The organism is Synechococcus elongatus PCC 6301 (assembly GCF_000010065.1).
GTDB classification, from domain to species: Bacteria; Cyanobacteriota; Cyanobacteriia; order Synechococcales; family Synechococcaceae; genus Synechococcus; species Synechococcus elongatus.
Window position 1 is genome coordinate 1945425 of sequence record NC_006576.1, and the last position, 110208, is coordinate 2055632.

At 56.4% G+C, this 110208-nt stretch carries 124 protein-coding genes, 4 tRNA genes, 1 pseudogene and 1 riboswitch (2 of these 130 running past the window's edge); of the genes and pseudogenes, 89 read left to right on the forward strand and 40 right to left on the reverse strand.

Features of this window, described 5'->3' with window-relative positions; translation table 11 throughout:
• Positions 1–187, reverse strand: the beginning of a protein-coding gene (gene folP, locus SYC_RS09560) for a dihydropteroate synthase (protein ID WP_011378397.1). Its footprint begins 650 nt before the window's first position; only the first 187 of its 837 coding nucleotides appear in the window; its start codon is at positions 185–187; its stop codon lies beyond the left edge, outside the window.
• 169 nt (positions 188–356) lie between these two features.
• On the opposite strand from folP, the gene SYC_RS09565 reads away from it, so the two are divergent.
• The gene (locus SYC_RS09565) at positions 357–713 is read left to right on the forward strand and encodes a hypothetical protein (RefSeq protein ID WP_011244109.1); all 357 of its coding nucleotides are present in this window, start codon (positions 357–359) and stop codon (positions 711–713) included.
• Positions 714–789: 76 nt separating this feature from the next.
• Here SYC_RS09565 and SYC_RS09570 read toward each other — a convergent pair whose 3' ends face one another.
• From SYC_RS09570 to ruvA, 4 genes are all read right to left on the reverse strand, one after another.
• Complete coding sequence (locus SYC_RS09570) at positions 790–1062, reverse strand: hypothetical protein (RefSeq protein ID WP_011378396.1); 273 nt, start codon at positions 1060–1062, stop codon at positions 790–792.
• Positions 1063–1199: 137 nt separating this feature from the next.
• Positions 1200–1694, reverse strand: a complete 495-nt coding sequence (locus SYC_RS09575) for a PAM68 family protein (protein WP_011244110.1) — start codon at positions 1692–1694, stop codon at positions 1200–1202.
• Between the two features lie 5 nt (positions 1695–1699).
• Positions 1700–1969 (reverse strand): 30S ribosomal protein S15, encoded by a 270-nt coding sequence (gene rpsO / locus SYC_RS09580; RefSeq protein WP_011244111.1) that lies wholly within the window; start codon positions 1967–1969, stop codon positions 1700–1702.
• A 45-nt stretch (positions 1970–2014) separates the two neighbouring features.
• The gene (gene ruvA / locus SYC_RS09585; RefSeq protein WP_011244112.1) at positions 2015–2638 is read right to left on the reverse strand and encodes a Holliday junction branch migration protein RuvA; all 624 of its coding nucleotides are present in this window, start codon (positions 2636–2638) and stop codon (positions 2015–2017) included.
• Between the two features lie 244 nt (positions 2639–2882).
• Between ruvA and SYC_RS09590 the strand changes: the two genes are divergently transcribed.
• Both SYC_RS09590 and glnT read left to right on the forward strand, forming a co-directional pair.
• Complete coding sequence (locus tag SYC_RS09590) at positions 2883–4076, forward strand: transaldolase (RefSeq protein ID WP_011244113.1); 1194 nt, start codon at positions 2883–2885, stop codon at positions 4074–4076.
• Between the two features lie 151 nt (positions 4077–4227).
• Positions 4228–5532, forward strand: coding sequence for a type III glutamate--ammonia ligase (gene glnT, locus SYC_RS09595; RefSeq protein WP_041677018.1), 1305 nt, complete (start codon positions 4228–4230; stop codon positions 5530–5532).
• Here the strand turns inward: glnT and SYC_RS09600 are convergent.
• Genes SYC_RS09600 through SYC_RS09615 form a run of 4 tightly spaced genes read right to left on the reverse strand, consistent with a single transcriptional unit; the run spans position 5513 to position 10203 of the window.
• A complete protein-coding gene (locus tag SYC_RS09600; protein WP_011244115.1) occupies positions 5513–6616 on the reverse strand; it encodes a hypothetical protein in 1104 nt (367 codons plus the stop codon). The genes glnT and SYC_RS09600 overlap by 20 nt on opposite strands.
• Positions 6616–7452: a glycosyltransferase gene (locus SYC_RS09605; RefSeq protein WP_011244116.1), complete on the reverse strand. Its 837-nt coding sequence runs from the start codon at positions 7450–7452 to the stop codon at positions 6616–6618. The genes SYC_RS09600 and SYC_RS09605 overlap by 1 nt, the downstream gene beginning before the upstream one ends.
• 32 nt (positions 7453–7484) lie before the next feature.
• Positions 7485–7934, reverse strand: a complete 450-nt coding sequence (locus tag SYC_RS09610; protein WP_011244117.1) for a hypothetical protein — start codon at positions 7932–7934, stop codon at positions 7485–7487.
• Positions 7935–7938: 4 nt separating this feature from the next.
• Positions 7939–10203 carry an O-antigen ligase family protein gene (locus tag SYC_RS09615; RefSeq protein ID WP_011244118.1) on the reverse strand — a complete coding sequence of 755 codons (2265 nt, stop codon included), beginning with the start codon at positions 10201–10203 and terminating at the stop codon, positions 7939–7941.
• Between the two features lie 149 nt (positions 10204–10352).
• Between SYC_RS09615 and SYC_RS09620 the strand changes: the two genes are divergently transcribed.
• The 8 genes from SYC_RS09620 to SYC_RS09655 all read left to right on the forward strand — a co-directional run bounded on the left by SYC_RS09620 (position 10353) and on the right by SYC_RS09655 (position 17743).
• On the forward strand, positions 10353–11324 hold the full coding sequence (locus SYC_RS09620) for a KpsF/GutQ family sugar-phosphate isomerase (RefSeq protein WP_011244119.1): 972 nt from the start codon (positions 10353–10355) through the stop codon (positions 11322–11324).
• Between the two features lie 14 nt (positions 11325–11338).
• Positions 11339–12073 carry a 3-deoxy-manno-octulosonate cytidylyltransferase gene (gene kdsB / locus SYC_RS09625; protein WP_011244120.1) on the forward strand — a complete coding sequence of 245 codons (735 nt, stop codon included), beginning with the start codon at positions 11339–11341 and terminating at the stop codon, positions 12071–12073.
• Positions 12055–12909, forward strand: coding sequence for a 3-deoxy-8-phosphooctulonate synthase (gene kdsA, locus SYC_RS09630; protein WP_011244121.1), 855 nt, complete (start codon positions 12055–12057; stop codon positions 12907–12909). The genes kdsB and kdsA overlap by 19 nt, the downstream gene beginning before the upstream one ends.
• Complete coding sequence (locus SYC_RS09635; RefSeq protein WP_011244122.1) at positions 12906–13442, forward strand: KdsC family phosphatase; 537 nt, start codon at positions 12906–12908, stop codon at positions 13440–13442. The genes kdsA and SYC_RS09635 overlap by 4 nt, the downstream gene beginning before the upstream one ends.
• A gap of 41 nt (positions 13443–13483) precedes the next feature.
• Complete coding sequence (locus tag SYC_RS09640; RefSeq protein WP_011244123.1) at positions 13484–14458, forward strand: hypothetical protein; 975 nt, start codon at positions 13484–13486, stop codon at positions 14456–14458.
• Positions 14459–14577: 119 nt separating this feature from the next.
• On the forward strand, positions 14578–15630 hold the full coding sequence (locus SYC_RS09645) for a hypothetical protein (RefSeq protein WP_234701767.1): 1053 nt from the start codon (positions 14578–14580) through the stop codon (positions 15628–15630).
• 77 nt (positions 15631–15707) lie between these two features.
• Positions 15708–16835 (forward strand): iron-containing alcohol dehydrogenase family protein, encoded by a 1128-nt coding sequence (locus SYC_RS09650; protein WP_199290546.1) that lies wholly within the window; start codon positions 15708–15710, stop codon positions 16833–16835.
• A complete protein-coding gene (locus tag SYC_RS09655; RefSeq protein WP_011244126.1) occupies positions 16832–17743 on the forward strand; it encodes an alpha/beta fold hydrolase in 912 nt (303 codons plus the stop codon). Before SYC_RS09650 ends, SYC_RS09655 begins: the two co-directional genes overlap by 4 nt.
• Positions 17744–17749: 6 nt before the next feature.
• On the opposite strand, the gene SYC_RS09660 is transcribed toward SYC_RS09655, so the two are convergent.
• Positions 17750–18493, reverse strand: coding sequence for a DUF554 domain-containing protein (locus SYC_RS09660; RefSeq protein WP_041677020.1), 744 nt, complete (start codon positions 18491–18493; stop codon positions 17750–17752).
• Between the two features lie 95 nt (positions 18494–18588).
• On the opposite strand from SYC_RS09660, the gene SYC_RS09665 reads away from it, so the two are divergent.
• The gene (locus SYC_RS09665; protein ID WP_011244128.1) at positions 18589–20502 is read left to right on the forward strand and encodes a DICT sensory domain-containing protein; all 1914 of its coding nucleotides are present in this window, start codon (positions 18589–18591) and stop codon (positions 20500–20502) included.
• Here the strand turns inward: SYC_RS09665 and SYC_RS09670 are convergent.
• Complete coding sequence (locus SYC_RS09670; RefSeq protein ID WP_231621383.1) at positions 20450–21268, reverse strand: hypothetical protein; 819 nt, start codon at positions 21266–21268, stop codon at positions 20450–20452. The two genes, SYC_RS09665 and SYC_RS09670, sit on opposite strands and share 53 nt — an antisense overlap.
• 255 nt (positions 21269–21523) lie before the next feature.
• Here SYC_RS09670 and SYC_RS09675 point away from each other — a divergent pair, with 255 nt between their 5' ends.
• The gene (locus tag SYC_RS09675) at positions 21524–22369 is read left to right on the forward strand and encodes a tetratricopeptide repeat protein (RefSeq protein ID WP_234701768.1); all 846 of its coding nucleotides are present in this window, start codon (positions 21524–21526) and stop codon (positions 22367–22369) included.
• Between the two features lie 208 nt (positions 22370–22577).
• On the opposite strand, the gene SYC_RS09680 is transcribed toward SYC_RS09675, so the two are convergent.
• Both SYC_RS09680 and SYC_RS09685 read right to left on the reverse strand, forming a co-directional pair.
• Positions 22578–23990, reverse strand: coding sequence for an ammonium transporter (locus tag SYC_RS09680; protein ID WP_011244131.1), 1413 nt, complete (start codon positions 23988–23990; stop codon positions 22578–22580).
• A gap of 373 nt (positions 23991–24363) precedes the next feature.
• Positions 24364–26511 carry a WYL domain-containing protein gene (locus SYC_RS09685; RefSeq protein WP_011244132.1) on the reverse strand — a complete coding sequence of 716 codons (2148 nt, stop codon included), beginning with the start codon at positions 26509–26511 and terminating at the stop codon, positions 24364–24366.
• Between the two features lie 156 nt (positions 26512–26667).
• Here SYC_RS09685 and SYC_RS09690 point away from each other — a divergent pair, with 156 nt between their 5' ends.
• From SYC_RS09690 to SYC_RS14155, 3 genes are all read left to right on the forward strand, one after another.
• Positions 26668–26997, forward strand: a complete 330-nt coding sequence (locus tag SYC_RS09690; protein WP_041674898.1) for a hypothetical protein — start codon at positions 26668–26670, stop codon at positions 26995–26997.
• A 272-nt stretch (positions 26998–27269) separates the two neighbouring features.
• Complete coding sequence (locus SYC_RS09695; RefSeq protein ID WP_011244134.1) at positions 27270–27722, forward strand: hypothetical protein; 453 nt, start codon at positions 27270–27272, stop codon at positions 27720–27722.
• Positions 27723–27781: 59 nt separating this feature from the next.
• Complete coding sequence (locus tag SYC_RS14155) at positions 27782–27913, forward strand: hypothetical protein (protein ID WP_265575056.1); 132 nt, start codon at positions 27782–27784, stop codon at positions 27911–27913.
• A 36-nt stretch (positions 27914–27949) separates the two neighbouring features.
• Here SYC_RS14155 and SYC_RS09700 read toward each other — a convergent pair.
• The 3 genes from SYC_RS09700 to SYC_RS09715 all read right to left on the reverse strand — a co-directional run bounded on the left by SYC_RS09700 (position 27950) and on the right by SYC_RS09715 (position 31451).
• Positions 27950–28022 (reverse strand) — tRNA-Arg (locus tag SYC_RS09700).
• A gap of 585 nt (positions 28023–28607) precedes the next feature.
• Positions 28608–30641 (reverse strand): magnesium chelatase ATPase subunit D, encoded by a 2034-nt coding sequence (gene bchD, locus SYC_RS09710; protein ID WP_011244135.1) that lies wholly within the window; start codon positions 30639–30641, stop codon positions 28608–28610.
• A gap of 42 nt (positions 30642–30683) precedes the next feature.
• Positions 30684–31451, reverse strand: coding sequence for a PD-(D/E)XK nuclease family protein (locus SYC_RS09715; RefSeq protein WP_011244136.1), 768 nt, complete (start codon positions 31449–31451; stop codon positions 30684–30686).
• 26 nt (positions 31452–31477) lie between these two features.
• Between SYC_RS09715 and folK the strand changes: the two genes are divergently transcribed.
• From folK to cobT, 5 genes are read left to right on the forward strand one after another with little or no spacing between them, the layout of a single operon-like run.
• Complete coding sequence (folK, locus tag SYC_RS09720) at positions 31478–32008, forward strand: 2-amino-4-hydroxy-6-hydroxymethyldihydropteridine diphosphokinase (RefSeq protein WP_011244137.1); 531 nt, start codon at positions 31478–31480, stop codon at positions 32006–32008.
• Positions 32008–32559: an NUDIX hydrolase gene (locus tag SYC_RS09725; protein WP_011244138.1), complete on the forward strand. Its 552-nt coding sequence runs from the start codon at positions 32008–32010 to the stop codon at positions 32557–32559. The genes folK and SYC_RS09725 overlap by 1 nt, the downstream gene beginning before the upstream one ends.
• Before the next feature lie 37 nt (positions 32560–32596).
• The gene (locus tag SYC_RS09730; protein WP_011244139.1) at positions 32597–33631 is read left to right on the forward strand and encodes a M42 family metallopeptidase; all 1035 of its coding nucleotides are present in this window, start codon (positions 32597–32599) and stop codon (positions 33629–33631) included.
• A gap of 28 nt (positions 33632–33659) precedes the next feature.
• Positions 33660–34397 (forward strand): DUF2232 domain-containing protein, encoded by a 738-nt coding sequence (locus SYC_RS09735; protein WP_011244140.1) that lies wholly within the window; start codon positions 33660–33662, stop codon positions 34395–34397.
• On the forward strand, positions 34387–35532 hold the full coding sequence (gene cobT, locus SYC_RS09740) for a nicotinate mononucleotide-dependent phosphoribosyltransferase CobT (RefSeq protein WP_011244141.1): 1146 nt from the start codon (positions 34387–34389) through the stop codon (positions 35530–35532). The genes SYC_RS09735 and cobT overlap by 11 nt, the downstream gene beginning before the upstream one ends.
• Here the strand turns inward: cobT and SYC_RS09745 are convergent.
• Complete coding sequence (locus SYC_RS09745; protein ID WP_011378383.1) at positions 35501–35758, reverse strand: hypothetical protein; 258 nt, start codon at positions 35756–35758, stop codon at positions 35501–35503. The genes cobT and SYC_RS09745 overlap by 32 nt on opposite strands.
• A gap of 163 nt (positions 35759–35921) precedes the next feature.
• Between SYC_RS09745 and SYC_RS09750 the strand changes: the two genes are divergently transcribed.
• The gene (locus SYC_RS09750; RefSeq protein ID WP_011244142.1) at positions 35922–36950 is read left to right on the forward strand and encodes an extracellular solute-binding protein; all 1029 of its coding nucleotides are present in this window, start codon (positions 35922–35924) and stop codon (positions 36948–36950) included.
• 29 nt (positions 36951–36979) lie between these two features.
• On the opposite strand, the gene SYC_RS09755 is transcribed toward SYC_RS09750, so the two are convergent.
• Positions 36980–38275, reverse strand: a complete 1296-nt coding sequence (locus tag SYC_RS09755) for a glutamate-5-semialdehyde dehydrogenase (protein ID WP_011244143.1) — start codon at positions 38273–38275, stop codon at positions 36980–36982.
• Positions 38276–38674: 399 nt separating this feature from the next.
• Between SYC_RS09755 and SYC_RS09760 the strand changes: the two genes are divergently transcribed.
• The 6 genes from SYC_RS09760 (at position 38675) to SYC_RS09780 (ending at position 42725) form a co-directional block, all read left to right on the forward strand.
• Entirely contained in the window at positions 38675–38950 is a 276-nt protein-coding gene (locus tag SYC_RS09760) for a helix-turn-helix domain-containing protein (RefSeq protein WP_011244144.1), read from the forward strand.
• Between the two features lie 112 nt (positions 38951–39062).
• Positions 39063–40370: a histidine--tRNA ligase gene (hisS, locus tag SYC_RS09765; protein ID WP_011244145.1), complete on the forward strand. Its 1308-nt coding sequence runs from the start codon at positions 39063–39065 to the stop codon at positions 40368–40370.
• A 37-nt stretch (positions 40371–40407) separates the two neighbouring features.
• On the forward strand, positions 40408–41817 hold the full coding sequence (locus SYC_RS09770; protein ID WP_011244146.1) for a hypothetical protein: 1410 nt from the start codon (positions 40408–40410) through the stop codon (positions 41815–41817).
• A complete protein-coding gene (gene cutA, locus SYC_RS09775; RefSeq protein WP_011244147.1) occupies positions 41814–42155 on the forward strand; it encodes a divalent-cation tolerance protein CutA in 342 nt (113 codons plus the stop codon). Before SYC_RS09770 ends, cutA begins: the two co-directional genes overlap by 4 nt.
• Positions 42156–42186: 31 nt before the next feature.
• Positions 42187–42348, forward strand: a complete 162-nt coding sequence (locus tag SYC_RS13850; protein WP_155813916.1) for a hypothetical protein — start codon at positions 42187–42189, stop codon at positions 42346–42348.
• Between the two features lie 11 nt (positions 42349–42359).
• Complete coding sequence (locus SYC_RS09780; RefSeq protein WP_011244148.1) at positions 42360–42725, forward strand: hypothetical protein; 366 nt, start codon at positions 42360–42362, stop codon at positions 42723–42725.
• A gap of 30 nt (positions 42726–42755) precedes the next feature.
• Here SYC_RS09780 and rimM read toward each other — a convergent pair whose 3' ends face one another.
• Both rimM and SYC_RS09790 read right to left on the reverse strand, forming a co-directional pair.
• Complete coding sequence (gene rimM, locus SYC_RS13855) at positions 42756–43304, reverse strand: ribosome maturation factor RimM (protein WP_011244149.1); 549 nt, start codon at positions 43302–43304, stop codon at positions 42756–42758.
• 3 nt (positions 43305–43307) lie between these two features.
• Positions 43308–44591 (reverse strand): valine--pyruvate transaminase, encoded by a 1284-nt coding sequence (locus SYC_RS09790; RefSeq protein WP_011244150.1) that lies wholly within the window; start codon positions 44589–44591, stop codon positions 43308–43310.
• Positions 44592–44771: 180 nt separating this feature from the next.
• On the opposite strand from SYC_RS09790, the gene SYC_RS13450 reads away from it, so the two are divergent.
• A complete protein-coding gene (locus SYC_RS13450; RefSeq protein WP_011378378.1) occupies positions 44772–44939 on the forward strand; it encodes an NAD(P)H dehydrogenase subunit NdhS in 168 nt (55 codons plus the stop codon).
• A 49-nt stretch (positions 44940–44988) separates the two neighbouring features.
• Complete coding sequence (locus SYC_RS09795; RefSeq protein WP_011244152.1) at positions 44989–45543, forward strand: alpha/beta hydrolase; 555 nt, start codon at positions 44989–44991, stop codon at positions 45541–45543.
• Positions 45544–45679: 136 nt separating this feature from the next.
• Here SYC_RS09795 and SYC_RS09800 read toward each other — a convergent pair whose 3' ends face one another.
• The gene (locus tag SYC_RS09800; RefSeq protein ID WP_011244153.1) at positions 45680–46084 is read right to left on the reverse strand and encodes an AbrB family transcriptional regulator; all 405 of its coding nucleotides are present in this window, start codon (positions 46082–46084) and stop codon (positions 45680–45682) included.
• A 762-nt stretch (positions 46085–46846) separates the two neighbouring features.
• Between SYC_RS09800 and SYC_RS09805 the strand changes: the two genes are divergently transcribed.
• The 3 genes from SYC_RS09805 to ppc all read left to right on the forward strand — a co-directional run bounded on the left by SYC_RS09805 (position 46847) and on the right by ppc (position 52677).
• The gene (locus tag SYC_RS09805; protein ID WP_011244154.1) at positions 46847–48205 is read left to right on the forward strand and encodes a DUF3370 family protein; all 1359 of its coding nucleotides are present in this window, start codon (positions 46847–46849) and stop codon (positions 48203–48205) included.
• 117 nt (positions 48206–48322) lie between these two features.
• Positions 48323–49459 (forward strand): glutamate--cysteine ligase, encoded by a 1137-nt coding sequence (gshA, locus tag SYC_RS09810; RefSeq protein ID WP_011244155.1) that lies wholly within the window; start codon positions 48323–48325, stop codon positions 49457–49459.
• Between the two features lie 194 nt (positions 49460–49653).
• A complete protein-coding gene (ppc, locus tag SYC_RS09815) occupies positions 49654–52677 on the forward strand; it encodes a phosphoenolpyruvate carboxylase (protein WP_039755577.1) in 3024 nt (1007 codons plus the stop codon).
• Here the strand turns inward: ppc and SYC_RS14005 are convergent.
• Positions 52640–52981 (reverse strand): hypothetical protein, encoded by a 342-nt coding sequence (locus SYC_RS14005; RefSeq protein WP_039755578.1) that lies wholly within the window; start codon positions 52979–52981, stop codon positions 52640–52642. The two genes, ppc and SYC_RS14005, sit on opposite strands and share 38 nt — an antisense overlap.
• A 241-nt stretch (positions 52982–53222) precedes the next feature.
• Positions 53223–53295 (reverse strand) — tRNA-Arg (locus SYC_RS09825).
• 70 nt (positions 53296–53365) lie between these two features.
• Here SYC_RS09825 and recF point away from each other — a divergent pair.
• The gene (gene recF / locus SYC_RS09830) at positions 53366–54529 is read left to right on the forward strand and encodes a DNA replication/repair protein RecF (protein WP_011244158.1); all 1164 of its coding nucleotides are present in this window, start codon (positions 53366–53368) and stop codon (positions 54527–54529) included.
• A gap of 231 nt (positions 54530–54760) precedes the next feature.
• On the opposite strand, the gene SYC_RS09835 is transcribed toward recF, so the two are convergent.
• Positions 54761–54943 (reverse strand): hypothetical protein, encoded by a 183-nt coding sequence (locus tag SYC_RS09835; RefSeq protein ID WP_039755580.1) that lies wholly within the window; start codon positions 54941–54943, stop codon positions 54761–54763.
• A 173-nt stretch (positions 54944–55116) separates the two neighbouring features.
• On the opposite strand from SYC_RS09835, the gene speD reads away from it, so the two are divergent.
• Entirely contained in the window at positions 55117–55542 is a 426-nt protein-coding gene (gene speD, locus SYC_RS09840; RefSeq protein ID WP_011378372.1) for an adenosylmethionine decarboxylase, read from the forward strand.
• Between the two features lie 334 nt (positions 55543–55876).
• Positions 55877–56152, forward strand: coding sequence for an HU family DNA-binding protein (locus tag SYC_RS09845; protein ID WP_011244160.1), 276 nt, complete (start codon positions 55877–55879; stop codon positions 56150–56152).
• A 99-nt stretch (positions 56153–56251) separates the two neighbouring features.
• On the opposite strand, the gene SYC_RS09850 is transcribed toward SYC_RS09845, so the two are convergent.
• The 3 genes from SYC_RS09850 to SYC_RS09860 form a co-directional block, all read right to left on the reverse strand.
• Positions 56252–56452, reverse strand: coding sequence for a hypothetical protein (locus tag SYC_RS09850; protein WP_039755581.1), 201 nt, complete (start codon positions 56450–56452; stop codon positions 56252–56254).
• Between the two features lie 193 nt (positions 56453–56645).
• A complete protein-coding gene (mutS, locus tag SYC_RS09855; protein WP_011244161.1) occupies positions 56646–59294 on the reverse strand; it encodes a DNA mismatch repair protein MutS in 2649 nt (882 codons plus the stop codon).
• Between the two features lie 169 nt (positions 59295–59463).
• Positions 59464–60867 (reverse strand): ArnT family glycosyltransferase, encoded by a 1404-nt coding sequence (locus SYC_RS09860; RefSeq protein WP_011244162.1) that lies wholly within the window; start codon positions 60865–60867, stop codon positions 59464–59466.
• A gap of 206 nt (positions 60868–61073) precedes the next feature.
• On the opposite strand from SYC_RS09860, the gene psbZ reads away from it, so the two are divergent.
• The 5 genes from psbZ to SYC_RS14180 all read left to right on the forward strand — a co-directional run bounded on the left by psbZ (position 61074) and on the right by SYC_RS14180 (position 64351).
• On the forward strand, positions 61074–61262 hold the full coding sequence (psbZ, locus tag SYC_RS09865) for a photosystem II reaction center protein PsbZ (protein WP_011244163.1): 189 nt from the start codon (positions 61074–61076) through the stop codon (positions 61260–61262).
• 9 nt (positions 61263–61271) lie between these two features.
• The gene (gene ribH / locus SYC_RS09870; protein WP_011244164.1) at positions 61272–61817 is read left to right on the forward strand and encodes a 6,7-dimethyl-8-ribityllumazine synthase; all 546 of its coding nucleotides are present in this window, start codon (positions 61272–61274) and stop codon (positions 61815–61817) included.
• 61 nt (positions 61818–61878) lie between these two features.
• Positions 61879–61950: transfer RNA gene (locus tag SYC_RS09875), tRNA-Gly, on the forward strand.
• A gap of 157 nt (positions 61951–62107) precedes the next feature.
• Positions 62108–63352 carry a glutamate-5-semialdehyde dehydrogenase gene (locus tag SYC_RS09880; RefSeq protein ID WP_011244165.1) on the forward strand — a complete coding sequence of 415 codons (1245 nt, stop codon included), beginning with the start codon at positions 62108–62110 and terminating at the stop codon, positions 63350–63352.
• 6 nt (positions 63353–63358) lie between these two features.
• Positions 63359–64351, forward strand: coding sequence for a sensor histidine kinase (locus tag SYC_RS14180; protein WP_011244166.1), 993 nt, complete (start codon positions 63359–63361; stop codon positions 64349–64351).
• On the opposite strand, the pseudogene SYC_RS14185 reads toward SYC_RS14180, so the two are convergent.
• Together SYC_RS14185 and SYC_RS09890 are read right to left on the reverse strand one after the other, a co-directional pair.
• A pseudogene (locus tag SYC_RS14185) lies at positions 64322–64870 on the reverse strand (DUF4349 domain-containing protein); the annotation flags it as partial. The gene SYC_RS14180 and the pseudogene SYC_RS14185 overlap by 30 nt on opposite strands.
• Positions 64871–65113: 243 nt before the next feature.
• On the reverse strand, positions 65114–65644 hold the full coding sequence (locus SYC_RS09890) for a GNAT family N-acetyltransferase (RefSeq protein ID WP_011244168.1): 531 nt from the start codon (positions 65642–65644) through the stop codon (positions 65114–65116).
• Between the two features lie 169 nt (positions 65645–65813).
• Between SYC_RS09890 and SYC_RS09895 the strand changes: the two genes are divergently transcribed.
• The 4 genes from SYC_RS09895 to SYC_RS09910 all read left to right on the forward strand — a co-directional run bounded on the left by SYC_RS09895 (position 65814) and on the right by SYC_RS09910 (position 70225).
• The gene (locus tag SYC_RS09895; protein WP_011244169.1) at positions 65814–66329 is read left to right on the forward strand and encodes a diheme cytochrome c; all 516 of its coding nucleotides are present in this window, start codon (positions 65814–65816) and stop codon (positions 66327–66329) included.
• Positions 66330–66560: 231 nt separating this feature from the next.
• Entirely contained in the window at positions 66561–67976 is a 1416-nt protein-coding gene (locus SYC_RS09900) for an MFS transporter (RefSeq protein ID WP_041677022.1), read from the forward strand.
• A 141-nt stretch (positions 67977–68117) separates the two neighbouring features.
• Positions 68118–68552, forward strand: a complete 435-nt coding sequence (locus SYC_RS09905; RefSeq protein ID WP_011244171.1) for a cobalamin biosynthesis protein — start codon at positions 68118–68120, stop codon at positions 68550–68552.
• A gap of 8 nt (positions 68553–68560) precedes the next feature.
• Positions 68561–70225, forward strand: a complete 1665-nt coding sequence (locus tag SYC_RS09910; protein ID WP_011244172.1) for a dipeptide ABC transporter ATP-binding protein — start codon at positions 68561–68563, stop codon at positions 70223–70225.
• A gap of 7 nt (positions 70226–70232) precedes the next feature.
• Here the strand turns inward: SYC_RS09910 and trmD are convergent, their stop codons facing one another.
• The gene (gene trmD, locus SYC_RS09915; RefSeq protein ID WP_011244173.1) at positions 70233–70940 is read right to left on the reverse strand and encodes a tRNA (guanosine(37)-N1)-methyltransferase TrmD; all 708 of its coding nucleotides are present in this window, start codon (positions 70938–70940) and stop codon (positions 70233–70235) included.
• A 5-nt stretch (positions 70941–70945) separates the two neighbouring features.
• Positions 70946–71422: an NAD(P)H-quinone oxidoreductase subunit N gene (gene ndhN, locus SYC_RS09920; protein ID WP_011244174.1), complete on the reverse strand. Its 477-nt coding sequence runs from the start codon at positions 71420–71422 to the stop codon at positions 70946–70948.
• Between the two features lie 255 nt (positions 71423–71677).
• Between ndhN and SYC_RS14160 the strand changes: the two genes are divergently transcribed.
• The 31 genes from SYC_RS14160 to prfA all read left to right on the forward strand — a co-directional run bounded on the left by SYC_RS14160 (position 71678) and on the right by prfA (position 88422).
• Entirely contained in the window at positions 71678–71809 is a 132-nt protein-coding gene (locus SYC_RS14160; RefSeq protein ID WP_272912062.1) for a hypothetical protein, read from the forward strand.
• Between the two features lie 277 nt (positions 71810–72086).
• Positions 72087–72728, forward strand: coding sequence for a 50S ribosomal protein L3 (gene rplC, locus SYC_RS09930; RefSeq protein ID WP_011244175.1), 642 nt, complete (start codon positions 72087–72089; stop codon positions 72726–72728).
• 44 nt (positions 72729–72772) lie between these two features.
• Entirely contained in the window at positions 72773–73405 is a 633-nt protein-coding gene (gene rplD / locus SYC_RS09935) for a 50S ribosomal protein L4 (protein ID WP_011244176.1), read from the forward strand.
• Entirely contained in the window at positions 73398–73700 is a 303-nt protein-coding gene (locus SYC_RS09940; RefSeq protein ID WP_011244177.1) for a 50S ribosomal protein L23, read from the forward strand. Before rplD ends, SYC_RS09940 begins: the two co-directional genes overlap by 8 nt.
• 29 nt (positions 73701–73729) lie before the next feature.
• Entirely contained in the window at positions 73730–74593 is an 864-nt protein-coding gene (gene rplB / locus SYC_RS09945; RefSeq protein WP_011244178.1) for a 50S ribosomal protein L2, read from the forward strand.
• Between the two features lie 31 nt (positions 74594–74624).
• The gene (gene rpsS / locus SYC_RS09950; protein ID WP_011244179.1) at positions 74625–74900 is read left to right on the forward strand and encodes a 30S ribosomal protein S19; all 276 of its coding nucleotides are present in this window, start codon (positions 74625–74627) and stop codon (positions 74898–74900) included.
• 18 nt (positions 74901–74918) lie between these two features.
• Positions 74919–75272, forward strand: a complete 354-nt coding sequence (gene rplV / locus SYC_RS09955; protein ID WP_011244180.1) for a 50S ribosomal protein L22 — start codon at positions 74919–74921, stop codon at positions 75270–75272.
• A gap of 24 nt (positions 75273–75296) precedes the next feature.
• The gene (gene rpsC / locus SYC_RS09960; protein WP_011244181.1) at positions 75297–76031 is read left to right on the forward strand and encodes a 30S ribosomal protein S3; all 735 of its coding nucleotides are present in this window, start codon (positions 75297–75299) and stop codon (positions 76029–76031) included.
• Between the two features lie 8 nt (positions 76032–76039).
• The gene (gene rplP, locus SYC_RS09965) at positions 76040–76468 is read left to right on the forward strand and encodes a 50S ribosomal protein L16 (RefSeq protein WP_011244182.1); all 429 of its coding nucleotides are present in this window, start codon (positions 76040–76042) and stop codon (positions 76466–76468) included.
• A gap of 2 nt (positions 76469–76470) precedes the next feature.
• Complete coding sequence (rpmC, locus tag SYC_RS09970) at positions 76471–76665, forward strand: 50S ribosomal protein L29 (protein WP_011244183.1); 195 nt, start codon at positions 76471–76473, stop codon at positions 76663–76665.
• A gap of 34 nt (positions 76666–76699) precedes the next feature.
• Positions 76700–76948, forward strand: a complete 249-nt coding sequence (rpsQ, locus tag SYC_RS09975) for a 30S ribosomal protein S17 (RefSeq protein ID WP_011244184.1) — start codon at positions 76700–76702, stop codon at positions 76946–76948.
• 11 nt (positions 76949–76959) lie between these two features.
• Entirely contained in the window at positions 76960–77325 is a 366-nt protein-coding gene (gene rplN, locus SYC_RS09980; RefSeq protein ID WP_011244185.1) for a 50S ribosomal protein L14, read from the forward strand.
• A complete protein-coding gene (gene rplX / locus SYC_RS09985) occupies positions 77325–77666 on the forward strand; it encodes a 50S ribosomal protein L24 (protein WP_011244186.1) in 342 nt (113 codons plus the stop codon). Before rplN ends, rplX begins: the two co-directional genes overlap by 1 nt.
• A gap of 42 nt (positions 77667–77708) precedes the next feature.
• Positions 77709–78248 (forward strand): 50S ribosomal protein L5, encoded by a 540-nt coding sequence (gene rplE / locus SYC_RS09990; protein ID WP_011244187.1) that lies wholly within the window; start codon positions 77709–77711, stop codon positions 78246–78248.
• A gap of 27 nt (positions 78249–78275) precedes the next feature.
• Positions 78276–78677 carry a 30S ribosomal protein S8 gene (rpsH, locus tag SYC_RS09995; RefSeq protein WP_011244188.1) on the forward strand — a complete coding sequence of 134 codons (402 nt, stop codon included), beginning with the start codon at positions 78276–78278 and terminating at the stop codon, positions 78675–78677.
• Between the two features lie 36 nt (positions 78678–78713).
• The gene (gene rplF / locus SYC_RS10000) at positions 78714–79253 is read left to right on the forward strand and encodes a 50S ribosomal protein L6 (RefSeq protein ID WP_011244189.1); all 540 of its coding nucleotides are present in this window, start codon (positions 78714–78716) and stop codon (positions 79251–79253) included.
• Positions 79253–79615 carry a 50S ribosomal protein L18 gene (gene rplR, locus SYC_RS10005; RefSeq protein WP_011244190.1) on the forward strand — a complete coding sequence of 121 codons (363 nt, stop codon included), beginning with the start codon at positions 79253–79255 and terminating at the stop codon, positions 79613–79615. Before rplF ends, rplR begins: the two co-directional genes overlap by 1 nt.
• A 3-nt stretch (positions 79616–79618) precedes the next feature.
• Positions 79619–80161, forward strand: coding sequence for a 30S ribosomal protein S5 (rpsE, locus tag SYC_RS10010; protein ID WP_011244191.1), 543 nt, complete (start codon positions 79619–79621; stop codon positions 80159–80161).
• Between the two features lie 37 nt (positions 80162–80198).
• Positions 80199–80642, forward strand: a complete 444-nt coding sequence (gene rplO, locus SYC_RS10015; protein WP_011244192.1) for a 50S ribosomal protein L15 — start codon at positions 80199–80201, stop codon at positions 80640–80642.
• Positions 80643–80763: 121 nt separating this feature from the next.
• Positions 80764–82083, forward strand: coding sequence for a preprotein translocase subunit SecY (gene secY, locus SYC_RS10020; protein WP_011244193.1), 1320 nt, complete (start codon positions 80764–80766; stop codon positions 82081–82083).
• Positions 82083–82643 (forward strand): adenylate kinase, encoded by a 561-nt coding sequence (locus tag SYC_RS10025; RefSeq protein ID WP_011244194.1) that lies wholly within the window; start codon positions 82083–82085, stop codon positions 82641–82643. Before secY ends, SYC_RS10025 begins: the two co-directional genes overlap by 1 nt.
• 73 nt (positions 82644–82716) lie before the next feature.
• Positions 82717–82830 carry a 50S ribosomal protein L36 gene (gene rpmJ, locus SYC_RS13635; RefSeq protein WP_011244195.1) on the forward strand — a complete coding sequence of 38 codons (114 nt, stop codon included), beginning with the start codon at positions 82717–82719 and terminating at the stop codon, positions 82828–82830.
• A gap of 154 nt (positions 82831–82984) precedes the next feature.
• Positions 82985–83362, forward strand: coding sequence for a 30S ribosomal protein S13 (gene rpsM / locus SYC_RS10030; RefSeq protein WP_011244196.1), 378 nt, complete (start codon positions 82985–82987; stop codon positions 83360–83362).
• A 69-nt stretch (positions 83363–83431) separates the two neighbouring features.
• Positions 83432–83824, forward strand: coding sequence for a 30S ribosomal protein S11 (gene rpsK / locus SYC_RS10035; protein WP_011244197.1), 393 nt, complete (start codon positions 83432–83434; stop codon positions 83822–83824).
• Positions 83825–83869: 45 nt separating this feature from the next.
• Entirely contained in the window at positions 83870–84799 is a 930-nt protein-coding gene (locus SYC_RS10040) for a DNA-directed RNA polymerase subunit alpha (RefSeq protein ID WP_011244198.1), read from the forward strand.
• A 35-nt stretch (positions 84800–84834) separates the two neighbouring features.
• Complete coding sequence (rplQ, locus tag SYC_RS10045; protein WP_011244199.1) at positions 84835–85185, forward strand: 50S ribosomal protein L17; 351 nt, start codon at positions 84835–84837, stop codon at positions 85183–85185.
• A gap of 2 nt (positions 85186–85187) precedes the next feature.
• Positions 85188–86072 carry a tRNA pseudouridine(38-40) synthase TruA gene (truA, locus tag SYC_RS10050; RefSeq protein ID WP_011244200.1) on the forward strand — a complete coding sequence of 295 codons (885 nt, stop codon included), beginning with the start codon at positions 85188–85190 and terminating at the stop codon, positions 86070–86072.
• A 15-nt stretch (positions 86073–86087) separates the two neighbouring features.
• Positions 86088–86543 (forward strand): 50S ribosomal protein L13, encoded by a 456-nt coding sequence (rplM, locus tag SYC_RS10055; RefSeq protein WP_011244201.1) that lies wholly within the window; start codon positions 86088–86090, stop codon positions 86541–86543.
• A complete protein-coding gene (rpsI, locus tag SYC_RS10060) occupies positions 86543–86950 on the forward strand; it encodes a 30S ribosomal protein S9 (RefSeq protein WP_011244202.1) in 408 nt (135 codons plus the stop codon). The genes rplM and rpsI overlap by 1 nt, the downstream gene beginning before the upstream one ends.
• 30 nt (positions 86951–86980) lie before the next feature.
• Complete coding sequence (rpmE, locus tag SYC_RS10065; RefSeq protein ID WP_011244203.1) at positions 86981–87214, forward strand: 50S ribosomal protein L31; 234 nt, start codon at positions 86981–86983, stop codon at positions 87212–87214.
• A gap of 101 nt (positions 87215–87315) precedes the next feature.
• Positions 87316–88422: a peptide chain release factor 1 gene (prfA, locus tag SYC_RS10070; RefSeq protein WP_011244204.1), complete on the forward strand. Its 1107-nt coding sequence runs from the start codon at positions 87316–87318 to the stop codon at positions 88420–88422.
• Positions 88423–88435: 13 nt separating this feature from the next.
• Here prfA and SYC_RS10075 read toward each other — a convergent pair whose 3' ends face one another.
• A complete protein-coding gene (locus SYC_RS10075) occupies positions 88436–88933 on the reverse strand; it encodes an HNH endonuclease (protein ID WP_011244205.1) in 498 nt (165 codons plus the stop codon).
• Positions 88934–89057: 124 nt separating this feature from the next.
• Here SYC_RS10075 and alr point away from each other — a divergent pair, with 124 nt between their 5' ends.
• The 4 genes from alr to SYC_RS10095 all read left to right on the forward strand — a co-directional run bounded on the left by alr (position 89058) and on the right by SYC_RS10095 (position 93689).
• On the forward strand, positions 89058–90278 hold the full coding sequence (gene alr / locus SYC_RS10080; RefSeq protein ID WP_011244206.1) for an alanine racemase: 1221 nt from the start codon (positions 89058–89060) through the stop codon (positions 90276–90278).
• Between the two features lie 38 nt (positions 90279–90316).
• Positions 90317–90405, forward strand: a tRNA-Ser gene (locus tag SYC_RS10085).
• 122 nt (positions 90406–90527) lie between these two features.
• Complete coding sequence (locus tag SYC_RS10090; protein WP_011244207.1) at positions 90528–91019, forward strand: cupin domain-containing protein; 492 nt, start codon at positions 90528–90530, stop codon at positions 91017–91019.
• A 57-nt stretch (positions 91020–91076) separates the two neighbouring features.
• Entirely contained in the window at positions 91077–93689 is a 2613-nt protein-coding gene (locus tag SYC_RS10095) for a trans-splicing intein-formed DNA polymerase III subunit alpha N-terminal partner DnaE-N (protein ID WP_011244208.1), read from the forward strand.
• Here SYC_RS10095 and SYC_RS10100 read toward each other — a convergent pair.
• Together SYC_RS10100 and proB are read right to left on the reverse strand one after the other, a co-directional pair.
• Entirely contained in the window at positions 93675–94805 is a 1131-nt protein-coding gene (locus SYC_RS10100; protein WP_011244209.1) for a DNA double-strand break repair nuclease NurA, read from the reverse strand. The two genes, SYC_RS10095 and SYC_RS10100, sit on opposite strands and share 15 nt — an antisense overlap.
• A gap of 13 nt (positions 94806–94818) precedes the next feature.
• Positions 94819–95922, reverse strand: coding sequence for a glutamate 5-kinase (gene proB / locus SYC_RS10105; protein ID WP_011378361.1), 1104 nt, complete (start codon positions 95920–95922; stop codon positions 94819–94821).
• 137 nt (positions 95923–96059) lie between these two features.
• On the opposite strand from proB, the gene SYC_RS10110 reads away from it, so the two are divergent.
• The 4 genes from SYC_RS10110 to SYC_RS10125 are packed head-to-tail and all read left to right on the forward strand — an operon-like array spanning position 96060 to position 100633.
• Positions 96060–96701 (forward strand): FecR family protein, encoded by a 642-nt coding sequence (locus SYC_RS10110; protein WP_011244211.1) that lies wholly within the window; start codon positions 96060–96062, stop codon positions 96699–96701.
• Between the two features lie 3 nt (positions 96702–96704).
• Positions 96705–98552 carry a CHASE2 domain-containing protein gene (locus SYC_RS10115; RefSeq protein WP_011244212.1) on the forward strand — a complete coding sequence of 616 codons (1848 nt, stop codon included), beginning with the start codon at positions 96705–96707 and terminating at the stop codon, positions 98550–98552.
• Positions 98553–98603: 51 nt separating this feature from the next.
• Positions 98604–98972: a DUF3307 domain-containing protein gene (locus SYC_RS10120; RefSeq protein ID WP_011244213.1), complete on the forward strand. Its 369-nt coding sequence runs from the start codon at positions 98604–98606 to the stop codon at positions 98970–98972.
• The gene (locus SYC_RS10125; protein ID WP_011244214.1) at positions 98951–100633 is read left to right on the forward strand and encodes an HD domain-containing phosphohydrolase; all 1683 of its coding nucleotides are present in this window, start codon (positions 98951–98953) and stop codon (positions 100631–100633) included. Before SYC_RS10120 ends, SYC_RS10125 begins: the two co-directional genes overlap by 22 nt.
• A 71-nt stretch (positions 100634–100704) precedes the next feature.
• On the opposite strand, the gene SYC_RS10130 is transcribed toward SYC_RS10125, so the two are convergent.
• The gene (locus SYC_RS10130; protein ID WP_234701769.1) at positions 100705–102357 is read right to left on the reverse strand and encodes a sensor domain-containing diguanylate cyclase; all 1653 of its coding nucleotides are present in this window, start codon (positions 102355–102357) and stop codon (positions 100705–100707) included.
• A 94-nt stretch (positions 102358–102451) separates the two neighbouring features.
• Between SYC_RS10130 and SYC_RS10135 the strand changes: the two genes are divergently transcribed.
• The gene (locus SYC_RS10135; protein ID WP_011244216.1) at positions 102452–103183 is read left to right on the forward strand and encodes a TSUP family transporter; all 732 of its coding nucleotides are present in this window, start codon (positions 102452–102454) and stop codon (positions 103181–103183) included.
• 65 nt (positions 103184–103248) lie between these two features.
• Here SYC_RS10135 and msrB read toward each other — a convergent pair whose 3' ends face one another.
• Positions 103249–103671, reverse strand: a complete 423-nt coding sequence (gene msrB, locus SYC_RS10140; protein WP_011244217.1) for a peptide-methionine (R)-S-oxide reductase MsrB — start codon at positions 103669–103671, stop codon at positions 103249–103251.
• Positions 103672–103723: 52 nt separating this feature from the next.
• On the reverse strand, positions 103724–103969 hold the full coding sequence (locus SYC_RS13870) for a hypothetical protein (protein WP_155813919.1): 246 nt from the start codon (positions 103967–103969) through the stop codon (positions 103724–103726).
• A 102-nt stretch (positions 103970–104071) separates the two neighbouring features.
• On the opposite strand from SYC_RS13870, the gene SYC_RS10145 reads away from it, so the two are divergent.
• Both SYC_RS10145 and SYC_RS10150 read left to right on the forward strand, forming a co-directional pair.
• The gene (locus tag SYC_RS10145) at positions 104072–105475 is read left to right on the forward strand and encodes an isochorismate synthase (RefSeq protein ID WP_011244218.1); all 1404 of its coding nucleotides are present in this window, start codon (positions 104072–104074) and stop codon (positions 105473–105475) included.
• A 28-nt stretch (positions 105476–105503) separates the two neighbouring features.
• Complete coding sequence (locus tag SYC_RS10150; RefSeq protein ID WP_011244219.1) at positions 105504–105908, forward strand: hypothetical protein; 405 nt, start codon at positions 105504–105506, stop codon at positions 105906–105908.
• Here SYC_RS10150 and SYC_RS10155 read toward each other — a convergent pair.
• The 3 genes from SYC_RS10155 to SYC_RS10165 form a co-directional block, all read right to left on the reverse strand.
• Complete coding sequence (locus tag SYC_RS10155; RefSeq protein WP_011244220.1) at positions 105896–107533, reverse strand: cation:proton antiporter; 1638 nt, start codon at positions 107531–107533, stop codon at positions 105896–105898. The two genes, SYC_RS10150 and SYC_RS10155, sit on opposite strands and share 13 nt — an antisense overlap.
• An 83-nt stretch (positions 107534–107616) precedes the next feature.
• A riboswitch (Fluoride riboswitch) is annotated at positions 107617–107690 on the reverse strand.
• 108 nt (positions 107691–107798) lie between these two features.
• The gene (locus tag SYC_RS10160; protein ID WP_199290539.1) at positions 107799–108242 is read right to left on the reverse strand and encodes a hypothetical protein; all 444 of its coding nucleotides are present in this window, start codon (positions 108240–108242) and stop codon (positions 107799–107801) included.
• Positions 108243–108287: 45 nt separating this feature from the next.
• Positions 108288–109088 carry a class II glutamine amidotransferase gene (locus SYC_RS10165; protein ID WP_011244222.1) on the reverse strand — a complete coding sequence of 267 codons (801 nt, stop codon included), beginning with the start codon at positions 109086–109088 and terminating at the stop codon, positions 108288–108290.
• A gap of 182 nt (positions 109089–109270) precedes the next feature.
• On the opposite strand from SYC_RS10165, the gene rnhA reads away from it, so the two are divergent.
• Both rnhA and SYC_RS10175 read left to right on the forward strand, forming a co-directional pair.
• Positions 109271–110050 carry a ribonuclease HI gene (gene rnhA, locus SYC_RS10170; RefSeq protein ID WP_041677029.1) on the forward strand — a complete coding sequence of 260 codons (780 nt, stop codon included), beginning with the start codon at positions 109271–109273 and terminating at the stop codon, positions 110048–110050.
• A 126-nt stretch (positions 110051–110176) separates the two neighbouring features.
• A protein-coding gene (locus tag SYC_RS10175) for a hypothetical protein (protein WP_011378353.1) crosses the window boundary here: on the forward strand, positions 110177–110208 show its start. 154 nt of this gene lie beyond the right edge of the window; the window shows 32 of its 186 coding nt (coding positions 1–32); the start codon lies at positions 110177–110179; its stop codon lies off the right edge, out of view.

The following is a 110208-nucleotide window of genomic DNA, read 5'->3' on the forward strand; positions in this document are numbered from 1 at the left end:
CCGGGCGAGTTGACTGACCACCGATGTCGAGAATGTCCGCTCCGGCTTGCCAGAGCGCTTGACCTTGGGCAACGGCGATTGCGGGATCTAAGAACTGGCCACCATCGCTAAAGCTATCGGGCGTCACGTTGATCACCCCCATCAGGTAGGTCCGTTGGCCCCACTGCAGGGTTGAGCGATCGCTCATCAGTTAATTCCTTGCCACAGCACTGCAGTGTAGGCTGAATCAGCACGGATTTTGCGACTGCTGCTTTCCCAGGGCGATCGCTTGCTACGGTCCGTAATCTTGCGAAGCCAAGCATGTGTCGGCACGGCCTGCCGTGATAGTCTGTCTCAAGTGAGACTGCTGCGAGATTGTGAATAGCTCCTTTGGCTCGACCCCGGATGGCCTCCTAGAAATTGAAGCAGTGCAAAAAGCGATCAATCGATCGCGTGCCTCGGTTTACCGCTACATCAACAGTGATCGCCAGCAGCTCAACCCACCCTACGACCCTCGCAAACTGAATCCAGAGTTGCGGACTGACCATCGCGATCCCCTGCTCTTTCACCCCAACGAAGTCGCGCGCTTTGCCCGCGATGTCCTCAAAATTCGCCAAGTCACGGTCGAAGTCCTCAACGCACCCCAAACTCAAACCCAGGAATTGCTGACGGAGATTTTGGCAGAATTGCGGCTATTACGGCAGCTCTACGAGGCGCAATTGCCGCAGAAATAGCCTGCCCTAATCAAGACCCAGCGATCGCTCTCGCCTGAGCCTCGATACACATCACGGGTGCGATCGGAATACCGAGTTAGAAGCGCCCGCCCCCGCCGCAATTCGCTTGCAGAACGGCCGGCACGGTTTGACCCAGATTGACGTAGGCCTGTTGAATTTCGGAGCGCTCAACGGTGTTGAGGGTGCAGAAGTTGTCATTACCTGTAACAAAGCGCCGGTTAGCATCTTCGACAATTTCCGCATCGCTGTTGGTCGCAGCATTGGGAGTGGTATTGGATGGCGGAGGATCTGCCGCGATCGCAGTAGAGACCAGACCGGTGAGGGCGATCGACAAAAGGAAAAACTTCATGGTTTTCTGTCAGCCACGATGGGGCTATTGTTCCCCAAGCAAAAAGCCAACCCGACTTGGATTGGCTTCAACGCAGATCTCAAATAATTCGCGTTCGTGGTCCTGTAGCCAAGCTAACGATTCGCTGTATCCCTGGGTCAGGAATCGGATTTGGCTTGCTGGCGAGCAGCTCTCGACTCACGCCAAGCGGTGATCATCCGACCACCATTCAAACGAAACTCATCCCAGCCCAACAGGCTACCGTCTTGTTGCTCATCCCACGAGGCTGAGAGCAAACCGTAGGTCAAGCCCAGCACTCCTAGGCCGAAGCAGCCCATGGAAGCAAGGACCACCGCAGACGTTGGCAAGGGGATAATTTCGCGGCTAACGAGCCAGTAGCTCAGGAAGAACACGGCGACGCCCAAGCCCGTTGGCACCCCGGAGAAGGCTAATATGCGGCGCAGCATTCGCTGGCTAACAGCGTCAGGAATGCGCGTTTCCTCTAGCTTGGGTTGCGATCGCGAAACCTTCGATGACTGCTTAGGCTCTGACGCTTGAGTGGCGACAGGGGCTGGAGCCGCCGCCGCTTTGGCTGGCTTCGCTTTGCGCCGCTTGGGCTCAAACGGCAACCGGTCAGGCGTTGGTTTGCTCATCGGCCTTAGCCGCGGATACCGAGGCGCTCGATCAGGGCTTTGTAGCGATCGCGGTCTTGCTTGAGGATGTAAGCCAGCAGGCGTTTCCGCTGACCGATCAACCGCAGCAGACCTGTGCGGGAGGCAAAGTCTTTTTTGTTTTGCTGCAGGTGTTGGCTCAGGCGGCTAATCCGCTCGCTCAACACGGCCACTTGCACATCCGCCGAGCCAGTGTCGGTGGGGTGGATCTGGTAGGCCTCAAAAATTTCCTGCTTACGGGCTTGGGTCAGGGACATGGAACTCAGTCGCGCTTCAGCAAACTCTGATAGTAGCATGGCCGATCAACGGCTAAGCCATGCGATCGCTTCACGAATCCAATCTTCGGCGGGCTGCCCCGACTGGACAAGATTTTCTTGGGCGATCGCGGTCAAGGCTTGCAGGATTTCGCGATTGTTGTATCCCAGCGCCAGCAGGGTCATTTCCACATCCTCCTGTACTGCTGCGATCGGGGCTGCCGTCGCACTGGGGAGCAGGCCCGCCTCTTCGCGCCACTCCGCTAATTTGCTACGCAACTCCAAGGCGAGTCGTTCTGCGGTCTTCGCACCAACGCCGGGAGTCCGGCTCAGCAGACGCGTATTGCCCGCCACGATCGCCTGCACTAATTCCGCCAGACTTAAACTGTCGAGCAGCGCTAGCCCCAACTGGGGGCCAATCCCGCTGACGCTGATCAGCTGCCGAAACAGATCGCGCTCTGCCATTTGCAAGAAACCAAACAGCAGCCACTGATCTTCTCGGACCTGAAGATGGGTGAACACTTGTAGGGATTGACCAGCGGCAGGCAGCTCTACCAGCGATCGCGCTGGTGTTTGCACTTCGTAGCCAACTCCCTGCACATCTAATAAGAGCAAGAGTCGGCCGCTCTGCTTGCGAACGCCAGCCAGAGAACCTTGGAGATAGCCAATCATGACGGTCTGCGGAGTCAATGCCTGCGATCGCTAATCCTACGGGGCGGCGATCGTGAAATGACCGGTTGCTCCCACCCTAGGATCCTGCCTAGAAATGTCCTGCAGCGACCGATCCCAGATGAGACGGTTGTAATTCTCTCTAAACATTCGAAAGGAAGTCTGAAGTTCTGAGGGGATCGCCCGACGAATCGAATTGGGCTGGTTAAGCTGAAAGGGCCGCAAATCAAGGCTTATTGAGGCAGTTATGGCAGCGAATTTACTCGAACAACTCCGCGGAATGACGGTGGTTGTCGCAGACACCGGCGGCATTCAGTCGATCGCGACGTTCACCCCTCGCGATGCCACCACCAACCCTTCTCTGATCACAGCCGCGGCGCAAATGCCGCAGTATCAAAGCATTATTGATGACACGCTCCGCCAAGTTCGGACTGAGCTAGGCGCAGAAGCCCCTGTAGAAGCGATCGTGGCTGAAGCCATCGATGAACTGTTTGTCGCTTTTGGCTTGCGCATTCTCGAAATTGTGCCAGGGCGCGTTTCCACAGAAGTTGATGCTCGGCTCTCCTACGACACCGAAGCCACGATCGCTAAAGCCCGTAAGCTGATTGGGCTGTACGAGCGGGCAGGCATCCGCCGCGATCGCGTGCTGATTAAAATTGCCTCAACTTGGGAAGGCATCCGGGCTGCTGAAGTCCTGGAAAAAGAAGGCATTCATTGCAACCTGACCCTGCTGTTTGGCTTCCACCAAGCTGTGGCCTGCGCTGAGGCCGGCGTCACCCTCATCTCGCCTTTTGTTGGTCGCATCCTCGATTGGTACAAGAAGGAATCCGGACGCGACGCTTTCCCAGGGGCAGAAGATCCGGGCGTCCAGTCCGTCACCCAGATTTACAACTACTACAAAAAATTCGGCTATGCGACGGAAGTGATGGGCGCTAGCTTCCGTAACATCAGCGAGATCATTGAACTGGCGGGCTGCGACCTCCTGACGATCTCGCCGGGGCTACTGGAAGAGTTACGCCAGACCGAAGCGCTACTGGAGCGCAAGCTCGATCCCGCGATCGCTGAAAGCCTTGAGCTGGAGCAAATTCACCTCGATCGCGATCGCTTTGCTGAACTCCACCAAGCCGATCGCATGGCCAATGAAAAGCTAGACGAAGGCATTCGTGGTTTTTGCAAGGCGATCGATACCCTCGAAGGCTTGCTTAAGCAACGACTAGCCGTGCTGGAAGGCAAAGCCGTTTTCCACCACGCTGCCCACGAAGTTTTCAGCGTCTGCGACCTTGATGGCGATGGCTTTATCACCCGTGAGGAATGGCTGGGCAGCGATGCTGTCTTTGATGCACTCGACCTGAACAAGGACGGCAAGCTCAACGAAGAGGACTTGCTCGCCGGTCTCGGGGCTACCTTGCAAATGGCGGGGCGAGCGGTTGCGACCGTCTAAAAAGCGCTGACGCTGTGTTGATCGAAGACCTCAACTTGCCGTGATCGCAGTGGGTTGAGGTCCATTTTTTGTGGGATCTCGTCCGTCTCGAACAAAATCCTGAGTCTGGACTGCCTAGGATAGCCGGGACTTTGTGGGTGTGGAACGAGACATGGATTCTTTGGCAGCCTTGGCGCGCGATCGGGGCATTCGTTACTTTCTGATTGCCTTCACCGATCTATTTGGCGTACAGCGAGCCAAGCTGGTGCCAGCCAGCAGCATCGACCTCATGGCCACTAGTGGTGCGGGCTTTGCCGGTTTTGCAGCTTGGCTTGATCTCAGCCCAGCGGATGCGGACGTTTTAGCCATTCCCGATCGCGACAGTCTGTTCCAACTGCCTTGGCAACCGGAAGTCGCTTGGATGCCAGCAGATCTCTACCTCAACGATCAACCGCTGGAGCAAGCGCCGCGCTGGGTACTAAAGCGGGTTCTCTCGGTGGCTGAGTCCCTCGGCTATCGCCCCAAAACAGGGGTGGAGTGTGAGTTCTTCCTTCTGGATGAAACCGGAGATGCGATCGCTGATCCGCGCGATCGCCAGGCGAAACCTTGCTACGACCAGCAGTCCCTGATGCGGCGCTACGACCTGATTACCCAGATCAGTGAAGCGATGGAGGAACTGGGCTGGGGGCCGTATCAAAGTGATCATGAAGATGCCGACGGTCAGTTTGAAATGAACTGGACCTATGCGGATGCGCTAGTCACTGCCGATCGCCAGGCTTTCTTCAAGTACATGGTCAAAACTCTCGCGGAACGGCAAGGATTAAGGGCTACCTTTATGCCCAAGCCCTTCGCGGATTTGACCGGCAATGGTTGCCACATGCACCTTTCACTCTGGAATCGGGAGGGCACAACCAATACTTTTGTCGATCCGGTTGCGACTGCTCCCCTCTCGACCCTGGGCTATCAGTTTATTGGTGGATTGCTGCATTCGGCGGCATCCCTCTGCGCCCTCACCAACCCAACCATCAACTCCTATAAGCGGATTAATGCACCGGCGACGACCTCGGGTGCGACTTGGTCTCCGAACGGTATTAGCTACAGTGGCAACAACCGCACCCACCTGATCCGTATTCCCGATGCCGGTCGCTTTGAGTTGCGACTCGCCGATGGGGCTGCTAACCCTTACCTGTTGCCTGCTGCCGCGATCGCTGCCGGCTTAGATGGTATTCAGAACAAACGCGATCCAGGCCCCCGCTACGACAATGACAACTATGCTCAGCCCTTACCACCCGGCACAGTTCCGACCTTGCCCGAGCATTTGCTGGATGCCCTGCGATCGCTACAAGAAAGCACTGTTCTCACCGAAGGTTTGGGAGCTGCGTTCACAAGTGCATACCTCAAGCTTAAGCATCAGGAATGGCGCAGTTTTTGTGCTGAAATTACCCCTTGGGAGCGCGCTACAACCTTGGATTGCTAGCCCCATTGCCCACCTGTAACCAGCGTTGTAACTGCTGTTCTTCGTGGCGGCGTAAGCGTTGCCCTTTGCGGGTAAATTGCCGCCGCACGATCGCCGCACCAAACCCCAGTTGTACGTCGGCCCCGAGGGCTTGAAGGGGTACTGCAGCAGAACTGACGGTAAAGACGGGCAGTCCTTGTAGATCGGGCAATAGGCTCAGCAGAATCACTTCGATTGGCCAAAAGGCGAGTTGCGAATCCTGAAGCACTAGGGGTTCAACCCCAAGGTCAGCGATCGCGGTTGTCAGCTGCTGGAGTTTGGTGGCACTGTCTCGGGGATGGGGTTTGAGTAGCAGGGCCGACGGGAGTGACTGGTCAGCCAAAAACTGGCGATAGGCTTCAATCTCAGCCGTAAGGCTGATGTAGGCGCCGTCAGCTTGCTCTGAGAGGTTGGCTGTCAGCAATACGCCCCACTCTCGCTGAGCCGTCAGTTGTCTCAAACTGGCGATCGCTTGTGTGGGTAAGGCGTTGGCAAGGGTATGTAGGTAGTCCTCAAGGTCAGACAAAGGGACTGGCTGGCTGGGGAAGGGAGGTTGGCGATCCCCTGAAAAGATGAAATGACCACCATCGGCTGGAAGTGGTTTGGTAGCTGGTGACCACCAAGATCGCAGCCGCGATCGCCAGCCCCGCCGCTGCTGCAGCACAGAGTCGGCAGCCACGTAGACCCCCAGCCCATCGCCGTAGCACAGGCAGCGTGCTGTTGGATAAAGCTGTCGCAGAAGTTGTTCTTTCGGACGCCAGCCGGTGGCCAGCCACAGTTCATCGACGGTCTCGAGTCCAATCTCTTGTCGGAGTTGTTGTTGTTCTAGAGCTGATAGGGAGCGCCCCAGCCAACTGGTAAACCGCTCGGGAGCGATTGCTGATCCCGTCAAACCCGGCTGGAGCTGGGTTGCCATGCGGGCAACTTCGGCAGAGAAAGCCGCAAAACGATCGCGCGGTGCCCATCCCGAAAAGCAGTAGCGATCGGCTTGGAGTCCTTGACTGCGGAGCGCGGCGATCGCCGCAACCAGTTGGGCACTGCCAGGACAGTCGATGAGTCGCCGCATCAGACCTTGACCGGACGCAGTTGCTGCTTAACTTGGCGCAGCCAGGACCGCAAACGCTGCCGAGTCAGCCAGCGCGGTCGGTTGCCTTCTCGGATATCGTCGCGGACGTTGAAGCGCTTAATCGCTTGGCTAATTTCTGTGTCTGTGAGGATGCCGGAGTCGAGTGCCTGCTGCATGGCCTTGAACCAGAGGTCGCCGTAGGGATGACCGGGTCGTTTCCAAGGCTGACGCTTGAGGTCGGTGTAATGGATCAGTCGAGTTTCGCGATCGGCAAAGTCAAAGCTATTCCAGCGTGGATCCAGTGCCCCGATCTGATAGGGGCGTTTGTTCAAAAAGCGCGGTCCCATGCAGGGCAGATCGCGATAGTCGTAAACACCGGCTTCCAGTTCATCAATGAACTGTTCGAGGGGAAATCGGCAGCGATCGCAATCAAACAGGACGACACTCAAACCCCAGAGAGCACCAGCGCGATCGGGATAGGCTTCGGCTTTGGCGAGGAAGTCTGCCCCTTCCAGATCAGTGTCAAACAGTTCGCCAATATCGTGTAGGCAAACCACATCGGAGTCGATGTAGATGGCGCGGCCTTGGTAGCCGCAGAGTTCTGGAATCAAAAAACGGTAGAGGCTAAACTCCGTCGCATTCCAGTACTTGACCCGCAGTGACATGGGGGCGGGACGGGGTGGCTCTCCTAAAACCTCTAGGGCGTTGTGGGTGCCGTTAAACGCCGTAATTGCCAACGGGCGATCGGTCATCCGTTGTAGCGAATCGATCGCCACTTGCCGCTCAATGCGGCTGGCTTCTCCGGAACCAATGAAGATGCGAATGGGATCGGCCATGGGGATATCCCCAGCGAGGGTTATCGCCCAAGCTACTGTGCTGCTGGAGCTGACAGCAAGCCCGATTGTGCCGCTGGCAGAGGTTGCCGCATCGCAGCCTCAGGTGGGGGTGGAATAATGCCGTAGCCCTGCCACTCGGGCTCAGACTCCCCGCGACAATCAACGCGAAGGCCATAGCGTGCCAATTGATAGCGATACTCTCCGGTCAGGCAGTCGTTATCACCATTGGGAATCAAGTTTTGGTCGATCGCATAGCGGATAGCGGCCTCAACCGTCCGATTCGGCGTGGTCTGAGAGTCAGGGGTCGCGAGTGGCAGTGCCCCCTGGGCCTGCAGAGCTTGTAGACGGGCCTGATGTTCAGCAAAGTCCCATTGAATCCGAAGCCCCATACAACCGAGAAAACCTAGGGCGATTGTGATCATCACGATCGGTTCTCGGTAGCGTTGCCAAGTTTTCTGCAGAAAGCGCGATCGCACAGTCATGGCTTCAGGCGAGCGGAGAACTAGAGGTGGGTAGCCCCTTGGTTTGGGGAGATCGGCTGGGCATCAAGTGCCCCAGCCACGGTAAGCCCAGCAGGAGGCCAATTAACAGCTGGAGGAGGGGGAGCTTGAAGAAACTGCCCTCAAACAGGTGGAGTACGAGGCCGGTCACGAGGCTAACTAAGAGCCATTGCCTCAGTAATTGCTGGTCGGCATCGGCTGATTGTTGGATCTGTTGCCAGAGTCGGATCACAGTGGCTGTCAGCCCGACCAACACGATCGCCAGAACTAGGATGCCGTTATCAGCTAGGAGCTGCAGCACAAAGTTATGAGCGTGTGAGACCCGATTGAGGGTGAGCGGCGGCTGACAAATGGCGGCAGCTTGACCATAGCCTTGGCCCACCCAGAAACTGACGGGTCCGTTCATCCAAGCTTGACTGACATAGCAGCGAGCAATCGCGATCCGAGCGGGGTCATAGAACTCGAGGTAACGGCCGACGAGGTCAGGTCGAAGTGCGATGACACCTAGCAATAGGAGGCCAAAGCCCGGCAGCAGCCAAATCAACGATCGCCGCGATCGGCCTTGCCAGTTGAGGACGCCTGTCATACCAATCGCCAGAACGAACGCTCCCAAGCAAATGCGCGAGGCGGTTCCGAGGATAATGACGCCACCGGCCAAGCTAGAGAGTAGGTAAAGACCTCGCCAAGTGCGATCTCGCCAAGTTAGCAGCAACGCTGGCACGGTAGCGATCACAGTCAAAATGCCGACTTGGTTGATGTAGAGATCGCCCATGCTGATGCGAATCGTCCAGTTGATCGCCTGCAAATTCAGCAGTAGCCAGATCAAGGGGAGAAGACCGATCCAGCGCAGAAGCCGTAGGCTGCGATCGTGCCCGAGACCCGTGGAACCAATTAAACCAAAGCCCAGTAGGACGTAGGCTGACCAGGTTACTGAGGGATCGAGAGTCGGCTTAGCCCAGAAAGCCGGCGGCAAGAAGATCAAGGCGATCGTCGCCCAACAACCCAAACCGCGCCAATCTCGCTGCTGAAGCTGCTCAATCACGCAAATCACCAGCCAGCTACCTGCTAAAGGAACGGCCCAAAATGCACTATTGACTTGGAGTGCAAGTGCAACTAGCAAGAGCCAATCGACCGTTGTAGGGAGGCGAAGTGGTAGCGATCGCGTCCAGGGAATGGCCAAGCTTAGACCCAGCAGTAGAGGTGTTAACCCGCTGTTGAGCCAGTCGGTCTGAAATAGCAGCATCACGACCCAGAAGCCAAGGAGTGCAGCACCGCCCCCGAGCTGCGATCGCGGTAAATCACTACTGGCGAGCAATTGGCGATAGCGATCGCCTGCCACAAATCCCAGGGTGAGGACTGCCGCTAGGCCGAGTAGCCCCAACTCTGCCCAGAGTTGTAACAGGCCGCTCATGTTGTCAGCTGTCTCGCCCGTCAAGGTGCTGCAAGTGGTGGTGACAGATTGCACACCCCGCCCTACCAGCCAACGCAGCAGGTTGTGTTGAATTTGGTCCTGGGCGCAGCGCCAGAGTAACCCAGCAGGATCCGGTGCCAAAACAGCTGTCGGAAACGGCCAGAGTAGTCCGAGACCAATGCCAGTGCTAATCACCCCCAAACGTCCTAGGGGCGATCGCGTCCAGGTTCGCCAGAGAGTTATTCCCCAGCGCTGCAGCAGCACCACAATCAGTAGCCCTACCCCCCAGCCGAGACGCAGGGTAAAAGAACCCAGCCACCAACTTCCGCCCAGACCGATCGCGGCTGCGATACCGAGGGGCCAGCGCCAAGCCGGAGAGAGTCTCTGGGGTTGATCGGTGAAGTTGAAGAGAATTGCGATCGCCCACAGCCCAGTCGCCGCCCAAGTCACGGTCAGCATCATGGGATTCAGTGAGTCCGACCAGATCAGAGTCGGCAGGCTGAGCAGCGGGGCTAGACCCAAGCTCAGCGTCACTTGCGATCGCTGTTGATCGGAAAGGCTGAGCCAACCACTAACGATCACCCCCGTCAGCCAGAGCATCTCACTTTGACCGACTGACCAGTCCCGAGTTAAAGCCCGGACGATGGCGGGGCTGCAGAGCAGAGTGGCGATCGCGACGGGTTGCCACGGAAAGCGGCGATCGCGGTTGCTCAACGTCTGCCAGATCAGCCACAGCCCCAGACTGGCGAGACTGGCTTCGGGCCAGAGTGGCAGCAGAGTACTGGCAAGCCAGAGGGGAATGACAGAGACCCTGAACGAGCCGGCTGGAGATGGCATCATTCGCTAGCGCTCCTCAGTGGGACTGCCGCACAGTTAAAAACAATGCAGGGGCGTTGGGCCACTGGGCTGGTCTGACCCAAGCTTGGCCCCGAGGGGGGTAGAGCCTGTGCTTTAATGCAGAGCCACATCGCGGCTGCCAAAGTATAGCTATGGCTCCTCTCCTGTTTCGACAAATTTTGGATTTAGAAGCAGAGGCGATCCAGCGAGCTGCTGAGCGGGCGGATGCTGAAGCTTTCGCGAATGCGACGCAATTGATTGCCAATTGTTCCGGCAAAGTAGTGCTCAGCGGGGTTGGGAAGTCGGGTATTATCGCCCGCAAAATTACGGCCACGCTGCTCAGCATTGGCACCCTCTCTGCCTTCCTTCATCCCTGCGACGCCCTGCATGGTGACCTCGGCATCGTCACTGAGCAAGATGTGGTCGTCATGCTCAGCAATAGTGGCGAAACTGACGAACTGCTGGCGATGCTGCCCCATCTGCAACGGCGTCAGGTGCCGATCATTGCGATCGTTGGCAATATGCGGTCTACACTGGCGCGGGTTGCTGCCGCTGTTTTGGATGCCTCGGTCGATCGCGAGGCCTGCCCTTTGAATTTGGCCCCGACGGCTAGCACAACGGTGGCGTTGGCGATCGGAGATGCCTTGGCTGCCCAAGTGATGGACTATCGATCGGTCACGTCTGAGCAGTTTGCCTTTAATCATCCGGCAGGACGCTTGGGTAAGCGGTTGACCCTAAAAGTGGTGGATGTGATGCATCAAGGGGAAGAGCTGCCGTTGCTGCCGCCGGAAGCTCGTTTTGTGGAGGTGGTGACGGCAATCAGTCGCGGGGGCTTGGGGGCCGTACCGATCGTGGAAGCCGATGGCCGTTTGTTGGGCTTGATCACGGATGGTGACCTGCGGCGACTCTTGGAACAGACGAGCCCGGCCAAGCTCGATCAAATTACAGCGGCAGAGTTCATGACGCCTCAGCCAATTGCCGTTGAAGGTGACCTACTGGCCTATGATGCGCTGCATTTGATGGAAAACCGTCCGTCTCAAATTTCGGTGCTTCCCGTCGTCGATGCGGCCCAGCGCTGTCTCGGACTGGTGCGGATTCATGATTTGATCCGCAGTGGGATCTAGGAGCAGCACAGTCCATGGTTCGAATTCTGGCAGTGATTCCCGCTCGCTACGCCTCAGAGCGGCTACCCGGCAAGGTACTGCTGCCGATCGCCGGTCGACCGATGCTGCAGTGGGTCTACGAAGCCACGATCGCCAGCAATGTCTTTGATCAGGTGGCGATCGCCACGGAAGATCCTCGAGTTGTAGAAGCAGCAGCGGCTTTTGGTGCTGAAGCGATTCTGACCAGTGCGGATCTGGCTTCAGGCACCGATCGCGTTGCGGAAGCCAGCTTGCACTTCCCTGACTGCAAAGTGATCGCCAACGTCCAAGGCGATCAGCCGTTTGTGACGCCGGGATTGCTGCAAGCCCTCGTTTCGCCCTACCGGGCGGGGGAACTGCCGGAGATGACGACGGTGGGCGGCCCCTACGATCCAGCGCAGGATGCTGATGATCCCAACACAGTCAAAGTGGTCTGCGATCAACGCGGCAATGCCCTTTATTTCTCGCGATCGGCGATTCCCTATCCTCGAACCGTGGTGCATGACCTGCCGGTCTATCATCACTTTGGCCTCTACGCTTTCCGGCGCGATTTTCTGGCGCAATATCGTCAACTCCCGCCGACCCCACTGGAACGCTGCGAAAGTTTGGAGCAGTTGCGGGTGCTAGAACAGGGCTATCGGATCCGGGTGGTGCCCTGTGCCGATAAGGTCATTGAAGTCAACACAGCAGACGATCTGGAGAGGGCAAACGCATGGGCCAGTCAACGCTAATTCGGGCCAAAGTCGGCGATCGCTTCAGCATTGGGGATGGCTGTCCGCTGACTCTGTTTGGGGGGCCTTGTGTGATTGAAGGCGAAGACTTCAGCCTCAAGATGGCGGAGAGTATCGCAAAAGTTTGCGATCGCCTCGGAGTCCAGTTTGTCTTCAAGTCCTCTTTTGACAAAGCCAATCGCACCTCGATCGGCTCCTTCCGAGGCTATGGCCTCGAAGAAGGCCTGCGGATTCTGGAGCGGGTCAAAACAGAGCTAGGTCTGCCGGTTCTGACGGACATTCACGAAAGCCAGCAAGCGGCGACTGTGGCGGAAGTCGTCGATATTCTTCAGATTCCGGCCTTTCTCTGTCGCCAGACCGATCTCCTGTTAGCGGCAGCGGCGACAGGGCGCACCGTCAACGTCAAAAAGGCACAGTTTCTCGCCCCTTGGGATATGAAGAATGTCGTCAACAAGCTGAGGCAGGGCGGGGCTGAAAATCTGTTGCTGACGGAGCGCGGTAGTTGCTTTGGCTACAACGCCTTGGTGGTGGACTTCCGATCGCTACCGTTGATGCGCGAGCTAGGCTGTCCCGTCGTTTTCGATGCAACTCACAGCGTCCAAATTCCAGGCGGAGCCGGCGATCGCTCCTCGGGTCAGCGGGAGTTTGTGCCAGTCTTGGCGCGGGCAGCAGCAGCAGTCGGCATCGATGCCCTGTTCATGGAAATCCACGAAAACCCCGATCAAGCCCTGAGCGATGGCCCGAATATGATTCGGTTGGCAGATCTGGAAGCGACTCTGCGCCATATTCTGCGGGTGCGGGAAGCTGTGGCAGAACCGATCGGAGCATCGGCATGATCTGGCTGCAACGCTGGCGCTGGCGATCGCGGTTTGCCTCAATCCGGCTCTTAGTGACCGATGTGGATGGCGTGCTAACCGACGGCGGCCTCTACTACACCGAGGAAGGCCAAGAGCTGAAGCGTTTCAATGTCCACGACGGCATGGGGCTACGCCAACTGCTCGACAATGGCATTGAGGTGGCGATTCTTTCAGCTAGCCCTTCACCGACTGTGCAACGGCGGGCGGAAAAGCTGGGCATTCGCCATGCTTATTTCCACGTCCAAGACAAACTCAGCAAGCTGCAGCAACTCTGCCAAGAATTAGAAATTGATTTACAGCAAGTTGCCTATGTTGGGGATGACCTCAACGACTGCAAGGTGTTGAGCCAAGTCGGTTTAGGTTGCAGCGTCCGTAATGCCCATCGCAGCGCCCGCAAAGTCGCCCGCTATGTCACGTTTCGATCGGGTGGACGCGGTGCCGTGCGAGAAATCTGTGACCAAATCCTGCGCAGTCAGGGGCGATTGAGTTTGCGCCATACGCCCGTGGCTTAGTCTCGGCTTCGATTCGCGATCGCGTTTTGAGAGGATCCGTCATGAACCTGTCTCCGATCCGCCTCTTCATTGGCAGCAGTGCCCGCAACCAAGTGGAAGAACGGGTGCTGGTCTACTCGATTCAGCGGCTGACGCAGCGACCCTTGGAAGTCTGGAGCCTGTTGGGCGATCGCGGTACGGTGCGCCGTCCTGATGGCTCAGAGCTGCCGTTGCCCGAAGCAATTCGCGATCGCCTGGGCGGTGCCACCCGCTTCTCTACAGCACGCTACGCCATTCCCCATTTCTGTGGCTATGAAGGGCGGGCAATTTACTGCGACTCGGATCAAATTCTGTTCACGGATTTGGCGGAATTGTTCGATCGCGATTTAGGGAATGCTGCCGTTGCTGCCGTGCCGGTAACTGCTGCGGTCAGCCGTCGTCGTTACGATCGCCGCCATTTGGCTCCGCTACGGCAACAAAACCACGCCAGCTACCTGACCAGTGTGATGCTGTTGGATTGCGCCCAACTGCGCCACTGGGATCCGCAGGCGATTTTGGCAGGGCTGTCGGTCGGTGACTACTCCTACACCGATTTGATGTTCTTGGGGCCGCAGTTCTGCGATCGCTTTGGCCTGAAAGTTCAGGATTTGGAATCCGGTTGGAATCACTTGGATGTGGTGCAGCCGGATACGAAGCTGCTGCACTTCACCGATCTGGAAACCCAGCCCTGGCGCTTTGCCCATCATCCAGCGGCAGATCTCTGGGAAAAACTCTACCTGGAGGCGATCGCTAGCGGAGCCCTCGATCGCACCACGATTACGGCTGCTCTGCGTGAAGGCGGTGTCTGTCGCCGGATTGCGCTGCTGCCCGATTGGTCGGGACGGCGTGGGCGTTGGCTCAATCGCGTTTGGCGCAGTAGCAGTGCGGTTGGTCAGGAATTGCGGGATGCAAGTCGCGATCGCCTGCATCGACTCAAGCAACAGGGCAAGGCGATTGCCCAGGATTTTTTCGGGAAAAAACCGTCGTTCTCTCCTTAGTTGAGCGACTTCCCCAGCGGTTAGCTCAGCGTTCTCGTCCGCAGATTGCGGCGCTGATTTACTCGCGAGCTTGTCTGCGGGTCTTGGTGCCTTACTTAGAGAGGTTGCGTCAGATTCAGATGACGACCGCCGGCGATCGCCCGTTTGATCTCTGGCTCCTGCTGCCAACGGAACGGGAAGTCAAAGCCCATGAATTGCGATCGCTAGTGGGCTCTGGTTGCCACCTATCGCGATCGCTATGGCCACTACGCTATCTCCGTGCTAACCCCCAGCAGAGCGTGGGGCTCTTTTGTCTGGATCATCAGCTCTTCCCCGAGGCGCATCGCTTGGGAATTCGCGTGGCACGTTGGCTGCGTCAGCAAGGGGTCACGACGATCTGCAGTCAGCACGGTGGCACCGATGCCGAGAGTTTGGCAAGTTTAGCCTCGTCTGCCTCCGAAACCCTGCTGATTTGGGGGCACTATGCCGAGCAGGTGTTGCGCGATCGCTATCATTGGCAACCTTTGCAGCTCAAAGTCGTTGGCAATCCGCTCCACGATCGCCTCTTCACGATTCCTAAACCAACTCAGCCTGATTTTGATCAGCCGCTGATTCTCGTGGCTACGACGCTGCAACGGGAGTACGACGATCGCCCCAACTCCCAGCAGTGCTACCGCGACTATTTGCGCTGTTTGTTTTCAGCCTTAGAAAGCATCAACGGACGGGTGATGATCAAACGCCATCCCCGCGACCCTCAGCAACCGGATCTCTACGCAGAAGTACTGACTGAATTCCCAGCGTTACAGCAGCGGACGACTCTACTCTGGTCTCAGGATCAGCCCGATACCTACAGGCTGTTGCAGCAGGCCGATTTGGTGATCAGTCGCGCGTCCACGGTGCTGGAGGAAGCAGACATGCTCGGGAAAGCCACGATTGCCTTTGATCTCTTTCCAAATGGCCCTGCTAGTCGTTATCTGCATTTGCAAGCATTTCCGAACTTTCAGTGGATTGCAGGTAGTGAAACCACGTCTTTAACAACGGCAATCCAGACTGCCCTGGCAACGCCTCAACTGCAGACTGATCAAGATCGCGATCGCTGTATTGCAGCATTTAGCGATCGCCTAGATGGACGCTCAGTGGAGCGTGGTGTGGCGGTCATTCTGGAGCAGCTCCAGCGGCAGCCCAAGCTTTGAGAGCTTCTGGAACCAAGGCCAGATCATTGGCTTTCCTCGCTAGGATCAGGACTTAGGTCTAGTACGAGACGCCTGCCTTGTCTGTCACTGCCCAGCGATCGCCAATTTTGCTTGCCCCTGCTCAAGTGTTACGAGGCTGGGGCGCACTCTCAGAGGCAGGATCTGCGATCGCCCGCGTTGGTCAGCGTCCCCTTGTGGTGGGTGGCGATCGCGCCAGAGCACTCGTCCAAGACAGTTTGACGGCGATCGCTTCAGAACAATCCCTGACCCTAGGTTGGGGCAGCAGCTTGCCGGACTGTAGTGAAGCGGTTTTGGCACGGCTCCAGCAAGCAGCAACCGAGCATCAAGCTGATTGCATTCTAGGTGTGGGCGGCGGTAAGGCGCTCGATACGGCCAAACTGCTGGGGCATCAACTGTCGCTGCCGGTGATCACCGTGCCGACGAGTGCGGCGACCTGTGCGGCTTGGACAGCATTGGCGAATGTCTATACCGATGCCGGGGCTTGGCTCTACGATGTCGGTCTCGATCGCTGTCCTGAGTTGCTGATTCTCGACTTTGAACTGATTGCCCAAGCGCCCCCCCGCACCCTAGCGGCGGGAATTGGGGATGCGATCGCCAAGTGGTACGAAGCTTCCGTCAGCAGTGGTCATCGCCAAGAAACTTTGGTCGTTGCGGCGGTTCAGCAAGCTCGTGTCCTGCGTGATCTGCTCTTCCAGAAATCGGCTGCCGCGATCGCGGAACCTGGCGGTGAGCAATGGTACGAAGTGGTGGAAGCCACCGTTTTACTTGCAGGCGTGATTGGGGGGTTAGGTGGGGCGCAATGCCGCACGGTGGCTGCCCATGCTGTCCACAATGGCTTGACCCATCTGCCCGCTTGTCATGATTGGCTGCACGGCGAGAAGGTTGCCTTCGGTATTTTGGTGCAGTTGCGTTTAGAAGAACTGCAAGGCACCAACCCGCTGGCAGCAACCGCACGGCAACAACTGCTGAGCTTCTATGCCGATCTGGGGCTGCCGCGCCAATGGTCTGACATGGGCTTAGCGTCCGTCAGCTTAGCGGATTTGCAGCAAGCGGCAATTCTGGCCTGTGCGCCCGAGTCGGACATTCACCACCTGCCTTTTGCGGTGGATCCTGATCAGCTTTTGGCGGCGATGGTTTCCACGACTACCCCGATCGCCCGCAGCAACAGTGTGGTGGCTGAATGACTGCGATCGCGCCTGAAACCCGCCTCGGTTCAACCGTTGCCAACCTAACGGAAGACACCTCCAAGAACCTAGCTGCCGCAATTCAGTGGCAAGCGGTCGCTACAGATTTGCGCGAAGCCCCGATCGAAACTAGCTTTGTGCAGTTGGGACAGGGCGATCGCCCGCTGCTCTGTCTGCATGGCTTCGACAGCTCCGTGTTTGAATTCCGCCGCCTCTTGCCGCAGCTCGCAGAACAGCATTCAGTCCGAGCGCTGGACTGTCTGGGTTTTGGATTCACGGAACGGCCTGAAGGGATAGAAATTAGTCCAGATACCATTCGGCAGCATCTCTGGGGCTGCTGGCAGGCTTGGTATCAGAAACCAATCGTGCTGGTTGGGGCTTCGATGGGTGGGGCGATCGCGATCGATTTCGCCCTGAACTATCCCGAGGCGGTGGCCGGTTTGATCTTGATCGATAGCGCCGGTATTGCACCGGGGCCGTGGATTGGTCGCTTTTTGCCATCGCCCTTAGATGGCTGGGCGGTGGACTTTCTGGGACGACCGGATGTGCGTCGTCGCATCAGTGAACGGGCCTATCACGATCCGCAGCGTTGGGTGACGCCGGATGCTGAAACCTGTGCGGCGCTCCATCTCCAGCAACCGGGCTGGCGCGAGGGGCTACGACGTTTTACTCGCAGTGGCGGCTATGGCTCGATGCGATCGCGCCTCCCTGAACTTCGGCAACCCACGCAACTGGTCTGGGGTCGCCAAGATCAGATCCTCGGCACCAAAGATGCTGCTGTTTTTCAGCGCCTGTTACCGCAGAGTGAGCTGGTCTGGATTGATGACTGCGGCCACGTTCCGCATAAAGAACAACCCAGAGCGACGGCTGAAGCAATCGCGACTTTTGTGGCGACTTTACCGACTTGATCCCCCTCAAGCCAGCAGACTGACCAGCGATCGCGCTACCCAATCGATTGCCGGCGCCAGAATCAGCGCTGGCAAAAAGGTGATCGTGGGTAGTCGGGCCACGCCGAGTAAGTTCGCCGCGATCGCCAGAATCAACAGTCCGCCCGTGCCAGTGAACAGCAGCAAGGCTGGCAACTGGCTGGGATCAGGAATGCCTTGGCTCAACAGGGCTGCTGTCAGGGACATCCCGCCCTGACTAATGGCGATCGTGCCGATCGAGAACAGAATACTGCGGCCGTAGCTCCCGGCCAAGGCGATCGCACTGAGGCCATCCATCGTGCCTTTGATCAGGAGCAAGCGCGGATCGCCGTTCAGACCATTCTCCAGACTGCCGATTAGCGTCATGGGGCCGACGCAAAACAGCAGGCTCGCCGCTACGAACCCCTCGGCACCGACTTGACCTTGCCGCAGCAGGCGATCGCTCCAGCGTTGAATGCGGCTTTCGAGCTGGTAGAACTCGCCGAGCAGTCCGCCCAGGGTCAATGCCAACAGCGCCACCACAATGCTGTCGAGGGGACCGCGCACGGACTGGAGTTGCTGAGTCATCTGCAAGCCCACAATCACGGTAATCAGCCCCACCCCTTGGGTGAGGCGCTGTCGATAGCGATCGGGTAGGCGATCGCGTAGCCAAACGCCCAAACAGCCCCCGATCGCGACGGCTAAGCCGTTGTAGACCGTTCCGTTTAGACGAGACCAAATTTCCCAACTCATGAAAAATTGCCAAGGAACCGCAGGCAGCCTAACGCGGATGCAATCGTAGACTGAGGGAACCACGCGGCCAAAGGCAACAGACTTCGACCCCTGCAATGGCTGATTCCACTCTTGCTCAGTTGCTCGAAATTTTGCGGCAGCAATCTTTTGTGGATTTGCCGCGTCCGCAAATCTACTTCAAGGCTTCGCTGACAGCCCTGTCGCATGCCCTGGAGGATTTGGTCTTTGCCACGGATGAGAAGCCATTATTAATCGCCAGTTTCCAGCGCGAGCGCTTCTATCGCCAAGAAGCCCATCGCTACGAGCGGCTGGCCCACGTGACCAGTGCTCAGTTTGTGCTGGCCGCCGCAGAATCCCGCTTTGCCGATGCGGATACCTATCCCGCCGTGGCGTTTCCACCCTCCGATCCGCTGGCCTTGGAATGGAATCTGGTGGTGATTGGCCCTCGCACCACCGGCTGCCTGATCTGCATGGAAAAACTCGATCGCCAAGGTCCCTTAGAGCCGGCCATGGATACGGCACGCCCCTTTGAGGGCATTTGGACCACCGATCGCCGCGTCGTCACGGTTGCAGCCGAGCTTCTGCTCGATCGCATTGCTGAATTTCGACCCGATTTACAAGCCAAGACAGAGTCGGCGATCGCGGCGCTTCCTCCTGCCGAAGCCAGTGCTCCCAGCGTCGAAACGCCTTTTGCTGAGCGCCTGCTCAACTATCTACAAGCCGGACAATACAAACTCCTCAAGGCCTATCGCGCCCAGGCCCGACAAACTCGCAAAGAACAACTGATCAACACGATCAGTAGTGCGGTGCGCCAATCGCTCAATCCTGAAGCGGTTCTCGAAATTGCCGCACGAGAACTTGGGCTGTCGCTGGCTGCCAATCGCTGTCTGATCTATGCCTGCACGCCGGAAACGGAACAGATTCTGGTGGAGCATGAGTATCGCCAAACCGAGACCGCTTCCCTAGGCGATCGCCTCTGGCCCCTGCAAGAGAATCCACTCTTCCAGCAAGTCGCCACTGATCGCAAAGCGATTCGTCTGACCGTCGATGATCCTGAAGCGACCCTGCCTTACATCCAAGCGATGCGACAGCAGTGGGACATCGCCCACTGGCTGCTAATTCCGGTGCAGTATCGCCAAGAACTGATCGGGATGATTGAACTCCATCGCGAAGCGACTGCCGAGCCTTGGGATCTCGCGGATCAAGAACTGGCAGAAGCGATCGCGACTCAGATTGGGGTGGCACTGATTCAAGCCCAGACCTTCCGGCAGCTGGAAAATCTGGAACGCACCCGCAGCAATCTGACGGCGATTATTGGTCACGAGCTGCGAACCCCCCTCTCGACTGTGCAAGTCTGCCTCGAAAGTTTGGCCACTGAGCCGGATATGAGTGCGGATCTGCGCCAAGTGATGTTGCAGACGGCTTTGGATGATGCGGAGCGGCTGCGCTTGTTGGTGCAAGATTTTCTGACCCTCTCGCGTTTGGAAAGTGGCCGGATTGACTGGCATCCAGAATCGCTGGCGCTGGATGAATGCGTCGCCATGGCGATGAGTGGACTGCGATCGCGGCATCAGCGCGACTCACTGCCCAGCATCGAACAAAAGCTGCCCGCCAGCTTGCCGCTGGTGCGGGTGGATGGCGACTGGCTGGTGGAAGTGCTGATTAAGCTGCTGGACAACGCCTGTAAGTTCACCAGCGCCCAAGGCCACGTTTCGATTACGGCGGTCGTAGAAGGCGATCGTGCCTTGCGTGTGGCGATTACCGACGATGGCCGAGGAATCGAACCCGATCGCCTCGAAGCAGTTTTCGATCGCTTCTACCAAGAAGATGGCGCGCTACGGCGCAGCCAGGGCGGCAGTGGCCTGGGGCTCGCGATTTGTCGCCAGATTGTCGAGCGACTGGGTGGGCATATCTGGGCTGAGTCAGAAGGGCGCGATCGCGGGAGTTGTTTTCAGTTCACGCTTCCTCTGGCGACCCGGCATCCGCAGACGGCAAACGCACTGACTTAATCGGACGAGGGGCTTTTTGCCCTGAGGGCTGGGGCCGTGGGCGATCGCGTTGATCGACCCGGCGCGGCAGTGGACTGCGTTGGGGGCGAACTTCACCGGCTTGCGCCGCATAACTTGCGGAACGGTGTTCGCTGCTTTGACCCTGACCTCGTAGTTGGGGCTTCGGTTTGGGGCGACGGCCCGGCAACGCCGCCACTGCTTCTGCTTGGCGAACCACCAAGACTTCACCCTGCCGTTCGACTTGAAAGTCCCAGAAGTGATGGAGCGCTCGCAGGTCGAGGTTGCCTTTAAGCACGAGCTTGAATCCGGCGGGTCGCTCACCCGGTTCAGTTTTAGCCTGCTGGCTAATGCGGACGACAATCCGCTGCAAGTCGGGCCGCGTAAAGACAACTTCACCCCGAATCGAGAAAAAGTTCTCCGAGACTTGGAGCTTGGGCGGGCTGGGTGGCCGAATGCCCGGGGTCAGTTGCGATCGCTTGGTCAGCATCTCTGGCTCCCAGAGACCGACGATCTGCATGTGCAGCCCCCCTTCGCGATCGCGGGTACGGGGGTAGACCACCCAGAGGTGCTCTTGACTGAGATCGATGTGCTTTTTGACCAAGCTCAGCACTCGTCCCAAGAGCACAGCATCAAGGCTGACCCCATCATTGGCAATCAGGGTCCCTTTCGTGAATACCTCAGGATCGGGCTGATATCGTCCGCGTACCAAGCCAATAGCTCGGTATTGGAGCGGTTCACTAGCCGGGGGAATCGGAGCGGGGCGCATGGGTGACGGCGGAGGAGGAGCAATGGCCAAGATTGGCACTGGCACTAAGGATAGCGCTTGGGGCTGGCATTCCCGGCTGCTCGGCAGGAAACAGCAAATGACCCCCCAAAAAACTGCTGTTGAGGTTGTTTGAGCCATCCATGCGTTCGGGTCGGGGAGGATGTCAAAATGGCTTCTCAAGTCACTGCTGGGTCGTCAGGGCCCGTTTGCTTCCTGACGGTCGGTTTGCGATTGCCATCTGCTAGGGGACAGCCTGTGGTTTCCAACTTCAATCAGCCCCGCCCACCGCAGCGCCAGCGGTGGGTCGATTCCCTGCTCGGCGTTTCCTTGGTGGCATTGGTGGTGGCTGCAGCCTTGCCCCTGCTATTGCCCCTGGTGCGATTGCCTGGGGGAAGTTCGGCCCGCGATCGCGAGTTGGCGGCAGCCCAAGCCACGGCCTTCCAGACAGTGTTGCAACGGGATCCTGACAATCTATCGGCCCTGCGATCGCTGATTGGGGTCTACCTGCAACAGCAACAGTTACAAGCTGCGATCGCGCCCTTGCAGCGTTTGGCTCGACTGCAACCCCAGCAGCCTGCCTATCGAGTCCTGCTGGCCCAAACCCAGGCACAGCTGGGCGATCGCGAAGCTGCCGCCCAAACCTATCGCCAGATTTTGGAAACGGCACCCACAAACTTGGAAGCCCTGCGCGGTTTCACGCAGCTGCTCCTGACCCAAAAGCAGCCGACAGCAGCAGTCGATCTGTTGCAGAAAGCCCGCCAGACCGACAAAATCACCCCTGCTGACCAAGTAAGCATAGACCTCATGCTGGCTCAGGTCTATGCCAATCAGGGTCAGATTGATGATGCGATTGCCCTCTACGATCGCAGTGCCCAGAACAACGGTCGTGACTTCCGTCCCTTGCTGGCGAAAGCACTCTTACTCAAACAGCAGGGCGATCTGCAGAAAGCAACGCCAATTTTTCAAGAGGCGATCGCGATCGCGCCTGCGCAGTATCGAGATCAAATTCGTCAGCTCAGCCCCGCGAGTATGCCTGCCACTCCCCCTACTCAGCCTGCGACGAAGACCCCACCAACGGCACCCCCGCCACCACCGAATTGAGGCAACGAAAGCTGCGATCAGAGCGACTCACTCAGAGCAGCCAGAGTTGAGCTGGAGTCCGTAGCCTCCACCTGAATCGTTCTAACCAGTCTGCTAGCTACTGAAGCTCGATTAAGGTCTAATTCACCGCACCAGACGAAAGCGGAGCCCAGCTTAGCAACCAGACTTTGCCTGAAATTAGCTCACAGTTGCTTGCAAGCGTCAGCGCCTAGCGCTCTTTGCTGTAGGCATCTTCGCCGTGTAGGGCAAAGTCCAGCCCTTCCAACTCCTGTTCCTCCGTGGCGCGGACACGCATGACCGATTTCAGGATCGTCCAGATCACGAAGGTAGCGATGCCAACAAAGAGATAGGTAATCAACACGGCTTGGATCTGTGCCCAAGTCATGGCCAAAGGACCCTGGGAGATCACCTTGAACTGGGTTGGGAAAGCTTTCTCAACGAGGAAATCCTTCTGGGCAAAAATGCCCGTGAGAATAGCGCCGACGGTTCCGCCAACGCCGTGTACCCCAAAAGCATCTAGGGAATCATCCAGTCGGATCCGGCTCTTAACTTTGGCGACGAACAGAAAGCAGACTAGGGCTGTCAAGGCACCGATGGGAAGTGCCGCCCAAACAGGAATGAACCCAGCAGACGGTGTGATTCCGACTAGACCAGCCACCGCGCCGGTTGCGGCGCCTACGGCGGTGGGCTTCCCGAGGTCAATCTGCTCGAGTAATAGCCAAGTCAGCATGGCTGTTGCTGCTGCCGTATTGGTGGTGAGGAAGGCAAAACCGGCGCCTTGGGCAGCGAAGTAGCTCGCGCCGTTAAATCCAAACCAGCCGAACCAAAGCAGACCTGCCCCCAACAAAATAAAGGGCACATTGTGCGGCGGCGACAGACGATTCGGGAAGACGCGACGCGGGCCGATCATTGCCACGGACACTAGGGCACCCACCCCAGAGGCAATATGGACAACGGTGCTGCCGGCAAAGTCGAGGGCGCCAATCTGGCCATAGATAAAGCCATTGCTTCCCCAGACCATGTGCGCCATAGGGATGTAGACAAGCGTGGACCAGAGCAAGCCGAACCAGAACCAAGCCTTAAAATTGACCCGCTCTACCAGCGCTCCAGAAATCAGAGCGGGCGTAATGATTGCGAACATGCCTTGAAACAGCGCAAAGCTGGAGGCAGACATACCGGAGATCATCAACTCATCGCCGGCCCAGACAGGATCAATGCCAAACTTGCCACCGACACCATTGAAAAACAGGTTACTAAAACCGCCGATAAAGGGACTCCCTAAACTGGTGTCGAAAGCGAGACTGTAGCCATAAATCACCCAAGTCATGCCGACGAGCCCCATCATCAAGAAGCTCATCATCATGATATTTAGGACGTTCTGGGCTCTGCCAAAACCGCCATAGAAAAAGGCTAGCCCCGGTGTCATCAAAAGGACGAGGGCTGAGCCGATTAGGAGGAGTAGCGTGTCAGTTCCAGTCTTGGCGGCAGTGACGTTGCTATTGAGCTGCTCCAGCGTTAGCTGAGGTGCAGTTGCTGCCAGAGTTGGATGGGCCAGCAGAAATGCAGAAATGCCAGCCAGTGCTGCAGTCAAACCCAGAGTTCGCCATCGTTTGTCGAACATTGCCTGAGGAATCCTAGAGAGTGTGAAGGTTCGGAGATCTCACAACTCTGGCTAGGCAGACTGGTGATATACGTAACTTTTGCTACTTTTTGGGGGAATTTCAGATTTCTGAAATAAACTGCATTTTCTTTGAAGCAAACTGGGAAGGCTTTTCCTCTTGAAAGCGATATGAGGGTAAACCGATCGCTGGCAACTGAAAAAAGAGTCCTATCTGGCCGAGTGAAAACTCCATTCACTCTAGTAGAGGTATCAGGAGCGATCGCCTAGCAAAGCCCTTAGCGACCAAGCTACTAGAAGAGATAAAGTCGCTCGAGCCAGCGCTGGTTCAGCCCACTCGCATTGGCAGGATGAAAGGCACATCCTTGCGTGAGACTCAACCCTTACTCGTACTAGCATCGGCGTAGAGAGCAGCGGCTGCCCGATGATTTTCGATGATGCGATCGCACAGCTCTGTCGGGCCGAGGACCTTAACTTCACCCCCCATGCCCATAATCCAGTTTTTGAGGGTGACCTCTTGAATCGACCAAGCAGGGAGCCAGACTTTCATTTGATAGGGATGGGTCGGATCGGCTGCTTTGGGCAGGCTGTAGATTTTCTTGAGGCCCGGCAGTGCGGTGAGGAGATGCCGATCGGGCGGCAGCGTCATTTTGACTTGTCCATCGGGAAAGCGCTGTGTGCCTTCACTGACGAAGCGAAATAAGCGCTCGCTAAAGCGTAATTCGAGTACCTGCATCAGCTTGAGCCGGGCGGCCAAGGTCTTAATTTGCAGGAGGGCTTGTTGGGGTGCAACGGCCCCGCCGAGATACAACCCATAGCTTTGGCTGCGCAGCAGTTCAAGGGAATCGAGCGATCGCTTTTGCTCGGCGTGACTGCGGGGCTTGCCAACAGGACCGCTCTGATACAGGCGATCGAGCCGTTCGTAGCAATACAGTCCTTTCTGGTCCCCTTCAGCCAGTTCATAGCCGAGATACCAGGCAATATTGTGGAAGACTATTTGCAAAGGCCAAATAATCTTTTCCGAGTCGGGTTGTTCTTGATATTGTCCAGCGCCTTTAAAGCGTCCCACACGAATTGCTTGGCCAGAGCGGATTGCTTGCTCTAGTTTCTGGCTCTCGTCCGCAGTGGCTAAGGATTGATTGCTTAGCAGGTCCGAGTTAACGATATTACCGCCAGCAATCGATCGCACTGGGTAGAGATTCTTGAGGTCAAAGCGAGCCCACTCCAAGCCTTGACGAAGACGATTGACCGCACGAGTTTCGATGGGGTTATCTAAACTCAGAACTTGTTTATCGACCAACTGGTAGATTTGCAGAAGGTCATCACGGTTGAGAATTCCAGTTCCTAAGTAGTAGCCTCTGCGCATGGTAGCCTCCGGGAAGATTCGATAGGGGTGTAAAACCCATTCAATGTCTTTGCGGAGCATGCCTTGCTCCGTAGAACTAACTAAAATACGAGCGCCAATTAATTGATCGGCCAAGATGTCTATCCGTCTCCGCTGGGGATTGAGCAACTTGTCTTGAAGGTGATGTTCCTCTTGGGTCAGTGGGTTCTGGATGATATAGCGGATTGTTTTGAACAGTCGCTTAAAGGTATCCCAATCGCTGTAGTGATGAAAAAATAGGGGTTCGCCAGAGTCAATGAAAGAGGGCTGTGTTAATTCATGAAAGCTGACATCACTGCCCAGAAAACCCTCAGATTCTAACCAGTCTAGATCTGCTGCGATCGCTTCTGAATCGCAATAGATTTCACCATGCTGAGCCCCTAAAATGGCTGCAATTTCTGCAATAGAATCTTGAAAGTTAGGTTGCTCTTGCGTCTTTAATAGTTGTTGCAATAATTCAGGCTGTTGCTCTTGCAGACTGCCGATGCCAGGATAGCAGCTTAACAGTGCAATCAAGTGCAGTAGTCTGTCAAAATCACGCAAGCGAGAGTAACGATGTCGTTCGATTTTTCCGTAGCGATTTTCGTGGTTAACCGCACTGCGTCGACACTTCTTAAGTTGTTCTTGAATGGTGTTGGATAGATTGGGGTTTTTGACCGGATCAATGCTGGCAATCCCCACAAAGCCCTCGCCCTGCATTGGTTTGAGCTGTCGCTGATAGGCATGAAAGTTCTCGATCACAGCTTCAGGCACTTGCCGCGATCGCTGTTGATTCCAAGCTTTGCAGGTCTTTAAGTCAGTCTTCAGCTCCCAGCCAATCCAGCTCAAACCATGAACTTGTAATTTCTGCAAGAAGCCCATGCGCCAAGCGCGTTTGACGTTGGTCGCGTCGTAGATAATTGCTTTCTGAGCGAGCACCGCTTCCTGAATTTGGCGCTGAAGTTCTGCTTCTATTTCAGCCCAAGGTCCTTGAACGGCTGCATCTCCATACAGTCGTTCACGAATGCCATCAGTAGAGATGATGACCGCTGCCCCTAGTTCCTGTTGCAATGCTCTGGCAAACGTGGTTTTGCCACTGGCGGGTGGGCCAATCAAGAGATGGTTCCAAGGTAAGTCGGGGGCACTCAGCACAATCAGCATGGGTAGGTTGGACGTCTTAACCCTGGCAGAGCCGGACTCACATGCCAAGGTTTGCCATGCGAATGATGAATCACAGAAATCGATATTCGCATCAACTCGATTCTAGAACGGCTGTCTACTGCCCATACTCAGGCCATATTCATCCCGGCTCAAAAAATGACTGACTCTTTGCCCGCCTTGCACTGCCCTTTCTGTGGCTTGCCTGTCCACACCGATCAATCGCACTGCCCCCACGTGCGCTTTATCTATTCCTTCGATCGCGCCCAATTCCATTTTCTGTCGCCTGATCTGGCTGCCGCGATCGCTCAGGCAGAACAACAGCAAGAAGGTTGTGCAGATGCCGAATGGCAATCACCGCCTGAACTGGCACAAAACCTGTTGTTGCAACGGCCGCAAGCAGCAGTTCTCGATCTGCAGTTGCGGCTACGGAGCTGGGCAGGTTGGTTGGTTGGGGTTGAACAATCTGCGATCGCCAGTGCGGAATAGCGGTTTGGATGCCTGAATTGTGGGGTTTGCCTGTGGTTGCGATCGCCCCTAGTTGCTCCGGCAATCAAGTCTGCCGTTTTGGGCTGCTATCAGTCAGCGGCAAAAATCTTACTGATTCCAACTCACATCCTTGTTGGCGATCGGGCCAAGGATCCCGCCAAAGCTTGGGGAACTTCTCTGCTGCACCCAGCAAACTTTCCAGACTTTAGGTTGCTGCATCCTCACTGGAACAGACCGCTACAACATAATTGAGAACTTTCGGAGAAATATCCGTGAGCCTTGCCAAACGCCTGCGCCAAACCTTGGCTAATGCTCAAACTTTTGAACAGCAACGGATTCATGCTGAGGCTCAGTTAGCAGCGGCGGCCGCTCAGCTAGCCGAGCTATCGGAAGTGGCGATCGGAACCCTAGAAACCGCCATGACTCCGCTGCCCGTGTCGCGTCTGACGGTGGCGGATTTGAAGCAGCGCTATGGCTCCTATCAAGGTTGCCGCCGCGCTGCCGCCCAGTTAGGAATTCGCTTTCCTAAAACCCCCTCTTGGGAACAGTTAGCGATCGCGCTTTCCCATGTCGGTGCGCTAAAAGCCTTTTGGCAGCAGTACTGTCTCGATCATCCTGAGTTGGCAGAGGTCAGTCTTTGTCTAGAACTCAAGAGCCTAGCCCCATTGGCATCTGCTCTCGGGGTGACGGCTCAAGGACTAGCGATTCCCGTAAACAAAGCGTAGTCTGGCGGTGCTGCCTCAGTCGGCAAACAGCAACCTAATTTTGTGGTCATTTTTCTTTTATGGATCCCCAGGTCGAGAAGCAGCTCAGCGATCTTGTCGGAACCGTGAAGTTTCTGTTGCAAGATACGAGGCAACTGGCCAAAACCGTTCAAGCGCTGGAGGAAGACCTCGCGGAGACCCGCGATCGCTGAGACTGGCTGCAAGCTTGGCGGGGCGATCGCGACTGACGCCTCAGGTTGGGATCGAACCAACGACCGACCGCTTAGAAGGCGGGTGCTCTATCCACTGAGCTACTGAGGCAATCTGTCTATTCTCGCCTGTTGTCTGCTTCTGCTCAAGTCCAGCGATCAAGCCGCTCTTCAGTAAAAACAGGAGGGGTGATAGCTTGTCCTGACCACTTATTACCATGGTTACAGCTTTATAACAGGTATAGGTTGGGCAAATTTAGCAACAGTAATATTCACCAGCTAACGGTTGCTTATCCTCACAAGGGCGTCTCCGTAAATGAAGGTCACTCAAGAGCCAATCACGCTCGACTTGCTTCGGGATTTTGAGCAATATTTTATTCGTCGACCTAAACAGAAAAATATCCCTTTGTAATATCTAACTGTGCAAGCCTTGCTTCAGTCATCAATGCCAACGGCGCGATGGCCAGAGTGGGTCTTGTCCTATGAAGACAGTCCAGATTTTCCCGCTTTTGAAGCTTATTATGATGAGTTGGTGCTGCCCTTCAAATTAGGGTTGATTTAACTCTCGTGAGGGCCCATCAATGCACGTTTGAGCATGTTGCTGGCCTGCAACTTGAGAACTGGCCCAATAACAAATCTGCTTGAAGCTGAGACTCACCTCAAGCAGATAGATGCCAAGGTTTTGCTGTGATCGCCTTTAATTAAGAGTGGCTCTCAAGGCACTTTGCGCCATGGCCGCGATCGCCTGATCACTGACTTTGGGCAAGTGGTAGTACTGACCGCCTGCAGCATTGGCTAGCTCTTTACCAAAGCCCGCGCCAACAAACTTACGCTCGGTATCGATGACTAGCAGTTGCATCGATAGGCCGCGAATCCGCTTAGCGATATCGAGCAGTTCTTCTTTGAGATCTGGCTTCTCGCCTTCTTCCATTGGTTGTCCCAGCGATCGCGCGAGGGGAATATTGCCGCGACCATCGGTGATCGCCACAATCACGACCTGACCGATATCGCCCGATTGGGCAGCGTTAGTTCCAACTCGAACCGCCTGCGTTAGACCATGAGCCAACGGCGACCCGCCCCCGCAGGGCATTTTTTCCAGACGCTTGCGGGCAGCGGTGATCGATCGCGTTGGCGGCAGCAGTACTTCGGCCTGTTCCCCCCGGAAGGGAATCAGTGCCACTTGATCGCGGTTTTCGTAAGCTTCTGTGAGCAGTCGAATGACGGCACCTTTGGCGGATTGCATCCGGTTCAGGGCCATCGACCCCGAAGCATCAACGAGGAAGATCACCAGCGCACCTGCTTTGCGCACCAGTTGTTTACTGCGGATATCCGCATCTTCGACGATCACTTTGCGATCGGGCTGGCGTTGACGGCGGGCTTTTTGGTAGGGCGCGGAGGCTCGAAGCGTGGCATCCACCGCAATCCGGCGGACAGGCCCACGCGGCAACATCGGTTTGATGTAGCGGCCCCGATCTTCGGAAAAGATCAGCGATCGCGAGCCAGATTTGCCTTGGCGGCTGAACTGCTGGGCAAAGACCAAAACGCTCGGGTCGAGGACAACGCCCTCGGCATCGAAGACAAACTCCTCCGGAATCGGTGGTGGCGTATCGGGCTGCTGATCATCCGAGTCGTTTTCCGGCTCGTCCGGTTCATCTGGCTCCTGCTCATTTTGCTCATCCTCACCCTGCTGTTCCTGGGAGGGGGGCGGTGGTGGCGGAGCGGCCGGCGGCTCTTCCGGTGGTGGTGGTGAATCCAGCACGGTCGCCCGTGGCACGATCACGAGCTGCACAGCAAGACGCAGATCATCGGCGTTAACTTCCGTACGGCCTTCCAACGCAGCGGCCGCGCGAGCGACTCGTACCGCAAACAGTTCGGCGCGATGACCTTGAACTTGACCACGAATTGCCTCACGCACGAGGTAGCCAATCTGTTCCGGCGTGATCGTCACATCCGGTAGCCATTCCCTCGCCAGCAGAATTTGGGTGCGCAGACTTTCCGTTTCTTCGGCGTAGGCTTCCAGCACTTTCGCCGGATCGTTGGCGTAGCGCAGGGCTTGATCAACCGCTTGGACGCGCTCTTCGATTTCTAAAATCGCGTCGGCAGAGAGGGCGATCGCAATGCGATCGAGGAGGTGCAGCCGTAGCGGGCCTTCTTCGGGGTTATAGGTAGCGATCAGTAGGGGCCGACAAGCATGCTCAATGCTGATCCCTTCCCGCTCAATCCGGTTGCGCCCTTCGCTAATCGCCGTCAGCAACAGGTTGGCGATTTGGTCATCTAGCAGATTGATCTCATCGACGTAGAGGACGCCACGATGGGCTTCGGCCAATAATCCGGGCTGGAAAACCGTTTCGCCCCGCTTAATCGATTGCGCCACATCGACCGAACCGAGGAGCCGATCTTCGGTAATCCCAAGGGGCACTTGGCAGAAGGGCGCCGGAATGACACGAGTGGGTAGTTCTTCACCATTGGCCTGTCGCTGCTGGGTCAGGGCATCCCAGTCGCCAGCACGGTTGGGATCGGCGTTGAACGAGTTTTCAAGAATTTCAATCGGTGGCAGCAGCGCATGCAGCGCCCGCGCCATCACGGATTTCGCCGTACCGCGCCGACCCGCGATCGCGACGCCACCCAAACCCGGATCCACCGCCGCCAAAATCAACGCCAGCTTGATCGGGCCTTGGCCGACCACCGCCGGTAAAGGGAATGCCGTAGGACTTGGGGCAGCAGCGATCATGAGCGCAGTTCGGGGGGCTGCTTTTCAGGATAAGACGCCAGCTTACAGCTCTACTACCGGAATCTCGTCCCAACTGGCGATCGCAAGGGTGAGATCGGGGTTAGGCCAGCAGCGATCGCGTTCCTCACAGGTCTGGCAGCGCTGCAGGCGATCGGGTCGTTGGGGCAAGGACGTTTCTGGGTAAGCCTGCAGCCAGCCTTTGAATTCTTGCAAACTCTTCTCGAGCTGTTGCTGGGTTTGCTGGTGTTGTTGCTGATTCCAGTGAATCGTGACCGGTTGCTGGGGCTGACTGCGCACAAACCAGTAGTGCATCGATACGGCTTCCGGTGGTAGGCCACTGCGCTCCGTCACCAGCCAGCAGTAGAGCTGGGTTTGCCAAGTGGCGGTGAGCGTTTCCAGTGTCTGTGGACGGTTGTGGGTTTTCCAGTCGTGAATTTGGGCGGCACGATCGCTCAATTCCAGTCGGTCAAAAATAGCGACCAGCACGAAGTCTTGAAACGGCCACTGCCAGCGGCATTCTGTCTGTCGGTGCCAGCTTGCTGGGGGTAGCGCAAACAGTTGCGGTTGAGCTGCAGCAAAATCGGCCAGGCACTGATCCAAACTACGATCGCCGGTCTGCAGCTGATCGATCGGAATCCCTAAAGCCTGCTGCTGCATCAAACGGTGAAAGCGGCGACCCCACTCCAAGCGCTGACGGAGATCGTGCTGAAACCACCGCCCCGATAGTTCCAGCGCCTCCACTTGGAACAAACGCGGGCAATCCTGCAGGCGTTGCAGCGTACTTTGAGAAAGGGCTGGATAGTCGCTCATTGCTCACTCCCTCGCAAACCGCAACTGTGGCCATTCTAGAAAGGACTGATTGGACCGCCATTGCAGTTGCCCTCGGCAGTAACTTGGGGAACCGTGTCAAGCACCTTCAGCAGGCGATCGCTCAGCTTGCAGCCTTATCTAGCATTCGCCGGCTACAAGTCTCGCCGGTCTACCAAACACCGCCAGTTGGCCCTCCGCAACCGGATTACTACAATGCTTGCGCGATCGCAGAAACCTGTCTGGCACCACACGATCTGTTGCAACAACTGCAGGCGATCGAAGCGGCGGCAGGACGGGAACGGTTGCAACATTGGGGGCCGCGCACATTGGACCTCGATCTGCTGCTCTATGGCGATCGCCAGATTCAAACGCCCGACTTGACGGTGCCGCATCCTTACCTGACCCAGCGAGCTTTTGTCCTGATCCCCCTGGCTGCGATCGCTCCAGATTGGGTTGAACCCGTCACTGGAGAAGCGATCGCGACCTTGGCGCAACGGCTGGACTCAACTGGAATCGAGCGACTCGGTAGCATGGAAGCGTTGGCCGAGAGCCCCTAATGGATCGCACCCCGCCGGAAATTCTGCGTCAGACCCTCTCCTATCGCAGCCGAAAATTCGACTTTGAAGTGAATCAACTGCGCCTGCCCAATCAAGTTGAGGGGGAATGGGCCTGTATTCGGCATCCAGGCGGGGCGCTAGCGGTACCAGTTTTGCCAGATGGTCGTTTGGTGCTGGTGCGTCAATATCGCTTTGCCGCAGAAGGTTGGCTCTTAGAATTTCCAGCCGGAACCGTCGAAGATCATGAAGATCCAGCCGCTACGATCGCTCGCGAAATTGAAGAAGAAACGGGTTATCGCGCTGGCACGTGGCAACACCTCGGAGACTTTTTCCTTGCACCAGGCTATTCCGATGAGGTGATTTACGCCTATCTTGCCACTGACTTAGAGAAGCTAGAACATCCGCCGGCGGGAGATGAAGATGAAGATATTGAAGTGTTGGCTTTGACCCCTGAAGAGTTGATCGCAGCCATTCGCGACGGGGAGCCAGTCGATGCAAAAACGGTGACGGCTTTTTGGCTTTATCAACAGCTAAACTCAGCCGAATTGTAATTATCGGCAACCTCAAGGGGTATGAAGTGAATTGGGAATGATGCTGGACGATTGGTTTGCTGAAATTGCGGCGCTCCAAGCCTGCCATTCGCCCAGTGGTTGGGAGGGCGAGATTGACACTTATCTCCAGCAGCGTTTTCAGGCTGTGGGGTGCAGCCCTGAGCAAGATGAAGCGGGCAATCTGATTGTGCGGATTGAAGGCGATCGCCCGGAGGTGATTGCAGTCACGGCTCACAAGGACGAAATCGGCATGATTGTCGAGGCGATCGCGCCGGAGGGTCGGGTGCGGGTCAATCGACTGGGCGGCTCCTATCCCTGGATTTACGGTGAAGGGCCGGTGGAGTTGCTGGGCGATGGCGCGATCGTGCCTGGCATCCTTAGTTTCGGGTCGCGCCATATTTCCCACGCTTCGCCCCAAAAAGCCTTGCAGGTAGATAAAGCGCTGACGTGGCCCGATACATGGATTGAGACGAAACAGTCACTGGAAGCATTGCAAGCTGCTGGTGTACGGCCTGGAACTCGCGTGGTAGTCAGCCGCGATCGCAAACGACCGCAGCGGCTAGGGCAACACATCGCCGGCTATGCCCTCGACAACAAAGCCTCGCTAGCCATTCTGCTGGATTTGGCTGCGCAGCTAAAACGACCGCGCTACACCGTTCATCTGATCGCCTCAGCCAAAGAGGAAGTTGGTGCAGTCGGTGCCCTGTTCCATAGTCAACGCCAGCGGTTAGCTGCTTTGATTGCGCTGGAAATCATTCCGGTTGCGCCGGAATACCCGATCGCTGCCAGTGAAGCGCCGGTTTTGCTCTCTCAAGATGCCTATGGGCTCTACGATGAAGACCTAAATCGAGCGTTACGGCAGGCCGCGATCGCAATCGATTTGCCAATTCAAGAAGCGATTCTGCAGGGCTTTGGTAGCGACGGCTCGATCGCCATGAAATTTGGCCATGTTCCCCGTGCCGCCTGCCTAGGCTTTGCCACCGATAACACCCATGGCTATGAAATTGCCGACCTCGCTGCGATCGCCCACTGTAGTCGCTGGCTGCAGCAGTACCTCCAGCCACAGCAGTAGGATTGAGAGCGAATCAAGGTCGCGGTGAATGACAGCAGAACCGGCGAAGGGGCCGCAAGCAGAGGATTGGGATGATTGGGTCGATGCGGATCCAGAGTCGGCAACAGCGCTGACGCCCGCCGCGATCGCAGCCCGCACAGAACCTCAAGGTCCTCTGGCGCTGGTGGAAACCGCGTTTATGGCCAGCGCCGCCGCACTACTGTGGTTGGTCAATTACTTCTTCCCGCTCGGCCCTGTCCTGCGAGTCCTGTTCCCGTTACCGATCGCCTTGCTCTACCGCCGCTGGGGTCTACGCAGCGCTTGGTTAGGCGCGATCGTCGCCAGTCTGTTGCTGTTTGTTTTGCTTGGCCCGACGCGCGGCATTCTCTTCTTGTTGCCGCCGGGCTGTCTGGGGGTCCTCTTGGGTTGCTGTTGGCAACGGCGGCTCTCTTGGGGTTGGTCGATTCTGCTGGGCGGTGGCCTCGAGACGATCGGTTTCTTCTTCCGCCTGTGGGTGCTGTCCGTGCTGTTGGGCGAAGACATCTGGACCTATGTGACCGCCCAAGCCACCGGCTTTCTAGAGTGGCTGACGGGGGTGCTGGGTTGGTTAGTCCAGATACCGCTCTCGACGGTGCAAGCAGTCGCCTTTGCGATGATCACCCTCAGCAGTTTGCTCTACATTCTGGTGGTGCATGGGGTGGCTTGGGTGCTGTTCCGCCGCTTGGGAACGCCCATCCCCGCGCCGCCCCATTGGCTCCAGACGGTTCTCGATCTCGATGCGGACTGACGCGATCGCCTGCTGGGGCGGTGAGGCCCAACTGTTTCCTTGGCTCACACAAGTCCAGGGGCGATCGCCCTTGCTGGCCGTCCTGCTGGCATTCACCGAGACGGCGTTGATTCCAGGCATTTCTGCTGCCGGTAAAACCCCTCGCGATCGCCGCTACACTGCCCATGCTGATGCTGAGTTTCTCTACAACGGCCCGAATCCACAGCCTCAATACCCGCTGCCTCCGCTACAGGCAGGAGCATCACCGGTCTTGATCACACGGGCCTGTGTGGAACAGTTGGCCACACCACTGTTTTTAATTGATGCTGGCCTCACGCAACCACTCCCAGTCCCTGCAATTCGCCTCAACAGTCAGCCAGCTCGCTGCCTCAGTACGGGGCAGGCCATGCCGATCGCGATCGCTCAACAACTGTTCCAGCAAGGACAAGCCCACGGGGCTGCGATCGCGGCTCAACATCCCGATCGCTGGTTGGTTCTCGGGGAATGCGTCGTCGGTGGCACCAGTACGGCCTTGGCATTGCTGTTGGCTTTAGGCATTGAAGCGGCAGGCTGTGTTAGTAGCAGCCATCCCACTTGTAACCACGGGCAAAAATTAGCTCTCGTGCAGCAGGGTCTAGCGGCAATTCCCGATCGCCCAGCGCGATCACCTCTAGAGCTGGCAGCAGCAATCGCTGATCCCATGTTGATTGCGGCGGCAGGAATGGCCATGGCCGTCAGTCAGACCCAGTCAGTGCTCTTGGCTGGCGGTACTCAAATGCTGGCCGCTTACGCCTTGATGGCTGCAATCGCCCAGACTGGTGTGGCATGGCAACCCGATCGCATTGCGGTGGGAACAACTCGCTGGGTGATGGTCGATCCGAGTGCTCAGGTGGCACAGTTAGGCCCCGCGATCGCTTCACGATTCGGTTGGGAACCGTTATTGCTCTCCACCCAGCTCAACTTCCAGCGATCGCGTCATGCTCAGCTGCAGGTCTATGAGCAGGGGTTTGTCAAAGAAGGGGTGGCTGCAGGAGGCATGGCGATCGCAGCTAGCTTGGCCACTGGTGCCAGTGTCGAAACCCTCAGGCAGTGGGTTGATGACTTGGGCGATCGCGCAATCGCGGCTAGCGGTATTGCAAGTGCGGTGACTGATTGAGCACTTGTTCTTCGAGGGCAGCAATGCGGCCGTAGGCAGCGATGAGCTGAGCATGCAGCCGCTGAACTTGCGAATCCGCATCGGGGCTGGTCTCGGATGCGGCAGGGGCAGTAGCCAAGGTCGGTTGGCGCTGCTGCAACACATGTTGGTGAAGCTCGCTCAAGACCAACCACTGGCGATCGAGTTGAGCTTGCAAGGCCTGAATTTGAGATTCCAGATCGGTCATGTGGGCTGGAGCAACGGCACTTCGGTCATCTTAGGAATCAGAAGCAAGGGAACCAGCGTTGATCCCAAAGACTTAACCTTCAGGCGGTCGCTGTAGCATGACCGAGGGGTTCGCCTAGGCCAACTGGATATTTCTGAGTCGTCGCCGTTTTTTGCAAGCCAGTGTGGGTCTGCCGGGCCTAGCACTGGCAGGCTGCCGCTCGGCCGATCTACAACTGCTGCTGCCGGGTAACACTGTCCCTGCACCCATCCTGCGCCGCTTTCAAGATCGCACTCAGATTACGGTGCAGCTTGATCGCGCGGCGGGCCTGGTCGATAGCAGTCGTCTATTGCTGACAGAAGACCCTAGCCGCCTGCCCAATCTCTTGGGGATTGGAGATGCTTGGCTCCAGTCTGCGATCGCCTCAGGGCGACTGGCCCCCTTTAACCCCAATCACTGGCGGCATTGGACCTCGTTGCCTCAACGTTGGCGACAGCAACTGCGGCGCGATCGCCAAGGGGTGCCTAGCGAAGCAGGAGAGATTTGGGCGGCGCCCTACCGCTGGGGCACCACGATGATTGCCTTTCGCCGCGATCGCTTGACGAGCCCACTCCAAGACTGGACAGATCTGTGGCGGCCCGAACTGCGTGGCCAGCTGATCTTGCCAGATGATCCTCGCGAAGTAATTGGTCTGACGCTCAAACGGTTGGGCTGGAGCTATAACCAAGCTAATTTGGCGGAGATTCCCCAACTCGAACCTTTGCTGGCAGCCTTACAGCAACAGGTCAAGCTCTACAGCTCCCGCAACTATTTGCAGCCGTTGTTACTCGGTGATGCTCTGGCTGCAGTGGGTTGGTCGGCCGATATTTTGGCTGCCCTCCGCCGAGATTCTCGCTTGGCTGCTGTTGTCCCGCGATCGGGCACTGCCATTTGGCTGGATCTGTGGGTGCAACCCCAAGGGCGGGTGAGTGAAGTCTTTAGCGATCGCTGGATTGATTTTGGCTGGGCACCGACGATCGCAACTCAGTTTTCGCAACTGGGGCCGGCAGCCTCCCCGGCGATCCTGACTGCTGCAGCCGTCGCCCCTGTTGATGCCAATCCTCTCCAGATTCCACCCACGGCTGTGCTGGACAAAAGCGAATTGATCCTGCCCCTGCCGGAGGCCGTGCGCGATCGCTATCTGGCGCTTTGGCAAACCATGCGCCAGGGTTGATCAAACGGCTTAGAACAGCAGGGTTCTGATTAGCGATCGCGGTGTAGGAACGGTTTGGCTTGGGCGCCACTGTAGGTTGCGGCAATCTGTCCATCACCGCTGAGGACGTACTTGTAGGTCACCAGCCCTTCTAAGCCTACGGGACCCCGGGGCGGCAATTTTTGGGTGCTAATGCCGACTTCTGCGCCAAAACCATAGCGAAAGCCATCGGCAAAGCGGGTGGAGCAGTTGTGATACACACCAGCACTATCGACTTGGCTGAAGAACTGGGCGGCAGCGGCGGCATCTTCCGTGGCGATCGCATCGGTATGGCCAGAGCCATATTCATTGATATGAGCGATCGCGGCATCGAGGCTCGGCACCAGTCGCACTGCCAGAACTAAATCGCTGTACTCAGTTCGCCAATCCTCTTCTGTGGCAGCCTCCATCGGCACAATCGTCTGAGCTGCCGCGTCACCCCGCAGACTGACACCTTTCTCGTGCAGTGCCGCCGCAACAACCGGTAGAAATTGAGGGGCGATCGCCTCATGAATCAGCAGGGTTTCGATCGCGTTACAAGCGGCTGGGTACTGGGTTTTGGCGTCAACGGTAATCGTCACCGTTTTCTCAATCGCGGCCGCTTGGTCAACGTAGAGATGGCAAATGCCATCGGCATGACCCAGGACCGGAATGTGGGTGTTGTCTTGGACAAAGCGCACAAAACTGTTGGAGCCGCGTGGAATGATCAGATCGACATAGCGATCGAGCTTAAGCAGCGCCAGAGTTTCTTCGCGGCTGGTCAGCAAGCGGATGGCCTCGACAGGTGCCTGCTGCTCGGCCAGGGCTTGGGCAATCGCGGCCACGATCGCTTGGCAGGAGCAAATGGCCTCCCGGCCGCCCTTGAGAATGGCACCATTGCCAGATTTGATCGCCAGCGACGCAATTTGAATCACCGCATCGGGACGGGCCTCAAAGATGACGCCCAAAACGCCGACAGGACAGGTCAACCGTTGCAGGATTAGGCCTTCGTCCAACTCGCGATCAATCTGGATTTGCCCCAACGGATCGGGCAACTGTGCTAGGTCCCGCACCCCGGCGATCGCAGCTGCAAGCTTGTCTGCATCGAGCTTGAGACGAGCATAGAGAGCCGGAGCAATGCCCTCAGTGGTCGCGGCTTCACAGTCCGCTTGATTGGCCGCTAAAATGCGCGGGGCTTCCTGCTCGAGCGTGGTAGCAATGGCAGACAACAACCGCTGGCGATCGGCGCCGCTCCACTGGGCGAGCTGCCGCGCTGCCGCACGGGTCGCCTGGGCCTGAACTTCAAGATCGACGGAGAGAGTAGCCACAGCAGGAGGGGGACGGGTAACAAAAAAGACTGGCGGATCAACCAAGAGCGATCGCTATCCGCCTCAGCTCAATCCTTGATCCAGCCTATCAAGTGCAGCCCCTTGGCTGATCCCTACCGCGATCCCAGACCAGCCAACAGACAGCAGCGACTGTGTTGACCAGAGAGATTCGGACGGTTTTTGACTGAACTGATTCGCTGCCTAACTCCCGTGGTCAACACTGGCCAAGTTCTACCTGCAGCGATCGCCGAGACTGCTATGAAGTTTTGTTGCTAGATTCAGTTCCAGCACAGGGCAGAGTTAGTGAAATTGCTTCAGATTGTCAGCTCTTGCTGACCTCGTCGATCCGCGGCCTAGAATAAAGGGGCTAAGTACAAATACTTGAGGTCAGCAGTCGTTATGACGGCAAGTGGTGAATTTCCCGTCAGCGGTGCGCTTTCTGAGCGCGAGCTCCAAATCGTGGATCTCGTGGCGGCTGGGCTGACGAATCAGGAAATTGCCACGCGGCTGGATATCAGCAAGCGGACGGTCGACAACCACATCAGCAACATCCTCACCAAAACCGGGACCGACAATCGGGTTGCCTTGGTGCGCTGGGCCTTGCAATGGGGTAAAGTCTGCCTCGATCAGGTCAATTGCTGCATTCTGCCCGATCGCGATGTGGCGGCCTCCTAGATTGCGATTGCGCTAATCCAATCTGACGTTCTGCTGCTCCGGCACGCCCGTTTCAGACCATGCTGGAAAGGGTTCCTGTTGGGAACACGCCTCCCCTGATCACCGAGAAACGATGGCTAGCTTGCAAGCTCTGCGGGGCACCCGCGATATTCTGCCGCCCGAAACTCAAGTTTGGCAGTGGATTGAACAAACCGCTCGCGAGATTCTCGGGCGAGCTGCCGTGCAGGAAGTTCGCACACCGATCTTCGAACAGACGGCGCTGTTTGAACGCGGCATTGGCGAAGCCACCGATGTGGTTGGCAAGGAGATGTACAGTTTCCGCGATCGCGGCGATCGCTCCTTGACGCTGCGTCCCGAAGGCACGGCCGGCACTGTGCGGGCTTACATCGAGCATGGTTTAGCCAGCCAAGGTGGCGTGCAACGGCTGCGGTACACCGGCCCGATGTTCCGCTACGAGCGCCCCCAAGCGGGCCGCCAACGCCAGTTTCATCAACTGGGCTTGGAGCTTTTGGGGACGGCGGATGCTCGGGCGGATGCGGAAGCGATCGCCTTGGCGACTCAGATTTTGCAAGCACTGGGTCTGAAAAATCTGCGGCTTGATCTCAACTCTGTCGGGGATGCCTGTGATCGCGCGGCCTACCGGCAAGCCTTGGTTGACTACCTGACACCCTATGCAGCTGATCTCGATCCCGATTCCCGCGATCGCTTGGAACGGAATCCGCTGCGGATTCTTGACAGCAAAGATGAGCGGACTCAGGCGATTGTGGCGGAAGCCCCCAGTCTGCACGACTACCTCAGCGAGCGATCGCGGCAACTCTTTGAGCAAGTCCAGCAACTGCTGACCCATCTCGGGATCGACTATCGGCTGGAACCCAAGCTGGTGCGCGGCTTGGACTACTACACCCACACGGCTTTTGAAATCATCTCCTCGGATCTAGGAGCGCAAGCAACGGTCTGTGGGGGTGGCCGCTATGACGGCCTGGTCTCACAACTTGGCGGGCCAGAAACACCGGCGGTGGGCTGGGCGATGGGGCTCGAGCGGCTGGTGTTGCTGCTTCAACAAGGCCAGGCAGTACCACCGGCAACTCTGGATTTTTATCTCGTCTCGCGGGGGGCGATCGCAGAAGGGCAGGCGTTGATTCTGGCGCAGAAACTGCGAAGTGCGGGCTTTGGCGTGGAGCTCGATCTCAGCGGCAGTGCCTTTGGCAAACAGTTCAAACGGGCCGATCGCAGTGGGGCGATCGCTTGTTTAGTGCTGGGTGATGCGGAAGCGGAACAGGGGCAGGTCAATCTTAAGTGGCTGCAGAGCGGCGAGCAGCAAACCCTTGATCAATCGGAGTTATTGCAAGATTCCGATCACTGGCGATCGCGCCTCCAAGCGGCACGGACAGTATCGCCGGTTGAGGTTGCGCCCTTATGATGATCGGCAAGCAGGCCGCAGGCTTTGAGCAACCGGAATGGCAGAGGATCAATGGATATTGCAGCAAGAAGGGGATGACTACCCGCTAACGCTGGATTCTGCTGAGCTAGAAATCCTCGAGGGACGCTATCGGCTCGATCGGCAAGGACCTGAGCTCAATCAGGTGTTGCCGGTTCGTATTGTCTACGTCGATCTGGAGGCTGATCCGCCCCAACGGCGAGTCTATCGCCAGGATCGCGACAGTGATGAACAAGGCTGGGTCTGGATTTTTCCCTACACTTACCTTAAGCCAGGGCTCTGGGAAATTCACTGTGGCGATCGCACGGTCAGTCTTCGGGTCTTACAGCGAGAATCTGGGGCGCTAGAAGCAGACCCCGACTGGTTGCAGCCAGAACCTGAGCTGCCGCAACTGCGCATTTTGCTGCGTCAAGATCGACTGCTGCTCCAGCCGGGAGAATTGCTAACCCTCAGCGGTGAGGTGCAGGTAATTCCTGCACTCCCTCAACGCCATTGGCCGACGCAAGCGGAGCTGGTGATCACGCTTCAAACCAGCGATCGCCCCGACCAAATCCGACCAATGGCCCGCGAGTTACTCGAGCTGGCGACCTTTCCCCTCGCCTTTAGCCTGCCTCTGCAGCTGCCCCATGACTGGACCGATCGCGACTGTCAGGGCATGGTGAAGCTCACTTGGCAACAGCAGCAAGCGATCGCTCACTTCAGTGTGATTTGCCCTGAGCCGATCGCGCCTCTACCTGCACCCAACGAGGTAGTGCCAGAGCCAGTCTCACCACCTGAACCCCCGCTACCAGAAGGTGGCCAGCGCAGTGGCCCCCACTTACCCTCCTTCATCAAGCCGCCGCCAGAATCGGCTGCCGCGCCCTCCATTCCTGAGCCTCCAGCGTCACCTCAACCGCCTGCCTTGCCACCGCGGCTCAATCTGGCCTTTCTCAACCGGCTGGGATCGCTGATTGAAAAAGTGGAGGAAGAGCGTCAAACCCAGCCTTTGGCCGCCCACGCCGGCCTGCCACTCCCCAGTCCCCAGGGTGAGCGCCTCGATCCCAGCTTGGCCGAACCACAGTTGGCAGAGCCTTTTCAGCGCCCTGCGATCGCGATTCCGGTGCCGGAGCTGCAGCTCCTAGCGCTGCCCCAACCGACGGCTACCCATCTGGAGGTCCAAATCCGCTTACCCGTTTCATCCCTGCGTTTGGCGGTCAAGCTCTGGCTTTACGACGGGCAGAGTCGCCGCCGCGCGAGTCCCCTCTGTTTGGTCACGGATTTTCAGACCCACGATTGCTCGGATCTCCAAGCCGTCACCCAAGTTCTCCTGCCCTTAAACCGCAATCTGCTACAACTGGAGGCGATCGCCTTTGACCTGCTCAGTCAACAGGAGAGCCGGAAGGCGGTGCTGACTCTCAATCTCCCGACGCTGCCTTCAATGGGCCCATGACTGACCTCAGTTCCCTGATTGAGACGGCCGACCTGCGTTTGCTGCTCACGACGGTGTCGACGGAAGTCGAGGCCCAACAACTGGCACAAGCTGCAGTGGAAGCTGGTTTGGCTGCTTGCGTCAGCATTACGCCGATTCAGTCCTGCTATCGCTGGCAGGGAGCGATCGCCCGAGAAACAGAACAACAGATGAGCTTTAAAACCACCGTCGAACAGCTTGATGCCCTGCAGCAATGGCTGCAGTCGCAGCATCCCTACGCCTTGCCAGAATGCTTGGTACTCACCCCGATCGCCAGCAGTGTTGCCTACCGCGATTGGCTGCGTTCGAGCCTCTCCTAAAGCATCTGTTGCTTCTGATACATTGAGAGGAATGACACCTGTTATTTTCGCGACCGTTTCCCCCTCCAGCAGTAGCCCAGCGCCGCTGTCGAGTGCGGTTCCCCAGCCTGGCGAAAGCCATTTCTACGGCTTGCTCTTCTTCCTCTTTGCTCTCTGGTTGTTGCCGATTCGGCCCCAACGTCGTCGTAGCTAGGCGCAACTCCCATGCGAGCGATCGTAGCCTTGTCGATCTTGGTGTTGTTAATGGTGTTGAATCCTGCTGAACTCGAGCAGCAAGGCTGGCTGCGCGTTTGGCAAGAAGGGTCGGCTCAACAATGGCTCGATCCCCAATCGATTGCTGAACACGCAGGGTTACTGCGCGCTGACAGCCTTTTCTTCCCCGAGGCCGGTGAACCCGTCACCTATCGCAGTCAGTATCGCTTGGAGGAAGGCGACTATCGCGATTTAGACGCCCAGGGGCAGCCCCTCCATGAATGGCGATCGCTGGCGGATGACCCTTTTAATCAGGCAGTCTTTGAGGCGGCGAGCCGCTGGGCGCGTACCCACGCCACGCTGGCAGATCCTGCCTGAGGGATTGGTGAATGTCCTCAGGCGAGTTGCCTAAAGCTCAAGCAGCCCTGGCGGTGGTGTGATTTCAATCCGGCCTTGCGCCAGATCAACCACTGGGACGATCGCCTCCACAAAGGGAATGTAGACCTCGCGCCCATCCGTGAGTTCCACAACCAGTAGATCGTTACCCGCGCTGACGACATCGCGAACGATGCCGAGGGGCGTGCTGCTGGCTTGGTCAATCACGCTGAGATCAATCAAATCCAAGACGTGAAATTCTCCCTCGTCGAGTTCGGGGCGATCGCTGGCAGGTACAAGCAACTCACAACCGCGCAATGCTTCAGCCTGCTCTCGGCTGGTGATTCCGGCCAGTTGCACGATGTAGAGATTTTTGCCGGCGATCGCGCGCCCGCGCTCCAGCTCCACCACTTCGGGCTCAGTCTGACGGGGTCGACGCAGCCAGCGCGGGCCAGGAATGAGGAAGCGCTCAGGAAAATCACTGCTCGGGTTGACCCGCATTTCGCCGCGCAGACCTTGGGGGGCCACAATTTGCCCGATCGCCAGCCAAGCGGTTTCGATGGTTGTTGTTGATTCAGACATGGCTTAGGCGGGAATGGGCGCTTGACGATAGATCTGCTGCACAGTGGTGGCGAGGCGTTCCATGCCGGTCTCCAATTCGTGATCTTCAGCTGCCAAGCTGATCCGCAGACATTGGCGCGTATGGACCCAATCCTCCCGCAGCCCCGGGAAGAAAGAACTCCCTGGCACGACAATTACGCCCGCTTGTTTGAGCTGCTGATAGATTTGCCAATCATCTAGGGGGGCTTCTTCTAACCAGAGCCAAGCAAAAATGCCACCTTCTCCTTGGTGCAAGCGCCAGGGTAAAGAATCCGGCAAGAGGGCATCGAGCTGACGTTCGACTCGGGCAAATTTTGCGGCGTAGTAGGGGCGAATCACGGTTTCTGCGATCGCCGTCAACTGGCCTGAGGCGATCGCCCGGGCTGCGATTGCTTGGCCATAGCGTGAGGAGTGAATGCAAAGATTGGTCTGGAAGGCTTCCAAGACTTGAATCACCGGCTCTGGACCAATGGCGATGCCGAGGCGTTCACCAGGCAGACCCGCCTTCGAGAGGCTGAGGCAGTGAACAATGTTGTCCCCAAAGAAGGGGGTCATCTCCGTAAAGTTGAGCCCAGGAAAGGGGGGGGCGTAGGCAGAGTCGACAAACACCGGCACGTTCTGGGCTGCCGCAAGGGTCGCCAGACGCTCTAGTTCGGCGTCACTGATGACGTTGCCGGTGGGATTGCAGGGCCGCGAAAACAGCAGCATCCCGGTATCGGCGCCAATTTGCAACTGTTCAAAGTCAGGACGGTATTTGAAGCGATGATCGCCAATTCGTTCAATCTGTGGTCGAGCCGCAACCACCGCCTGCGGTTCCAGACAGACGCCACCGTAGCCGGTATAGTCGGGGCTAAGGGGCAAGAGAATTTTGCGAAGGCTGCCATCTTCTGCCCAGCCACCAAAGGCATTGGCCGCCAAGAAGTAGAGAGACTGGCTACCGGGCGTAATCAAAATATTGCGATCGCTAATCGACCAGCCGTAGCGCTGATTGAACTCTTGAATGATGGCGGCGATCAGCGGTTCATAGCCTTGACTGGTGCCGTAGCGACCCACCACCTGACCGTATTCAGCACTGCCGAGTAAATCGGCGGTACAGTCGCGCCAGAGCTGCTCCACCTCAGGCAGAACGACGGGATTTCCAGCACTGAGATTGATAAAAGTTTGGCCTTGCCCCGATCGCAAGGTCTCAATGATGTCCTTCATGATGGCGCGTACGCCCGTGAGCTGAGACATCTGCCGCCCGTAGCGGCTGAGCGATTCTAGGGACATAGCACCAGAGAAATTAGCAAAACTGATTGACTCATCAGCAAGGCTTGCGCCACCGGCAATGGCCAAAAACAACCCGAGCCGTTAGCCTACTATAGAAGCTGTGACCGAACTGCTGAGCTTCTCAGGTCAGTGTCAGTTTGGTCGCGATCGCAACTGAGTCCTCCCATTCCCCTTTGCGCCATGATTTTGCCCGGTGCTGTCGTTCGTGTCACCAACCCTAGCGACATCTATTACGGCTATCAAGGCTATGTGCAACGCCTCAGCCGTGGCAAAGTTGCGGTCTTGTTTGAAGGCGGTAATTGGGACAAACTCGTCACCTTCCGGCTCTCGGAAGTCGCTCCGGCTTAACGACAACTCAGCTTGAAACCTTTAGGGTGGCGATCACGTCCATCCAACGATGCCTCTGTTCACTTTCCTATCCCCCAAGCTCAGGGACTTCCGTCAATATCTGCGTATCTGGGCCTGGTTTTTCTTGAGTCTTTCCCTTAGTTTTGGCTCGGCGAAAACGGCGATTGCAGCGGAGCGGGTAACCCTGTTGGCTGGTTCCTGGGCGCGATCGGTCGAGCTAGATGATCTGCGATCGCTCGCAGTTACTGGACAAGCCTCGGGGTTTTTGCAAGATGCTCTCCGCTATGGCAACCTCCAGCCCAAGACTGTGCAAGCGGCGCTTAATTTCTCAATTCCGCTCTCACCAGTGCTTGCCGATCGCTTACTCTATTCGCCCCTTGGTAATCTGGCTTTAGATCGCATCGGCCGAATTCTGTCCCCTCGAGTGTCGGGCCAAGATGGCCGCCAAGCCTTGCGGGGAGCAATTTTACAGTCAGTAGCCCGCGATAGTCGTTTCACGTTGCTCGAGTTGCTGGATAACTATCCGACCGATGCGCGCCTCGATTTACTGCAAATTCAACAGTTGCAGCAGGATTTAGCACTGCTCAGTCGGCTCTCATTCTGAGGCCAATTGGCCTGCTGGCTCAGTGACTACGATCGCTATAGTTCTGAGGAGAACGAACAGAGAAAACTCAGTAAAAAAATTCCCCACTGAATAATCAGCAGGGAATTAGTGCATCATTCTAGGGCTTCAGTACAGCCTACTCTTCGGTATCTTCAGAACCATCTTCCGAGACTTTTTGGAGCTTGATTTGCTTACGTCCAAGGCTGATGGTAAAGGCATCGCCTGGCTTAGCCCCCATTTTGCGGGTGTAGGCAGCCCCAACGAGTAGATTGCCGTTATCTTGCACGCTCACTCGGAAGCTCGGACTCCGACCCGTACGGCCACGGCCTAACTTGAGTTCGTTGTCGAGCGTAATCCCCTGGGCTTCCAGCAAGGCGTTGAGGAACTGCAAGGAATTGACTCGCTCACGACCGTTCTTCGTGATCGTCACATAACCGCAAGCCCGTGCTTTTTGATCCTTGCTCGCATCTTGGAGCTCACGGACTCGTTGTAGTAATGCTTCACCCGTCAAGGGTTGGTTAGGAATTGCTTTTTTGGGCATAATTGCGATCTCAATCGCTGATCACGACTGTTTGAGATTTTAGACAGAAAATCGAAAAGAATCCATAGTAATCAAGATGAATTTGAAATTCCTGAAAGTAGATTCATCGCAATTGAAGATTGAGGCTTGACGTTGCGGGCAGCGATCGACAAGTCTCCAATGTAATGTTGGCTTCGTCGGGCTCTTGCGATCTCATTGAAACTGGTTGAACCTTGTCAGTAGCGGTGGGGACCATGATCGCAGTCACAGCCCTGCAGGGGAATTAGCATTGCTCTGGAAGGGTGAACCCTTGCACGCTTATTGGGAAGTTGCTCTGCTCCAAGCGATGTCTAAAAGGTCAAGCCGGCAGCTAGATCAGTTTTCTAGAATACCCAACCGGCTTAGTCATACGATCTAAAAGCGCAGAACTGTAGAGACTTTTGCTAGTCGATCAGGAGATCAATTCTCCACACAATCGCGATCGTCGCCGTCGATGTAATTCCTGCGGGATGATTCCTTGGTCGAAAACCAGCTGATTGAAGACCTCAGAGGACTCAGGGACGATACTGACAAAATAGGGGACTGAGAATAACGGTCCTTTACATTTCTTGTCGAGGACAGCAGCTGCCTTTGGTTTTTACTCAGCACTCTAAAAGAAAGCTTAGAGCTCGCGATCGCCCTAAGCTCAGGGAATCTAGTCTGATCAATAGAGTGTGTGCTGATCCTTGGGTCAGCTTCAAGGTGTGAGGAACTGGTTCACCGCCGTCCTATGCGAACAGACCCATGCGCCGGTTACTTCCTCGCTGCTTTTCGGTTCTCGCGCTGTCCTTGCTCTCATCGCTGACAGCTTCAATTGCGATCGCCCAAACGATTCCTATCCAAAGCCCAGTTCGTCGCCTAGAAGGACAGTTCAACACCACTCCCGTCCCCCATTCCAATCAGCCCGAGATCGTGCAGTCCGAGGGAATTCTGATTGATACAGGGCCTGGTTTTGTGCGGGTTACTGGATCAGATTTGAATCGCGTACCGCCTCATCTGCAGACGATTGCCAATCCCACCTATGCCTTTAACGGGCCGTTTGGGCTGCATCTGCACCATGTCTATCGCCCCAGTGACACCACAAAATTCGGTGGCACGCGCGATCGCGGCTTACTCTACGTTGGGGTAATCGCCACGAATTTCAGCGATCGGCCGGTGCGCCTTGGTTTTCAGGAAGGCAGCCTCAATACCTCCTTTGAAAGTCCTTTCTTTACCCAAACCTTGGGTGTTTTTTCGAACAGTCGCTGGAACTATAAGTCCGGCCCCGGTGATGCGGCCGCCCTCTCCTTGCTGACCGGCAAACGAGACTGGCGCCTACCCGCTGGACTGGTGCTGCCACCGCGATCGCGCAGTCTACTCTTCTCCCTACCGATCGCGGCTCGCGGTTCGGCAACCGTGCTGGCACGGGGCGTTAGCGACGGTCCTGTACACCTCGCGGTAGTTGCTACCGATCACAACCCGGATCCTGACGCCTTTTTCTCAGTACTCGATCGCCGACTGCTGGCCGAGGGCAGAACCTACTTGGCTGATCTGCTCCGGATTCAACAACGTCAAGTTTTCAGTCGCGTCGGGGGTGTGGCCCAGGGCGATCGCTACGAGGCTAATCTAGAAGCGGATCTGCAACAGCCGCTCCATGTGCCACTGACCACCACGTGGCGGAAACACTTCGGTACCCAGGAACTGCAGGCCAACTCACTCCTGACTCGGATGCCCGATTCGGCGCTCGAAAACATTGGCACCTACGGTGTGGAATACGTCCTCAACTTCCGCTTACGGGGCCAAGGCTTGCAGCGTTTGTTGTTCAGCACACTGCCGGAGCCCAAGGATTTTCTGGCCTTCCGGGGGACGCTCCGCATTGATTTTCAAGGGCAGACTGACTATGTCCATCTCAGTCAGCGATCAGGTAGTACTGATACCCTCTATCAGTTCCAGATGCCGCCGTCTGGCCAAGCCGATCTGCGGGTGAGCCTGGTCTATCCGCCGGATTCGACCCCCGGGCACTTGCTCAGCATTGTGCCCGAGGTTGAGTACGCCCGCTTGCTGCCCAGTCCCTTACCCATTAGCCCAGCCCTCAGTTCTCAACGGCTCCTGTCGTTCCCCTAAGGCGCGATCGCAAGGGGTTGTCTGCCGGTACCGCACGGCTCGCGTTGTCGGTGCCTGCCGCTAGAAAGCAATCGGGAGATACTGGAGGCTATGCTGTGATTGCCCTTGGAGCTGACTGTGCAGCTGACAAAAGGATTTGAAGTTGAAGTCTACACAGGTACGCCGTCTGGGCAAGTTGTCGGACTTTCCGATCGCATCTGTAGCGATTTGCAGGGTTTTATGCGGGAACCCGACAGCCGTAATGTCGAATACACCACGCCGCCACGACCCTGCTATGACCGACTGCTCTTAGATCTTTTGGAACCGCGGCGTCGCCTGCGTGCCTATCTCCAGCAGCAGGGCGGCTACACGCTCATTCCGGGCAGTACGCTGGCGCTCTCTGGGGGCGATCACTTCTACCGCTCGGATCCCACCAATCCCTACCACGACTTCATCGAAAGGTCCTACGGCACTACGGTCGTCACCGCCAGTATTCACATCAACATTGGCCTGAGCGATCCAGAAACTATTCTCAAAGCCTGTCGATTGGTTCGGCTCGAAGCCCCGCTTTATCTGGCGCTCAGTGCTTCTTCACCCTTCCTCGATGGCCAAGTCACGGGTTCCCACTCAACGCGCTGGCAGCTGTTCCCGAAAACACCGCCGGAAGTGCCGCTGTTTGAAAGCCACGCTCATTTCATTCGCTGGACGGAAGCGCAGTTAGCGGCGGGCAGCATGCAAAATGTTCGCCATCTCTGGAGTTCGGTGCGCCCCAATGGCGATCGCCATCCCTACAAGATCAACCGACTGGAACTGCGGATCTGCGATTTAGTTGCCAATCCCTTGGATCTCCTGGCGATTACAGCTCTGCTAGAAGCTCGGCTGCAGCAGCTGTTGGAACAGCCGCAACTCGACCCCCTGATTGCCAGCCGGCTGACGCCTGATGAATTGGTGCAACTGAGTGATGCCAATGAGGTAGCAGCAGCCCGCCACAGCCTCGATGCCGATCTGCAGCACTGGCAAGATGGCCGCACGATCGCGGCTCGCGACTGGATTGAAACGCTCTATGAGACAGTGTTCCCCCTGGCTAAAACTCGGGGTTATAGCTGTTTCTTGCTGCCGATTCAGCGTCTTTTGCAGGACGGTAATCTTGCCCAGCAGTGGTTGCGGCAGGTTGCTGCCGGAGCAACCCCAGAAGCTGCTATGGTCCAGGCGATCGCAGCGACGGCGGCCGAAGAACAGGAACTCGCCGATAAACTCTACGGGGTTGCCTGTTAAGCCCAGTCTCTGCTGAGGCAGCGGTGTCCGTTCCTCCTGGGTCTCCTTGAGATCGTATGCTCGCTGTATCTCTCAGGGATCACGGCTTCCCGTCAGCAACTGTCCAGATCCGCCCTGCGTTCTGTGTCCAGTCAGACGTGGTGGGATCAGGGAATCCACCTAGAATGAATTACTGCCAGAACGCTCGAACTGCCATGAGTGCTGCTCTCCAGTCATCCGACGATGCTTTCCGAACCGTTTCGAGTCCCCTCGCCACGGATTTGGATCTGTCGTCTCCGCTGGAGTTTTTCCTTCGCCATCGCTTGACGGTGGTTGAAGAACTCTGGGAAGTGGTTTTGCGCCAAGAGTGCGGCCAAGAGCTGGTCGATATTCTGACTCAGCTGCGTGACTTGACCTCGCCGGAAGGCCAAGCCCCAGAAGTGGGCGGCGAAGCCTTGGTTCAGGTGATTGAAACCCTAGAGTTGAGCGATGCGATTCGGGCTGCCCGTGCCTTTGCGCTCTACTTTCAGCTGATCAATATTGTTGAGCAGCACTACGAGCAAACTCAATATCAACTCGCCTACGAGCGATCGCGGTTGGAACCCTTGCCAGGACCAGATGAAAGTCCGGAGGGATTGCACACCATTGAAATTCCTCAGCATCAGCTCGATCCCTTTGCTGCGGTGATTCCGCTCAACCAAGATCCGGCAACCTTCCAAACGCTGTTCCCGCGCCTGCGCCAGCTCAATGTGCCGCCGCAAATGATCCAAGAGCTGACCGATCGCCTCGATATTCGGCTGGTTTTCACCGCTCACCCGACGGAAATTGTCCGCCACACGATTCGCGACAAACAACGCCGAATTGCCTACCTGCTGCGGCAACTGGATGAGCTCGAAACAGGCAAAAACCGAGGCTTTCGAGAGCTTGAAGCGCAGAATATTCGTCAGCAGCTGACCGAGGAGATTCGGCTCTGGTGGCGGACGGATGAGCTCCACCAGTTCAAGCCAACGGTGTTGGATGAGGTGGACTACGCGCTCCACTACTTCCAAGAAGTCCTCTTTGAGGCCATTCCTCTGCTCTATCAGCGCTTTCGGCTCGCGCTGCAGGGGACTTTCCCCGACCTACAACCGCCCCGCTACAACTTCTGCCAGTTCGGCTCTTGGGTCGGCTCCGATCGCGATGGCAATCCTTCAGTGACCTCTGCCGTCACTTGGCAAACCGCTTGCTATCAGCGCAGTCTCGTCCTCGATCGCTACATCACAGCGGTTGAACATCTCCGCAATGTGCTCAGCCTCTCGATGCACTGGAGCGAGGTGCTGCCGGAGTTGCTCAGCTCGTTGGAACAGGAGAGCATGCTCTTCCCGGAGACCTATGAGCAGCTAGCGGTCCGCTATCGCCAAGAGCCCTATCGCCTCAAGCTCTCCTATATTCTGGAGCGCCTGCACAACACCCGCGATCGCAATACCCGCCTCCAACAGCAGCAAGAAAAAGATCCCACCACGCCCCTGCCCGAATATCGGGATGGCACCCTCTACCAGGCTGGTACGGCCTTTCTCGAAGATCTCAAGCTGATTCAGCACAACCTTAAGCAGACGGGACTGAGCTGTTACGAGCTAGAGAAGTTGATCTGCCAGGTCGAGATCTTTGGTTTCAACCTGGTCCATCTCGACATTCGCCAAGAAAGCTCGCGCCATTCCGACGCGATCAACGAAATCTGTGAATACCTCCAAATTCTTCCCCAGCCCTACAACGAGCTGAGCGAAGCAGAACGAACTGCCTGGCTGGTTCAAGAGCTGAAAACCCGTCGGCCGCTGGTACCAGCGCGCATGCCGTTCTCAGAATCGACCCGCGAGATCATTGAAACCCTGCGGATGGTCAAGCAGCTACAGGAAGAATTTGGGGAGGCGGCTTGCCAAACCTACATCATCAGCATGAGCCGCGAGCTGAGCGACCTGCTGGAAGTGCTGCTGCTGGCCAAGGAGGTTGGTCTCTACGACCCAGTCACCGGCAAGAGTTCGCTTCAGGTGATTCCGCTGTTTGAAACTGTGGAGGACTTACAAAATGCCCCGCGGGTGATGACGGCGCTGTTTGAGCTGCCCTTCTACACCCAGCTCAACCCCACCCAGTCTGAACCGCTGCAGGAAGTGATGCTGGGGTATTCCGACAGTAACAAGGACTCGGGCTTCCTCAGCAGTAACTGGGAGATCCACAAGGCCCAGAAAGCCCTAGGGACGGTAGCCCGCGACCACCGCGTCAAGCTGCGGATCTTCCACGGCCGCGGGGGCTCCGTCGGTCGAGGTGGTGGCCCTGCCTACGAGGCGATCTTGGCCCAGCCGGGTCGCACCACAGATGGCCGAATCAAGATTACGGAACAGGGCGAGGTCTTGGCTTCGAAATACGCCCTGCCCGAACTGGCGCTCTATAACCTTGAGACGATCACGACGGCGGTGATTCAGTCCAGCCTGCTGGGTAGCGGCTTTGATGACATTGAGCCGTGGAACCAAATTATGGAAGAGTTGGCGGCGCGATCGCGGCGACATTACCGCGCTTTGGTGTACGAGCAGCCCGACCTGGTTGACTTCTTCAATCAGGTAACGCCGATTGAGGAGATCAGCAAACTGCAAATCAGCTCGCGACCGGCTCGACGCAAAACCGGCAAGCGCGATCTGGGCAGTCTACGTGCCATCCCCTGGGTCTTTAGCTGGACGCAGAGTCGTTTTCTGCTGCCCTCTTGGTATGGCGTCGGCACAGCACTTCAGGAGTTTTTGCAGGAGCGCCCGGAGCAGAACCTCAACCTGCTGCGCTACTTCTACGAGAAGTGGCCGTTCTTCCGCATGGTGATCTCGAAGGTCGAGATGACCCTAGCGAAGGTCGATTTGCAGATTGCTCATCACTACGTGCATGAGCTGGCCAATCCTGAGGATCAAGAGCGGTTTGAACGAGTGTTCAGCCAAATCGCTGCAGAGTTTCAGCTGACTTGTCATCTCGTGTTGACGATTACCAACCACGGTCGCTTGCTGGATGGCGACCCCGAACTGCAGCGATCGGTGCAGCTGCGCAACGGTACGATCGTGCCCCTCGGCTTCTTGCAAGTCGCCCTGCTTAAACGCCTGCGGCAGTATCGCCAGCAAACGGAAACGACGGGATTGATGCGATCGCGCTATAGCAAAGGGGAACTGCTGCGCGGAGCATTGCTGACGATCAACGGCATTGCGGCTGGCATGCGCAATACAGGTTGAGGGGCGAATGACGCAAAATCCTTTGGTGCGCGATCGCAGTCGGCTGGTGCGAGTGCGGGTTGCGGTTGGCGAGGTTACTGGCGATGAACTCAATCAGCTGCTGGTGCTGTGCGATCAGCCCCGCCGCAATCTGCAAAAGTGGGCGATCGCTCTGGACCATACCTTTGTCTGTGTCACGGCTCGCCTGCTCAGCGATCGCACCCTCATCGGTTTTGTGCGTGCCACCAGTGATGAGTCGCTCAACGCCACCATCTGGGATCTGCTGGTCGATCCACTTTTGCCAGAGCCAGAAAATGTGCGACAACGCCTGCTCGATATTCTGCTGCGAGAGCTAAAGCGCGAGATTCCTGGTTGCAGTGTTTCGGTGTTCGCGCCCGTTCCCGAACAACCGGCCCTGCGCGCGCTCAACTTTGTGCCGGATCCGGGCGGGATTCGCGGCATGACCTATACAGGCTCGCAACAGCTCGAGCTGAGCGATGCCAACTCGTCGGATTCAGCAATTGTGACTGTGGGCCAGCCGCGATCTGTCTCTGAAGGGTCTCTAACGAGCATGGAGGGATTCGAACCCCCGACTCTCAGAACCGGAATCTGATGCTCTATCCACTGAGCTACATGCCCTTGCCTCCCAAATCATAGCATTGAGGCTGCTCTGCTAAGCTGTCTGGGCCTTGGCAGCACTGCGATCGCGATGTTTTTGCATAGCCTTCACCTTCAACACTTTCGCAACTATCGCGATCAAACGGTGCAGTTCCAAGCTCCAAAGACAATCCTGCTCGGCGAAAACGCCCAGGGCAAAACCAATCTGCTGGAAGCCGTTGAACTGTTCTCAACCCTGCGATCGCATCGGGTCAGTCGCGATCGCGATTTGGTTCAGACCGGAGCTGAGTCAGCGCTTCTAACAGCGGTTGTTGAGCGCGACAGCGGCGAGCAACAGTTGCAAATTCAGCTTCAACAACAAGGTCGGCGGCGGGTTCAGCGAGATGGCGAAGTCCTACGGCGACAGCTTGATCTGCTGGGCTCGCTCTGCAGCGTTCAATTTTCCTCCCTTGACCTGGACTTGGTACGAGGGGGGCCCCAGCAACGCCGTGTCTGGCTCGATCGCCTGCTGATTCAACTCCAGCCGATCTATGCCCATCTGCAACAGCAATACGGGCGCGTGTTGCGGCAGCGCAATGCCCTGCTGAGGCGGGCAGAGTCTCTCGATCTGGCACTGCTGGCGCCACTCAACTGGCAACTAGCTCAGCTCGGTGTCCACATCATGCGGCGGCGATCGCGAGCAATTCAACGCCTTGTGCCCTTGGCTGCCCATTGGCACAGGGAAATTAGTGGTCAACGGGAGCAACTGATCGTGGCCTATCAGCCCAGTGTGCTGGCCCCCGACGACACCGATGAGGCGATCGCGTGGCAAGAACGAATGCTGGCGCAGATCGAGGCTCGGCGGGCGGCGGAATTAGGTCAACGCACCAGTCTGGTTGGCCCCCATCGTGATGACCTCAATCTCAGCATCAACGGTACTGAAGCCCGGCTTCAAGCATCCCAAGGGCAGCAGCGCACCTTAGTGCTGTCGCTCAAGTTGGCGGAGCTGGAGTTGATCGAAGCAGTATTGGGCGAGCCGCCCCTGCTGTTGCTGGATGATGTCTTAGCAGAACTGGACCTTCGGCGACAGCAACAATTACTAGAAGCGATCGCCAACCGTTTTCAGACGCTGATTACAACCACGCATCTTTCGGCCTTTGACCAAAGCTGGGTGGAGACCGCTCAAATCCTTACGGTGCAGTCGGGTCATTTGCAGTCTGAAGCGGTGCCGATGGCCCCAAGCAGCGCGTCCCTGCATAAGTCCCTGGATAGTTAAGACGCCGTTCGAGACAGGAGAAAACCTGGCTCAGAGCCTGTGCTTCGCGGCTGAGTTGATAGGACCAGATCACAAGCCCCAGCTGCAGCACCCCCAACAGGCCAACACTCCAGCGCAATCTGGCTAGACGGCTAGGAGCCGGCCGCGCAAGGCTGAGGCGACGTCGGGGGGATCGCGCCGGTTGTGGACGGGGAGCGCTGGCCAAACGCCGCGGCGGTCGCGATCGCGTTTTCATGCGGGGCGTTGGGGCAGATGGGTCAGCGAGCTTGATGGTTGAGCACTAGGCGTCGATCGCTGCCAAACCCACCAACCACCGCCCAAAATCACTGCGGCTACGAGGAGGCCGAGCAGCAGTTCTCCCACAGTCAATCCTTGGGTTGATCGCGATCGAAAAGACAGAGGAGGGAGGCGCATCACAGTTTGCTAGGGCAACCGTCGCAGCCATTAAACCACGGGGATTGCGATCGCAGTCAAACCAAGGCTGCCCCTAGCATTCGCGCGATTTCAGAGATCCCCTATGATGAGAGACCGAAGACCTGTTGGCCCTGCCAATAGGCCTTTTCACTAGCACAGGAGTTGTGTGTCCGATGACCTCGTTCTACCTCGAGCAAGAAACCTTTGAGCCGCCAGGAGCTGTGGGTACCCACTGCATTTTGGAGCTGTACGGCTGCCCTGCCGAGTTGCTCAATGATGCCGACCAAATCCAAGCCAACTTGCGGGCTGCCGCAACCGAGGCTGGGGCAACGCTCTTACAAGAAACCTGCCACCGTTTTGAGCCCCAGGGCGTCACTGCATTGGCCCTGCTCGCTGAATCCCATATTTCAATTCATACTTGGCCTGAATCTGGCTACGCTGCTGTCGATGTCTTTACCTGCGGCAGTCATACCCAGCCAGAAACCGCCTGTCATTTCTTAATCGAAGCTTTTCGATCACGACAATACACGCTGCACACCTTGCGACGACAACCTCCCGCTTCAATTCGAGAAGTCAGTCGCGACCCTGTTGCAGCCTAAGCGCCACTTCCTTGCACAATTCATGGCTACGACCCCTGCTGGCCTTGCGGTCACAGGGGTTTCTTGTGGGCAGCAGACCGAGTGGCGGTGATCTCAACTCCCCTGTCTCCTCGCGCGATCGCTCGGCAGAGAGCCAAGTCAGGGCCTGAATCTTGGGGAAATTGGAGCCAGCGATCGCTGCTCCTATGGCTCATCTAGACCGTCTAGGGATGCTCTTGTAACCATTTCTACAGAAAAGAACCCTGAAAAAGCAGTCGCCGCAAGACTTTAGGCCTTCCACTTCAAAAAAGAGTGCTGTATTATTTGCGAGACCCGCTCAAATCTACTTTTCATCATGAATAAGGGTGAACTCATCGATCAGGTGGCAGTACGGACTGGCCTGACTAAAGTGCAAGTTGCTGCCGCGATTGATGCTTTGGTCGACGTTATTGTCGATACCGTAGTCGAAGGTGAAAAAGTGTCCATTCTGGGCTTTGGAGCCTTCGAAGCGCGCGAGCGCTCCGAGCGTCAGGGCCTCAATCCCAAAACTGGCGACAAAATCTTGATCCCTGCTAAAAAAGTTCCTGCTTTCACTGCTGGCAAGCTTTTCAAAGATCGCGTCCAAGGCTAAAGCAACAGTCAAAACCGTATTAAAAAGGGGAGAAATCATCATGATTTCTCCCCTTTTTTGTCTGAATCTTAGGCTGGGTTTGTGACCCACAATACTCTCTTAGGAGTGGAGTCGTCGCCAAGCATTGTCGTAACGACCTTGGAAATAGCTAAGCAATTCAGGGGTGTTGAGTCGGGCTGCAACGAGAGCTCGAGAGCGTGAGGAGGACATCCCCCAAGGATTGGGGTTGCGTTTTTGGCTATTGGCAGTGACATCGAGCTGATCGTGCAACTCAGCATCGAGCTTTGCAAGCTTGGTCATAGTGACATTGCGTCCAGCAGGGCAACTTCAATCCTAGAAAGCTGCTTTGCTGGCCAAGCCTTGTGTTGCGGCTCTGCGACAGTTCGCAGCAATGCTTTGACTGTGTAACAGTGACTGCTCACTCCTACGCGGACTCTCCCGGGAGTGCCTAGATTCCTCTCTTATCTCTCCGTTCAATGCAAGACGCGAGCAATTAGTGCGAAGGACCACTGAAGAGGCCCAATTGTTCAGTAGCGATCGTGGCATCTATCTGCTGGGGCGACGCCTGAGTCCGACGCTGGCTACCATTGCCACGCCGTAACCCCACAGCAATGCGGCTGTGTTTTTCAATGCGGCTCATCACTTCACGGGCGCGATCGATCACCTCGCTGGGTAAACCTGCGAGCCGCGCTGCTTCAATGCCATAGGAACGATCGGCGCCCCCCGGCTGAACTTGATGCAGGAAGACAATGCGATCGGGCAGTTCTTTAACGGTGACTTGGAAGTTGGCGACGTTCTTGAGCAGGCCTGACAGCTCATTCAGCTCGTGGTAGTGCGTTGCAAAAATCGTGCGGGCTTGGATTTCCCTTGCTAGATATTCCGCCACAGCCCAGGCGATCGAGAGGCCATCAAAGGTGGCGGTACCGCGACCAATCTCATCCAGCAAGACCAGCGATCGCGCGGTGGCATGGTTGAGGATGTTAGCCGTTTCGTCCATCTCCACCATGAAAGTTGATTGGCCAGTTGCCAGATCATCGACGGCTCCAACGCGGGTGAAGATGCGATCGCAAATTCCAACTTGGGCATTCTTCGCGGGAACAAAACTACCAATTTGAGCCAGCAGTTGAATGAGGCCAACCTGTCGTAAATAACAACTTTTGCCGCTGGCATTCGGCCCGGTCAAAACAATTAGATCTGGGCCGCGATCGCTACCGAGGCCGCAACTATTGGGTACATAAAAGCCGCTCGGCAAAGCCTGCTCAACGACTGGGTGGCGACCATCCTGAATCGCCAACTGGCGATCGTCACGAATCTCAGGGCAGCAATAGTTTTGGTAGACTGCTACCTCCGCTAAAGCTGCTAAGACATCAGCGGCAGCGACTGCTGTGGCGATCGCGCGGATTGTTTCGACATGGTGACTGACTTCGCTGCGCAGCCCAACAAAAAGGTCGTATTCCAGTTGATTGAGATCCGTCTGAGCATTGAGGATTCGGCTTTCCCGCTCCTTTAGATCCGGTGTAATAAAGCGCTCTTCGTTGGTCAGGGTTTGGCGGCGGATGTAGTGATCGGGCACCTGATCGGCTTTGCTACGACTCAGGCTAATGAAATAGCCGAAGGTTTTGCTGTAACCCACCTTGAGGCTGTTGATGCCAGTCGCAGTACGCTCGCTGGCTTCGAGGCTGGCAATCCACTGGCGATCGCTCTCGACTTGTTGCCGCAACTCATCCAAGGCGATCGCAACCCCGGATCGAATCAACCCGCCTTCAGTCAGTTGTAAGGGGGGCGATTCGACTAAATGCTGCTGGAGGCGATCGCCCAACTGCTCCAGTTCCGGTGGCACCTGCTGTAATTGCGCCAGCAAGGGTGATTGGGCACGACTGAGTAACTGGGCCAGCTCCGGTAGGCGTAGCAACGACTCCGCCAGCGCCAAGAGATCGCGGGCATTGGCCGTCCCAGCACCAGCGCGGCCTGAGAGCCGCTCAAGGTCGTAGATCTTCTGGAGTAGCGATCGCAGATCCTGCCGAAGTCGCCCATCCTGACAGAGTTCTTGAATCGCGGCTTGGCGGTTGCGAATCGCCTCAGGGTTGAGCAAGGGTTGCAGCAACCAGCGGCGCAACAGGCGGCCACCCATGCTAGTCATCGTGCGATCGAGCGCCCAGAGCAGCGAGCCGTGGAAGCTGCCATCCCGCTGAGTTTGAGTGATCTCTAAATTGCGGCGGGTTTGTTGATCGAGGATTAAAAACTCCGACAGCGAATAGGTACGCGGCTTTTGTAATGGCGCAAGGCTTTCCCGCTGGGTTTCTCCCAAGTAGTCCAGGAGACCACCAGCAGCACGGATCGCCAAGGGTAATTGCTCACAGCCACAGCCTTCCAGCGATCGCAGTTGGAAATGTTCCAGCAACCGCTGCCGTGCCTCATGCAATTCAAAGGGCATGGGCGATCGCAGGGCGTAGCAAAACGAATCCGGCAAGCAGTCGGGAATCTGTTGCGGCTTGGACTGCCCCGGCCGCAGCAATCCGGCTAAATCCGGTGCGGCACTGGGAAAGAGCACTTCTGAGGGTTGCAGGCGATAGAGCTCCTGGGTCAGTCCCTCCAGACCAGTACTTTGGCTCGTCCAATAGTCACCAGTGGAGCTATCTGCGTAGGCCAGCCCCCAATGCTCGCCGGCGATCACGACCGCTGCCAAAAAGTTATTGCGGCGTGCCTGCAGCATTCCCTCTTCGAGGATGGTGCCCGGTGTGATGATCCGCGTGATTTCGCGGCGGACGAGCGGCCCTTGCGCCTGAGCAGCCGTTTCTACCTGATCGCAGATCGCGATCGCGTAACCCTTCTCAACTAACTGGCTGGCATAGCGATCGAGGGCGTGATAGGGAATGCCCGCCATCGGCACACGCCCGACTTCTTTCCCTGCTTCCTTGCTGGTCAACACCAGCTCTAGCTCGCGGGCAACCACGATCGCATCCTGAAAGAAGCACTCGAAAAAGTCGCCCATCCGATAGAGCAGGATCTGCTGCAGATGCTGATCCTTGACCTCGGCGTAGTGCTGCATCATCGGCGTCAGGCGATCGCGCTCCACCTGACGGTGATCGGCATAGCGCACCTCGTGCTTAGCCAAATGCTCCGGAAGCTCAGAAGTTGTCATGCGTTGCAGCTAGTAAGGCCAGCCATCGTAGGGCACCTGCATCCGTTCACCCCAGTACAGACGAATGGTTTGGACGGGAACGCCAGCGCGAGAGATGGGGACGTCGGCCAGCCACTCAATCTTCTCAAAGTAGCGCTCGATGCTTTGGGGCCATTCCTCCTGAAAACGCTCAGTCGTCCACAGGACAGCATTTTTCCCGAGCCAATCCTCCGGGTTTGACCAGAAGGCAAAACCACGCGGATCCGTGCCAAACAATGTGGAAGGGCTTGGGTACCAGCGGATCGATCGCCAGGGCAAAGTAGCCCGGCAAGAAAAACTGATTGGACGCGTAGAAGTCGGCGGCTTTGAGGCGTGCCAGCAAGTCGGGACGTTCCGCGATTGCGGCTCGAATCTGCTCCGGTTGCAGTAGCTCCGTCGATCCATCGTCATAGGCGGGAATCAGCGGTAACCCCAAAGGACTGCCGGGACTTTGCAGCCAGCCCCAGCGCACTTGCCCAACTGCCAAGCTGCTGAGTAAGACCACCGCGATCGCTGAACCCACCAGCCAGCGTTGGACACGGCGTGATTTGGGATGGGCTTGCCACCAATTCACAACTTGAGCTGCCAGCAACAGGGTCGCGAACCAGTAGCCCGGCATCGTCCAAGTTGGCAAAATCTGGATGCGACCGCCCAGCACCGTGAACAACAGCACGATCGGTGCACTCAGCCAGAGCAAGAAGGCATAGCGCTCGTTGCGCTCAAGCTCAATGGGCTGCCGCCACAGTTGGTAGAGTGTGATGCCAATGCTGGCAAATAAAGGGATGCCCAAGGTCGGGAAGAGGTAGCCAAAGTTGACCAGTAGCGCCAACAGTGCATCCCCGATGGAGTAGAAGCGATCGCTCTCCACTCTCCCCGACTGAAAGCGCAGCGAAATCCAGTCTTGCTGGCCATTCCAAATCAGCAGCGGTAGCAGACAGACCGCAAAGGCGATCGCTCCTAGCCAGAACCAGCGACTGCGAAAAACCACTCGATGGCGAGCACTAGTCAGACAAAAACCGACAAGGCCTGCGCCCAAGACAAAGGCGTGGTACTTGCTCAAACAGGCGAGCCCCAGCGCTACACAGATGCCAATCAGTCGAGGGCTGGGCTGATAGGGACTTTTTGGGAAAAACTCGATCGCCCCTAACCAAGCAGCCACGGTTGCAAACAGAATCAGTGGGCCATCGGGCAGCACCAAGATTCCCGCTCCGACCTGCATAATCGGCGCGATCGCTGCGATCGCCATGGCCACGAGTCCTACCCGTTCTGAAAACAAGCGGCATCCGATCCGATAAACCCCGACCAAAGCAAGGCTGAAAATACCCAGCGTTGCTAGACGTAAGCTTAAGGCTGAGGCGCTTCCCAGCAGCGCAGTCCCGATCGCCGCACTGATGCCCACGGCGGCTGGATGATCGAAGTAGCTCAGGGCTGGATGCTGGGTATAGAGGTGGTAGTAAACCTCGTCATATCCCGAAGGCAATACCCAAGCCACCCCAGTACGAAACAGCAGACTGAGTCCCACAATGACTGCAGCCCAGCGATCGGAAGCACGCACAAAAATTCCCTTGTTCAGCAAAAAAATGTAACAACAGCTGGCTCGCCCTATTCTCGCTGCTGTTGGCTCTCGCAGTTTATGGGAAGATGGCAAGCAAACTTGCCAATCATTGGCTCAGAGCAGAAGTCTTAAATTTTTGCTCCTCAGCAGCCTAGGCAAGCTTCGGTGTTGTCGATACAGACTGCTGCAAAACTGGGAGACTTGCGATGGTAATCCTCTTCCAACTGGCACTGCTGTTGCTAGTGGTGATGTCCTTTGTGTTGATTGTGGGCGTGCCGGTGCTCTACGCCACCAATGGCGATCGTGTCCAATCCAACCGCCTGATCTTGGTGGGTGGCCTCGCTTGGACTGCCCTCGTGGTGCTCGTGGGCGTCTTGAACTACTTCGTCGTTTAAAGAACCGCTATGGCCGTTTTTGAAGGCAGTTTTGTCAATGCCAGTCAGTTCCGACTGGCCGTGGTCATTGGCCGGTTCAATGATCTCGTCTGCGAAAAGCTCTTGGCCGGTTGCCAAGACTGCCTCAAGCGGCATGGGGTTGATCCAGATCCGCAAGGAACGCAGGTGGATTACGCCTGGGTTCCGGGCAGTTTCGAGATTCCCCTCGTGGCTCGCCAATTGGCCCTCACGGGTCGCTACGATGCGATCATCTGTCTAGGTGCGGTGATTCGCGGCCAAACCCCCCACTTTGACTACGTCGCCAGCGAAGTCGCTAAAGGGGTGGCGGCAACCAGTCTACAAACCGGCATCCCGATCGCCTTTGGGGTGCTGACAGTGGATAACCTGCAGCAGGCGCTAGAGCGAGCAGGCATCAAGAGCAACCTCGGCTGGAACTACGCCCTCAGTGCGCTGGAGATGGCGAGCCTTATGCACCAGATCCGCAGCACGACGGGAGAGGTTCCTCGCCAAACCCTGCCTCTGGCGGCGGCTCCAAGCAATTTTGCCGGAACTTAAGCTAAGGGGTTGACAAGCCATTAAGTTTTTGGCTTAATAAAAATCACCGGTTTGCCGGTTTGCGGGTATAGCTCAGTGGTAGAGCGTCACCTTGCCAAGGTGAATGTCGCGCGTTCGAATCGCGTTACCCGCTTCCAAAATAACTACTTCGTCAACAGTAACCTGTTGAACTTTTACGGAAGTCAGCGTTTTGCACTTGAGCGGTGTGCAGAGCCACAGAGACCGCTACCCTAGGAAAACGATTACGGCTTTCGTTGTCGTCCTCTCTGGAACGTTTGGCAATCACAAGAATGGCAGCACCCGCTCGGGCATTTGTCTACCAGGCTTATCAAGCTGCTAATCAGTTGGCACGCACTAAGCCCCTCGTGCGCAGCCAAGCACTCCAAGCGATTGCCCAAGCCATCGATTCCGCCCGAGACGGCATTCTGGAAGCTAATACGCTGGATTTAGAAGCCTGCCAAGATAGCGAGATGCCAGACTTGCTGCGGCGCTGGCTGAAGCTGACCCCCGAACGACTCGATCGCACGGTCGAAATTTTGGAACGCCTCAGCGTGCGATCCGATCCGATTCAGCAGGTGATGCGGGCAAGCTTCCAGCATGAACATAGTCAGGCCTACAGTCAGCTGATGCCCTTGGGTGTCATCGCCTTTGTCTATGAGGCGCTACCGGAATTGGCGGCGATCGCGACAGGTCTTTGTCTGCGCGTGGGCAATAGCATTCTGCTCAAGGGCGGCACTGAGGCCGTGCATACCAATCAGGCGATCGTCTCTGTCATGCAAGAGGCGCTGGAGTCGACGGAGCTACCGACGACGAGCTTGATCTCGCTGCCCGAGGATGATCCAGCCACGAGTCTGGCAGCCCTTGTCACCCAAGATCAGTGGATTGACTTGGTGATTCCCTACGGAAGGCCTGAGTTGGTGCAGCAGGTGGCACGCCTCGCAACATCCCCTGTGCTTCGCACCAGCATGGGCAACTGCTACCTCTACTGGGCTAGTGGCGGTGAGCTAGAAACGGTGCGCTGGATGATCTTGGATAGCCATGCCAGTGAACCGGATGCCGTCAACGCGATCGAAAAAGTGTTGATCGATCGTGATTGCAACCTCAGCAAGCTGACGGTCTTGATGGATAGCCTGCGCAGCAAAGGTTTTAGGCTCAAGGGCGATGAGGAACTTGTGCAGGAAATGCCGGAGTTGGAACTCGCCCGCCACGAAGATTGGTCCCGCCCCTACCTCAGTCGAACCGTGGCCTTTAAGCTCGTGCCTGGCATCGAAGCGGCAACCGACTGGATCAATACCCACAGCAGCGGCCATGCCGACAGTATTGTCACCGACTCCTATGAAGATAGTCGTGCTTTCAGCCGCGAACTGAACAGCGCCATGGTGCATGTCAATGCCTCACCCCGCTTTAGCCGTAGCCCGCGCCACAGTAACGAAATTGCCCTAGGGATGAGCAATCAAAAGGGCTATCGCCGCGGACGGATCACCCTAGAAACCTTGACGACGATCAAGCAAGTTGTTCTTGGTCTGGGGCAGTAGGTCAGCATGGCCAGTGGCTGGACTCTGTTGGCAGGTTTTGCAGGTGGTTTGACAATCGCCAGCCTTTTTCAAAGTATTCGTGACCTGTCTCAACCGGGGATTAAGGAGACTTCTACGGAAGCAGCCACAGGACCCGAGTTGCCCCGCACTCCAGCTGCGCTGCCCGACAATGAGCTCAAACAGCGCTTACTCAATTCGGAGTTGCAAGCAGCACTTGCTCAGTTTCAAGCTGGTTATCTGGCCCGAGCGGCCCACGAACTGCGATCGCCCCTCAGTACGCTGATGAGCTTGAATCAGTTGATTCTGGCGGATCTGTGCGAAAGCCCTGCTGAAGAACGGGTGGCTGTGCAGCGATCGCAGATAGCCGCAAGACGACTGTTGCAATTACTCGATCAGTTAATTGTTGTCTCCCAATGGCAGAGCGGTCGGCTACCGTTGCGCTTTGAAGATCTGGCGATCGCCCCAGTGTTGACGCGACTGCAAACGGTGTTGCAACCGATCGCCGCCGGCCGCAATCTTGCCCTGCATTGGCCGACCGATTGGTCAACCCTGCCGATGGTCAACAGCGATCGCCGAGCGCTAGAGCACTGTCTGCTGCATTGGCTGCAAGCCGCGATCGCTGCGCCTGGTTGTACGCAGATTCAGCTACGCATCCGAGCAGAGCAGTCGGATTGGTGGGTTGAGATTGACCACGATGGACCGGCTTGGACTGATGTGGCCAACCTTGAGCAAAGCCTGCAAGGTCAAGGCCTCTCGATCTTGATCGGACAGCAGTTGCTCGACCTGCTGGGAGGGCAGCTAGAATTCAGCACCCCTGAGTCGGGCTCGGCTCGGCTAAGCCTGCGGCTGCTGGGGCGGTTGGTCCCTGCGATCGCTGCTAGTCGTGGTGCTCCGCTGCTGGTAGCGCAACAGACCGTAGCCGCCGCCGATCAACAGCAGGAAGAGGGGGCTGTAGGCCACGATCCAAACGCCGGCTACCAACAAACTCCGGATGAGTAGCAAGACTGACTGCGAGGATTGACGCCAAGCGGTCTCCAGTTCTGGGGCAAAGGCTGGTAGGGCCGTTTCTCCCAGGATTTGCGATTGGAATTGCAGGGTGATCGTTGAATAGGCGACACGAGTGCGGAGGTTGAGTTGTTCTGCTTTGAGCTGCTCGATTTGTTCCCGCGTGCTGCTCAGTCGCTCGGTCACTTTGAGCACGTCTTCCACCTTAGTAGCGCGATCGAGAATGCTCTGAAGAGCCCGTTCGGTGCGCTCTAAATTGGTCAGTCGGGCTTGTAAATCTGTGAGCTGTCGGGCGACATCCTCCGCTTGAACATTGACGGTATCGACCCGCCCGAGAGCCCGAAAGGCGGCGATCGCGGTCTCTAACCGGTCTGCGGGGATCCGCGCCTGCAGGGTGGCACTGGGGGAATCGCCGCTGGACTCGGTCTGCTGCAAAATGTCCCCCTGCTCTCGATTCACGATCGCTTGCGCCGACCGTACCGCTGTGGGCACATCTTGAACAGCCAGTTGCATCGTGGCTGTCTTAGCGAGTTGGGGCCGAGGGGCATTAGCACGGGGAGCCTCAGCTGCTTGATTGGCTGCTGCCTCGGGCACCACACTGGGCGCCGAGGCAGGTGAACTACTGGTTTCAGTGCAGCCGCCCAAGAGAGCACTGCCCGTCGCCACTAAGGTAATCAGAGACAAGGAGAGAGAACGCTTCACGGCCTAGGGCCTCCCAGCAATACCCCCAAGCTGCCCTAGGTGAACGACCGCTGGCTAAGGGGTCTGTGGCAGTTCTACAACCTCTGCAAGGGCAAGGGCTTCAGCACTGCGATCGCTGGTCTGACAGGAGACAGGCAGCTCTTGGTTGAACAGAACCATGGTGGTGGTGGAGTTGACCGAAAAGCCGACTTTTTCGTAAAAGCGCTGCTGGTGCGTGGTCATCAGATAGACCCGTTCCGCATGGCTGACGTGGGGGTGGCTGAGTACCGTCTCGACCAGCTTGCGACCGATGCCGCTCCCTTGAAAGTCTGGATGGACGATCACATCCCAAATGGTGGCGCGATAGATGCCATCGGAGGTGGCGCGGGCAAATCCAAGCAGGCGATCGCCAATGTGAGCGCTGACGACCGGCTCACTATTGCGAACCGCAATCTGGAGTTGTTCAATGCTGCGATCGCGGCCCCAAAAGGCCGTCAGTTCAAACAGGCGGCGCAGTTGCTCAAAGTCCAAACGTCGGGCTGCACTGTGACCACCCCGAAACTCCTCTGGAGTATGGATTTGGTACACAACACGGCTGTTGCTCATAGTGACGTGACCTCGAAGGGACTGCCGGCAGCCCCAGAACAGAAAGGGAATCTTAACTATTCCCCAGCATAGAGTCCGTGTCGAGTTTCAGGGCGATCGCTCGGGGCAATCGGCAAGCTGGCTCGGGTGACAGCGATGAGGTCGCGATCGCCCCTAGACTGGGACTGCAATGATTGCTGTCGCTATGCCTCGGCGTTTTTCTCTGTTGTTGTTTGCGATCGCTTGTACGGTCTGCTTACTGCTCGGCAGTGGCCTAGAGCGTTTGCAAGCCGCGACCTATGTCCCTGTCGATACAGTTGACCCAATCCAACCGCGCTATGCCTTGGGACAGCAAGCCTATCGAGAAAGCTGTGGCAGTTGCCATGTGGCGTTGCCGCCGGAAGTCTTGCCAATCCAAACCTGGCAAATTTTGCTGAACGACACGCAGCATTACGGCACGATATTACCTGCCATCGATGTGCCGACTCAGCGACTGATCGGGAATTACCTACGGGCTTACACGCGATCGCTCGCGGTCGGTGAAACAGTCCCCTACCGTCTCCGCAATTCAGTGCTGTTCCGATCGCTTCACCCCCAGGTGAATGTGCCGAGTACAGGACAAATCAATAGTTGCATCAGCTGCCATCCGGCCGCATCTCAATTTTCCTATCGGCAACTCTCTCCCGAGTGGCAAAGCAGCCGCTGAGGGAGTCTTGCTAACACGACAAACCGTTGCTCAAAGCTCTGGAGAAAATCTAGGGCTTTTACTTTCGGCCTAGGTTGATTGCCACAAGAAATTGGTTGATTTTTGTTTCTTATTTGTACGCCAACTCAGTTGACGATCCTTCCTTGCTATCAATCCTTAATAAGTTTTGGAGCTGATAACTCAGGTAGGGATCCGAAAGTATAGTGAGTGGTTGTTTCATCTCACTCGGCTATGAGTTCCTCCATTGCCAAAAGTGTTCAGAGCCATATTGATGAAACGCCTCCCCGTCCTCTGAGCTCCATGCAGTGGCAAATCTGGAGTTTGGCCGCGATGGGGAAGCTATTTGAAGGCATGGTGATTTTTATTACCGGTGTAGCTGTTCCATTGATTGAAAGAGACTTTAATCTCTCTTCTGCACTCAAGGGCTCTGTTGCGGCGGCATCTTTGTTGGGAATCTTGATTGGAGCTTCCCTGTTTGGCAACTTGGCCGATCGCTATGGGCGAAAGTTTGTCTTCGTCATTGAGATGGCAATTTTTACAATTGCGATCGCCCTATCCGCTGTAGCTTGGAATGTCTCGGCTTTAATTTTCTTTCTGTTTTGTAGTGGCTTGGCCCTAGGGGCCGATTATCCTATTGCCCATATTATTGTGTCTGAATCAATTCCCAGCCGATTTCGTGGCCGGATGGTATTGGGAGCCTTTGCCTTTCAATCTGTGGGATCTCTGGCTGGTGTATTGATTGGCCTACTGGTTTTGCGAATTTATCCAGAAGTAGGTGCTTGGCACTGGATGTATGCAGCTCTTGTGATTCCAAGTATCCTTGTCTTCCTGATGAGAACTAAACTACCAGAAAGTCCTCACTGGTTGGTCTCTCGCAAACAGTTTGAACTCGCTCATCGGGCGGCTAAAGCATTGCTGCAACGGCCTGTAGCGATCGCTCAGAATGATTCCGATGGGGAGCGGCAAAATCCCCGACTCGGCTACAGAAGATTATTGACGCCTCGATACCTAAGAGCGACAGTTCTTACTGCTGTTCCTTGGTTTCTTCAGGATCTAGCAACCTATGGAATTGGAATTTTTACACCTACGATATTGGCAACATTATTCACAAAAGCTCAGCCTAACTTTGTCCTTCAAGACATGATTGCCACAGAAGGTTCAGGCCTTATCGATCTATTCTTGCTTGTGGGCTTTGCTGCTTCTATCCCGTTGGTTGACAAATTTGGGCGTATCCCCCTGCAGATCATTGGCTTTATTGGCTGTTCGGTTGGACTCATCATTGCTTCTCTGTCGGCAGTGAGCATCCCAGAAAGTCATGAGCTGAGGATTCTCTTCATTTTTGGTGGATTTATTCTTTTCAACTTCATGACTAATTTGGGGCCGAACGCAATGACCTACGTTTTGTCAGGGGAAGTATTCCCTACAGAAATACGAGGTGTCGGAGCGGGCTTTGCTGCTTCTTTTGCCAAGATTGGTGCGGTTGCCACAGCCTTCTTCTTCCCAATCCTGCGTGAGCAAATTGGAACAGTTGCTCTGCTGTGTGGTTTGGCTGTCACATCGCTCTTGGGTGCGCTGGTAACATTTCTCTTTCGAATTGAGCCCAATGGCCACAGTCTTGAAGAATTAAGCGAGAAGCCTCTTGTTTAGCAGTTGTCAGTCACTCAGATCTCTGTCAATCAATAAGAGTCAATAATTTTTTGGAGACAATTCTGAGCTGATGATTTGGATAGTGTGAATGTTAATTAGCCGCGTTCATTTGATTTCTGGTTTCTGTATTTTACCTGGTCGATGATCTTCGCCGAGCGATCGCTCTGGATAGGCATTGGTTTTCAGCAGGCAGCGACAGTCGCAGACTTGCAGACAGCGATCGCTCAAGCCTGTGGACAACTATCGATTTCGCGGGCGGCAATCGCTGGATTAGCCAGCCTTGAGCACAAGTTGCCCTCTTTGACGGCGATCGCTCAGCCATTTCACTGGGAACTGCGGGGCTTTTCGGCAGCGGAATTAGCAGCGATCGCGGTGCCTCATCCCTGTTCTAGAGTTGCAGAGCAAATGCAAACTGCTAGCGTCGCCGAAGCGGCAGCTTTAGCAGCAATTCAACCGCAGGCAGGGATTCTCCTGTTACCGAAGCGAGTCTTTCACCTGAATCAGACCGCAATTACCCTGGCGATCGCGGCCCCAGTCCCCGTCCAGCCGGGTGCTAGCATCCCGTCAGGTCTTTGAGCTTGGGCATGGCTGATCCGCTCCTAGAAATTCGGCAATTGCAAATCTGCTTTGGAGAGGCGATCGCTCTGCAAGGATTGGATCTGGTGGTTCAGCCTGGGGAATCTGTCGGAATTGTTGGCGAATCGGGGTCTGGTAAATCGGTTGCTTGCTTGGCCATTCCGGGCTTGTTGCCCAAGACGGCCCGCTGCAGTGGTCAGATTGCCTTTCGATCGGTAGCGGGACAATCCAGTCGAGATCTCTTGACGCTACCAGAACGCGAGTTGCGACAGTTGCGGGGCGATCGCCTCGGCTTCATTTTTCAGGAGCCGCTTAGCTCTCTCAATCCAGTTTTTAGCGCCGGTTTTCAGCTGCTAGAGGCCATCCAACAGCATTTGCCTTTGAGTCAGGCGGAAGCCCAACAGCGAGTGATCGCGCTCCTTCAGGAAGTTCAGCTGATTCGCGAGCCGTCTCAGGCTGCCCAGATTCTGCGACGCTATCCGCACCAACTATCTGGCGGGCAGCGTCAACGCTTGATGATTGCGATCGCCCTAGCGGCCAATCCCGACCTCTTGCTGGCAGATGAACCGACGACAGCTCTGGATGCCACGGTGCAAGCCTCAGTGCTGCAACTGTTGCGCCGCCTGCAGCAGCAACGGCAGATGGCGATGATTTTTGTCAGTCATGACCTTGGGGTGATTGCCGAAGTCGCCGATCGCGTCGTGGTGCTCTATCGCGGCCAGGTCGTTGAGCAAGGTCGAGTGGCCGACGTCCTGAATTCCCCTCAGCATCCTTACACTCAGGGGCTGGTGGCTTGCCGACCGCAGATCAATCCCCGCAGTTGCTATCTCCCCACCGTTGCTGATTTTCTGGAAGGCCAAACCGAACCGCGATCGCTGCCACCCCGATCGCCAGCCACCCAGCCGCTGTTGCAGGTCGAGCAGCTTGGCATTACCTATCGTGGTCGTAGTACGGCTTTTCAGGCGGTGCAAAACCTTTCCTTTACCCTGCCCGCCGGTTTGACCCTAGGACTCGTGGGCGAGTCGGGCTGTGGCAAAAGTAGCTTGGCTCGCTGTCTCGTCGGGTTAGTTCCTGCGAGTGAGGGGCAAATTTGGCTCGATCAACAGCCGCTTGATCTGCGATCGTCGCGCGATCGCCAGCGACTTCGCCAGACGGTACAAATGGTCTTTCAAGATCCGGCGGCAGCCCTTGATCCACGCTGGACCGTGGGATCCGCGATTCTAGAACCCTTGCGGATCAAACAACCGCGCCGCGATCGCACCGCTGATCAACGCCTGCTTAAACAATGGTTGCAACGGGTCGATCTGCCGACAGATATCGGCGATCGCTACCCCCACGAGTTTTCCGGTGGCCAGCGGCAGCGCATCTGTATTGCCCGCGCCCTGATTGGTCAGCCGCGCTTGCTAATTTGTGATGAATCGGTTTCAGCGCTAGATGTCTCGGTGCAGGCGCAAATTCTCAACTTGCTCAAGCAACTGCAGGCGGAGCTGGGGTTGACCTACCTGTTCATCTCCCACGATCTCGCGGTGGTGCGCTACATGAGCGATCGCATTTTGGTGATGAATCAGGGTCAGCTTGAAGAAGATAGCCCAACGGAGCAACTCTTCCAGCGGCCGCAATCAGACTACACGCGCCGCCTGATTGCGGCTATCCCCGGAGAAGTCGCAGCTTAAATACTGGCTAATGTGAGTCGAGATCTGACTGCTGGGCTTGCCAAGCTTGGTAAAGGTCGGGGCGCCGATCGCGAGTTCGTTCCAGTTGCTGCTGCCGTCGCCAAGCGGCGATCGCCCCATGATTACCCGACAGCAATACTTCAGGAACTTTCAGCCCCCGAAATTCTGCTGGCCGCGTGTAGTGCGGATAATCCAGCAAGCCATCGCTAAAACTATCGCAGCGGTGTGATTCTTCCTTCCCAATCGTGCCGGGCCGCAACCGCAACACGCCATTGAGCAGGGCTAGCGCCGGAATTTCGCCGCAGGTCAGCACAAAATCACCCAGAGAAATCTCCCGATCAATCCAGGTCATCACTCGCTCGTCGATGCCCTCGTAGTGACCGCAGACCAGCACCAGCTGCTCCACCGACGTGGCTAAATCTTGAAACAGCGCTTGGGTCATCGGCTCGCCCTGGGGGCTGAGGTAGATCACCTGTCGAGGGGTAACAACCGGCAAAGACTCCAGCGCCGCTGCCAGAGGTTCAGGCTTGAGCACCATTCCCGCCCCACCGCCGTAAGGCTCATCGTCTACCTTGTGATGGCGATCGCAGGTGAAGTCTCGCGGGTTGGTGCAGTGCACTTCCGCCAATCCTTTTGCGATCGCTTTGGCGATCAGTCCCGATTGCAGGGGGCTATGGAAGAACTCTGGGAAGAGGGTGATCAGATCAAACCGCATCAGTTCTAAGCAGCCTCAGCGACAGCCGCCAAGGGCTGCCAAGAAAAGCCGCGATCGCCCCCCATTTCAATCACCACTTTCAACCGTGGCTCAGCCTGAGGCAGCGTCACAAAGTAGCTCAGCTCTTGGGGAGAGAGTACATGACCTTCCAATAGCCACAGCACCAACCCTTTGGCGTTGGCAGGCAGGTTTTGGAGCGGATAGCCCACCAGCGGCAAAACATATTCAACGCGACCCACTGCTGCTTCATTGCCGATCGTTTGTTTACCCAAGTGGGGCGGTCGTACCCCGTGGATATCCATCAGAAACTGAGCTGGATCGCCCAGCCCGCGGGCACTGTAGGTCAGCGCACTGTAGCCTTTGCTGCGCAGCCGTCGTAGATAGCGACCTTCGTAGCCACCCTCAAGCGGGGCATAGACGGCTAGGGCACCCTCTTGTTCTAAGGCCCGCAAAAATTTGCTGCCAGTGGTGATCAATGCCATTCAGACCTTCCTCGGGTAGCGTGATTGCTGGATACAGTCGCAGTGACCTTGCTTATTTTGGCCTAGGCGGTGCTGGCGCGGATCTCAGAACTGACCAAAATCGGGACAACAATTTTTATCGTCGCTATTGATCAAGTTGCCGAACCGAATAGTTGGGGCTCAAGTCAGCTGGTTCTGTTGGCAAAGATCGCTGGGGCCTTGAAAGCAATCCCTCCCAACCCTGTATGTACTAGCCGGCATCGACAGGCTGCGTCTGTGAGTCCTTTTCGATCTGCGATCGTGGGCACTCTACTCCAGCTTGAAGCAATCAAAAATCTCCTTACCGTATCGGTAGACACGATTCAGCAAAATGGTGTATTGTTTATATTTGTCGCTCTGTTGCGGTAAGCACGACCCAACGCTCTCGTGCCTAGGCCGCTGCAAACCAGCGATAATTTCGTTGCCGACCGGAAAACGCTCTGGCAATTTGCAAGATTAGTCTTGCAGTTCAGGATACTGAAGTTTTGCTTCAAGTCCTTGCCAGTCAGATAGCAGGTTTCACCAGCGATCGCCTCCCACGTCGACACGAATAATTGCTTGGGGATGAAACATAACCTGTTTCACCCGCTCGGGCTGCTTTGCAGTCTGAGAACCTCGTAGCGTTGATGCAGGAGTCTCATTGACCGTGTCTATCGGTATACTCGGCACCAAGCTCGGCATGACCCAGATTTTCGATGAATCTGGCAAGGCAGTTCCCGTAACTGTCATTCAGGCTGGGCCTTGCCCAATCACTCAGATCAAAACCGTGGCGACGGATGGTTACAACGCCATCCAAATCGGTTTCTTGGAAGTGCGTGAAAAGCAACTGTCCAAGCCCGAGCTAGGTCACCTCTCCAAAGCAGGTGCACCGCCCCTTCGTCACCTCTTGGAGTACCGCGTTCCCAGCACCGATGGTTTGGAGCTGGGTCAAGCCCTGACCGCCGATCGCTTTGAAGCGGGTCAAAAGGTGGATGTGCAAGGTCACACCATTGGTCGTGGTTTCACCGGTTATCAAAAGCGTCACGGTTTTGCCCGTGGCCCTATGAGCCACGGTTCGAAAAACCATCGTCTCCCCGGTTCGACGGGTGCAGGGACGACGCCGGGTCGCGTCTATCCCGGTAAGCGGATGGCCGGTCGCTCTGGCAACGACAAAACGACGATTCGCGGCTTGACCGTTGTTCGAGTCGATGCAGACCGTAATCTGCTTCTAGTCAAAGGTTCGGTTCCGGGTAAACCAGGCGCTCTGCTCAACATCACGCCCGCCACTGTGGTCGGGCAGCAGGCCTAAGAAGATGTGGGCGATTGCAGAACTGACTCGTTTGGTGCAGAAGCATGGTTGATTACGTCATTCAGGATTGGCAAGGCCAAACCGCAGGCAACATCACAGTTGAGCTGCGGGTCGCGAAGGAAGAAAGTGCTGCGGCGATCGTGCACCGCGCCTTGATTCGTCAGTTGGCCAATGCACGCCAAGGGACCCACGCCAGCAAAACTCGTTCGGAAGTTCGGGGCGGTGGTCGCAAGCCTTGGAAACAAAAAGGAACGGGTCGCGCCCGTGCCGGTTCGATTCGGTCTCCCCTCTGGCGGGGCGGCGGTGTCATCTTTGGGCCCAAACCCCGCGATTACAGCGTCAAGATGAACCGCAAAGAGCGTCGTTTGGCGCTGCGGACTGCCCTGATCAGTCGGAGTGCGGATCTGGTGGTTGTGCAAGAGTTTGCCGACCAAATCAGCCGCCCCAAGACCAGAGATGTCGCTGAAGCCTTGACTCGTTGGGGCGTTGAGCCCGGTGTCAAGGTTCTGTTGATCACGGCCGATCGCGACCAAAACGTTGAGCTGTCGGTTCGCAACTTGCCGAATGTCAAATTGATCACGGCTACGAACCTCAACATTTTTGATCTGCTGAATGCAGATCGCATTGTCAGCACCAGTGCAGCGCTGGAGAAGATTCAGGAGGTCTACGGTGGCTGAAGCTAATATTCGTGCACTCGCGGATATCATCCGTCGCCCGATCATCACCGAGAAGGCAACGCGCCTACTGGAAAACAACCAGTACACCTTTGAAGTCGATCCCCGCGCGAGCAAGCCTGAAATCAAGGCTGCGATCGAAGCCCTCTTCCAAGTCAAAGTGGTGGGTTTAAGTACGCAGTTACCACCGCGGAAAGCTCGTCGTGTTGGCCGTTTTGCCGGTCACCGTGCCCAGGTCAAGCGAGCTGTTGCCCGCTTGGCTGATGGCGACAGCATCACGCTCTTCCCCGAAGTTTGAGTCGTCGCAAGTAGGAAATCACCAAGATTATGGGAATCCGAGCCTTTCGGCCCTACACACCGGGAACCCGCGAACGCGTCGTCTCTGACTACGCTGAAATTACGCGTAACGAGCCTGAAAAGTCGCTGCTGGTTTCCAAGCATCGGCGTAAAGGCCGCAATAACCGCGGTGTGATCACCTGCCGTCACCGAGGCGGCGGTCATAAACGTCTCTATCGCATCATTGACTTCAAGCGGGACAAGCGAAACGTTCCCGGCAAAATCGTCTCGATTGAGTACGATCCGAACCGGAATGCTCGTATTTCGCTGGTCTATTACGAAGATGGCGAAAAGCGCTACATCTTGACCCCTGCAGGGGTTCACGTTGGCACGCCGATTATTGCTGGCGATGAAACGCCGATCGAAGTCGGCAACGCCATGCCCTTGCAAAACATCCCCCTGGGTACCACGGTTCACAACGTTGAACTTGTGGCTGGCAAGGGCGGACAAATTGTTCGTGCGGCGGGTGCTTCGGCTCAAGTCGTTGCGAAAGAAGGCAACTATGTAGCACTCAAGTTGCCCTCGACCGAGGTGCGCTTGGTTCGCAAAGAGTGCTACGCCACGATCGGTGCGGTTGGCAACGCCGAAGTCCGCAACACCAGCTTGGGTAAAGCGGGCCGCAAACGCTGGCTCGGTCGCCGTCCGGAAGTGCGCGGTAGCGTCATGAACCCGGTGGATCACCCCCACGGTGGTGGTGAAGGTCGGGCGCCGATCGGTCGCAGTGGCCCGGTCACCCCTTGGGGCAAGCCAGCTCTGGGTCGGAAAACACGGAAGAAGAACAAGCAGAGCGATTGCTTGATTCAGCGTCGTCGCCGCAAGTCTTCCAAACGGGGTCGCGGTGGTCGCGACGCGTAAGGCTTCTGCTATTCACGGACGGAGTTGAATTATGGCTCGCTCACTCAAAAAAGGTCCTTTTGTCGCAGACCATCTGCTGCGCAAAGTCGAAAAACTGAATGCCAAAGGCGACAAGCAAGTCATCAAGACTTGGTCGCGCGCCTCAACCATTCTTCCGCAGATGATCGGTCACACCATTGCGGTGCACAACGGTCGTCAACATGTGCCGGTCTACGTGACCGAGCAGATGGTGGGTCACAAGCTGGGTGAATTCGCCCCGACCCGCACCTTCCGCGGTCATACCAAGGATAAGAAAGCCGGTCGTTGAGATTTCTGAGATAGATCCATGGCTGTAGATACTGCAAACGAAGTCAAGGCGATCGCCCGCTATATCCGTATGTCACCCAGTAAGGTGCGTCGGGTGCTCGATCAGCTGCGCGGACGTTCGTACCGCGAGGCGCTGATCTTGCTGGAGTTCATGCCTTACAAGTCCTGCGAACCGATCCTGAAGGTTCTGCGATCGGCGGTTGCCAACGCAGAGCACAATCAGGGTCTTGATCCCACCCAGTTGGTGATCAGTCAGGCCTACGCTGACATGGGCCCGTCCCTGAAGCGTTTCCGGCCTCGGGCACAAGGTCGTGCTTACCAAATCCGCAAGCAGACCTGTCACATCACGATCGCTGTGGCCCCGCAAGTCTAGGACGCGAACAGAGAGGGAATACCTGTGGGACAGAAAATTAATCCAGTCGGATTCCGCCTCGGCGTCACCCAAGAGCACCGCTCCCGTTGGTTCGCCGACCCCAATCGTTATCCGCAACTGCTGCAAGAAGATAAAAAAATCCGCGACTACGTTCGCAAAAACCTGAGCAATGCTGGCATTGCCGACATTCGGGTTGAACGGAAAGCCGATCAAGTTGAGCTGGAAATTCGTACGGCTCGTCCTGGCGTGGTCGTTGGTCGTGGTGGCGCTGGGATTGACACCCTGCGTGAGGGTCTGCAAGCACTGCTGAAAGACTCCAGTCGCCAAATTCGCATCAACGTCATCGAAGTTGAGCGGGTTGATGCCGATGCAGCCTTGCTTGGTGAGTACATCGCTCAACAGCTCGAGCGTCGGGTTGCTTTCCGCCGCTGTGTGCGTCAAGCCATTCAACGGGCTCAGCGCGCTGGCGTTCAAGGCATCAAGATTCAAGTGGCTGGCCGCTTGAATGGAGCAGAAATTGCTCGGACCGAGTGGACGCGTGAAGGTCGAGTGCCGCTGCATACGCTGCGAGCTGACATCGACTACGCCTACACCACGGCCACCACGACCTACGGGATCTTGGGGATTAAGGTTTGGGTCTTCCGGGGTGAAATTATCCCTGGCCAAGAAGACGCAGCCCCCAGTAATGTCGGTCAGCCGCGTCGTCGCAATCAACAGCGCCGTCGCCAGCAGTTTGAAGATCGCTCTAACGAAGGTTAAGAGCCACCATGCTCAGTCCACGTCGTACCAAATTCCGGAAGCAGCAACGTGGCCGCATGACCGGCAAAGCGACGCGCGGGAATACTCTCGCCTTCGGTAACTTCGGTCTGCAGGCGCTGGAATGCTCCTGGATCACGGCTCGCCAAATTGAGGCTAGCCGTCGTGCCATGACCCGCTACACCCGTCGGGGCGGCAAAATCTGGATTCGGATTTTCCCCGATAAGCCGATCACGATGCGCCCTGCAGAAACCCGGATGGGTTCTGGTAAAGGGAACCCGGAATTCTGGGTTGCAGTGGTTAAACCGGGCCGCGTCCTCTTTGAAATCGGGGGCGAGGTCGCTGAAGAGACGGCTCGTGAAGCAATGCGTCTGGCTTCGCACAAACTGCCGATCAAAACCAAGTTCATCACTCGCGATAGCGAAGCTCAGGAGGCGTAGAGATGGCTCTGCCGAAGATTGAGGACGTGCGGAATCTCAGTGACGCCGACCTTGCTGAAAAGATTGCCGAAGCCAAACGGGAACTGTTTGATCTCCGTTTTCAACGGGCCACCCGGCAGCTTGAAAAGCCCCATCTTTTCAAACACACCAAACATCGTCTGGCTCAGCTGCTCACCGTTGAACGTGAGCGCCAATAGGGTCGGAATCATCTAAGCGAGAGTTCAGGTTGCTATGGCAGTCAAAGAACGCGTGGGCGTCGTCGTTAGCGACAAGATGGATAAAACCGTCGTCGTCGCGATCGAAGACCGTACTGCCCACCCCAAGTACGGAAAGATCGTTGTTCGGACGAAGCGCTACAAGGCGCATGATGAGGACAATCGCGCCAAAACTGGCGATCGCGTCCGCATTCAGGAAACCCGTCCGCTGAGCCGCACCAAGCGCTGGACTGTGGCTGAGATTCTCGAAAGCGTCGGTGCCTGAGGAAGCCATCCATGATTCAGCAGGAAACCTATCTCAACGTTGCCGATAACAGTGGCGCTCGGAAGCTAATGTGCATCCGCGTTCTGGGCAGCAACCGCCGCTATGCTGGCGTCGGCGATGTGATCATTGCCGTCGTTAAGGATGCGCTGCCCAACATGCCGGTTAAAAAATCGGACGTGGTGCGGGCCGTGGTTGTGCGGACCAAAAAAAGCTTGCGTCGCGATAGCGGCAATGTCATCCGTTTCGATGACAACGCAGCAGTGATCATCAACGCTGATGGCAACCCTCGCGGTACGCGGGTCTTTGGACCTGTGGCTCGGGAGTTGCGCGATCGCAACTTCACCAAAATTGTTTCGCTTGCTCCGGAGGTGATCTAATGGCTGCTCAGAAGCCAGTTCGCCACAGCGTTCACGTCAAAAAAGGTGACACCGTTCAGGTGATTGCCGGCAAAGACAAAGGCACCGTGGGCGAAGTGCTGCAGGTTTTCCCGAAAACCAGCCGTGTGTTGGTCAAAGGTGTCAACCTTCGCACCAAACACGTCAAGCCTCGCCAAGAAGGGGAGTCTGGACAAATCGTGGTTGAGGAAGCCTCGATTCATAGCTCCAATGTGCAGCTCTATTCCACTACCCAAAAAGTGGCGAGCCGAGTTGCCTACACCTTTACGGAAGACGGTCGGAAAGTGCGCAAGCTCAAAAAGACCGGCGAAATCATCGACTGATTCCCCAGTCCCTGACCCAGCCCAGGGAAATGAGAGTTTTCTATGTCCCTCAAAACCAAGTACCGAGACATCATCGTTCCGAAATTGATGAAGGAGTTCGGCTACACGAACATTCATCAAGTTCCCAAAGTTGTCAAAGTGACGATTAACCGAGGCCTGGGCGAAGGAGCTCAGAATGCCAAGGCGTTAGAGTCCTCCCTCGCTGAAATTGCCAAGATCGCTGGTCAAAAGCCAGTCGTGACCCGGGCGAAAAAAGCGATCGCAGGCTTCAAGATTCGTGCTGGCATGCCCGTCGGCCTGATGGTGACCCTGCGGGGCGATCGCCGTGACGCGTTCCTCGAACGGCTGATCAACCTGTCCTTGCCGCGAATTCGTGACTTTCGTGGCATCAGCCCCCGCAGCTTTGATGGGCGTGGGAACTACACCCTTGGTCTGCGTGAGCAGCTGATCTTTCCCGAGATCACTTACGACAGCATCGACCAGATCCGTGGCATGGACATCACCATTGTCACCAGTGCCAACAGCGACGAAGAAGGCCGTGCGCTGCTGCGTGAGCTGGGCATGCCTTTCCGGGAGAACTAAGAGGCACTTCCAAGCGAAGAGGAAATTATGGCGGTCAACGATCCGATTGCAGATATGCTGACGCGCATCCGGAATGCCAGTGAAGCGCGCCACGCGACCACCGTGGTGCCCGCATCCCGGCTTGCTCGCAGCATTGCTGAAGTGCTCAAGCGCGAAGGCTTCATTGCCGACTTTGAAGAAAGCGGCGAAGGCGTCCAACGTCACCTTGTGCTGAGCCTGAAATACAAGGGTAAAAATCAGCAGCCCATCATCAAAGCCCTCAAGCGGGTCAGCAAGCCTGGCTTGCGAGTCTATTCCAACCGTCGTGACCTACCGCGCGTTTTGGGCGGTATTGGCATCGCGATTATCTCCACTTCCCAAGGCATCATGACGGACCGAGATGCGCGCCGTCAGGGAGTGGGTGGCGAAGTGCTCTGCTACGTCTGGTAGTCGGCCGGTTGTCGGAGTCCCCACAGGAGTCGTCCAGTGTCTCGTATTGGTAAACGTCCCATCCCTATCCCCGCAAAGGTCAGTGTCGCGATCGACGGCCGTTTGGTGTCCGTAAAAGGCCCAAAAGGTGAACTCAGTCGTGAGCTGCCTAGCGGCGTTGTCGTGACCCAAGAAGACGGCAACATTATCGTGTCGCGCGCTGACGAATCGCGCCTTGCCCGCCAACGTCATGGTCTTAGCCGGACGCTGGTTGCCAACTTGGTTGAGGGCGTTGATTCAGGCTTCCAAAAGCGCTTGGAAATCATCGGCGTTGGCTATCGGGCCCAGGTTCAAGGCACCACTTTGATCCTGAACGTTGGCTACAGCAACCCCGTGCAAATTGAACCGCCGGAAGGTATTCAGTTTGTGGTCGAGAACAACACCAACGTGGTTGTTAGCGGCATCAGCAAGGAAGTCGTGGGTAACACGGCTGCCCGTATCCGCGCCGTACGGCCCCCCGAACCCTACAAGGGCAAAGGGATTCGCTATGCAGGCGAGGTCGTCCTCCGTAAGGCTGGCAAGACAGGTAAGAAGTGATGAAAGTAAGTCGTCGCGAATCCACCCGTCGCAGACACCGCCGTGTTCGCCGCACGATTGTCGGCACGCCGGCTCGTCCGCGTCTCTCGGTATTTCGCTCCAACAACCACATTTACGCGCAAGTGATCGACGATGCTGCAGGCCACACCCTGGCAGCAGCATCCAGTCTCGATCCCGATCTGCGCCAATCATTGACGTCTGGTGGCAACCAGCAAGCTTCGGCAGCCGTAGGCAAATTAATTGCCGAACGGGCTCAAGCCAAGGGCGTTACGACTGTCGTGTTCGATCGCGGCGGCAACCTTTACCATGGTCGCGTCAAGGCTTTGGCCGAAGCGGCTCGCGAAGCTGGACTGGAGTTCTAGGTGATGGCTGAAGAGAAAGACAAGAAGCAGTCTTCCCGTCGGCGCAACAATCGTCGCACCGAGAAGGAAAGTGAGTGGCAAGAGCGGGTGGTTCAAATCCGTCGCGTCACCAAAGTGGTTAAGGGCGGTAAAAAGCTCAGCTTCCGAGCGATCGTGATCGTCGGTAACGAACGTGGCCAAGTCGGTGTTGGCGTTGGCAAAGCCAGCGATGTGATTGGTGCGGTGCGCAAAGGTGTGGCCGATGGCAAAAAGCATCTCGTCAATGTGCCGTTGACCCGCGATCAATCTATCCCTCACCCCAGCACAGGTGAAGGTGGCGCAGCTCAAGTTCTGATCCGTCCTGCTGCTCCTGGTACCGGTGTAATTGCCGGTGGTGCAGTCCGGACTGTTCTAGAGCTCGCTGGCGTCAAAAACGTGTTGGCGAAGCGCTTGGGTTCCAAGAGCCCGCTCAACAATGCGCGTGCTGCTCTGGAAGCCCTCTCCAGCCTGCGGACCTTCCAAGAGGTTGCTCAGTCCCGCGACATTCCGGTCGAGCAACTGTACTAGGTCGTTTTCTTTGCTCTTGGTTTCAAGGTGATGGTTCATGAAACTCGATAATCTCGCTCCGCAACCGGGAGCGAAAAAGCGTAAGCGCCGAGTGGGTCGGGGCATTGCCGCTGGCCAAGGCGCAAGCTGCGGTTTCGGTATGCGCGGTCAAAAGTCGCGATCGGGTCGTCCGACTCGACCGGGCTTTGAGGGGGGGCAAATGCCCCTCTACCGCCGCGTTCCCAAGCTGAAGCACTTCCCGCTAATCAACCGCAAGTTCTATACGGTGGTCAATGTGGGTGCTCTGGCCGGTTTGGCGGCTGGAACTGAAGTGACACTTGAGAGCTTGATGGCTGTAGGAATTGTCACTCAGAATGACGGTCCTCTCAAAATCCTAGGCGACGGTGAACTGTCGGTGAGTCTGTCGGTGTCGGCTGCTGCATTTACGGCGACGGCACAACAGAAAATTGAAGCAGCAGGCGGTAGCATCGCGCTGGTCTAGATCAGCGATCGCAGGTTCCGTTGCCAAAAGCCAATGCTGAATGGGGGCAGACACCTGCCCCTCTTCCGTTGTTTAAGCTGGCTTTAGCTCGGGGCCTAGATGTCCCCTTTGGAGTATTGCTATGGTCGTCAGTCGCGGGAAGACCCCAAACGCCCAAGAAACTTTTTTACAGATGGCCCAAGCCTCGGGACTGAGGGGGCGCATTCTGATCACGGTCGGCCTGTTAATCCTGTGTCGACTGGGCATTTTTATTCCGGTTCCCGGCATTGATCGAGTTGCCTTTAGCAACGATCTGCAGGGCAATGCAAATCTCGGCGGCGTGATTGGCTTTCTCGATATTTTTTCGGGGGGTGGTCTGTCCGCTTTGGGCGTTTTTGCCCTTGGGATTTTGCCCTACATTAATGCCTCGATCATTTTGCAGTTGCTAACTGCCGCTGTGCCGGCTCTCGAAGACCTGCAAAAAAATGAAGGTGAGGCAGGCCGCCGCAAGATCGCGCAGTTAACCCGCTACGTCTCCCTCGGCTGGGCCTTGCTCCAGAGTATTGTTATCGCCGTATGGGTGACCCGCTACGCCGTCACACCCGGACCCCTGTTCACCATTCAGACGGCTTTGGCCTTGGTGGCCGGCTCCATGTTTGTGATGTGGATCAGTGAGTTGATCACTGAGCGTGGCATTGGCAATGGGGCATCACTGCTGATCTTTCTCAACATTGTTGCGACCTTGCCGCGATCGCTGCAGCAGACCTTAGAGCTCGCCCAGAGCGGTGATCGCAGCACTGTGGGTGGGATTGTCATCCTGCTGATCGTCTTCTTGGCCACGATTGTTGGCATCGTCTTCGTCCAAGAGGGGACGCGGCGGATTCCGGTCGTCTCGGCTCGTCGGCAAGTTGGGAATCGCGTCTACAGCGAGCGCAGTAGCTATCTGCCGCTGCGCCTCAACCAAGGTGGTGTGATGCCGATCATCTTTGCCTCGGCGATTTTGGTGCTGCCCTTCTCCTTGGCTAACTTCACCAGTAACGAAGTTGTGCTGCGGATTGCTAACTACCTCAGCCCCAATGGTCCGACCCCTTGGATTTACGCCCTTTTCTACCTTGTGTTGATTGTGGCGTTTAGCTATTTCTACTCCTCCTTGATCCTCAACCCCGTCGACTTGGCTCAGAACCTCAAAAAAATGGGGTCGAGTATTCCTGGAGTGCGTCCTGGTCGAGCAACCAGCCAATACGTACAGGGAGTGCTCAACCGTCTGACAATCCTGGGGGCAGTGTTCCTGGGTTTGGTGGCCATCATCCCCACGGCTGTTGAAGGTGCGACTCGGATTCGGACTTTCCAAGGCTTTGGGGCAACCTCGCTGCTGATCCTGGTGGGTGTCGCGATCGATACCGCCAAGCAGGTGCAAACCTACGTGATCTCGCAGCGCTATGAAGGAATGGTGAAAGACTAGTGGCGCGACTGATTTTTCTGGGGCCGCCTGGGGCAGGTAAAGGGACACAAGCAGTTGTTGTCGCGGAACAGCTGCAATTGGCCCACATCTCGACGGGTGAGCTTCTGCGGGCAGCTGTGACTGCTCAAACACCCCTAGGCATCGAAGCTAAAGGCTATATGGATCGTGGTGAGCTAGTCCCAGATTCACTAGTGCTTGGCCTCGTCCGCGATCGCCTTCAGCAACCTGATACGGCTAACGGCTGGATCTTGGATGGGTTTCCCCGTAACCGCAGTCAGGCGGAAGCCCTTAACCTGTTGCTGACCGAGATCAATCAACAGGTTGATCGCGCCGTCAATCTCGATGTTCCCGATCCGGTAATCATCGAGCGTATGCTGGCTCGCGGCCGAGCAGACGATACCGAATCAGTGATTCGGCGTCGGCTAGAGGTCTACCGCGAGCAAACTGCTCCGCTGATTGACTTCTTCCGCGATCGCCAGCAACTGTTAGCGATCGATGGCAACTCAGAAGTGGCCGCAGTCACAGACCGTTTAGTCAGTGCCTTGCAGGTTGCTGCCTAAACGAACCACCTCCCTACCCAGCCTTGTCGAACTGTGGTAGTATCAAAACTTTGGAGTCTTGCCGAATACTGGCATGAAAGTAAGAGCTTCTGTTCGCAAAATCTGCGAAAAATGCCGCGTCATCAAACGTCGCGGTCGTGTGATGGTCATCTGTGCTAACCCCAAGCATAAGCAACGCCAAGGCTAGGCGATCGCTCGCTCCCCGTTCGCGAGTGCCCTGCTGTTGGCTTCTGCTGTCGGAGCTTCAGACCAGACTATCCTCAGGCGATTCGCGCCTGTCAGCATCATCGAATTTTGCATTGTTTTACCTCACGAGTAGCCAAAGATAGGGAGTAGAGAGCGTGGCACGGATTGCTGGCGTGGATCTGCCCCGCGACAAGCGGGCTGAGATCGGCCTTACCTACATCTATGGAATTGGTCCTACCCGGGCCAAAGAAATTCTCGCCAAAACCGGCGTTAGCCCTGATACCCGCATCAAGGATCTCAACGATTCTGAAGTTGCGGCTCTGCGCCAAGTGGTCGAGAACGATTACCAGGTCGAAGGCGATCTGCGCCGTTTGGAAGCCATGAGCATCAAGCGCCTCATGGATATTGGCACTGTTCGCGGTCGTCGCCATCGGGCTGGCTTGCCAGTGCGGGGTCAGCGGACTCGGACCAATGCTCGGACCCGCCGAGGTGCTCGTAAGACCGTCGCTGGTAAGAAGAAAGCGACCCGTTAAGGTCTTTAATCGCTCTGCTGTTGAGCCTTGGGTTCATCAGCATTTTGTCTTGCTCAGACGAGGTTTACTATGGCTCGACCCACTAAAAAATCGGGGCCCCGCAAACAGAAGCGCAACGTTCCTAGCGGTGTTGCCCACATCCAATCCACCTTCAATAACACGATCGTTTCGATCGCTGACCCCGCCGGTGAAGTCATCTCTTGGGCTTCCGCTGGTTCTAGCGGCTTCAAAGGCGCCAAAAAGGGGACTCCCTTTGCAGCACAAACTGCGGCTGAGGCTGCTGCCCGTCGGGCGATCGACCAAGGCATGCGCCAGCTCGAAGTGATGGTCAGTGGCCCAGGCTCGGGTCGTGAAACCGCCATCCGGGCGTTGCAAAGCGCTGGCCTAGAAATCACCCTGATTCGTGACGTCACGCCGATTCCTCACAACGGCTGCCGCCCGCCCAAACGTCGTCGCGTTTAGACCGCGATCGCTCCGTCTGCATTTCGAGATCCCCGAGGAACCCCTGTGACATTTCAAGTCGAATGCGTCGAGAGCCGCACTGAAGCCGACCAAGGGCAATATGGCCGCTTTTCCATCGAGCCTCTCGCTCGTGGGCAAGGTACAACGGTTGGCAATGCGCTCCGGCGTGTGTTGCTCTCCAACCTAGAAGGAACAGCCGTCACAGCTGTCCGGATCGGTGGTGTCAACCACGAATTCGCAACCATCCCCGGCGTGCGGGAGGATGTCCTCGACATCTTGCTCAACGTCCGTGAGTTGGTGGTGCATGCCCACAGTCCTCAGCCCCAGATTGGTCGGCTGCGGGTGGTGGGTCCGGCAACTGTCACGGCTGCTGATGTTGACTTTGGCCCTGAAGTTGAAGTCATCAATCCCAATCACTACATCGCTTCGCTCTCTGAGGGTGCCACCCTCGAGATGGAGTTGAAAGTTGAGTGGGGCACGGGCTACCGCGCCATCGACCGCAGCCATGACGAAACGACTGCCCTAGACTTTCTGCAACTTGATGCTGTATTCATGCCGGTGCGTCGGGTGAACTACAGCGTTGAAGATGCGCGCGTCGGGGAATCCACGGCCATCGACCGCCTCGTACTCGAGGTTTGGACCAATGGCAGTCTCTCGCCCCAGGAAGCACTGAGCCAAGCCGCCTCTTGTCTCGTCGCGCTGTTCGAGCCGTTGAAAAACGTCAGTGTTGGCAGTACCCACACCGCCGATCCTGAGCCCACGCCCGAAAGCCAAACGCCGATCGAAGATCTGCAGCTTTCGGTTCGGGCTTACAACTGCCTGAAGCGGGCGCAAGTGAACTCCGTTGCTGACTTGCTGAGCTACACCTACGAAGATCTACTGGAGATCAAAAACTTCGGCCAGAAATCGGCTGAAGAGGTGGTCGAAGCTCTCGAGCGCATCGGCATTAAGCTCCAGGAATCGAAAGTTTCCTGAGTCTGTCCGTTTGTTTTGCGAACACGGTTTCTCCCATGCGTCATCGTTGTAATGTTCCACAGCTGGGTCGCCCAGCTGACCAGCGCAAGGCTCTGTTGCGCTCTCTGACCACCGAAATTATTCGGAATGGTACGGTTACGACCACCAAAGCTCGTGCCAAAGCCGTGCGTTCTGAAGTGGAGCGGATGGTGACCCTCGCCAAAGATGGCAGCCTAGCCGCTCGGCGTCAGGCCTTGGGTTACATCTACGACAAACAGCTGGTTCACTTGCTGTTTGAGCAGGCTCCCGAGCGCTACGCAAAACGTCAAGGTGGCTACACCCGCATCTTGCGGACTGTCCGCCGCCGTGGCGACAATGCAGAAATGGCCATCATTGAGTTGACTTAGTGATGGCGATCGCAGAAGAACCCGCTCAAGCCCCTGTGATTCAGCGTATTGCGCTGGTCATTCAGTACTTGGGTCAAGGCTTCTGCGGCTGGCAGCGTCAACCGCGCCAGCGTTCTGTGCAGGGTGAACTCGAGTCTGCGATCGCAGCTGTTGTGGGTCATCCCGTCTCAGTACAGTCCGCCGGACGTACTGATACCGGCGTTCATGCTGCCGCCCAGGTGGCACATTTCGAAACGACTAGTCCGATTCCAGCCCATCGTTGGCCCTCGGTTCTGAATGGTCGTCTCACGCCAGACCTCAACATCCGCGCCGCTGCAATCGTCCCTGCTAACTGGCATGCGCGCTTCAGCGCTAGCTACCGCCGCTACCGATACACGATCTACACCGATCCCTGTCCGAACCTGTTCTTGAACTCCTACGTGTGGCACTACTACCAAGCGCCACTCTGTGAGAACCAAATGCAGGCTGCCCTCCAAACCCTTGTGGGATATCACCACCTCGCTGCTTTTCAGCGATCGGGTTCCAAACGACAGCATGCTTGGGTTCATGTTCAAGACGCTTGGGTCCGACGTCGGGACTCGCTGATTGAGATCGAAGTTCAGGCCAGTGGCTTCCTCTACGGCATGATTCGTCTTCTCGTAGGCTTGCTCGTACAAGTCGGTGAAGGCAGTCGCTCCCTAGAGTCATTCACGGACATCTGGGTCAATCAGCGCCGCGATCGCGTAAGGCATGCTGCTCCTCCCCAAGGACTCTGCCTGTTGCGCATTGGCTATCCGGACTCCCCGTTTCCGGTAGACGCATGGTTTGATACCCAGCCGCTGTTCGTGCTCCCCTCATCCCGCAACGATTCAGAATCCCTGAGTCCGTGCGCGGTTTCCCTTGGTTAATCCGAGTTTTCTCCCATGAACAAAACCTACCTCCCAAGCCAAGGCGCGATTGAGCGCAACTGGTACGTGGTGGATGCGGCCGATCAGCGTCTCGGTCGTCTAGCTACGGAAATTGCCCGTGTTTTGCGCGGCAAGCACAAACCGACCTACACCCCTCACATGGATACGGGGGATTTTGTCATCGTGATCAACGCTGATAAGGTCACGGTCACTGGTCGTAAGGCGTCCCAAAAGCTCTACCGTCGTCACTCGGGTCGCCCGGGCGGCATGAAGGTCGAAACCTTTGCTCACCTTCAGCAACGCTTGCCGGAGCGCATCATCGAGCAAGCTGTTAAAGGGATGCTGCCGAAAAATGCTCTCGGTCGCCAACTCTTTACCAAACTCAAGGTCTATCGCGGTGCAGAACACCCCCATCAGGCACAACAGCCTGAAGTCTTGAGCATCCAAACTTTTGCTGGAGATGACAACTAATGACGGACTCTTCTGGACGCGTTGTTTACTGGGGCACCGGCCGTCGCAAAACGGCAGTTGCTCGGGTTCGCTTGGTGCCCGGTAGCGGCAAGTTGGTCATCAATGGCCGCGAGGGAGACAATTACCTCAACTACAACCCGGCTTACCTGAACGCAACTCGCCTGCCCTTGGAGACCCTAGGCTTGGAAGGCGACTACGACATTCTTGCCAATGTCCACGGCGGTGGCCTGACCGGCCAAGCCGATGCGATTCGCTTGGGTGTGGCGCGGGCATTGTGTGAGCTGGCCCCCGAGAACCGTAAGCCCTTGAAAGTTGAAGGCTTCCTGAGCCGTGACCCCCGCCGCAAAGAGCGGAAGAAATACGGTCTCAAGAAAGCTCGGAAAGCGCCTCAGTTCTCCAAACGCTAATTTTTTATCCTTGTTTGTGAGGTCTACCCCATGCCAAAAGCTGATATTCATCCGCAGTGGTATCCCGAAGCCAAGGTCTACTGCAACGGTGAAGAAGTGATGACCGTGGGCTCGACCCAACCAGAACTCCATGTGGATGTCTGGTCGGGCAACCACCCCTTCTACACCGGCACGCAAAAGATCATCGACACCGAAGGTCGGGTCGAACGCTTCTTGCGCAAATACGGCATGCTCGAAGGCGACCAAGCCAAGAGCGAAGCTTAAATTCTGTCCGTGTGCTGGGAAGCCCCAATTTGGGGCTTCCTTTGTTTTAGTGTGGCTGTGCGATCGCGGCCCTTGTTCGTCTTTGTTTCTGTGTGGCTGCCATGGCTGAGCCTTACCTCATTGAAAAGCTGCAATCGGTAGAGCAGACCTTTCAGGATTTGACCCGTCGGCTGGCCGATCCGGAAATTGCTACTGATCCTCGCGAGTTCCAGCGGGTTGCCCGGATGCGATCGTCGATGGAAGAGCTGGTAACGACCTACGAGGAGTGGAAACAGCGGGATGCTGAGCTGAAGGGGGCGCGAGAAATTCTGCGGGAAAGCAGTGGCGATCCTGAATTGCGTGAAATGGCAGCACTGGAAGTCAACGAGCTAGAAGCGCTGCTGGTGAGTTTGGAAGAACGCCTCAAGATTCTGCTTCTACCCCGTGATCCCAACGATGATAAAAACATCATGCTGGAGATACGCGCCGGAACCGGCGGTGATGAGGCCAGCCTGTGGGCTGGGGATCTACTACGGATGTATAGCCGCTACGCCGAATCTCAGGGGTGGCGCGTCAAGTTGCTCAGTGAATCCACAGGTGAACTGGGCGGCTATAAGGAAGCGATCCTCGAAATTCAAGGGGAATCTGTCTACAGCAAGCTGAAGTTTGAAGCGGGTGTGCACCGGGTTCAGCGAGTCCCGGCAACTGAAGCGGGTGGCCGCGTTCACACGTCAACTGCGACTGTGGCCATCATGCCAGAGGTCGATGAGGTAGAAGTCTCGATCGATCCCAAGGATATTGAACTGACGACAGCGCGATCGGGCGGTGCCGGTGGTCAGAACGTTAACAAAGTGGAGACAGCGGTTGACCTGTTCCACAAACCGACGGGAATTCGGATTTTCTGTACGGAAGAGCGATCGCAGCTACAAAACCGCGAACGCGCGATGCAGATTTTGCGCGCAAAACTCTATGAGATGAAGCTGCAAGAACAGCAGGAAGCGGTCAGTTCAATGCGGCGATCGCAGGTGGGGACAGGGTCGCGATCGGAGAAAATTCGCACCTATAACTACAAAGATAATCGAGCGACCGACCATCGATTGGGGCTGAACTTTAGTTTGAATCCAGTCTTAGAAGGCGAGATTGAAGAGGTGATCCAAGCTTGTATTAGTAAGGATCAAACAGAGCAACTCGCCCAGATGGCTCAAGATCAAGAAGCAGCGAAGGTCTAGTCTGAGTCTCGTTTTAAGCCCCGATCACGTACTTGCGCCATTCTTGGTGGCTGCCTTGGTTGAGATAGCGTGAAATCTCAAAGTAGAGGCTGCTGACGGGTTGGCGCGGTGTGCTCATCAGGGGCATCCCTGCCTCTTTAGGCGTACGGTTGCCCTTGTGAACGTTGCAGCGCATGCAGGCCGTAATCACGTTCTCCCAGGTATCGGCTCCCCCCCGCGATCGTGGCAAGATGTGGTCGAGGGTCAGATTCTCACCGTGATAGCCGCAATACTGACAGGAATGACCGTCTCGATGCAAAACATTTCGACGGGTTAGTGGGATCTCGTTGTAGGGAATACGGACGTATTGACGTAGTCGAATCACCGTCGGAAGTGGTAGATCAGGCAGGATCATTCGACCGTTGTGCTCTAAACTTTCAGCCTTATCTTTCAAAAGCAAGATCACTGCTCGCCGCCAGCTCGTGATGTTGAGTGGCTCGTAGGAAGCGTTGAGCACTAAAACCTTGCCCATAGGGCTTGAATGGGCTTTTCAAAAGTTTGCCCAGATGGTAACACAACCTTCAGAAAGGCTTCGGCTCCCGAGGGTCTCCGCAGCGTTTGGAGGCGATTAGGATGCAGGGTAGAGGTGGTGTTGAGTGACTGTGAAACCGATTGATCCCCAACCAACTCCGCGTTGGCCAGCGCGACGGTTAGAGCAACTTTCCTATCAGCGGGCTTGGGTCGAAGTTGATCAGGGGGCGATCGCGGCCAACACGCGTCAGATCCGCCAGTTCCTCGCACCCAGTTGTGAATTGATGGCAGTCGTCAAAGCGGATGCCTATGGTCACGGCGCTGTTGCGATCGCCAGTACGGTTTTAGGTGCTGGAGCCACTGCCTTGGGAGTTGCCACGATCCCGGAAGGAGTACGGTTGCGGGAGGCGGGGATCACTGCACCGATTCTGCTGCTGGGATCGATCCATAGCCCCGACGAAGTGCAAGCGATCGCTCATTGGCAGATCCAGCCCAGTCTCAGCACCCCCAAGCAGGCATTAATCTGTGCGGAAGCATTAGATCGCTTGGGACAGTCTCTCCCTGTCCATCTCAAACTTGATACCGGCATGTCCCGCCTCGGAGCACCTTGGCAAACTGCGGTCGAGTTCCTGCAGCTCGTTCATGGTTTGCCGTCGCTCCAGCTTGCCAGTCTCTACTCGCACTTCGCAACGGCAGACAGCCCAGATCGCGCGCCGCTCCAGCAACAACATGCAGCATTTGAACAGGCGATCGCCCAAATCCAAGCAGAAGGATTGCCAGTCCCTAAGCTTCACATTGCTAACTCAGCAGCGACGCTATTGGATTCGAGCCTTCACTACGACCAAGTCCGTGTTGGGCTAGCGCTGTATGGGCTTTACCCCGCACCGCACCTTGGCGATCGTCTGTCTTTATATCCAGCTTTATCGGTCAAAGCACGGGTGACTCACGTCACGACCCTGCCTGCAGGCCAAGGCGTTAGCTACGGCCATCGCTACGTGACTCAACGGGAAACGCCGATCGCCGTTGTTGGGATCGGTTATGCCGATGGTGTGCCGCGTGCCCTGTCTAATCAGATGGAGGTGCTCTACCGCGGTCAGCGGCTGCCACAGATTGGGGCGATCACAATGGACCAGATGATGATCGACATCTCTGCCATGCCCCAATTGGCACCGGGAGATGTTGTCACCCTGTTGGGGCGATCGGGGTCAGAACAGATTACCGCTGACGATTGGGCCGATCGCGCCAATACGATTAGCTGGGAAATTCTCTGCGGCTTTAAAGATCGGCTGCCACGCTTTGCCGTCGCCGCGGATTGGTCATCCAATCAAGTCACTGTCAGGTCTTAACGCCGCGGGGAAGTTCTGCTACGATAACGAAACCGCTTGGAGAGATGGCTGAGTGGTCGAAAGCAGCACATTGCTAATGTGCCGAGTCGTGTACGCGGCTCCGAGGGTTCGAATCCCTCTCTCTCCGTTCGATACAACAAGTAATCCTAGATGACGAGTCTGCGATCGCAAAGATTGCAGTTTCGTTATGCAGACCAGGGATCGCGATCGAGGTTTCTAGCCTAGAGGCAGCACTAGGCTAAACCCGACATGAGTGGCAACTGCTGCGTTCTACCTCAAATTGCTTCGCCGGCCAGCTTGCTGGTCTACCGCCTTCGTCCTCAGGGAAGCAACCGCTTTGCAGTCTTATTCGATCCTGAGCAGGCAGGAGTATCCTTGGTGGCTTGCTTTGAGGTTTTTGATCCGGGTGGATCTACGCCTCCCAACTTGCATGGACGCGCGATCGAATTTTTCTATGTGATTGCGGGTGAAGGCGAAGCCTACTGTGATGGTAAGCGAACTGCGATTGCTGCAGGAGACATGCTGCTGATTCCCGCAACCGGATTGCATGAAATTCGCAACACCCATCAGGATCAACGCCTCTACGTGCTGACGCTGATGATCCCCAATGAGGCCTTTATTGAGCTAATCCGGTCTGGCATTCCCGATCGCCTCGATGCGGCGGATTTAGCGGTGCTGCAGCAGCTACGGACCATTCCACAAGTTCCAGCTTCAGCCAGAGTGGCTGCGGCAATCGCCTAACAGGACTGGGCGAGTCGGATAGGATGCTGGAACAGCCCTTCTGGTTTGACTGCCTCCATGTCTTTTGTTGGCCTGCACATGCACAGTGACTACAGCCTGCTGGATGGGGCGAGTCAGCTACCGGATCTGGTGGCGCGAGCTAAAGAACTGGGAATGCCCGCGATTGCTCTGACAGATCACGGCGTGATGTATGGAGCGATCGAACTCCTCAAAGTTTGCAAAAATCAGGGCAATATTCGACCGATTATCGGCAATGAAATGTATGTCATCAATAGCCCGATTGATGACCCTAACCCTCGCGTCCGCAAATATCACCCGATTGTTTTAGCCAAGAATAAGAAAGGCTATCAAAATCTGGTTAAGTTGACCTCTATTTCGCATCTGCAAGGCTTTAAAGGACGGGGAATTTTTGCACGTCCTTGTATTGATAAAGAACATCTCGAAAAATACCGTGAAGGTCTAATCGTTACGAGTGCCTGTTTGGGGGGTGAAATTCCCCAAGCAATTTTGCAAAGTCGTCCGGATGTGGCTCGACGGGTAGCAGCTTGGTATCAAGAGCGCTTTGGCGAAGACTTCTATCTGGAAATTCAAGATCACGGCTCACCTGAAGATCGGATTGTCAATGTCGAAATTGTCCGAATTGCTCAGGAACTGGGGATTGAACTGGTTGCCACTAACGATAGCCACTTTATTTCCTGTTTTGATGTTGAAGCCCATGATGCTCTGCTCTGTATTCAAACGGGCAAGCTTGTCGTCGAAGATAAACGGCTTCGCTATAGCGGCACAGAGTACCTCAAGTCTGCTGAGGAAATGCATCAGCTATTTCGCGATCACTTGCCAGATGATGTGATTGCTAAAGCGATCGCTAATACGCTTGTGATTGCCAGCAAGATCGAGGACTATAACATCCTTGGCGAGCCTAAAATTCCGACTTTCCCTGTCCCCGATGGCTACAACGAAGAAACCTATATGGCGGAAGTTGCTCGTCAGGGACTGGCGGAGCGGCTCAATTGCGATCGCTATGAAGACTGCGAAGAAGCTTATCGCGATCGCTTGGAATACGAAATTAAAATGATGCACGAAATGGGATTTGCCTCCTATTTCTTAGTGGTTTGGGATTACATCAAATTTGCCCGTGACAACAATATTCCTGTGGGCCCAGGTCGTGGATCAGCGGCGGGCTCACTGGTTGCCTACTGTATGGGCATCACCAATATTGATCCAGTTCATCATGGCTTGCTATTCGAAAGATTCCTGAATCCAGAACGCAAATCAATGCCGGATATTGATACAGACTTCTGCATTGATCAGCGGGATAAAGTGATTGACTATGTGACTAAAAAGTATGGAGAAGATCGCGTTGCCCAGATCATTACCTTCAACCGAATGACATCCAAAGCGGTGCTGAAGGATGTGGCGCGCGTGCTGGATATCCCCTACGGGGAAGCCGACCGCATGGCCAAGCTCATCCCTGTAGCGCGGGGTAAGCCGGCAAAACTGAAGGTGATGATTTCAGATCAAACACCTGCGCCAGAGTTTAAAGAAAAATATGAAAAAGATGCCCGAGTGAAACACTGGGTCGATATGGCGCTGCGCATTGAGGGAACCAACAAAACATTTGGCGTCCATGCAGCGGGCGTCGTGATTTCAGCCGTTCCGCTCGATGAAATTGTGCCGCTCCAGCGGAATAATGATGGCCAAGTGATCACGCAGTATTACATGGAGGATATTGAAGCCTGTGGCCTCTTGAAAATGGATTTTCTGGGCCTCAGAAACCTGACAATGATCCAAAAAGCGATCGATCTTGTTCAGGAAACGAGTGGACAAGCCATTGATCCCGATCGCCTACCAATGGATGATCCAAAAACCTACCAGCTGTTAGCTAAAGGTGATCTGGAAGGGGTATTTCAGTTGGAGTCTTCCGGGATGCGGCAAATTGTCCGCGATTTGAAACCATCTAACCTCGAAGATATTTCTTCAATTCTGGCACTCTATCGGCCGGGGCCTTTGGATGCTGGTTTGATTCCTAAATTTATTAATCGGAAGCATGGCCGAGAAGCGATCGACTATGCCGATCAGATGCTTCAGCCCATCCTGAATGAAACCTACGGAATCATGGTTTATCAGGAACAAATTATGAAAATTGCTCAAGACATGGGTGGCTACACACTCGGAGAAGCTGACTTGCTTCGGCGGGCGATGGGCAAGAAGAAAATGTCGGAGATGGTCAAACACCAAAGCACCTTTGTCGAAGGTGCAAAGAAGAATGGTGTTGCAGAAAAGGTTGCAGCTGAGCTCTTTGATCAGATGGTGCTGTTTGCCGAATATTGTTTGGCGGCAGATACAGAAGTTCTGACCGTTGAATATGGCCCGATCGCAATTGGCAAACTAGTCGAAGAAAATATTCGTTGCCAAGTTTATTGCTGTAACCCAGATGGCTATATCTACAGTCAGCCGATTGGTCAATGGCATCAACGAGGTGAACAGGAAGTGATTGAATACGAACTCAGTGATGGTCGCATCATTCGAGCAACTGCTGACCATCGCTTTATGACTGAAGAGGGTGAAATGCTGTCGCTGGATGAAATCTTTGAGCGATCGCTAGAACTGAAGCAGATTCCGACACCATTGTTAGCGATCGCTCAGCCATCCCCGTTAGCGACGGCGTAACTTGCTAACTAACTTTCGCGAAAGGCTGAGATTCAGTCCTTCTTGATCACACCATTCCTGCAAGAGGCGATAGAACAATTGGCGATCGTCGCTGCGAAGAACAGCCGCTTGATCCGCAGTTTCGATCGCATAGGGATAGCCGCCGCCTGCAATTACTTCAGCGCGCAACCAATTCAGTACTGTCTCATGTTGACCCGATTCCACTAACCACAAGGGCAATTCAATCCGAACAGGGTTGCCGTCATGGGTTTTGAGATAGCAATAGGCTAAGCGATCGCTCTGTTCTGCATAGGCTTTGAGGATGCTTCTGCGACAGCGTAGTAGGGGTGTGCGATCGCCCCAGCGTAATCCCTGCGCCACAATTTGAGCATCGACAAGCGATCGTGGCTCGGGCAATTCCTCAAACCAATCCTGCAGTAATTCAGCTAAGTCTTTTGCTGAAGAAGTGTCGATATAAGCGATGAGGGGAACACGACTGTTCTCACTCGCTCGGAGGAGTCGGACTAAACAATCAATGTAAACTTGCTGGGTTTCAGCCTCAAATGCTTCAGCAAAGGTTGCCACTAAGGAACCATCTAACAAAGCACAGCAGTTAGGCTGACCTGCGTGACTCTCGAGGAACTGAACAAGGCGTTCTGTCTCCATCTGGAAACGACGCATATTGACCAATCGGTCAAAGTTTTCGGGCGACAGATCCTGAAAGTCTGCAGGGGCCAGGAGATCGACTGCAATCTCTTTGGTGTAAGGCTGCTTCAGTTCGTGAGGATTCTCAAACCAAGCGATTTGAACTAGGGCAATCGGTAGTGAAAAATCTTTGCTGGGATAGATCTGCGAGCCATCTACTGCAAAGGTTGTGACCCCTTGAATCTGCGATCGTGCCCAATCAAGACTGGCTTCTCGATGGGGCCAGCGTTCAGGAAATCGCCAAAGACTGCCATCAAGACTGAGCGGCAGATCCAAGAGATGACCATCAATCCAGCTATCAGGTAGCCTTGCTAACTGTCGAAAGGCATCTCGATAGAGCTGTAGCAAGCTTTGAAACTGGTCATCTGCGCGGTTAAACTGATGTCGTTTACTCTCGAGCAAACGCCGAATTTCACTGGCACGAGTGGGCATTGAATCAGCCTAGCTAGCTTAAAACTAAGTTGTCGCGATGGACGATGGTTTCTGCACCTTCGTAGCCTAGGATTTGAACAATTTGATCACTTTGACAGCCACGGATCTGCTGCAGTTCGTGACTGTCATAGTTGACTAATCCTCGGGCAATTTCAGTGCCGTTGAGATCACAGAGCTGAACTGCATCTTGGGCTTCAAAATCTCCTTCGATCGCTTGAATTCCAGCGGCTAAAAGCGACTTACCCCCTGCTTGAATCGCTTGCACTGCACCAGCATCCAGCAACAGTTTTCCAGTTGGCACGAGGCCGTGGGCAATCCAGCGTTTGCGGGCATTGACTGTTTCCGGTTGCGGCTCAAACCAAGTGCCGATCGCCTCACCCGCCAAGATTTTCAGCAGATTTTCGGGCGATCGCCCTTGGGTAATCACGGTACGAACGCTCGCTTGGGTAGCAATTTTCGCTGCAGTCAACTTCGTTGCCATACCGCCTGTACCCCAGCGACTGCCCTGTCCACCTGCTTGAATCGATTCCAGCTCCGAGAGGTCGTGGACAATTGTGATCGGCTTAGCATTTGGATCCTGGCGAGGGTCGGCTGTGTAGAGCCGATCAACATCGGTTAGTAGGAACAGCCATTGCGCTTCCACGAGACTGGCGACTAAGGCCGACAGCGTGTCATTGTCGCCAAACTTGAGTTCTTCAACAGCGACCGTGTCATTCTCGTTGACAATTGGCACGACGCCCAGCTCGAATAGTTCCTGAAAGGTTTGATAGGCATTGATGTAGCGTTGCCGCTGCGCCAGATCACCGCGCGTTAGCAGAACTTGAGCGATCGGCTGACCGAGGGTCGTAAACAGATCGTCGTAGGTGCGCATCAAGCGACCCTGACCGACCGCTGCGATCGCCTGACGTTGGGCAATACGGCTGGGGCGATCGCGCAGCCCAAGGCGAGTGCAACCGACCCCAACCGCGCCCGAGGAGACTAGAACGACGTTGTAGCCCTGTCGGCGCAGTTGGCAAATCACTTCAACCAGCCCCGCAATCGTCGAGAGTGCCAAGCCCGGATGGTGGGGATTGGTCAGACTGCTGGTGCCAATTTTGACCACGAGGGTCTCGGACATGGGAGCCACAGACCGGAAGAACGTCTCTAGTATCTTGCCTCTGTGGGGTTGCAAGCGATGACAATCACTCGGCTAGTAGCTTGCTGTTTCCCAAAAGTTGGGGCAGCTTAGGGCAGGACTGAAATGGAGTCATCCCTATGTGGCGGGCGATCGCAGTGGCGAGTTTGGTGCTCACAGCTTGCGCGCCCACGCAGCAGCTTCAGGCAGAAATTCAAGAAGTCGCGACCTCACCCGTCTTTGCCAGCCAACCCAATCAAGCAGAACAACCGGCCTCTGAGGGGACAGTTGTTATTCAAGGCGGACAAATTCGTACCGAGAGTCCCGGTAAAGCCCAAATTCAACTGAGTGATGGTCTGCAGTTTCGACTGGGTGGCAACGCCTTGTTGAAAATTGAGCCTGAACTCCAGCTCGATCGCGGTCAGATTATTGCTTGGCTGACGCCGAATCAAAAGCGCGATCGCCCCTTGCAAATCCGCACGCCAACTGCCACAGCCGCTATTCGCGGCACAACGGTCTTTATTGAGCAAACAGAGACCCAAGCTCTGATCTTGAGCTGGGAAGGACAAGTGGAGGTGCAGCTACCTTCTGGTGTGACCACACAGCTGACAAGTGGTCAATTGGTTCGCCTTCGGCCCGGCCAAACGACCTTGCCGACGCCAGAGCGTTTGAGTCGTCCCGCAGCTGAGCAACGCTTCCAACGAAGCCTGCTGCTGAATGGTTTCGCCACGCCGATGGAAACGCTGCCCGAAATTCGCCGCCAACTATTGGGACTGTCTTAGCCCATGGCGATCGCTCGGCGGTTAGGCTGGTCGCTTCCCACAGCACTGGCGGGTGCGATCGCCCTCGCCGGGTTGTTGCTCTCACCGTTGGCAATCAGTCCACTGACCCAACCGGGGCGCTGGCTAGATGCGGTGTTATTGAGTGCGGCCTTTCGGTTGCGAGGCCCCCAAGCCCCAGATCCCGCGATCGCAATCGTGGTGATCGATGAGGATTCGCTGCGACTGGGTGATCTGTTCACGGCAGCGGAGTTAGAGGCACGTCCGCCTCTGGCAGATCTTCAAGACTGGCCCTGGCCGCGCCGCATTTACGCCTTGGCGCTCCAGCGTTTGCGAGCTGCCGGGGCGCGACGGGTCATCTTCGATATTGTTTTTGCCACTCCTACCCGCTTTGGACCGGATGATGATCGCCGCTTTGCGGATGCGATCGCCCAAGCCGGATCGTCCGTGACGCTCGCTGGAGAACTGGAGCAGGTTGATCGTAGTGCCGGACTTAGTCAGGCTAGCCTCGCTCAACCCATCTATGAACATCCCTTTGGCCTAGCCAATCTGATAGCAGGCGCAGATGGCAGTCTGCAAGCGATCCCCGGTCAAGACTGGCTTCAACCTTGGCAAATCTTACAAGCCCGCGATCGCCCGCCTCTATCTAACCTTGCGAGTGCAGCTCTGGGACAGGCGCCGCCGCCTCTCTCCTTAGGCATCAACTACAGCGGCCCTGAGGGAACCTATCCACGCTGGCCATTTTGGGCGTTGTTCGATCCAGAACTCTGGCAGGGACCACTGCAGCAAGGTGCTGTCTTTCGCGATCGCGATGTTTTGATTGGGGCCAGTGCCAGCAGTCTGGGCGATCGCCATGCCACACCCTTTGCCGACAGCATGGCCGGTGTCGAGATCCAAGCCAATGCGATCGCCACCCTCCGCAGTCAACGCGGTTTGCGATCGCTTCCGCAAGTTTGGTTATCGCTGCTATTGATCCTTGTGGCCCTGCTCCAGATCTGGGGTGTTCAGCGCTGTCCGAGTCCGCTTAGCAAAGCACTCTGGACGTTGGGGATCACGAGCGCAGTCTTACTGGCTTGCTTCATCGCCTTTTTGCAAACTTGGCTGGTGTCGCCCACCGCCTTGCTCCTTGTGCCATTGCTGGCAGGCATCGGTGACAGTGCCAACAGCGCTTGGCAAGTGCAACGGGAACGGCGATCGCTACGACGCGCCTTAGCGCTGCGGGTGTCGCCAGCCTTACTGGGTACGATTCTGGCGCAGCGGGATGCGGTAGCCAATCAGCTCGGTGGGCATAACTGCGAAGCAGTGATCCTGTTTTCGGATCTGCGTGGGTTTACGCAGTTGTCCAGCCAAATCGACTCGACTGTGTTGGTGGCGCTGCTCAATCGCTACTTTGAGGCGATGGCCCAGCCGATTCTGGCGGCGCAGGGGTTGATCGATAAATTTGTTGGCGATGCGATCATGGCGGAGTTTGGGCTGCCGCTCAGTCGGGGCACCGTGATCGAAGCCCAGGCGGCGATTCAAGCAGCCCTCGCCATGCGGCGATCGCTCGCCCGTTTGCGAGCTGAATTAGTCGCTGAAGGCTTACCACCTTTGTTTCATGGCATTGGACTGAATTTCGGGACAGTAGTCGCTGGCAATCTAGGCGCGCCCGAGCGGCTGGAATATACCGTGATTGGCGATGCGGTTAATATCGCTGCCCGTCTGGAAAGTCTGACCAAGACACTGGGCTATGACATCATCATTTCCCAAGCGCTCTATGAGCAGGTGCAAGAGCAGGTTGAAGTGATGCCCTTGGGCCTCCAACAGCTCCGCTGGGCGATCGCAGCCGGTGTTCACCTATGCTGTCTTGGATGAGCAGGGCGGCGATGGGCAATTAGCCCGTCAGGTCCAGCAAGATTATCAGGCGTGGCAACAAGGGATAAATCGGACGTGATCGCTCAGGGTGGAACGCTGCTATTCCTGTTGATTGCCGGTCATTTTCTCGGTGATTTCGGACTGCAATCCGATACGATGGCGCGCGAAAAATCGCGTCATTCCACCACACCCCTCCAAAAAAGTGTCCCTTGGTATTGGTGGCTTTCAGCTCACACATTGATCCATGGTGGGATTGTCACACTTCTGACGGGCTCAGGCTTGCTGGGCATGATTGAGGTGGGAATTCATGCGATCGCAGATTGGCTGAAGTGTGAGAACCGCACGACACTCCTGCAGGATCAAATTCTGCACTTGCTGACGAAATTGGGTTTTTGGTTGTGGCTGCTGCAGACCATGTAGAACCAGCGATCGCGCCTGATCGATCTGAGGCGAAGGCCACAGCAACCCTACTGGAGCGACTGCTCGCGATCGGCACTGCCCTTTCTGCTTGCCGAGATCCCGATCAGTTACTGAGCTTGATTTTGCAGAGTAGCCGGGATCTGACCTGCAGTGACGGTGGCAGTTTGTACCTCGTTGATCGCAGTGATCCGCAGCAGCCTTGGCTGCGCTTCCAAATTTTCCAGAGCGACAGCTTGCCCAGTTCCCTTGAAGCCCCGCCACCGCTACCCCTCGATCGCCATAGTTTGGCGGGCTATGTGGCAGCGACCGGCGAAACCCTGAATCTGGCCGATGTTTATGCTTTGGACGGGCAACAACCGTTTCAGTTCAACGCCAGCTTCGACCAGCGGTTGAACTACCGCACCTGCTCGATGTTAGTGCTGCCGATGTGCGATCAAACCGGCAGTGTGATCGGGGTGATCCAACTGGTCAATCGCAAACGCCGGGCAGATCTGAAGCTGACGGCGGCGATCGCCTCAGAAGAAACCCAGCCCTACAGTGCGGCTGAAGAAGCACTCTTACGATCACTAGCCGGTCAAGCCGCGATCGCAATCGAACGAACCCTGTTGCAGCGCAGTATTGAAAATCTGTTTGAGGGCTTTATCTGCGCCTCGATCAAGATCATCGAATCCCGCGATCCCTGCACGATGGGTCATTCCGAGTGGGTGGCGCAACTCTCTGTTCGCTTGGCTGAACAAGTGCATGCCGTCGATCACGGTGCGTTAGCGGCTTATCAATTCAGCAATGCCCAACTGCAAGAGCTGCACTACGCCTCACTGCTCCATGACTTTGGCAAAGTGGGGGTTCCTGAGGAGATTCTCAACAAGTCGCATAAGCTGCATCCAACTGAGCAACAGGGGCTGAACTACCGACTGCAACTACTGCAGCAGCAACTGCAACTGGAGCAAGCCCGTCGTTGGCTGGCTCCAACCCTGACGGAGGCGATGCAACGGGCTGGGCTAGGGCATCCTCTGGACTGTATCTGGTGTCGGCAGTTTGGCAATTTAGCTGACCTAGAGGTCACGATCGCCCGACTCCAACAGGCACGATCGCTGCTGCAGGATCTCAATCAGCCACAAATTTTGGCAACCCCCGCCTATCGCGATCGCTTAGCGGAGGTGGAAGCGGAATTAGCCTGGCTGGCGTCCCTGCAGGTCATGGACTGGGATGGTCAGATGCGATCGCTGCTCGCGCCTGCAGAAGTGGAGAAATTACTGATTCCGAAGGGGAGTCTCACGCAGCAGGAGCGCTTGGCGATCGAGTCACACGTTCAGCACACCTTCGCTTTTTTACAGGAGATCCCTTGGACGGGACCCTTAGCGCAGGTGCCGCATATTGCCCATGCCCACCACGAGCGCTTGGACGGTAGTGGCTATCCCCTCGGATTAGAACAGGCACAAATTCCAATGCAGGCGCAAATTATGGCGGTTGCTGATGTTTATGATGCGCTGACGGCTAGCGATCGCCCCTACAAACGCCGCGTTCCGATTGAAAAAGCGCTGCAAATTCTAGAGTGGGAAGCCCGCGATCGCAAACTGAATGATCAGTTGGTTCAACTCTTTCGGCAGCAGCAAATCTTCCAAATTCTTGGCCATCAGCTTCAGTCTGAAGACAGTGTCTAAATAGCAATCATCTCCTCAGATTAAGGAAGAAAAGACCATTCAAAAGCAAAATTTTGGCTTGGCTGTTGTTTCTAGCGATCGCTCTGGGGTGAGGCTGATTGCTGACCCAGAGTTGCTGTCCAGCGCACTAAATGTCCTTTGCTATGTTGCTTCGCATCGTAGAGGGCTGTATCTGCCGCTTGGAAAACAGTTTGTAAATCAGGATGATCAACTGGCCAAACAGCCAGACCAATACTGCTACCAATCTCGATTTGTTGACCCTGTAGTGGAAAGACAGAGTTCAGAGCTTGCAAAATTCGCGCCCCGACTTGTTTGCCGATCGCTTCTGCCAATTCAACACTGCAAGGCAAAATCACTAGAAACTCATCACCACCCGTACGCGCTGCCAGCTCATTAGCCCGAATGCAGGCATGCAGTCGAGCGGCTACTGCTTTCAGCAGCACATCGCCCATCGCATGACCATAGGTATCATTAATCGGCTTAAATCCATCTAAATCAATTGCCAAAATGACCAGTGACTGATCAGGTTCTAGAGATTGATACTGTGACAGATAAGCTGCTAATCCTAAGCGGTTCTGCAAACCAGTTAACGCATCATGGTGAGCTAAGGACTCCGCCTGTTTACGCGCTTGGCTTTGGGCTTCAGCTTGGGCATCGAGGCGCTGCACAATTCGCGAAATCTTGCCTAGCTCTCCAACCCAAGGCAGCTGATCGCGATCGCTGCGATCGCCTTTCTCCAGCCGACTTGCCCAAGACGATAGCTGTCGTAAGGGCTTGGCAAACCAATCGGCTAGAAGCCAGGCAACTCCCACAACCGCCCCACTACTGAGCAGTGTGAACAGAATGATGTCGCGCTGCAGTTGGTGCGCTGGTGCATAGGCAACAGCGATCGGTTGACGGGTGATCGTAATCCAACCCAGGCCGTTGTAGGTGCGATAACCCGCAGAGACGCGATAGGCGGTCATATAGTCCTGGCCATCGGGCCAACGCAGCACCTGCCAACGACTCTCTCCAGCCTTCAAAACTCTCGGCAAAATGTTTAGGGTCGCACCTTTGCCAAATTCTTGTGGCCCCAGCAAGATCGTGCGATCCGTTGCGACAACGAGCAATTCGACCCGACGATCGGCTGCGATCGGTGAAAGAATCGTCGACTCGGCATCGCGGGCCCATTCCCAGCTGAGATGAGAGGCAAGCACGCCTGTGGGCTTGCCATCACGGTCTTGAATTGGAATTGAAATATCGACAAATTGAATCGGCTCGCCGTTGGCTTGTCGAGGAAATTTGCTGGCAAGCAGTACGGCGTCATGAACATCACCGATGAACAGTCCTTTGATTCCATTGGCGAACACAGGGCGGCTGGTGATATTCACGCCTTCGATAATGCGATCGGTGGAAGCAATGACTTTGCCTTGACGATCGAGCAGACCCACCCAAGTAAAGACTGGCAGCTCCCGTTTAAGGCGATCGAGGAGGCGTTGAATCTCTGGACGATTGCGATCGCTCAGCAAGTCTGGAACGCTGGAGAGGGTGACGATTTCATTAGCCCTCGACCACATGCTCTGGTCGAGGAGGGTTGAGAACTGGTAGGCCGTTTCCTGCAGCGAATCCCCTGCAGCAGTCTGTGCCAGCCGCACCGTTCGCTGGCCAATCACGGTGCTGATCACCAAGCTTGACAACATCAGCAACCCACTGAAGCCGATCGCAAGTCTTGTTCGAAAATTCATTGCTGCCTACAGCACTCAGTGGTGCTGACTTCGCTGCTTTTTCAATGCTAGATGCGGTTACACCGATACTCAAAATTGTTGCGATCGCAGACCCATGTCGCCATTGCTAGAACTGCTACTCGCCTCGGGCATTGTTGCCCTCGGAAGTCTATTGCAAGCAGCTTCGGGCTTAGGTGCAGGCCTCATTGTCGTGCCCTTACTCTCGATGCTGTCAGTCGATTGGGTTCCGGGTCCCTGCGTCGCAGCGAGTTTGTTGCTGTCTTGGCTAATGTTTTGGCAAGGTCGGCAGGTTGTGGTACATCGGCATCTAGGAGCCATGCTGGGTGGTCTCGCAGCCGGGATTGCGATCGCCGCTAGCCTTTTGCGGCAACTGCCATTGGATGCACTGGGGCTGGTGTTTGGTGGCCTAATTGTTCTGGCTGTGTTGATCAGTCTGACGCCGGTTCGTCTGCCGATTACTCGACTTTCAGCAGGACTAACAGGAATCTCGGCTGGACTGATAGGAACCTTGGCCGGCATCGGAGCCCCCATCCTCGCCCTGTTTTATCAGCACGAGCGAGGGCCAGCGCTGCGAGCAACGCTGGGGCTGCTCTACTTTCTCTCCAGCTTGGTCATGCTGGCAGCACTGCACAGTGTCGGGCGATTTGGCAGCTTAGAAGTGGGGCGATCGCTGCAACTCTTTCCGGGTGTGATGTTGGGCTATTGGGTTTCACCTCGGTTGGCCCATTGGCTCGATCGCGGCTATAGCCAAATAGCAGTCCTAGCGATCGCTTTGCTGTCTTCCACCGTATTGATTGGGCAGAGCCTGCTGAAGTTACAGTCCTAGCTGCACAACAAAAAGCCCTCCAGAGGTCATGCAAACCCTCCAGAAGGCGATCGCGAGCAATCATCCTAAGCTTCGGAACTGGGACTCGCCGGAGTTTCAGTGTCTAACTTCAGCGAAGCCGAATTGAGGCAATAACGCTGTCCTGTAGGTTTCGGGCCATCGGGAAAGACATGTCCCAAGTGCGCATCGCAACGGGCGCAAAGAATCTCAGTGCGCATCATCAGGAAGCTGAAATCTTTTTTGTAGGTGATCGCGGACTCATCAACCGGCGCCCAAAAGCTCGGCCAGCCAGTGCCGGAATCAAACTTGGTATCCGACCGGAACAGAGGCGCATCACAACAGATACACCGGTAGAGGCCGGGATCTTTGGTATCCCAATAGGCGCCCGTGAAAGCTCGCTCAGTCCCGTGTTTCCGAGTGACTTGAAACTGCTCAGGGGTGAGCTGGGCCCGCCACTCTTCTTCGCTTTTCCGAATTTTTTCGGTCATGGATCAGACGTTTCCGTAGTGCCTGCGATCCTAACAACTCGTTCTGAGGAACTCAGCGGTTCTTGGAGGTCAGAATGCCGGTGAACATCATCACCAAACCGCCGACAAAAACGACGATCGCCAGTCCCCCTGCGATCCAATCCATCCAGGCTGCATCGGGCATTTCAGACATGGTTGACTGGCTCAAAACTGCTCCCATGGTGCCATTCTTGCTGGGACAGTCCAAGTCGTGAGGCTCTGGCCGGCGCGATCGCGGGTGCTCGGCGCGATGTTTCCCTAGGCCGAATAGAGCAGACACTCTGTTTTTTCGTTGCATTCCGTTAAGGACTAGCCGAGGAATGGTTTGGCGAGTAACAGGGCTCGTTAGAGTCGATCTACTTGACGCCTCGCATTTGCCAGCATGGCTGCCCTGTCAACTGCCTCCTCTCTTCAGTCATTCAGCGAGCTGCTGGCTTGGGTTCGTCCTGCTCTAGAGGCGACGCCAACGGCTCGACTCCTGAGCCTATCGCTGCCGTTACCCCGTCTTGATCCGCTGGCTGCATGGGGTGTGTTGGGTAGTAGTCGCGATCGCCACTACTACCAAGAGCGTCCCGCCACCCAAGAGGCGATCGTGGCTGTAGGGCCAGCAGCCCTGCTGGAACTGAATGGACCCCAGCGCTTTCAGCAGGCCCAGACCTTTATCAATGCCTGTCTTGCTCAGGGGCTGCGCTTACAGGCCGAAGGTGCAACTCTAGGGCCGAGTTTCTGTTGCAGTTTTAGTTTTTTTGAAGATGTTGCAGGGACAGCGCCAGCAGCTCCGGCGACGGTCTTTTTGCCACGTTGGCAGGTGCGTTGCCAAGCTGATCGCACGGTACTGACGGCCAGTTTTGCAATCGCCGATCGCGAGAGCTATCGCCAACGGCTGGAAGAAGTCTGGCAGGTCTATCAACATCTGCGGGCGATCGCCCAGCAACCGTTTCAGCTGCCGCCGCTGCGTCCCAATCGCTGGCTAGAGCAACAGAGCAGTGATCCCCAGTCCTTTCGAGCCGGTGTAGAAACGGTCTTAGCTGAGATTGCGGCCGGTCGTCTCCATAAGGGCGTCTTGGCGCGCTGTCTAGAGGCGATCGCAGAATTTGCGATCGTGCCGGAAGGCGTGCTCGATCGCCTGCGGCAGCGTTTTGCTGACTGCGCCATCTTCAGCTGCGGCGATGGTCGGGGCAGTGTTTTCCTCGGGGCAACGCCCGAACGCTTAGCGGCGGTGGAAGCGGGTCAACTGGTGACTGAGGCGCTGGCGGGTTCTGCCCCACGGGGTGAAACCATTGCGGCTGATCAAGCCCTTGGGCAGGCGCTGCAAGCCAACCCCAAGGAACTGCAAGAACATCAGCTGGTGGCGCAATTTATCCGCCAAACCCTGCAGGAACTTGGCCTTGAGCCTCACTTGAGCGATCGGCCCCAACTGCGTCGCCTGTCGAACATTCAACACCTGCACACCCCGATCGCCGCTCCACTGCCCGCTGCTCTGCCTCTACTGGATGTTGTGGCTCAGCTCCATCCCACGCCAGCCGTTGCGGGGTTACCCAAGCAGGCTGCCGAACAGGCGATTCGTCGGCTGGAACCCTTTGAGCGATCGCTTTACGCTGCACCGGTTGGCTGGGTGGATGACCAAGGAAACGGGGAATTCTTAGTCGGGATTCGCTCGGCGTCGATTCAAGGGAATCGGGTGCGTCTCTGTGCGGGTGCCGGCATTGTGCCGGGGTCTCAACCCGATCAGGAACTCGTTGAAGTCGATCTCAAGCTCCAGGCCATGCTCGGCGCGCTGATCTGAATCTCGTCCCATCTGAGGAGATGCACTCATGACTGCCCGTCTACTCTTGGCTTACCCAACCCCCGACAGTGCTCGCCCACTTAGTCGCGAGGCGATCGTGGCGCTGCTGCAAATGGGCTTGAGTGGCCCCGATGCTGACGCCAGCGTCGAAGGACTGGATCATCCGGCTTGGATCGCGGCGGTGCATTGGGATCCCAATCATCTGTCGCCCGCCCAGCTCGGCCAGCGGATTCTCTTGCTGCTCGAACGCCATTGCGCCCCACCCTTGTCCCAGCGGCTGGTTTTGCAAGGGGAGCGTCAACCTAGCAGTCCTCCGCCCTACGAAGCGCTCTGGCACGTCCAAGCCTGGGTCAAACAGCCCAACGGGCTGAGCTCCCAGCAGAGTGAGTCACAGTTTTGTCTATTGGGAACGGAACTGAATCAGGAAGTCTGAAGCTCAGCAACAGTCTCCACCAGAATCATGGGAACCGTGCTGACATCCAACAGCGCTTGCGAGACGGAGCCGAGGCGCATTTCGGGGCGGTGTGATTGTTCGTGCTTGCCGAGAATGATTTCGTCGGCCTGCCACTCCTGGGCACAGCGATTAATGGTTTCGGGAATCGCCCCTTCCCGCAGCCAGAACTGATAGCGAATATCAGCGAGCGATTGCTCAATCTGCCGCTGCAAGGTTTGCAACGATTGTGTGTCACTGACTTGGGCGACGTGAAGCACGGCCACTTCTGCATCGGAACGCCGGGCCAGTTCTGCCGTTTTGAGCAACACTGCGATCGCAACGGGTGAGCTATCGACAGCCGCTAGCAAGCGGACTGGGCGATCGCGACTAACCTGGCTGGGATCTACCGGATCGCGACTGAGTAGGCGAGGGGCAAAGGTCGGAATTGCCCAAGCTCCCAAGGGCGCGGTAATTACGATCGACAGCACTGCGATCGCCAGAATGCTCTGACCTTCCGGTAGCCCTGCGGCAAGGGGAACACCCCCAATCGCGGCTTGTACCGTCGCTTTAGCCGAATTGCCAGCGAGCAGAAAACTGCGCTCCTGCCAGTTCCAGTTGCTGCCCCAAGTGGAGAGCGCCCAACCGATACTGCGACCGAGCAGCGTTCCTAGAACCAAGATCAGCAGACCTGGCAACCAGAGACTTGCCAGCGCGGTTAGGGGTAAACCCGCTCCGAGCAGAACAAACAGGGCAATTTGGGCGATCGCCCAGAGACTATCGAAGCCCTGCCGTAGCCGACGCGCTAACGGGGCATACAGCTCCACCACGAAATAACCCAAGACCATCACGGCTAAATAGCCGGAAAAAATCGGGAGCTGCTCGGCGGCAAGGACTAAACCCAGCGCGATCGCAGCTGTGACCAACGTGTCTTGGGTCAGGGTTTGGGTCCAGTTTTGGGGACCCAGCATGCGAACCAGCAGTCGCGCCACAACGAAGCCCAAGACGGCACCCAAGCTAACTTGCAGAAGCACTTGCAACGGCAGCAACAGCCAAGGATTGACTGGCCCCAACCCCGGTAGCGTCCAAATGTGCGCATTGCCTTGGGTCAGCAGCGCCAGCAGCAGACTAAACACCAACAGCAGCAAGACATCTGAGAGGGCGCTCCCCGTTAAGATTGCATCGGGAATGCCCTTGCGAACCCCTAGTCCCAGTTGCTTGAGCCGCAGCATGCCTGGAACGATCACTGCGGGTGATTCCGCCCCAATCACACACCCCAGCAGCAGCCCTGTGAGCCAGTCAAAATTCAGCAGATAATGTGCCGCGATCGCAATCACTACGGCTTCGCAGGCCGCGGGCAAAATCCCTAAACGCAGCGCGACTGAGCCTTGCTGGACCAGCTTGTCCCGCTCTAGTCCCAGACCTGCCTTGACCAGAATGACCATCACTGCCAAGGTGCGCCAGATGCCTGCCTGGTCAAGCACTGCAGGGCTCAACCACTGACTAACCTGCGGCCCCAACACGATACCCCAGAGAATCATGCCAATTAGCGCTGGGGCACCCAACCGACGCGCGATTTGACCGGCCAAAAAGCCGCCCAATAAAATTCCAATCCAATTCGCCAACATCACGCTGATTCCTTCAATTCAGCTTGCGTGTGTGGCTAGGGAAAAGCTTGAACGATGCACTCGCTACAGATCTTGCCCTAGCCAGAACTGTAGGAGCCATCAGCGATCGGGCCATGCCGAGTGCGCGGTTGAGGTGAGCTCCATCACCCTGCTTGTAGCTTACGGGATGGCGAGGGTGTGCAGCCAGCGCAGCGGCCAGATGTTCTTCAGCCAGCCCAACGATCTCGCCTGCAATGGACGAACTTCCAGCTAGCGATCCTGATTGTCAGGCTTCCCGCAACCAGGCCCAGGCAACTTGATTGAGCTTCAGCCCGATCGCAAAAAGCAACCCCATTAGAAAGATTTGGTGAGCAACGACCGGTTGTACGGCAATATCTGCCAAGAGATGGGAAAAGTTGAGAACGGAATAGAGAACGGTGAAGCCGAAATGCCAGCGACGGTAGGGGCGATCGCGGCGCTCGGCTGTCATGGCAATGAGCAACATCGGGATTGCAAAAAAGATCAGCATCCCCCAAAAGATCCCGCCGAGAATTTGGTCGGTCTGTTGGCTCTCGACCACAACTGTGCGGCCGTGAAAGAGCGGCATCAGCCCGAGCTGGGTGTGAAAAAGGATCCCCAGCAGGAAGCTACTCCAAAGGCTGATGATCTGGAGCGGGCGATCGGGTTTCACGAGACGACACCAGCCAAGTTGTGCAACTAGCTTGCGCAATTCGGTCTAGGACTCTGCCGATTCACCCCATTCTTTTCAACTGTCTTATGAGGCGATCGCGATCGGGTGGGTTGCCGATGGTGCTACAACCTCGCCTTCCGCTAGAACCAGCAGATCACCCGGCTTGAGAACCGTCCAAACCTCGTCTTGGGTGAGGGGGCGGGTAGCAATGATGCTGACTACATCGCTGGGACTGGTGCAGCCAGAGAAATCGATCGCGTGATCTTCATCGATCAAGCTGGCTCGGGTGAAGGGATAGCGCCGCGTCACCCACGCTAAAGCTGTTGAGCAATGGGCGTAGAGGTAGCGGCCGTCGCCCAATAGAAAGTTGACGATGCTGGGGCTGGGAAAGCGATCGCTGAGGTCGCGCAGAATCGGTAGCACTTGCTCGGGCTGCGGTTCTGTTAAGTGGGTAAGGCGATCGAGGATCCAGCAGAACAGATGTTCGCTATCGGTCTCGCCTTGGGGCTGGTAGCGCCCCAGAGGACAGCGATCGCGCAGCAGGTCAAAGTCGATATGGCCATTGTGCGCAAACACCCATTCGCGATCGCCCAGTCGCTGGGAAAAGGGGTGGCAATTGCGGCGATCGATCGTGCCTTGCGTCGCCTTGCGAATATGCGAAAGGGCTAGCTTGGATCGAATCGGGATTTTGCGAAATACATCGGCGAGGGGCGACTCGGCCGCTGGTTCTGGGTCCCGCACCCGCAGTAGGCGATCGCCCAGATAAAATGCACAGCCCCAGCCATCGCGATGCTCTCCTGTCCGGCCACCTCGGGCCGAAAATCCCCGGAACGAAAAGCAGAGATCAGTGGGGGTGTTGGCACTCATCCCCAGGAGTTCGCACATCGCTGTTCACCTCGGAACTGTGGGCTGCTGCTGATTTAACTCTAGGAGTCGATGGCGATTTTGCTACCGCCGTTGCTTTTTGCAAATTTTTCAACAGCGGTAAAGTAATCCGCCGTCGCGATCGCAGGTTTGAGACGAGACGACGACCTCAGCGACAATCGAAAGATTACTTGGGAATGCCAATGTCTGATGCCATCCTCCGCCTTTACACCGATGGCGCTTGTACGGGCAATCCAGGGCCGGGCGGTTGGGGGGTGCAAATTCAATTTGCCGATGGCACGGTGCAAGAGCTGGGTGGGCGTGACGCTGCCACAACTAATAACCGGATGGAGTTGCAGGCTGCGATCGCGGCCTTAGAGTTCTGGCGCGATCACTCTGACCAGCAACCCGTCACCCTCTACACCGACAGCGAATACGTGATCAAAGGGATCACCCAATGGCTGAAGGGGTGGCAGCGCAAGGGTTGGAAAACGGCGGCGGGTAAGCCGGTGCTCAACCAGGACTTATGGATGCACTTGGATGACCTCAATTCACCCGCAGCGCAATGGCAATATGTGCGCGGCCATAGCGGCGATCCGGGCAATGAGCGTTGCGATCAAATTGCCCGTAGTTTTGCTCAGCAACGTCCGTTACCACTCTGCCAACGGTCTGATGCACCACTACAATCGGGGCAACCGCAGCAGGAGCCCGTTCGGATGCCTGAAGTTGTGACCCAAGAGTGGAGCAGTAACCCTCGCGATCGCAGTCAACGCCTGCGCGATGTGCTGGACTGCTTGCAAATTGCTGCAGCAATTGCTGAGCAGCAATTTTTGATCACGAGTTCAGAGCTGGCTGACCTGATGGATGTCAACGCCAGTGCGGTCACCAGTCGGGGCGAAGAGTGGATTTGGCGCAACTGGCGGGTGAAGCGCGATCGCCGTGAAGGCAATCAAATCCTCTGGCAGCTCGAGCGCATTCATTGACAGTGCTTCAGAGCAGGACCTGTGCCTAGTTCCGTAGTCCACCATTCCCCTGCGCTGATAAGTAGTATTACTTATCCCAAAAGCCAACCCTAGAGCACACTCTAGGGATCGTGCTAGATCAGGAGAATGGAAAAAGGGTGGTTCCTGGCGATCGCAGC

Bases quoted from the DNA above. Each gene is read 5' to 3' on its own strand.
- SYC_RS09570 (WP_011378396.1), bottom strand. From the start codon at position 1,062: ATGAAGTTTTTCCTTTTGTCGATCGCCCTCACCGGTCTGGTCTCTACT.
- SYC_RS09575 (WP_011244110.1), bottom strand. From the start codon at position 1,694: ATGAGCAAACCAACGCCTGACCGGTTGCCGTTTGAGCCCAAGCGGCGC.
- rpsO (WP_011244111.1), bottom strand. From the start codon at position 1,969: ATGTCCCTGACCCAAGCCCGTAAGCAGGAAATTTTTGAGGCCTACCAG.
- ruvA (WP_011244112.1), bottom strand. From the start codon at position 2,638: ATGATTGGCTATCTCCAAGGTTCTCTGGCTGGCGTTCGCAAGCAGAGC.
- SYC_RS09590 (WP_011244113.1), top strand. From the start codon at position 2,883: ATGGCAGCGAATTTACTCGAACAACTCCGCGGAATGACGGTGGTTGTC.
- glnT (WP_041677018.1), top strand. From the start codon at position 4,228: ATGGATTCTTTGGCAGCCTTGGCGCGCGATCGGGGCATTCGTTACTTT.
- SYC_RS09600 (WP_011244115.1), bottom strand. From the start codon at position 6,616: ATGCGGCGACTCATCGACTGTCCTGGCAGTGCCCAACTGGTTGCGGCG.
- SYC_RS09605 (WP_011244116.1), bottom strand. From the start codon at position 7,452: ATGGCCGATCCCATTCGCATCTTCATTGGTTCCGGAGAAGCCAGCCGC.
- SYC_RS09610 (WP_011244117.1), bottom strand. From the start codon at position 7,934: ATGACTGTGCGATCGCGCTTTCTGCAGAAAACTTGGCAACGCTACCGA.
- SYC_RS09615 (WP_011244118.1), bottom strand. From the start codon at position 10,203: ATGATGCCATCTCCAGCCGGCTCGTTCAGGGTCTCTGTCATTCCCCTC.
- SYC_RS09620 (WP_011244119.1), top strand. From the start codon at position 10,353: ATGGCTCCTCTCCTGTTTCGACAAATTTTGGATTTAGAAGCAGAGGCG.
- kdsB (WP_011244120.1), top strand. From the start codon at position 11,339: ATGGTTCGAATTCTGGCAGTGATTCCCGCTCGCTACGCCTCAGAGCGG.
- kdsA (WP_011244121.1), top strand. From the start codon at position 12,055: ATGGGCCAGTCAACGCTAATTCGGGCCAAAGTCGGCGATCGCTTCAGC.
- SYC_RS09635 (WP_011244122.1), top strand. From the start codon at position 12,906: ATGATCTGGCTGCAACGCTGGCGCTGGCGATCGCGGTTTGCCTCAATC.
- SYC_RS09640 (WP_011244123.1), top strand. From the start codon at position 13,484: ATGAACCTGTCTCCGATCCGCCTCTTCATTGGCAGCAGTGCCCGCAAC.
- SYC_RS09645 (WP_234701767.1), top strand. From the start codon at position 14,578: ATGACGACCGCCGGCGATCGCCCGTTTGATCTCTGGCTCCTGCTGCCA.
- SYC_RS09655 (WP_011244126.1), top strand. From the start codon at position 16,832: ATGACTGCGATCGCGCCTGAAACCCGCCTCGGTTCAACCGTTGCCAAC.
- SYC_RS09660 (WP_041677020.1), bottom strand. From the start codon at position 18,493: ATGAGTTGGGAAATTTGGTCTCGTCTAAACGGAACGGTCTACAACGGC.
- SYC_RS09665 (WP_011244128.1), top strand. From the start codon at position 18,589: ATGGCTGATTCCACTCTTGCTCAGTTGCTCGAAATTTTGCGGCAGCAA.
- SYC_RS09670 (WP_231621383.1), bottom strand. From the start codon at position 21,268: ATGCGCCCCGCTCCGATTCCCCCGGCTAGTGAACCGCTCCAATACCGA.
- SYC_RS09680 (WP_011244131.1), bottom strand. From the start codon at position 23,990: ATGTTCGACAAACGATGGCGAACTCTGGGTTTGACTGCAGCACTGGCT.
- SYC_RS09685 (WP_011244132.1), bottom strand. From the start codon at position 26,511: ATGCTGATTGTGCTGAGTGCCCCCGACTTACCTTGGAACCATCTCTTG.
- SYC_RS09690 (WP_041674898.1), top strand. From the start codon at position 26,668: ATGACTGACTCTTTGCCCGCCTTGCACTGCCCTTTCTGTGGCTTGCCT.
- SYC_RS14155 (WP_265575056.1), top strand. From the start codon at position 27,782: ATGGATCCCCAGGTCGAGAAGCAGCTCAGCGATCTTGTCGGAACCGTG.
- bchD (WP_011244135.1), bottom strand. From the start codon at position 30,641: ATGATCGCTGCTGCCCCAAGTCCTACGGCATTCCCTTTACCGGCGGTG.
- SYC_RS09715 (WP_011244136.1), bottom strand. From the start codon at position 31,451: ATGAGCGACTATCCAGCCCTTTCTCAAAGTACGCTGCAACGCCTGCAG.
- SYC_RS09725 (WP_011244138.1), top strand. From the start codon at position 32,008: ATGGATCGCACCCCGCCGGAAATTCTGCGTCAGACCCTCTCCTATCGC.
- SYC_RS09730 (WP_011244139.1), top strand. From the start codon at position 32,597: ATGATGCTGGACGATTGGTTTGCTGAAATTGCGGCGCTCCAAGCCTGC.
- SYC_RS09735 (WP_011244140.1), top strand. From the start codon at position 33,660: ATGACAGCAGAACCGGCGAAGGGGCCGCAAGCAGAGGATTGGGATGAT.
- cobT (WP_011244141.1), top strand. From the start codon at position 34,387: ATGCGGACTGACGCGATCGCCTGCTGGGGCGGTGAGGCCCAACTGTTT.
- SYC_RS09745 (WP_011378383.1), bottom strand. From the start codon at position 35,758: ATGACCGATCTGGAATCTCAAATTCAGGCCTTGCAAGCTCAACTCGAT.
- SYC_RS09760 (WP_011244144.1), top strand. From the start codon at position 38,675: ATGACGGCAAGTGGTGAATTTCCCGTCAGCGGTGCGCTTTCTGAGCGC.
- hisS (WP_011244145.1), top strand. From the start codon at position 39,063: ATGGCTAGCTTGCAAGCTCTGCGGGGCACCCGCGATATTCTGCCGCCC.
- SYC_RS09770 (WP_011244146.1), top strand. From the start codon at position 40,408: ATGGCAGAGGATCAATGGATATTGCAGCAAGAAGGGGATGACTACCCG.
- cutA (WP_011244147.1), top strand. From the start codon at position 41,814: ATGACTGACCTCAGTTCCCTGATTGAGACGGCCGACCTGCGTTTGCTG.
- SYC_RS13850 (WP_155813916.1), top strand. From the start codon at position 42,187: ATGACACCTGTTATTTTCGCGACCGTTTCCCCCTCCAGCAGTAGCCCA.
- SYC_RS09780 (WP_011244148.1), top strand. From the start codon at position 42,360: ATGCGAGCGATCGTAGCCTTGTCGATCTTGGTGTTGTTAATGGTGTTG.
- rimM (WP_011244149.1), bottom strand. From the start codon at position 43,304: ATGTCTGAATCAACAACAACCATCGAAACCGCTTGGCTGGCGATCGGG.
- SYC_RS09790 (WP_011244150.1), bottom strand. From the start codon at position 44,591: ATGTCCCTAGAATCGCTCAGCCGCTACGGGCGGCAGATGTCTCAGCTC.
- SYC_RS13450 (WP_011378378.1), top strand. From the start codon at position 44,772: ATGATTTTGCCCGGTGCTGTCGTTCGTGTCACCAACCCTAGCGACATC.
- SYC_RS09795 (WP_011244152.1), top strand. From the start codon at position 44,989: ATGCCTCTGTTCACTTTCCTATCCCCCAAGCTCAGGGACTTCCGTCAA.
- SYC_RS09800 (WP_011244153.1), bottom strand. From the start codon at position 46,084: ATGCCCAAAAAAGCAATTCCTAACCAACCCTTGACGGGTGAAGCATTA.
- SYC_RS09805 (WP_011244154.1), top strand. From the start codon at position 46,847: ATGCGCCGGTTACTTCCTCGCTGCTTTTCGGTTCTCGCGCTGTCCTTG.
- ppc (WP_039755577.1), top strand. From the start codon at position 49,654: ATGAGTGCTGCTCTCCAGTCATCCGACGATGCTTTCCGAACCGTTTCG.
- recF (WP_011244158.1), top strand. From the start codon at position 53,366: ATGTTTTTGCATAGCCTTCACCTTCAACACTTTCGCAACTATCGCGAT.
- SYC_RS09835 (WP_039755580.1), bottom strand. From the start codon at position 54,943: ATGCGCCTCCCTCCTCTGTCTTTTCGATCGCGATCAACCCAAGGATTG.
- speD (WP_011378372.1), top strand. From the start codon at position 55,117: ATGACCTCGTTCTACCTCGAGCAAGAAACCTTTGAGCCGCCAGGAGCT.
- SYC_RS09845 (WP_011244160.1), top strand. From the start codon at position 55,877: ATGAATAAGGGTGAACTCATCGATCAGGTGGCAGTACGGACTGGCCTG.
- SYC_RS09850 (WP_039755581.1), bottom strand. From the start codon at position 56,452: ATGACCAAGCTTGCAAAGCTCGATGCTGAGTTGCACGATCAGCTCGAT.
- mutS (WP_011244161.1), bottom strand. From the start codon at position 59,294: ATGACAACTTCTGAGCTTCCGGAGCATTTGGCTAAGCACGAGGTGCGC.
- psbZ (WP_011244163.1), top strand. From the start codon at position 61,074: ATGGTAATCCTCTTCCAACTGGCACTGCTGTTGCTAGTGGTGATGTCC.
- ribH (WP_011244164.1), top strand. From the start codon at position 61,272: ATGGCCGTTTTTGAAGGCAGTTTTGTCAATGCCAGTCAGTTCCGACTG.
- SYC_RS09880 (WP_011244165.1), top strand. From the start codon at position 62,108: ATGGCAGCACCCGCTCGGGCATTTGTCTACCAGGCTTATCAAGCTGCT.
- SYC_RS14180 (WP_011244166.1), top strand. From the start codon at position 63,359: ATGGCCAGTGGCTGGACTCTGTTGGCAGGTTTTGCAGGTGGTTTGACA.
- SYC_RS09890 (WP_011244168.1), bottom strand. From the start codon at position 65,644: ATGAGCAACAGCCGTGTTGTGTACCAAATCCATACTCCAGAGGAGTTT.
- SYC_RS09895 (WP_011244169.1), top strand. From the start codon at position 65,814: ATGATTGCTGTCGCTATGCCTCGGCGTTTTTCTCTGTTGTTGTTTGCG.
- SYC_RS09900 (WP_041677022.1), top strand. From the start codon at position 66,561: ATGAGTTCCTCCATTGCCAAAAGTGTTCAGAGCCATATTGATGAAACG.
- SYC_RS09905 (WP_011244171.1), top strand. From the start codon at position 68,118: ATGATCTTCGCCGAGCGATCGCTCTGGATAGGCATTGGTTTTCAGCAG.
- SYC_RS09910 (WP_011244172.1), top strand. From the start codon at position 68,561: ATGGCTGATCCGCTCCTAGAAATTCGGCAATTGCAAATCTGCTTTGGA.
- trmD (WP_011244173.1), bottom strand. From the start codon at position 70,940: ATGCGGTTTGATCTGATCACCCTCTTCCCAGAGTTCTTCCATAGCCCC.
- ndhN (WP_011244174.1), bottom strand. From the start codon at position 71,422: ATGGCATTGATCACCACTGGCAGCAAATTTTTGCGGGCCTTAGAACAA.
- rplD (WP_011244176.1), top strand. From the start codon at position 72,773: ATGGTTGATTACGTCATTCAGGATTGGCAAGGCCAAACCGCAGGCAAC.
- rplB (WP_011244178.1), top strand. From the start codon at position 73,730: ATGGGAATCCGAGCCTTTCGGCCCTACACACCGGGAACCCGCGAACGC.
- rpsS (WP_011244179.1), top strand. From the start codon at position 74,625: ATGGCTCGCTCACTCAAAAAAGGTCCTTTTGTCGCAGACCATCTGCTG.
- rplV (WP_011244180.1), top strand. From the start codon at position 74,919: ATGGCTGTAGATACTGCAAACGAAGTCAAGGCGATCGCCCGCTATATC.
- rplP (WP_011244182.1), top strand. From the start codon at position 76,040: ATGCTCAGTCCACGTCGTACCAAATTCCGGAAGCAGCAACGTGGCCGC.
- rpmC (WP_011244183.1), top strand. From the start codon at position 76,471: ATGGCTCTGCCGAAGATTGAGGACGTGCGGAATCTCAGTGACGCCGAC.
- rpsQ (WP_011244184.1), top strand. From the start codon at position 76,700: ATGGCAGTCAAAGAACGCGTGGGCGTCGTCGTTAGCGACAAGATGGAT.
- rplN (WP_011244185.1), top strand. From the start codon at position 76,960: ATGATTCAGCAGGAAACCTATCTCAACGTTGCCGATAACAGTGGCGCT.
- rplX (WP_011244186.1), top strand. From the start codon at position 77,325: ATGGCTGCTCAGAAGCCAGTTCGCCACAGCGTTCACGTCAAAAAAGGT.
- rplE (WP_011244187.1), top strand. From the start codon at position 77,709: ATGTCCCTCAAAACCAAGTACCGAGACATCATCGTTCCGAAATTGATG.
- rpsH (WP_011244188.1), top strand. From the start codon at position 78,276: ATGGCGGTCAACGATCCGATTGCAGATATGCTGACGCGCATCCGGAAT.
- rplR (WP_011244190.1), top strand. From the start codon at position 79,253: ATGAAAGTAAGTCGTCGCGAATCCACCCGTCGCAGACACCGCCGTGTT.
- rpsE (WP_011244191.1), top strand. From the start codon at position 79,619: ATGGCTGAAGAGAAAGACAAGAAGCAGTCTTCCCGTCGGCGCAACAAT.
- rplO (WP_011244192.1), top strand. From the start codon at position 80,199: ATGAAACTCGATAATCTCGCTCCGCAACCGGGAGCGAAAAAGCGTAAG.
- secY (WP_011244193.1), top strand. From the start codon at position 80,764: ATGGTCGTCAGTCGCGGGAAGACCCCAAACGCCCAAGAAACTTTTTTA.
- rpmJ (WP_011244195.1), top strand. From the start codon at position 82,717: ATGAAAGTAAGAGCTTCTGTTCGCAAAATCTGCGAAAAATGCCGCGTC.
- rpsK (WP_011244197.1), top strand. From the start codon at position 83,432: ATGGCTCGACCCACTAAAAAATCGGGGCCCCGCAAACAGAAGCGCAAC.
- rplQ (WP_011244199.1), top strand. From the start codon at position 84,835: ATGCGTCATCGTTGTAATGTTCCACAGCTGGGTCGCCCAGCTGACCAG.
- truA (WP_011244200.1), top strand. From the start codon at position 85,188: ATGGCGATCGCAGAAGAACCCGCTCAAGCCCCTGTGATTCAGCGTATT.
- rplM (WP_011244201.1), top strand. From the start codon at position 86,088: ATGAACAAAACCTACCTCCCAAGCCAAGGCGCGATTGAGCGCAACTGG.
- rpsI (WP_011244202.1), top strand. From the start codon at position 86,543: ATGACGGACTCTTCTGGACGCGTTGTTTACTGGGGCACCGGCCGTCGC.
- rpmE (WP_011244203.1), top strand. From the start codon at position 86,981: ATGCCAAAAGCTGATATTCATCCGCAGTGGTATCCCGAAGCCAAGGTC.
- prfA (WP_011244204.1), top strand. From the start codon at position 87,316: ATGGCTGAGCCTTACCTCATTGAAAAGCTGCAATCGGTAGAGCAGACC.
- SYC_RS10075 (WP_011244205.1), bottom strand. From the start codon at position 88,933: ATGGGCAAGGTTTTAGTGCTCAACGCTTCCTACGAGCCACTCAACATC.
- SYC_RS10090 (WP_011244207.1), top strand. From the start codon at position 90,528: ATGAGTGGCAACTGCTGCGTTCTACCTCAAATTGCTTCGCCGGCCAGC.
- SYC_RS10095 (WP_011244208.1), top strand. From the start codon at position 91,077: ATGTCTTTTGTTGGCCTGCACATGCACAGTGACTACAGCCTGCTGGAT.
- SYC_RS10100 (WP_011244209.1), bottom strand. From the start codon at position 94,805: ATGCCCACTCGTGCCAGTGAAATTCGGCGTTTGCTCGAGAGTAAACGA.
- proB (WP_011378361.1), bottom strand. From the start codon at position 95,922: ATGTCCGAGACCCTCGTGGTCAAAATTGGCACCAGCAGTCTGACCAAT.
- SYC_RS10110 (WP_011244211.1), top strand. From the start codon at position 96,060: ATGTGGCGGGCGATCGCAGTGGCGAGTTTGGTGCTCACAGCTTGCGCG.
- SYC_RS10115 (WP_011244212.1), top strand. From the start codon at position 96,705: ATGGCGATCGCTCGGCGGTTAGGCTGGTCGCTTCCCACAGCACTGGCG.
- SYC_RS10130 (WP_234701769.1), bottom strand. From the start codon at position 102,357: ATGAATTTTCGAACAAGACTTGCGATCGGCTTCAGTGGGTTGCTGATG.
- SYC_RS10135 (WP_011244216.1), top strand. From the start codon at position 102,452: ATGTCGCCATTGCTAGAACTGCTACTCGCCTCGGGCATTGTTGCCCTC.
- msrB (WP_011244217.1), bottom strand. From the start codon at position 103,671: ATGACCGAAAAAATTCGGAAAAGCGAAGAAGAGTGGCGGGCCCAGCTC.
- SYC_RS10145 (WP_011244218.1), top strand. From the start codon at position 104,072: ATGGCTGCCCTGTCAACTGCCTCCTCTCTTCAGTCATTCAGCGAGCTG.
- SYC_RS10150 (WP_011244219.1), top strand. From the start codon at position 105,504: ATGACTGCCCGTCTACTCTTGGCTTACCCAACCCCCGACAGTGCTCGC.
- SYC_RS10155 (WP_011244220.1), bottom strand. From the start codon at position 107,533: ATGTTGGCGAATTGGATTGGAATTTTATTGGGCGGCTTTTTGGCCGGT.
- SYC_RS10165 (WP_011244222.1), bottom strand. From the start codon at position 109,088: ATGTGCGAACTCCTGGGGATGAGTGCCAACACCCCCACTGATCTCTGC.
- rnhA (WP_041677029.1), top strand. From the start codon at position 109,271: ATGTCTGATGCCATCCTCCGCCTTTACACCGATGGCGCTTGTACGGGC.